Consider the following 107916-nt stretch of genomic DNA (forward strand, 5'->3'; position numbering starts at 1 on the left):
CAGCCTCCAGGTGCTCACATAGCGCATCAACGTGCCATCCATGGACATAAGGCTGCGAAGGCTCCAGAACATGCCACGCCTCGCGCACGAAGCCTGCGAGGGTTGAGCATCGTTCCCGGATCAGTTCGCCGTCACGCTCAACACGCTGCCGCTCTGCATCCTTAAGCCTCCTCGCCTTCTCCAGGCGTATCAGCTTCAGCATCGTCGCCGGTGACGCCGGCAAGCTTGCGGCAGAGAAGGGCGAATGCGTCAAGCTCGTCATCCCCAAGCACCGTTAAATCGATCTGGACAGGGCCACCATCCGGGCCACTTATCCCTTGCGTGACCTTGCCGTCGAGGCGGTCAGCGATTTCCTTGATTGCAGCGGTGTCACCTTTTTCGAGCAACTGGCGCGCGTTCCATCGGAGAGAGCCCTTATAGGCTTTGCACTCCTCCCCGTTGGCAGCAGCTTCCGCCTCAACAATCAGGCATTCCTTGAACGGTTTCGACTTTGGGCGACCGCCCGGGTTGCCGCTTTGACCTGGTTGGAATGTCATATCCTGTTCTCAAGATTGCCCGGTTGATTTCTCATGGTTTTTAGGATCGGCCTTTGTTGTTTTAGAAAACCGTTCCCTCATAGAAAGTACCCAGCCGCTAATCGGGATACTTTCTGAAATTATGTTCTACCGACACTGGCTATTCGACAGATATTCGGCGGTCCCGCACTGTGCGAAGGGCGATGCGCAGCCGGCCAAGGACAGCAGCAAAACGATGGCGATCACCCTCATCTCACGCACCCCCGCTGGATAATCAGATACCCTGCAGTCTTCCGCTTTCCGCTCGGATCGACCACCTGCCACAGAATGACGACTGGCGCGCGGTCAACGATGCATGGGCGGTTCGGGCGGAAGGCAACGACTGGCGTTTCCACCGGACGATCCAGCCTTGGCAGATATGCGACCTGCTTTGCGTCAGACGGGCGCCACAGCGCGAAGAGTACCACAGCGGCCAGTAGACCAAGATTGATGATCCAGCGCATCTGCGGCCTCCTGTGGGCGAATACGGTCAATGTCTGGATACGACCACAAAGCCGTTTGTCATCGCGACTTGGTAGAGCGTCATTTCGCTACCGATCGCGAGAGGTTCGCCCTCGTCGTCAAACAGTGCCGTCCTGATATCGCCGTTGTCGTTTATCTTGCCGATATATGCCGCGTTGGTTGGCTCAAGGAACCGGGTGCAGGCTTGCTCACGGGCGTCTTCGGCTTTCATGGCTATTGCACCCTAACCAGCCGCCGTGCATTCTTGAGTAATGGCATGGGTAACCTTGGGGGATGGGATGATCTGGATGCAAGCTGCTCAGCTAGCCGCAACGCTTCTGGTGGGCGGTAGCGCTGCGACAATTGCATGGCGGCAGTGGCGGACAGCAAAAGACAAAGTGAAGCTTGATTTGTTCGACCGCCGCTTTGCCGTCTTTATGGACGTAAGGAAGCTGGTTAGCGAAGCCGGGCAGCAACGCAATTTCTCCGATCGTGCTTTGCCGAATGAAGTGATCGCTAGAGGCCGATTCCTTTTTGGCAAAGATGTACAGGACCAACTAATGGAACTGCATTCTATGTGCACGTTAGTGGATATGGATGACCCACACGTTAGGTCTAAAATCGATCCTTGGTTTCAGTCGTTCATCAAGACTTTACAGCCTTACATGAGCCTCGGCGGCCTCAAGTCCTGACCGCTCTTGCTCGGTGGTGGTCATGGGGTGGCGCCGAGGTAACGGATGATGTTCACGATCTCGTCGCCGTGGGTAATGACCGCCATACCAGGAGGGACCAGATCATTCGCAACCACCTTGACTCCGCAAAACGCAGCATCAACGATGTCCTTCGGCTCATGGGGCTTGAGATCGACCGAAGCCGAGAGCGCCGCAGTGAACTTGTCGAGCGAATCCACCCTGATTGTTACGTCTTTCGGACGCTCAAACATGATGCCGTTGATTTCGCGAAGCATGTCAGAGAATGGGAACTGCATCTTTATCTCCGTCAAGCCTACGAATAGGCACAATCGGCGCAGCTTATGGCGCGCTTGTCGCCAACGAACTGGCATCCGCAATCGAGGCACTTGCAGACGTAACCGCCCGGCGCCCACTTTTTATGACGCGGCCTGCTATCTTGCGGCTTGATCGACTTCACAAACTCAAGCGCTTCATTCAGTCCGCGCTCAATCTTGGCGGCGCTCATCGCTCTCTCCATGTGGGCGGGTGAATTGAGTGGTGACCAAACCATCGACCGGCCAGCCCAAAACCCTTATTTTACAGCGCCGCCCGGGTGGTGACGTGAGCATTTCCGGCCAGCAGTTATTCGGGATTTCCTAATAGCTGAGTTATCCGGAAATTCCGGACATCTGAAACGATTGCAGCCCCACCTTGTTACGGGCGGGGCTGGTGAACTGGTGCCGACACGAGGAATCGAACCCCGGACCCGCTGCTTACAAGGCAGCCGCTCTACCAATCTGAGCTATGGCGGCGAATATTCGAGGCTGGGGCTTCCCCACTCCACGCCGTAGACCGGTTAGTTAACCCGTTCCGCGCCTCGCTATCAGGCTTCTGGCCTCCTGTTGGAGCGCCTTACCTGCCGGTTTCAGGTGTCGCCATCCAAGCCGTTCAACCGGAAACGGGCCTTGGTCGCGGCCGGGGAGTGTACCGGCGCTCTGGGAACTCGTGCGAATCTTGCACATGTTCAAATTTGGTTGCGGTGGCAGGATTTGAACCTGCGGCCTTCAGGTTATGAGCCTGACGAGCTACCGGGCTGCTCTACACCGACATGAATTGGCGGGACCGCTGAGCGCATCAATCTCAGCCTGTGCGGTGCGAACCCTCACGGTATCGCCGGTCCAAATGGTTATGCCGCCTCGCGCTTCCGTGCATCCCGCTCCCGCCGTCTGGCGTTTTGGGCGTCGGACCAGCTAAAGTCCCGAAGGTCAGCGTCGAAGTCCAGAGAAGGCTTTGCGTCGTCTGCACGCCAAACTCCGATGTTGGACTTTTTATCCCCGATTTCAGGGTGATTTGGCAAGTGCGCTTCATCGTCAAAATCGTTATGCTGCAATGGCTTGCGGGAGAAAGCTAAGAAAATGCATTTAACCGCCGCGTTTTTCCGGTAGTCTCCCGACTGTCTCGATATGCCTTCGACGGTCCGACACCACTTGGCGAACGCCTGCCCGCCCGCTTCCGACTTGGCCCAAGCCCACAGCGCGCGGCGCTTCTTCTCGCACGGCACCAGCTTGATGACCTCCATAGCAGCTTCCCACAGGCCCATTTCGTTGGTCGTGTTTCGAAGGTTCTCAGGATTGAGCCACTTCCACCGCCATTCTTCGTTCTTGGTCTTCTCGTCCCAGCCGTTGATGTCTGCGATGTCGTGAACGTAGCCGTAATTGGCTGCCTTCAGCTTTGCCGGACGCGCGGTATCCGGCAGCTTACGATCGATCTCGGCGGCGCGGATGAAAAGCTCTATGATCTGTCCTTCGTTCATGCCGATCTCCTGTCATCCAAAAGGTCCGGTTGCTTTGCCATCGCGCCGAACGTCCGCTTCATTCTCTCGTATAGCATGCCGACTAACGCATGTCGTTTGGATACCACCCCGTCGAGGTCCAAAGCCCAGAACTGTAGCCAGCCCAGCGGGAGAGTATCGAAGAACGAGAACCAGGCGGTGACGTTGGTGGTGACGAGTTCGGGGAAGTTCTTTTCGGCCGCCCGGATCATGTCGGAAACCACCCATAGAGACGTCTCGTCAATGAAGCCCTTGTTGTTGGCGGTCTCTGCCAGCGTCATGACCACAAAGCGCGCGTGGTCGTCTCCATGGCGGTTTATGATGCGCTCCAGCGTGACAATTGCCCGTGTCTGCCCGACGGCCGGCATTACATGCGCCGGCACAACTGCAATGCCATGCTCTGCAAATATTGCTTCGGCTGCCGGGTGGCTGGTCATTCCGCCCTCGCCTTTCCGCTGTGAAGCGCCTGCCAGTTCTCCATCTCGGCTTCGAATGTGCCGTTGTCGATCATGGCTTGGATTTTGTTGACCGCGTGCAGCGCCGTGGTGTGATCTCTGCCGCCCATCCAGTGGCCCACCTGCGGGAATGACAGGTTAGGCCGTTCCGTCTTGATGGCGTGGAATATGATCTGCCGCGGGAAGACTATGCGCCTAGCGCGCGCTATCTCCACCGATCCACCGGCATATGGGCAGTATTCTCCAACCCATGCAATGCAGAGGGATTTGAAGGTGGTGAAATGCAGCGGGATGATTTGACCTTCTGGCGCGACCTGAACCAATCGTGGCTTTGGCATCTCTATAGCCTTCGGCGCTGGCGCAACGGATTTCAACCGCATTGCTTTCCGCACTCTATCCGCCTCTCTGGCCTTTGCAGCTTCGTGCCATGCTCTTTGCGATGGGGTTAGGGTGACGTGGTGGTTCATTTCACCACCTCCAGCTTCCGCTTCGACGGTGGCCTGCGTGGACCATGGCCGCTTCCCAATTGGTGGCTGTCGTGCTTGTGGCCTACCGGATCGGTGCCAAGCTGCTGCTGCACCTTCTCCACGCCTGTCTCGACTTCCATCTGGTAGACGCGGTCATTTGGCGTGTGGTCGCAAACCACGAAGAATTCCACTGGCTCGTCGCTGTAGACCGTGAAGAGGCCTTGGGCGTCCATGTTGATGACAATGCGGTTCATGCCGGAATCCTTTCAACGCTGGTCTCTTTGCCCTTGCTGGGCTTCCTCTCGACAATGGTCCGCTTCTGGCTGCCCTTGGCTTTGACGGTGGACTGTAGACCGGGGAACGCTGCGTCTGCTGCCGATCTGGCGGCGAACACCAGAGCGCCGTCGCGTCTCATCACCCGCTGCTCGACCGAGTACAGGACACGCCATGCAGCGACCTCGGCTGCAAGCTCCGTCGAGAACTTGGCGATCTGCCCGCGGTTCTTCACGATGCGGAACGAAGCCGCCCACACGGGCCGGTAATGGGCCTCGTATTCATTGCCGGTCGGGACGGCTTTTGCTGCGGATTCGTTCATTCTGCTGCCTCCAATGTGTCGGCTTTGCGCACGCTGCGTGCGATCGATATTAAAAGGTCTCGGAATGGCTCTGGCGTACCGATGCGCGGGGAACTATCTGTCCCACCTCCGCGGGCGCCTACTTCGCCAAGCCGTTTGGCGCGCTGAAGTCCCATGCGCTCGACTACGGCCGGATCCAGATTGGCCTCGGCATAGCCCCATTCCAGTGACGGCAGATCATCAGTGCCGTGGACATAGAGAAGCGTTGGCTTGCGGGCATAGTGGCCATACCGGCCCTGCTCTACGCAGCACGTCCATCCGCCTTCATAGTCGGCCATGATCCATCCGCCAGCGCGATCGGGAGTATTGAGCCCGAAGTGTGGCCATGCGAGAGAACCCCATGGATGCTCGATGACGCCGCCATATGTTTGTACCGCGCAAAGAGCAGCTTCAAAGCATCCACCGTCGTCGCCAAGCTTCTTGCGCTCGCCCGTCTTCTTCACTGTCAGGGGCTGGCCAAACCACATCTTTCCCCAGCGCTGGCAGGGAGGATGCGCCACAACAGACCACGGGCCGGCATATCGCCTCGCATCTCGTTCTTCATCCCAAGGGTCAACGCCAGGCAGACCATAGTAGGAACCGTTTTTCTGGACATAGAGGGCAGCTATCACACCAGCCTCCTGCTATTCTGCGCTCTGGCATATTCCTGCCCAAAGCTGGTGCTTGAGCCGTTCCATTGGATGGGGTGGGTCATCAAATCAGCTCCCCTTGATTGCGCTTCGGCTTGGCCGAGATGTACCGGGTGAACTCGGCCTCGAAGTGCACGATTTCCTGAATTGTCGGGTCACCGAAGCGAACTTTGATGGAGGCCAGTTCAGCCACGCCCTCTACGTCAGAGCCGAAGACGGTGTTGATCGTCTTCCAGTCGCTCGGGTTGGCCGCGACTTTCTCGCGCTCCTTTTTGTATTTCTCCGGTCGATAGAGCGTCATCACGGCGTCGTAGTCGGCGCGCGCTCCCTCCCCGCCGTACAAGTCGGCGGCGATCGGACGTGGATTGTCGCGCTTGGCGCCGAGGCCGTTGCGCTGGTTGAGGATGAGGACAGCGGACTGTGTCTCGTAAGCCAGCGCCTTCAACTCAACGGTCACTTCGCCGGAAATTCGATCAGGTGATAGCTTCGGGTCTCGCGGCTTCACCTTGCCGATGTGGTCGATGACGATGAATGGCGTCTTGCCGTTCATGTATCGCTTCACGAACCGGCGGGCATAGGCGACGAGCTTTTCAACTCCCTCGCGCTGACAGCGGATGATCTCCAGCGGCCGGCGGTTGATATCCGTGGCGAACATGACGCAAGTGTCGCGCTCCTCTTCGGACATCAGGCGGGTTGGCTCGCGCTGCTTCTTCATCGATATCCCATGAGCCTGGGCAATCATCTGGCCGATGCACTGGTCGGCAGACTGGTCGTAGGAGAGAAACAGGACCGGGTGGCCGCAGTCGACGGCGTGATAGATCAACTGCATCGTCAGCGACGACTTGCCCTCACCGGACGAAGAGAGCAGGCCATAAAGGTTCCCAGCTTCGAAAGCGGGCTCGGAAAGAACGTTCTGGATTTCCTGTAGCGCTATAGGGACGCCGACCACGCCGTCCCGGCGCGCAGAGGCCTCAAATTTGGCCAGATACGACGATCCGGGGGCTGCGCTGGCCTTGAGTGCGGAAAGACGTTGGCGGCGCTCCTTGAGGCGCTTTTCAAGCTGTTCGATCTCTTCGTCCAGCGTTAGGAGCGTGTGGCCTTCCTTGGCAATCTCTGCGGCGATATCGGCTTCATGTGCCAGCAGTCGGGAAAGAGACGCGCCCTTGATGATGTGGATGGACGATTCCAGCCGTCCCATGGTGGAGACATCAAAACCGAAGCTCATCAGGCCGGTGTTGTATTCCGCCGTGATTATGTCGATAGGGAACCCGTTATCATCCTTCCGTTCGGACCTAATGACCTTTGGGATATGCGGCTTGATGGAAATGGCGTTGACGGGCTGACCGGTGCTGGCCAGTTCCTGCGCTTCCCGGAACAGCATCTGGTGGTAGTCTTCCGCGAAGTCTTCCGGCTCGATACCGCTCTCAGCGATTAAGGCATTGTTGGCGAACATGCAGGCGAGAAAAACCTGCTCGGCGTCGAATGCATCTTGCTCGGTAATGCGGTCAAATTGTTTGCGATCTACGGGGCCGCTCATGCTGCCACCTCGTTATAGGCTGCATAGTCATCAGCGCGCTCAAGCTTCTTTCGGCATGGCGGAATCCACATCAGCTTTGTCCCGGTCTCTCCGTGCTCCCAGACAAGCCAGCAGTAAGAGGTTGCCGTTGATCCTGTTTCGGTGAGGCGGCCTTTGACCATGGGAACCCGCTCACAGAACTGCGCAACGACAGTCGGCGGCGTCTTGCTGAATAGGTTGGTGTATCTTCCGACCCCTTCTAGGAAGGACGTCCTGACGATCATGGCGACACCGGTGGTCGCGACCGCCAAAGCTCGCTCAATGAACTGTTCCGCGAGCCGAAATGGCGGATTGGAAATGATCCAGTTTGGCTTGGAAACTGCCCACTTCATGACATGCGGCTCGAACGGCATCAGGAAGTCGTGCTGAAACGCGCCTTCTAGACCGTAGTCGTGGATGTCAGACGCCCATACAGCATTGAAAAAATCACCTAGCGGATCGACCATATGGCCGCGATTACATGCCGGTTCCCATACCGTCATCACCTTCAAAGCGCTTGGCGACAACACATATTGGCATAGCGCCCGTGTCGCCCAAGGCTGGGTTGGAAAGTCGTCAAGGCTGTCATGGGGTTCGCTCCGCTGCTGCATCACGGCTGACGAGGTGTTCTGGCTCATGCTGCCACCCCACGATCATTGCGGCGTTGGCGAAGGTCTATCCACGGCTGCTGGTAGCGCTTCGCATGAAACTTGATCTCGTTATGCTCCCAGCACATCGACAACAACGCGGCTTCGGCTGCATCATCAGCATGGGCCTTGAGGCGAGGTAGCAGGACTCCCAGCTTTTCGCACCGTTCAATGGCTGGCGTTTTCCAGTCGTTCTTGAGTTTGTATTTGCCGCCTTCCTTGACGGTTTTCTGCGGCGGCTTATATCCCTGTCCGAAAATGGCCTTGCGCCAAGTCCCAGCGGGCAGAGTGGCATATGGAACGCCCCAGTTCGCCGCCACCGAGACTATCGCCACGGACGCTATCCATGGGTAAAGCATGCCGTCAGCGTTGGTGTTGCCGATACGGGCCATAGCCTGCTCCTCCAAAACAACGAAGTCTGGCTTGCCGTGCGTCACGAACAGATTTTGAACCTGCTGGGATATTTGATCACCAGTGAAATAGTGATCAGACTTCGGCGGCATCTCCAGGACGCCGCAAACTACGTGAGAGCAATTGTCATCACGGCGCCTTTTCTCTGGAGAGAAAATCGCCCAGCCCGTGCACTTGCTCGGGTCAAATCCCCAAACACTCGTCATTGAACCACCTCCGCTGGGATAATCCGGTAAATTCCGCGCTGTGGTGGACGATTGCGGTCAATGAAGTAACCGTACTTGTCGAGCTTGCTTCGAACCTTTGTGACGAGCGCAGCGGTATATTTAATCCCTCTTTCGGAGACGCCAACCTGTTCACCATGAAGTGCTATTGAGAGATCCAGCTTGATCATGCCGTTCGGTCCGGCCTCCATTAGGAGGTCGAAAACCTTTTGCTCCGCTGGTGAAAGGCACTGTCTCACCTTGTCTGGCTCTGGGAGTTCGCCAAGGCTACCACCGCAGCATGGGCAAGTTACCGAAATCATGTCGTCCTCACTGAAAAAGAATGACGCATTCGCGCGTCAGGTGGGCGGCCCGCTTGGGAGGAATGGACGCCTTGGGGAAATCAGTCTTGATTGGTTCGATCGGGGAAAGGATTGCCGCCGGGTGGTGCGGGCGTCTCTTTAGAGGCCGCCTGATCTGCTGCAGCTCGGCGCGCCTGCTTTTCTTCCATCACGCGCTGCCAGTCTGCTGCGTAAGCGCTTTGACCGCGCTGATATGCGGCCAGCCACAGCTTGTCCTCATCGGAGCCGGCAGTGTGGCGAGATACCCGTTCAAACCCGTTCAGGCCGCACTCGTAGCCATCTGCGTCGATCATCTGTTCGCGGGAGGCACGGTCTTGGAACAGGTCTTTGCCGTTGTTGTCGGGGATGAGACCCAGGCGGATACGGTTCCGCTTCATCATGTTGAACTTGTCGACATGCTTCTTCTGATCGTCTGAAGTCATGACGTCGACGTAGTCAGCTATTTCCTTCTTATCGAAGCCATCACTCTTGGCGTCGGCCATCTGGTCTTTAAGGTCGGCATTGAGCGCCTTAATCTGGTCCTTGATTGACCTCACCTTGCGCGTGTGAATAGCCCATAGAATGCCAGCATCTTTTTCAGACAAGTCACCAATGTTGTGCCCTACTGTCACCGCCTCATCCTTTCCTTCGCCAGCCGAATCTTTTCCACCAGCGCTTGAGTTTCATTTTCCAGACTGAGAAGATCGTCATTATCCTCGTACCGATCTCGATCCTGTTTGATTTCCTCCTGCAAAGCCCGGATCTCGGCCTCGCAATATTCAAGGTACGCACGGCGTATCTGGGTGAAGGCGTCGATCGTGACCGACTTTGCCCGCCCTGCCCGCAGGTGCATGATTTGCCAGAAAGAGAGATTGTGACGCCTTGCGAGACGACGGACCGCGTTTTCGACGTCGCCGTTACCGGCCGTCTCCCGCTCCACCATCTTCCTCACATACTCGGACGCAATAGCCGTACTCATGGCCTGATTTCCCTGTTTTCCCTGATTATTAGAACCTGTCGGTTGAACGCCGTACTCTGACATCGTGAATGCGATCCTTGCTGGTTTCGGTAAGGTGAACTCATCGAAACCCGGGGCGCATTCGAAAGGAGCTACCGCCCCGCGTAAGCCACTCGGCCATGAGGCCAAGGGGTAGTTTTCAAAGGATATGCAGATGCGAGATTTCGAGCGGCGCAGCGTTCGGTGGTGAGAGATTTGAGCGCAGCCGCTTCCGAAATTCCAAGAAATTGAGCGATCTCCGCAGTGTCGCAACCACGGCGGAAGAGATCGTAAGCTGTTGGTTGAGTTGCCGCCGCCATCACTTCCGCCCCACGAAAGCCAGGTGCGCCAGTACGGCCGACACGATGAATGCCGAGAAGAATACCGATGCCCATACGAGGAGTTGCCGTTCGTCGGCAGAGAAGGACGAGATCATGCGGTCCACTCCCCTGTGACAACAACCTCGACCTGATGAGTGATGATGACGATAAGCCCGAGGGAAATGACACATGCGTCGAGGATCGAAAGCGTCGGCAATACCCGCCATCCGGTGGTGATAAACCCAATGATTGCCATTCCAGCCATCAGTCTTCGAACCAGTTTCATCATTGCTTCCCCTCACGAATTTCGACTGGCGTTACAGTCCCGCAGTCGTCGCAGAACTTCTCGATCTGGTTTTCAATGGAAAGTGGACGGTGGCACTCGCGGCAGCCGACGTAGTGCGGTCGGAACTTTGCGCGGCGCGTCTGTGTGGCGGCTTCGATACGGGCGGAGGTCATGCCGCCTCGCTTTCAGCGCGAGCTATGGCGCGGTCAAAGAGAGCGAGAACGTCGGCGTGGGTGTGGGTGTCATTGAACCCGATTATTGCCGATTCACTGATTCCAACGTCAGTACGATCTACAGCTTCATCGATGGCGAGAACCGAAATGATGTCGAGAGGCAAAGACTGGTTAAGCTTGATCCGTCCAACTCGGTGAATTGCACCAACAGCGCAAAAACACGTCGCCTCACTCGAACTAGGCATAGTCTGGTTGCCGTCTTCGTCTTCCGCATAATCGCCCTGCGTCCAGTTCTCCTCATCAGCGATGAGGGCGCGGGCTTCCTTGAGGATTTGAACGGTATCCATTCAGGCACCTCCCCCGACGTCTTCGAGGTAGAATTGAGTTGCCGGGATTTCACCGGCGCCAGCATGGGTCACGCTACCGTCTTCCGTTCCCGGGACTGCCTTACGGGCGTTTTCCGCTTCCTCACGTCCAGTCTCAAAAGAGCCTTCCGTGGAGCGTTCCATCTCGAATGGATGTTCGGGCCACAGCATGAACGCGACCGGCTCGTTCTTATGGCTCAGCATGCACCAGTGCGCCGGTTCGTTCTTCGGCTCGCACCAGTAAGAACGGAGCGTCGTCTTGTTCGGCATCGCCAGAATGACGTGGCTGCCGTCTGTCGGCGCCTGAGTGATATCGAAGTTCCAGATCATGCCGCCACCTCCGCAGCCGCAATCGCGCGCCGCATGCACTTGAGGACGGCCTTATGACCGTGCCCGTCGTTAAACTCGAAAATGGATTGATTGCCGCACTGAGCGCGGAGAATGCGGATCGCCGCGCCGTAATCGTCTGCAGAGCATTTCACCCGCTGGATAGCGCCGACCATGCAGAAACGCCTCGCGTTATCATTGGTCGGATTCACTTCGTTCCCATGACGGTCGAAGGCGATACCCTCAGCCGCCCACTTCTCTGGGGCGGCAATGAACGAGAGTGCTTCGGTCAAAACAGCGTGGGCGCTCATGCTGCTGGCTCCACACCGAGAACGAAATCGTTTGGCTCGACAAGACCGCCGGTGAGATCGGCGATCTTCCTCATCTGGTCGGGGCGCGGAACGCGCTCTCCGTACATCCACTTGCGGACGCCGGATTCTGATACGCCGCCCATCAGTTCACCGAACTGCACAGGGCTGATCTTTTGGTCGGTCAAGTACTGGGTGAGTTTCATAATGCAAAGTTACCCATATTGGGGAACATTTGCAACCCCAAAATGGGGCGCGACAAAAAATAGTCACTTCTGCGATGTTACCCATCATGGGAAACAAGCTTAAATCGCTGCGCGAAGAGCGCGGCTGGACACACGAAAAAGCAGCAGAAGAAATGGGCGTCTCACGCAGCCAGTTCATCAAACTGGAACGTGGAGAGCGTCGATTGACGATCCAATACATCAACCAGGCAGCTAGAGCTTTCGGGATTCGTCCTTCTGATATCCTCGAAGACATGGACGACAATACCGTCCCGTTGATGGGCTACATTGGTGCTGGCGCTGAAATCATGCCAGAGATGGAACAAGTCCCACCTGAGGGGCTGGACCAGATCCACGTTCCATTCCCATTGCCGGACGAAATGATCGCTCTAGAGGTCCGCGGCGATTCGATGCTGCCGGTCTACAAGGACGGTCATGTTATCATCGTCTATGCCGAGCAGAAAAAACCCATGTCGTCGTTCTACGGCGAGGATGCAGCTGTCCGCACAACTGATGGCCGGCGATTCCTCAAAACGATTGTGAAGGGATCGCCCATCACGCTCATGTCATTCAACGCCGCGCCCATCGAGAATGTTGGCCTTGAGTGGGTAGGTGAAATCTTCGCCGTGCTGCCACGCAATCAGCTTCGCAAAGTTCAGAAAGTTGGGGGCATCCAAGGGAGCCTGATATGAAAACTCCGCAGCCTCCCCGCGAACGAGCCGCCCGCGCCCTATGCCGCTTCAACGACGTTCCAGAGAACATCGCCTTCGAACAGCGTCCGATGTGGGAGAGCTTCTTGCCGGAGGTGGATGCAGTGCTTGAGGCGGCGCTGGGCGCCGAAGAACTTGAGCGGATGAAACGGGACGAGGAGACGAAGCAGTAGCACGGCGAGCGGGGCGCAAAACACAAGGGCGGCGCGCACGGCGCGCAGATACAAATGCAAACAGTGCGCGCGGCGCGCGCGGCAGGGGAAACATGCATCGAGATCAAATTTTTATTGCCGGTGGGCAGCCAACTGTAACTTACGTCGATCGTCAGGAACTACATGTGGAAAGAAGTTTGGCTAGGGCGATTTCTACACCTAACCAAATCGTTTCTCTCGCAGGCCCAACCAAGACGGGCAAGACCGTCCTATGCAAAAAAATGCTTGGTGAACGTGAATACATCTGGATCGATGGTGGCCAAGTTAAGGATGCTCAATCGCTTTGGAATAAAATCGCCTCAGAACTGAATATACCAGAGGAGCGGTCAGCCGAGACGGGGACCGAACACACTGTGGAAGGCGAAGTCAATGCTGTCGTCGTTACAGCTACCGGTTCAAGGCTTTCCAGTAATACTACCGGGCAAACACACAGAGTGGACGGAATGTCTGAATCACTTCAGGCGATGCAAAAGCGAAACATTATTCTCGTGATTGACGATTTTCATTACATCGATTCCGATGCGAGAACAGAGATTGTGAGAAACCTGAAAGGCTCGATATTCAACGGCTTAAAGGTTCTTCTGCTATCGGTTGCTCATAGGGTTTTTGACGCAATATCGGCTGAATCGGAATTAACAGGCCGGTTTATATCCGTGACTTTGCCAGAATGGAAAAATGATGAACTTGAAAAAATTGCTAGGTTGGGTTTTTCTGAACTGAAGGTCGATTGCCCCGAGGCGATAATAAAAACCATTGTAGAGGAGAGCCAATCGTCTCCCTTCTTGATGCAGAAATTCTGCTGGGAAATTTGTTTTGACAATGACGTGGAGAAGCCGCTGCTGCTTCGACATCATCACATCCCAGAATCCTATGACCTCAAGGAAATGTTCACCCGCATAGCCAAAGACGCCGGCCTACCAATTTATCAAAAGCTCGTCACTGGCCCGCAAGCGCGAAAAGAGCGACTGAAGAGGCCACTAAAGCAGGGTGGAGAAGCTGACATTTACGAAGCTACTCTTCTCGCAATTGCCGAAACTGGTCCTACTCCCACTATCTCATATGAAGATTTGCGGTCAAAACTGACTTCACTGCTAACCGAGATGATGCCTCAAAAACATGAGATTACCTCGGCGCTAAAACATTTGGCATCTATCTCATTAAAAGGTGGGCTATCGTCAGCAATTGATTGGGACGAAGATAGCCGAGAAATCAGCGTCGCAGACCCATATCTTAGATTCTATCTGCGCTGGCAGGTGCGAAATATTGCTGTCTAATCCTCATTGACACCCGCTCCGGCGGGTTTCTTTTTGCTCTGGAATTGGAAGAGATTCCCTTTATCTCCCGTTTCTACTAATTACCCTCAGAGCAAGAACCTTATAAACAAATAACCCTTTAGAAATTCAGCTTTATAGATTGGACCCGCAGATTTGCGACCCAATTGACCCGCAGATTTGCGACCCAAGGCATTATTCGAACGGCAGACGAATGAAGTAGCTGTTCGATTTTCGATGCTCCCTGACCACTATCAGGACGCCCTCACCTTCCAGTTCCGCGACCGCTCGCAAAACCTTGTCTTCGGACATGGAGAGCCGCTTGGCTATTTCCTTCATGCCATACCAGCAACATTGATCCTGGCCGTTCATGCGCTTGGCCAGCCAGTAGCCGACGCGGAATGCGCGATCCGATAGCGCGTCCATCGTGCAGATGAAATCGAGCCACTTTCGCCGCTTGTCATAGAAGGCTGCGGCCGCTTGGCCGTCGTCGTTTTTCAGGTTCATGCCGATACACATAACGCTGCCCCATTTTGGGGTCAACAAAATATTCCCCATTTTGGGGTTGCGTTATTCCCCACTTTGGGTAATATCTCCTCACAAGCCCACCGAATGAAGCTCCCACGGGACGACGAAACGGAAGGGCGGGAACAACCCGGATGAGGATGAGACGATGGCGAACTGGCAGGTAATGGCACAAGCACACGGATGGCAGGAAGTCGCGCATGACCCGGAGTCAACTGACGGCGTTCCGTGCCTTCATCACGAAGAACTCAACCGCATCTGGCCTCTCGGCGATTGGGAAGGCGCATGCCGCGACATTGGTCTCGATGAAGAAGACCTCGCAGAGTTCTCTGAATTGTCCGCCGCCTGATCTCCAACACGATCTCAACCACTGAGGATGAGCAAATGCCAATGGTAACGCGCTTCAACGTCGAAATGCATACCCGCAGCGGTAAGGCCATCTACCTTTGCCAGTTCGGTGACGGGATGGAGTGGACGTCGAACGGCGATGACGCTTTCGAATACGACGACGCCGAAGAAGCCGATGCAGACGCACAGCGTTACGGCGGCGAGGTGCTTGAGTTCCAGCGCCATGCACGTCGGGGCGAGATTGTTCTTCCTTCGCAGTGGGCCGAGCAGATCGTTCGCGGCGCTAATTTGCAGGCTGCGGAGTGATGACGATGAGCAAAACAGCGACACTTTACGACAAGACCGGCGCGGCATTCAAACTCGACCATGAGCACAATGGGACGCTTTACGTCCGTCCGCTGGTGAAGGTCATCATGCAGACGAACTATGGCGACGATTTCCACGAGGAAGAGGATTTCGAGCCTGCTGACTACATCGTGGCAAAGGCCGAAGACGAACTTTTCTATGCGCCGCCAGTCGAAGCAGTTGACGCAGACCTAGCGGCTAAGCGGTCCGAACTCGACGCTTTGAAGGCGGAAAGCAAGAAGGTGATATCCGACCTGCAGTCCAAGCGGTTTGCCGCTGAGCGTGAGTTGTCGGCTTCCAAGGCTCAGCTTGATCGCTGGATGGAAACCCATCGCGTGATGATGGACCTTGGCAAGCTTCTGGATGGCCAGGTTCTCTATCCGCTGTCTGTCAGCAAGAACGGCTACCACCATGCTCGTGAAATTCCGCGCATACCTGAGATGCGCCAAGCTGCATATCTCGCGATCACTTCAGGCGATTTCGAGCGCGGGCAGAAGTGGGTTTGCAAGCAGTACGCCGACGACAGCTATCGCACGCCGTTCATGTTCTTCGAGACTGATGAAGAGCGCGCCGCTGTGATCCTTTCGGAGTTCGAGGCTACCTGTGCTCAATTCCGAGTGAAGCCCGATTTTGGCATGGAAAGCTACGGCACAACGCTGAGCTACGGTCTTCTGCTCAAGTGGGTTCAGACGCACCCGGCTCTAAGCATCCCCGACGACATCAAGGAAATGAAGGCTGCTCACGATGCGGCACTTGTCGAGCAGCGCAAAGCCTCGCTGGCGGCAGAACTCGCCGCAATGTCAGTCGCCGAATAACGAATACACGGGTTTAGCTCACTAGCGAGAGCGCTCCGTTTGTAACGGAGAGGGGCAGTCCGACGGGACTTCAGGTGCAATTCCGGCAACCCGGCCACTTACCGCCCCGCCAAGGGCTTCAGACAAGGGATAGGGAAATGACAAATCAGAAATTCAGCGTTGGCGACAAAGTCGAGTGGGTTAGCTCGGGCGTCAAAAAGATCGGTGAAATCATCGCCGTCGTGCCGGCAGGTAAAACGCCAGCTGAGATTGGATATCCCAAAGCTGGAGGCGGCGGCGAAGCTCGAGACCACGAAACCTATGTGGCCAGAGGCGTCAAGCAGGACAGCAAAGGCGCGCTTTGGCTCCAAAGCCCTTTACTGGCCTTTCGTCAGTCTTCTGACCCCCACCAAGTAACCACAGCACAGCGGTAGGGAATACAAGCATGAGAAAAGAATTACTACCCCCAGAACAGCTGCGTCAAATGCTTAGCTATGAGCCGGAAACCGGAAAGCTATTCTGGTTACCGCGAACTAGGGGCATGTTCAAGAAGGAACGGTTCTGGCTTTCATGGAATACTAGATTTGCGGGCAAAGAAGCTTTGTACGCCGATAATGGGGGTGGGTACAGGGGCGGGTCTACTCTTAATAGAAAAATACTTGCTCATAGAGCCGCTTGGTGTGTGCATCATGGATATTGGCCTGATCAAGTAGATCACATCAACCTCAACAAAAAAGACAATAGACTTGTTAATCTTAGAGAGGCCAACCGATCTCAGAACCTATTTAACACCCCAGCCCAATCCAATAATACTTCAGGAGTCAAAGGGGTTTGCTGGCACAAACCAGCAGGGAAATGGCTGGCGCAGATAGGGTTCATGAGAAGAAAAACTTATCTCGGGCTTTTCGACAATCTGGAAGACGCTTCAGCGGCATACGAAAAAGCGTCGAAACGCTTGCACGGCGAGTTTGGCCGGACCTCCTAACCAACCCACCGGCTTTGTCAGAGTAACAGATAAGGGGCAGGAAATGGCAGATACCAATAAAATCGATGGTCCCGGCCCTTTGCGCGTTGTTGCCAGAGAAAGAGACCGTCAGTTCGGCGTTGAGAGCGATTACAACAAGGCGTCTGGCGAGTGGGAAGACATCTACGTCTCATTTACCGGCTACTTCGGAAGCTATGGCCCCAACGTGTTCGCCGCCGCTCCTGATCTGCTTGCTGCTCTCAAAGCGATGGATGAAGCCCTCTGCAATGGGTTTGACACGAAAGAGCATCGGGCGTCGTCCCGTAAGGCATTGTTCGACGCTCGCACCGCAATTGCCAAAGCCGAGGGGAGATCGTGATGCCCTCCGCTTTCTCCACCACCAACACACAAGAAGCGGATGAGCGCGAAGCTTACATCGAAGCGCTCAACAAGCGCGCGGCTTCCAACTTCCGCAAAATCAAATTCATCGAGTTTGTGACCCTGGTTCTCGTGACCTGCACGCTCATGCTCGCCATCTCGCTGGCTTCGGAAAGCTACCTCAAGGCGGATGCGCTCGTAAATCAGGAAAGGTCCGTAGCATGGAAGTGATCGGCAGCATTTCGAATAAAATCGTTGGTCGCTGGGCATGGTGGCAAAAGGCTCTCAAGGGCGACTTCGGCCCAATGCATGAAGGGCAGCCCGAGCAAGGTTTTTACCGGACCCGGTTCAAGGGCGGTAAATGGGAACCTGTCGCTATCTGGGTGGATGACGAGAGCGGGAACTGGCTGGCGTATCGTTCAGGCCGTGAAGTTGATGCCGCCGAGGTTTGGAATTTCTGCCGGACGCATCCCATCAGCCGCGCCGACTACGATGGGGCGATGGAAGGAAAGCCATTCCCGGACGAGGACGCCGTTGTTGCCGAGCAGGTAGCGGCAGCCGGCCATAACTCTGGCGATGCAAACCAGACCGAAGAACTTCGCGACCAGATTGCCAATGCCCTCAAGGGCATGGACGCCTACCAAACAATCAGCGACGACGCGACGGCCGGCAAAGCGCTGTCGCTTCGCAATCGCCTCAATGAGCTTTCCAATCAGGCCGACAAGGTCCGAGTGAAGGAAAAGGCACCTCACCTTGAGGCGAGTAAGGCAGTGGACGAGAAGTGGCAGCCGCTGGTCAAGAAGGCCAAGGAAGGCGCCAACAAGGTAAGGGATGCCATCGGCGCTTTCGAGACTGCAAAGCTTCAAGAGCAACGGAAGCGCGAGCGTGAAGCTGAAACCGCTCGCCTTGCCGCAGAGCTGGCCACCAGCACGCAAACGGCAGATGTGGCGGTCATTGACGCGCCGAAGGTCGAAGCGGTGCCAGCGTCTATCAAGCCAACCTACGGCAAGGCAGCAAGCGTTCAAGTCAAGAACGTCCTCAAGGATGTCACCGACTGGAAGGCGCTCGCAATCTACATGTGCGACCACCCTGTCATGCAGGACACGCTTCGCCAGCTGGCACAGCGGGCCATCGACGCCGGACGCACGAACATCCCAGGTATCACCGTTGAAGAAAAGGCGAACGTTCGATGAATGCTGTTGCTAAGACCGAAGCCGCACCGCGCACGTCACTTATCGCGACTATGGCCGCAAAATACCAAATGGATGCAGACCAGTTCGCAAAGACCGTCCGCGCCACCGTCATGCCTTCCCAGCACACCAACGAGCAATTCGCCGCTCTTATGCTGGTCGCCAACGAATACGACTTGAATCCTGTCGTGAAGGAAATCTACGCCTTCCCAGCAAAGGGTGGCGGCATTGTCCCGATCGTGTCGATTGATGGCTGGGTCAATCTCGTCAACTCCCATCCGGCCTGTGACGGCTTCGAGTTTGAATTCGAGCATGACGATCAGAAGAAGCTCGTTTCTTGCACGTGCCGCATGTACCGGAAGGATCGCGGTCGCCCTGTTACCGTTACGGAATACCTTTCCGAGTGCAAGCGCAACACGGACCCATGGAAGATGGAGCACCGGATGCTTCGCCACAAAGCGATGATCCAGGCAGCACGCTATGCCTTTGGGTTTTCCGGCATCTACGACGAAGACGAGGGCTCAAAGATTGCGGAGATGCGCGACGTTACCCCTCCGAAGCCGCCACAGCCGCCAGAACCTCCCGCAGAAGAGGCTTCAGGCGATGGCAGCGATATCCTCGACCTGACGCCGGAAAAGCCATCAGAGGACCAACACGGCGAAATCAACGCCGATGATTTCATCGATCTCATCAAGGGCGAATTAGGAACGGCGCAATCGGTCGATGACTTGGAAGAAGTTTGGACCGCGCGCGACCCCATGGCGGTCCTAGAAGGCGACGATGTTCGCCAAGGCCTTGCTGTCGCTCTGAAAAACAAAAACCTCAAGCGTCTTGGAGCATCCTCATGAGCAGGTCAGGACAAGTACCTATCCGTATGCGCGTCGAAGGCATGCGTCTCGTGCCGGCGTCAGCGTTCGATCAAGAAGCGCTGTCAGCTTACCAGAATGGAGCCGTTATTCAGGTTTCTTTCTGGCAGGGTCGCAATCCCGACCTGCTGCGCAAGTTCTGGGCGATCCTCTCGAAGGTCGTAGAAACCTGCAACACGCCTTGGGAAGACAAGGAAGAAGCCGCCGATGCGTTGAAGTTGGCCCTCGGCATTACCGATGTCGGAAGCACCGTGAATGGGCAGATGTTCGTTCGGCCCGGCAGCATTGCATTCAACGCGCTGGATGAGGCGCGCTTCCGCAAGTTCTTCGAAGACTCAATGGCCATACTGTGCCGCATAACTGGCGTGGATGTTGAAGAGCTTGGCCGCGAAGCTGCGGATACAGGACCCGATCACGACTCGGAGACGGGCGAGATAATCACTAACACCCCTTCCGCCGACGCTCCCCCTGCCCCTGCGTCGTCGGCAGATGCTGGCATGACGCCAGTAGATGAGGCCGGAGCGGATGATGTCCCCGCCTCCGATGCTCCGGCCTCGACCGATCCAGAGCGCGATATCCTGATCCGGTTCGCTTCTGAAATGCTGCCGATGGCGGCGAATGCCCCGTCCGAGGCATGGAAGGAGGTCGAAAAGGGTTGGTCCGAAGGCGAAATGAAAACTCTGTCGGGTTCCGGGAAGGCCAAGGCGAAGTCCATCAGCCAGTCGATCCGGGCGATTGCCGCCGGGAACACCAGTCTGGAATCGGCCGCCGGTTTCCATGCCGAAATGCTCGACTGCAAGGCTTCTGATCTGGGAGGCGTCGATGGGTAGAGAAAACATCGAAGGCCTCGTACCTCCGTCAATGCGCTTCAAGCGGACAGAGATGCAGGAAGAGGCTGATGAGATCGACCTCGAGATATACCGGCTCATTGGTCGCATCGAGCGCTTTGCCACCACGACAGTCTTCAAGGATGAGGTCATGGATTCGGCTACGCGCCTACAGCAGGCACGATACGCGATCCGAAGCCTAATGCACCCAAAAGATAGGGAGCAGACCAATGGTTGAGCCATTCTACAGCGAAGAACGCCCTTCTCCTCATCCAACTGATTGGCAGGTGGCCTGCCCTTCTTGCGGCGAACAGATTAGCTGCGAGATGGAAGAGGACGCCGACGGCAGCTTCTCGAAGTCTGACCGAGATGGCGATCCAGTCGTTAACTGCGAGTGCGGATGCTTTTTCATCCCGGCAAACATGATCGTGAGGATAGCAGCATGAACCGCTTAATCCGCCGCGCCATCCTCAACTGGCTCGCTTGGAAGTCGAGACGGAAGCTTTGCCGCAAATACCCGTGGCAATCAGACATAGACGCCAAAATTGATCAGGCGAAGCGCTCACACGGCAAGACAGGACGTGTCCGAGATCTGGAACGGCGCAAGCGGGACATGATGACACGCGCGCTGGGAGGGAACTAATGGCTCGGACAGTGGAAGAATGGCGCGGCCGTACCGACGATACCATGCCGCCGCCCCGCGTGAAGGACCGCATTCGTGATCGCCAGGGGAACAAGTGCGCCTTGACCGGCGTGACGCTCGGCTCCGACGAGAAGGTTCAATACGACCACATCGTTCCCCTCTGGCTGGGCGGAGCCAACACAGAGAGCAATCTGCAGGCCGTAACCGCCGAAGCCCACAAGAAGAAAACCAAGGCCGAGGCAACCGTTCGGGCGAAGTGCAATCGGGTGCGCAAAAAGCATCTCGGCATCAAGGGCGAAAAGCGGTCCGGCTTCAATTCCAACTTCAAACGCAAGATCAACGGTGATGTGATCGACACCAGAACCGGGGAGATCGTGAGCAGATGACCAAGCGCATTACCGATCTGGAAAAGTTCGCGCTGGAGCAAGTCTGGCGTCCGTATCAGAACCAAGACGGCTTTGCATTCGCGCAAGAAGACCGGTTCGAAGCGTTGCCAATTAGCCTAGAGGAAACAGCCAAGCTGCTGATCTCGGATGAATCCGGCTGGTCCAAGTGCGTCCTAGACCGCATCAGCGCCATCGGATTCACATTCCCCTCCTACATCTATCACCCGCTCGTGGACGTTGTTCGCACGGCGCGGGAAGTTCGGAAAGGCACAAAGCCATGAACGCATTGGAAGAGATCAAGAAGGTGCTGGAAGACGTGGCGCCGGGGCCTTGGTTCGATTGGGAGACCAACGAATGGCTGGTTGATCCACAACGTTTGTTGTGCCGATACGTTGACGCGTCATTTATCGCGCGTTGCGATCCCTTGGCCATCTCCGAACTCGTCTCCACCCTCGAAAGCTTGCAGCGCGAGAACGAGGAACTGCGTGAGAAAGCCGCCCTCCACTCCGCCGATGCAAAAACTGCGTGGGCAGAATGTGATGAACTGCGAGGCCTTGCTGACCGGCTGAAGATGGAAGCCCAGACGCACGCCATGGAAGCACGCGGGGCCAACGCCACCATAAACGAGATTTACCAGATCATCACCGGTGGCAAAGGTGAGCCGGGCACCTGGAATGGTGCCGAGCCTGTTCGCGCCTATGTCGAAGTCGCCAAGGGCGACATTCTGCGTCTCGAAACGGAACTGGCACTATCCAAGCCCGTGTATTCCCGCCGTCTGCTCGAGGACCGCGTGAAGACACTCGAAAAGGCGCTTACGCCGTTTGGCCGAGCCATCACGTATTGCGAACAGCTGCGGAAACATGGCGGTGACGATTCAGTTAGGGCGCACGATTTCGTCATTTCCGATGAGTTCCGCTGCGCCCGCACCGCCCTCGCCAGCACAGGAGGCGAACACCATGCAGAGTGAAACAGCAATCAGCCGTGAGTTGATGGGCAAAATCGTGGACGAAGTATTTGACGGCGCAATCGAAGACGCCAGCGTGATCGAGGACATCTATGCGGTCATCAAGCGCGAGGAATCCACGCAGTCGAAGATCGATGAACGAAAGCCGCTCGATCTCACCATCACACAAGATTGGTTCGAGAAGCGCGCTGCGCTTGAGGCGGATCACGAGATCGGCGCGGGCCCCCGCAAGTTCATGACCTGCGTGGACCCAACACCGGATGAACTGGCCGAACTATTTAAGATTGCTCACCGGATACCCGACGGCTGGCAGCTTGTTCCTGTAGCCGCCCTGTCCGCTGCGGAGCCGGTGGCGTGGCGCTATAGTTTCAAGGGAGGGAAATGGACTGTTCAGAAGAACAAACCCCACTGGTTCAAGGAGGGTATGCCAGACGTCGAAATCGAGCCACTATTCATCTCATCTTCCACGCAGCAGCCCGCGCCATCCGTGGCCGTGAAGGCAATCTTTGAAAAGCTGGACAGTGTTATTGGCTTCGAAGAGCAAGACCGCGAAACAATTGCCGAAATTCGGACGATGGTTTCCGCCCTCTCCGCACAGGTGCAAGACGTGACGGGGAACGCCGATGACTACTATGGAAGCGACCCAGCGGAGTTGAAGCGGCTGCTCGCACAACGCGACAAGTGGATAGTCGATAACGACCATTGGCACGATTTCACTCGCTCTCTTCCCGCAGTACCCGCGAAGCAGGAGGACGGCCATGACTGATATCGTGGAACGATTGACAGCCCCCATGCCCCGCCATCTGTTCTTCCCGCTGGCCGATGCGCTTTGCATGGAAGCAGCCACCGAAATCACCCGCCTCCGCCAACTCCTATCCGAAGCAGAGAAGGAGGCAAGGGCGAAGGCGCTGGAGGAGGCTGCGAAAGTATCTGAGCGCGATGTGGATTGGTCAGCGTTTGGCAAGAGGGATATTCAGCCTTGGGAAAACGGCGATGATTCCGTTCGTGATTATCGCCTTGGGATTGCAGCTGGCCGCGCTATCGCTGCCGCTATCCGCGCCCTGCAATCGGAGGAGCGGTGATGAAAATTCATTTCGGGAAAACGCGGTTCCCGTGGAGGCTGTCGATTAAGTTGCCGTCGATCTACACCAGATTGCACGAGTATCAGTCGCGGCAGATGACGCTTATCGAACAGGTTTACGGCATCAGCTTTGGCTACAAGCGCTTTATAGGATTTGTCATAACCGGTCCTATTGTCATTGAGGAGAGCCGAGCGGCGCTTGAAAGGAGCGAGGGCTCGCCTGTGCATAAACCCGCTGTGGATAGCGGGGAAAGCGGGGACGAATGACGAATACCGTTGATCTCTCCCGCAATGTGCCGCGCCTTGGTTTGAACCGAGCCGAGGTGGCTAGCGCGATTGGCGTGAGCGCCAACACAGTGGATCTGATGGTTGAGGAGGGGTTTCTTCCAAAGCCCAGGAAATGGCACAGCCGCAAGGTGTGGCTTGTTTCCGACGTGATCGCCGCTATGTCGTCTTGGCCGGAAGATGGTGCGACCAAAAAACAGGAAGGCGCAGATGACGACCGGTGGGAGATGTCTGCGTGATAAACGTGGCGAATATCAATCTGCCGTACATCGAAAAGAACAAAAGCCGACATGGGTCGATGCGATATTACCTTCGCATCGACGGGAGACGCTTATGCAGACTTCCCGATAACATTGATTCGGAGGAGTTCAGCAATGCCTACTGGAAGGCGCGCGAAGAAGCGAGGCCTTTGCTTGAGAAGGCTGTTGAGGCTAAGCCTATCTCCTCTATCGTTCGGGCAAATAGCTTCCGCTGGCTATGCATGGAATACATGCGCAGCAACGCATTCATCTCTCTTGATGAGACGACACGCACGCGCCGCCGGAACATCATGGAAGGGATATGGGAAGAGCGCTTGAGCGATACAGATGATCGACTGGTAGCCGATATCCCACTTCCGAAGGTAACCGTCGCCCACATCGAAATTCTTCGTGACCGGAAGCGAGACGCCCCTTTTGCCGCCGACGAGCGGCTAAAGGTGTTGCGCCAGGTATTCGACACCAAAAAAGACGGTAAGGCCATTGTGCCGAATATTGCGAGACTGGTTCAGCCCTTTAATGCGCACAGCGACGGCCACGCGACAGCCACACCCGAGGATATTGAGAAGTTCATCGCGCACCACGGCACCAGCTCTAAGGCTGTGCTATATGTCGCGATCCAAATGTACACCGGCCTTCGGGTGTCTGACTTGGCCGTGTTAGGCCCCCAGCACCGGCGGAAAGACGCCTTTAAGCTGCGCCTGTTCAAAAACAGAAACAGGACGCCGGTTGATATTGATATCGCCATTCACCCGATCCTTGAGGCGGTTTTGGCCAGCCACAAGTTTGAAAACCTCACCTATCTCGTGACGGAATTCGGAAAACCATTTTCGGTGAAGGGGCTTGGCAACCGGATATCAGACTGGTGGAGGCAGGCAGGGATGGGACACCTCACCTCTCACTCTGTTCGGAAAGGTCTCGCGACTGATGTGGCGCACAACGAAGCGACAGACAGCATGCTTGAGGCGATGTTTGGCTGGAAGGACGGCAAGACGTCAAAAATCTACACCCGAAATGCTGAACGAGCACGACTCGCTAGACAGACGGTGGAGAGAATTACTTGGGATGGGATCGGCTCAAAGCTGCTGCCGGCCGATGAGGTGAAGGCGGGATGAAATAGGCACAGACTGCCACACCGCTCTTTGGTGTGGCGGAACGGTTCAAGCCCATATTGCCACACCTTGAAAATAATAAAGTAAAATCAGTTACTTGCTTCGGGTGAAGAAGCTTATTGGAGGCCTCGCCCGGAATTGAACCGGGGTACAAGGATTTGCAGTCCTCTGCGTCACCACTCCGCCACGAGGCCTCACACGCTCTTCATTCGAGCGATGGCGGGCATTTAGAACGAATCCATTTTGGGCGCAAGAGGGTTCGTTCCGAATGTGGTGTTTTTTCCGGCCGGATGAGCTCAATGCAGTCTCCCCTCGGCTAAGGGATTAAGATTGCGTGATTTTTTGTATCTCCCTCATATTTCAGAAGAAATAATGCCCGCATCGGCCGCAATGGCGGCAGTGCGGGCATTGGCTCAGTCTTAAGGGTGATCGATCAAATCCGCCCAAGCAGAACCAGTATCAGGATGATAACCAGAACCAGCCCCAGGCCGCCCGACGGGCCATAACCGTAATTATGGTAACCCCAGCTTGGCAGCGCGCCGATCAGGAACAGAATAAGCAGGATGACGAGGATGGTGCCGAGCATGTTTAACCCTCCGCTATTGGCATGTGTGTTCTGCCTGATTCAATGACGGAGCATGAAAAAGGTTCCCTCCAGTTCCCCTGCTGCAACTTGCCACCCAAAAAGCATCCTAGCCGTTTCAAAGGGTTAAAGCGCTATCTGCGCTGAGGACTGCGTCCGCCCGTCGGGTAAAATAATTTGCCGGATAAATATATCAGGCGGGGAGCGTTGAAACGGCGTGGGTCTAAAGGTCAAAGGTCTGGGACTTCTATGACCGGCGATGGCAGCGATTTATTCGTGGTAATTTCTCGGCCTATGTCCATTGGCGGTTGTTAGTTACACTATAACAAGTCCCCCGTACCCTGAAACTGGCGGGAGACAGAGAGATCTGGCATCACTGGCAGTGCGCCAGATCTCTCCCGCCCCCTCCCGGCGAACCACGAATTCCCCTGCAGACACACGGATATTTTACCGATGGTGATATTCGCTTCTCTTGCCTTGCCGGTTTCACTCCGGCTAGACCCCGGACCGGGAGGGAGAAACGAGAATCATATGTCCGGTTTTGCGAACCTTATCCCGCTTTTCATCTTTGGCCTCCTCGTCTACGCTTTCTTCCGCTGGGTCGCGCGCGACATTCAGAATCCAAAAAGCAAATAGACGGGACGAATAATCCTTCATCTTCTTGCCTGCCGGGAACCGCTGCGCCTCCATATCGTTTTCGCAGACGCACTTCGGAGGACAGGATGAAAACGCTCCTATCATCGGCCACTATCGCGCTCACATTCGCGCTAACGGGATGCACGACCGTCGGACCAGGCCCCTACGTCGGACCGGCGCCTTATGTCGCACCAATCCCCGGCAGCATCATTTACAGAGGCCAGCCGCGCACAAAGCTGACGAAATCGCCGATCGGCAGCACCTTCAGCCACGAATTCCGTATCGACGGCAGCACAAGGGCGGTGGAAACCTACCGGATCGCGCCCGACCGCTCGCTGGAACTTATCGACCGACGGATCATTCGCGACTGGCTGTTTGGACGCGACGACTGATCGCACCACGGCCGGACCGAAACGGATTGCGCATTCAGGCCGCTTCGGTTAGAGCCGGGCACGACAAACAATACGGATAGGCGATGAATACGCGCTGGCAAAAACCCGTCCTGATCGCGTTTGAAACGCCGGGCGAATATACGAGCATCGAAACCACGCAGGCCGCTTCCTGGGCGCTGATCGAGGACTGGCCGATCGAAGACGGCGATGCGCTGGACAAGGCGCTACTCATCTGCGCCGCCGTCGATGCCGGCCGGAAAAAGCCGGAAGATGCGCGCAAGGCCTTCCTCGCCGCCGCCATCGAAGCGGGCCTTGATTTCAAGGCCTGACGGGAGAATGGCTCGCCTGCCGCAAAACGATAAGATGTGCCCTGTGGCGCTGAAACTTCAAGACAACAGGTTCGATGGATAAAAACCGATGGAAGCTTCCGGAAACATGAAAAAAGCCCTGTTCATCTTTCTTCTCTCCTGCCTGGCAATCGGCCTTCTCGGCCACCTCGTCGTGGCCTTCGTCGTCACCGGCTGAAGCAGCAAAGTGACGCCCGCCGCCGCGTGCAATGGCAGCGTGTTAAAAATCTCTAAATTTCATTCTTCTGTTATGGAACCGCAATAAGCTCCGTCCGTTCTCTTTCCGATCAAACAAGGAGGATTGAAATGCGTGACGGATTGAACGGTTTTCTCGAAATCTCGATGCTCGGCTTCGTGGTCGCAAGCTGCCTTTTCATGGTCAACCTGCCGATCTGACACGGCGCCAAATCCTCTCGTCACAGGACCGGCGACGTAAGATGCCGGAACAGAAAATGCGGCCTTTTGGGCCGCATTTCTTTTTTTCAATCGCTTAGAGCATTTCCGCTTTTCTCCGAAATGCGGAAATGCTCTGGCTCTTTGTTTTTACGCATTTTCCGGACGTAAAATCGCTACGCACTTTTACTGGAAATGCTCCAGGCTCAGGCCGAAAGCTTGGCGGCCAGCTTGGCGACATGCGCGCCCTGATAGCGTGCAGCTTCCAGCTCGATTTCGGAAGGCTGGCGCGAGCCGTCACCATCGGTGATGGTGGAGGCGCCATAGGGCGAACCGCCCTTGATTTCATCGACGCCCATCTGGCCCTGGAAAGCATAGGGCAGACCGACAACGGCCATGCCGTGATGCAGGAAGGTGGGAATGAAACCGAGAATGGTCGATTCCTGACCGCCATGCTGCGTGGCGGAAGAGGTGAAGGCCGAGCCGACCTTGCCTACCAGCTTGCCATTGAACCACAGGCCGCCGGTCTGGTCCCAGAAATTGCGCATCTGCGAGGCAACTGTGCCGAAGCGCGTACCGGCGCCAACGATGATGGCGTCGTATTCGGCCAGTTCTTCCACCGTCGCCACCGGGGCCGACTGATCCATCTTGAAGTGGGAGGCCTTGGCGACCTCTTCCGGGACCAGTTCGGGAACGCGCTTGACCACGGCTTCCGCGCCGGTGGACTTGACGCCTTCGGCGACGGCATAGGCCATTGTCTCGATATGGCCGTAAGCGGAGTAATAAAGTACCAGAACCTTCGTCATTCTCTTCGTTTCCTTTGTTGGAACTGTTTCCGGCGTGCCGGCCAGAAGCTTCTTCAAAAACTCGATGATCATCGGCGTTGACCCGTCAAATGTGTGTGACGAAACCTAGCCCACGGCCCCTCATCCCGCCAGCCGGGGATTGGCATACGCACTGTTCACCATGAGTGAACGGAAAACCGGAATGTCAACCATTTACAAAAGGACATTTTTTCAAAACTGCTTTGCATTCATCAGTAGCGGGGCTAACGTCGGGGGAAACAGATGACGAGTGCAACCATGTCCAATCCCTCCTCCACCTCCTCCGTTGTCACCGCCGCCATGCTCGCCATCGGCGACGAATTGCTGTCGGGCCGCACCAAGGACAAGAATATCGGACATCTCGCAGATGTCCTCACCATGTCCGGGATTGACCTCAAGGAAGTGCGCATCGTCGCCGACGAGGAGGAGCAGATCGTCGAGGCGCTGAATGCGCTGCGCGGCCGTTACGACTACGTCTTTACCTCCGGCGGCATCGGCCCGACCCATGACGACATCACCGCGGATGCGGTATCAGCGGCGTTCGGCCTGCCCTGCGAACACGATGCCGAGGCCCTGCGCCTGTTGGGTGACATGTACCGCGTCCGCGAGATGGAATTCACCGAAGCGCGCAAGCGCATGGCGCGCATGCCAAGAGGTGCCGCGCATATCGCCAATCCGGTTTCCGTCGCCCCCGGCTTCGTCATCGGCAATGTTTATGTCATGGCCGGCGTGCCGCAGGTGTTTCAGGCCATGCTCGACAATGTCATGCCGACCTTGCGCACCGGTGCAAAGGTCATGTCGCAGGCGGTGCGCTCGCCCTATGGGGAGGGCGATATCGGCACGCCGCTGACGGCCGTCCAGAAAGCCCATCCAGAAACCAGCATCGGCTCCTACCCGAAATATGACGGGCAGCGCTTTTCGACGGAGATCATCGTGCGCGCCCGCGACGCCGGCGTGCTGAAGGCGGCAACCGAGGCGGTTGCGGCCATGATCGAAACCATCGGCCAGGAAAAAAGACTGGCAGCCAGCAAGGGTGATGCAACCGCCTGAGTGAGAAAAGGCTTGAGACGAAAAGGTTTGACCAAAATCAAGGTGGCGGTCTGTAAAGGCGGCCACTCTCCCCCCTGAGCATTTCCAGGAAAAGCGGAACAGCTTTTCCGTCCGGACAATGCGTAAAACAGAGACTTAGATCGCTCTGGCGATTCGAAGAAGAGCCAGAACGATCTGAAAACGACATGTCACCGAGGAGAGAAAAATGGGTTACAAAACGATACTGACAGTGGTCGACAATGTTTCGAACACGCAGAAGCTCGGCGAATTCGTGGTAAGCCTTGCCGATCAGTTTTCCTCCCATGTGATCGGCCTGCACATGGAAACGCTGGCCGCCGTTCCGCTCGTCGCACCGATGGAAATTCCCGATCCCGCCACCGTGCAGGCTTTGCAGGACGTGGCGCACAAGGAAACCACAGATGTCGGAACCCTTTTCGAGCGCACGCTGTCTGCCAACGGCATCTCGCATGAATGGCGCAGTTTCATCACATCGGTGGGTTATGCCTCTGCACCCGCAATCGACAGCGCCCGCTGCGCCGATCTTATCGTCGCCCGCCAGAGCAGTTCTTCGGCGCTCTCCGACAGCCGCTCGGACATTGACGGCTTTCTTTATGAAAGCGGCCGCCCCGTTCTCCTCGTGCCGCATGTGCTCACCGTCGCCAAACCGATCAAGCGCGTCCTGATCGCCTGGAACGGCTCGCGTGAGGCGACCCGCGCCACCTTCGACGCCCTGCCCTTCCTGAAAGCAGCCGAAAGCGTCGAGATCTTCTCCGTCGATCAGGCCGAGAGCGAAACGCAGTCGTCGGGCCTCGCCGGCGCGGAACTGGCCGCAACGCTTGCCCGCCACGGCGTCAACGTCACGGTCACCTCGCAGGAAAAAATCGCCGGCGTCTCGCCGCAGGCAGCCATCGAAAACCGCCTGTCCGATCACAGCATCGACCTTCTGGTCATGGGCGCCTATGGCCATTCCCGCTGGTGGGAACTGTTGTTTGGCGGTGTGACGCGCACCCTGCTCGATTCCATGACGGCGCTGACGCTGCTGTCGCGCTAAAACGCGCATAGCGCCCTCGGCATCCCACGTGGACCGGGCGTATGCCGCTTGTTTCTTCTCCCCGCCGGGGAGAAGTCCGCGGCAGCGGGATGAGGGGGCAAACTCTCCGAATCCGGTAACGTTTCCCCCTCATCCGACCCTTCGGGCCACCTTCTCCCCGCCGGGGAGAAGAAACAGGCGGCAATATCCCAATTCAAACAACGCGCCTCACGCGCAAAGCTTGCCTTTTTGCCCGTCTTGCGGCTATTAGCCAAAGCCATCGACAATTTTGACCAGATGGTAGACGACATGTCCCTTCCCGATAAAGCCTTTCCCGTCTCCTGGGACCAGTTTCACCGCGACGCCCGCGCGCTTGCCTGGCGTCTTGCCGGTCTCGATAAAGAGTTCCGGGCAATCGTCTGTATTACCCGCGGCGGCCTTGTGCCGGCGGCGATCATTTCCCGCGAACTGAACATCCGCCTGATCGACACGGTCTGCATCGCCACCCGTCATGACTACGTCAATCAAGGCGACACGGTTCTGCTGAAGGGCGTTGACCCGAAACTGGCGGCGGATGGCGGCGAAGGCGTGCTCGTGCTTGACGATCTGACCGATACCGGCAAGACCGCGCTGGAAGTGCGCGAAATGCTGCCGCGCGCCCATTTCGCCTGTGTTTACGCGAAGCCGAAGGGCGTGCCGACCATCGACACCTTCGTGACCGAAGTCAGCCAGGACACCTGGATTTATTTTCCCTGGGACATGGGCTTCACCTATCAGGAGCCGATCGCCAAGGGATCGCGCGGCTGATTGTCTGCCGCAACAAAAAAAACCTGAAAAGCCGTCCCCGCCGGGGCGGCTTTTTTGTTTGAAACCACCTTTTTGACGACGGCGGAAAAACACGGAAAAACCGCACTGTCGCCTTTATGTCTCACCCCGGAAATGCGGGGTTTTGGCTTTCCGCTGCGGAAACCAGCCCCACGCAAGCTTCAAATACTCTCGCCAAGTCACTGATTTTTTTGAGGGCTTTCTCTTTCCCCGTTTTCCACAGGCACTTCACACAATATCTTGTGGTTAAAAAACGGTTTCAATCTATGGCTTGACGAATCTATGCCACGAGAGGAAAGTGACAGTTATGTTGCGGCGGCAACGGACCGGAGAGTAACGAGGCCGGTTCCTTTCAATCTCAGCTCGCAAGTCCAAAAAGGGCGTCCCGGCCATCAGGGGGCGGTTCGCCGGCGGATTTTGCGTGTCTTTCGAGGACCGCCAAAAACATGACGCGGGGACTGGCTTCAGGAAGCTGTTGATACTATATTTAGTATTCCACACTATGCTTGCAGCCGTATAAGCCACGAGATACAGGGATCGCATCCAAGGATGAACATCCCTTTCAGATCGGCAACAACCGGCTGCGCGAAGACATCGCACGGCGGGACCGGATTTTTGCGCCCTTTGCCGGGCGCCCAATGGACGAGGACAGGAAACCATGCGCATTGAACGTCGCTTCACGAAGCCCGGCCAATCGCCTTATGCGGAAATCGACTTCCGCAAGGCCGTCAGTGAAATCAAGAACCCCGACGGTTCCATCGTGTTCCGTCTGGCGGATATCGACGTTCCCGCGCAGTTCAGCCAGGTGGCGACCGACGTTCTGGCGCAGAAATATTTCCGCAAGGCCGGTGTGCCGAAGGTGCTTAAGAAGGTTGAGGAAAACGATGTTCCTTCCTTCCTGTGGCGCTCGGTTGCCGATGAGAAAGCCCTGAAGGACGTGCCGGAAACCGAGCGTTACGGTTCGGAAACCGATGCGCGCCAGGTTTTCGACCGTCTGGCCGGCACCTGGGCCTATTGGGGCTGGAAGGGCAAGTATTTCTCAACCGAAGAAGATGCGCTCGCCTTCCGCGATGAGCTTGCCTACATGCTCGCCACCCAACGCGTTGCCCCTAACTCCCCGCAATGGTTCAACACCGGCCTGCACTGGGCCTATGGCATCGATGGTCCCGGCCAGGGCCACTTCTATGTCGATCCCTTCACCGGTAAACTGACCAAGTCCAAATCCTCTTACGAACATCCGCAGCCGCATGCCTGCTTCATCCAGTCTGTCGAAGACGATCTGGTCAACGAAGGCGGCATCATGGACCTGTGGGTGCGTGAAGCCCGCCTGTTCAAGTATGGCTCCGGCACCGGCTCCAACTTCTCCTACCTGCGCGGCGAAGGCGAAAAGCTTTCCGGCGGCGGCAAGTCCTCCGGCCTGATGAGCTTCCTCAAGATCGGTGACCGCGCAGCCGGCGCCATCAAGTCCGGCGGCACCACCCGCCGTGCGGCGAAGATGGTCGTCGTCGACGCCGATCACCCGGATATCGAAGCCTACATCGACTGGAAGGTGAACGAGGAGCAGAAGGTTGCGGCACTCGTCACCGGCTCCAAGATCGTCGCCAAGCACCTGAAGGCGATCATGAAGGCCTGCGTCAACTGCGAAGCTGGCTCCGATGCAACTCGGGGCGACTGCTACGACCCGGCCAGGAACCCTGCCCTGAAGCGCGAAATCCGCGCTGCCAAGAAGGACATGGTGCCGGAAAACTACGTCAAGCGCGTCATCCAGTTCGCCGAACAGGGTTACAAGGACATCCAGTTCAAGACCTACGACACGGATTGGGATTCGGAAGCCTACCTCACGGTATCGGGCCAGAACTCCAACAACTCCGTCTCGCTGAAGGATGACTTCCTGCGCGCTGTCGAAAATGACGGCGACTGGAACCTGACCGCCCGCAAGGACGGCAAGGTCATGAAGACGTTGAAGGCCCGCGATCTCTGGGAAAAGATTTCCCACGCCGCCTGGGCATCCGCCGATCCGGGCCTGCACTTCAACACCACCATGAACGACTGGCACACCTCGCCGGCCGAAGGCCCGATCCGCGCCTCCAACCCGTGCTCGGAATATATGTTCCTTGACGACACGGCCTGCAACCTTGCGTCGCTGAACCTGCTTCAGTTCAAGGATGCCAAGACGAAGCGCATCGATATCGCCGATTACGAACATGCCGTGCGCCTGTGGACCGTCGTGCTCGAAGTCTCCGTGATGATGGCGCAGTTCCCCTCGCGCCAGATTGCTGAACGCTCCTACGAATACCGCACGCTTGGCCTCGGTTACGCCAACATTGGCGGCCTGCTGATGTCGTCGGGCATTCCCTATGACAGCGATGAGGGCCGCGCCATTGCCGGTGCGCTCACCGCCATCATGACCGGCGTTTCCTACGCCACCTCGGCTGAAATGGCCGGCGAGCTTGGCCCCTTCCCCGGCTTTGCGCCGAACCGCGACAACATGCTGCGCGTCATCCGCAACCACCGTCGCGCCGCCCATGGCCTGTCGGATGGTTATGAGGGCCTGTCGGTCAACCCGGTCGCGCTCATCCATGCCGATTGCACGGATCAGGACCTTATCGCCCATGCCACTGCCGCCTGGGACAAGGCGCTGGCGCTTGGCGAACAGCACGGCTACCGCAACGCCCAGACCACCGTCATCGCGCCGACCGGCACGATCGGCCTCGTCATGGATTGCGACACGACCGGCATCGAGCCCGACTTCGCGCTGGTGAAATTCAAGAAGCTCGCCGGTGGCGGCTACTTCAAGATCATCAACCGCGCCGTGCCGGAATCCCTGCGTTCGCTTGGGTATTCCGAAAGCCAGATTGCCGAAATCGAGGCCTATGCTGTCGGCCACGGCAATCTCAACCAGGCGCCTGCCGTCAACGCCTCGACGCTGCGCGCCAAGGGCTTTACCGATGAGAAGATCGAAGCCGTCAACGGCGCGCTGAAAAGCGCCTTCGACATCAAGTTCGTCTTCAACCAGTGGACGCTGGGCGCCGACTTCCTCAAGGGCACGCTCAAGGTTTCCGACGAGCAGCTCTCCGACATGAGCTTCAACCTGCTGGAGCATCTCGGCTTCAGCAAGAAGGACATTGAAGCGGCAAACGTGCACGTCTGCGGCGCGATGACGCTGGAAGGCGCACCGTTCCTGAAGAACGAGCATCTGCCTGTCTTCGATTGCGCCAACCCCTGCGGCAAGATCGGCAAGCGTTATCTCTCGGTCGAATCGCATATCCGCATGATGGCGGCGGCACAGCCGTTCATCTCGGGTGCGATCTCCAAGACGATCAACATGCCGAATGACGCGACGGTGGAAGATTGCGGCGCAGCCTACATGCTGTCGTGGAAGCTGGCGCTGAAGGCCAACGCCCTTTACCGCGATGGTTCCAAGCTGTCCCAGCCGCTCAACGCTTCGCTGGTGGAAGATGACGACGAAGAAGATTTCGTCGAGGAACTGATCCAGCAGCCGCTGGCCCAGCAGGCCGTGACGATCACCGAAAAGATCGTCGAGCGCGTCATCGAGCGGGTTTCCCGCGAGCGTGAAAAGCTGCCGAACCGCCGTCAGGGTTATACCCAGAAGGCAACCGTCGGCGGTCACAAGGTCTATCTGCGCACCGGCGAATTCGGTGACGGCCGCATCGGCGAAATCTTCATCGACATGCACAAGGAAGGCGCTGCCTTCCGGGCGATGATGAACAACTTCGCCATCGCCATTTCGCTCGGCCTGCAATATGGCGTGCCGCTGGAAGAATATGTGGAGGCCTTCACCTTCACCAAGTTCGAACCGGCCGGCATGGTGCAGGGCAACGACGCGATCAAGAACGCCACGTCGATCCTCGACTACGTGTTCCGGGAACTGGCCGTCTCCTATCTCGGCCGCCACGATCTTGCCCATGTCGATACGTCCGACTTCTCCAACACCGCACTCGGCAAGGGCATCCAGGAAGGCAAGACCAATCTGCTCTCCACCGGCTGGACGCGCGGTTACAAGCCGACGCTGGTATCGAGCAACGAAGGCGACCGCGCCGCTTCCGAGCCCAAGGGTTCGGCAACGGCAGCCCCTGCCCGCGGTTCCGCCAACGTCACCTCCTTTGCCGGCTCGGCCGCCCGCAAGCTGGAACCGACCGTCGCCATCACCACGTCGGAAATCGTCTCCTTCAAGCGCGATTATGAAGAGCGCGCCAAGGAACTGGCGGTAGAGATCGCCGAAGAAGTGATCGACGAGGTGGTTCAGGAATCCCAGCAGACCGCCACCGCCCTCTTCTCCGACAAGGCCGCCGCAGACGCTGCATCAGCCAAGGCGGAAGCCAAGAAGAAGGAAAACGAACGCCGCATGCGCTCAATCGCACAGGGTTATACGGGCAACATGTGCTCGGAATGCCAGAACTTCACGATGGTGCGCAACGGCACTTGTGAGAAGTGCGATACTTGTGGTGCGACGAGCGGTTGCAGCTGAGTGTTAGCTTAGACACCAAAAAATGATTAGTTTTAAGGGCTCTTTCAGATATGAAAGAGCCCTTATTGTTTTTGATGTTTTATTTATTGCACTACTGGAAACCCGTAGTTCAAAATGTTATATTTCGAATGGGATGCACATAAGGCGTCAGCCAATCTCGCCAAACATGGCGTCAGTTTTGAAAGCGCCCGCAGCGTTTTTGACCATCCGTTCGCCGTAGATATGGAAGACCGTTCGGCAAATTATAGTGAAGTCCGGCGGCGTATAGTGGGGTTGGGCAACGGATTGGTTCTCACCATTATCTATACCGAACGAAGCGAAACGATCCGCATCATCTCCGCACGAAAAGCGACACGCGTAGAGCGTAAGGAATATAACGAGAATGGCTGGTAAAACCGATCAAACCGACTGGGTCCGTCTTCACGCCATGACCGACGAAGAAGCGGAAACAAACGCGCTTGCCGATCCCGATAATCCGCCCCTATCCGCCGAACAGTTCGCGGTTGCCAAGAAAATGTCCCGCATCAAGATCATCCGCCGGGCGCTGAAGCTGACGCAGGAAGAGTTTTCTGCGCGCTATCATATTCCACTCGGCACCTTGCGGGATTGGGAACAGGGTCGCAGCGAGCCGGATCAACCGGCCCGCGCCTATCTGAAAGTCATTGCCGTCGATCCCGAGGGAACGGCGGCCGCGCTCCGTAAGGGCGCGGCCTGACCAGCTTCACCCCATAAAATCCACCAGCAATTTCACATTCAACGCCGCGATCACCACCGCGATCAACCATGCGAAGGCCGAAAGCCATAACGGCGCTTTTAGCTCGCCCATCTTGGCCTTGTCGGAGGTAAACATCACGAGCGGGAAGACGGCGAAGGAGAGTTGCAGGCTCAGCACCACCTGCGTCAGGATCAAGAGTTCCGCCGTACCGCTGTCTCCGTAAAAGATGGTGACGCCCGCAGCCGGGATGATGGCGATGCCGCGGGTGATGAGGCGGCGCAGCCAGGGGGCGAGCTGCATCTTGAGGAACCCCTCCATCACGATCTGGCCGGCAAGTGTCGCCGTGACGGTGGAATTGATGCCGCAGCATAAAAGCGCTACGCCGAACAGCGTCGGCGCAATCGCGAGACCCAGCAGCGGCGCGAGCAGATTATGCGCTTCACCAAGTTCGGCGACATTGGTCTGCCCCGTCTTGTGAAAGGTCGCTGCTGCAAGGATAAGGATCGAGGCGTTGATGGTGAGAGCGAACATCAGCGCGATGGTGGAATCGAGCGTCGCAAATTTCAGCGCCTCGCGTTTTTCGGCAAGCGTTTCACCGATTTCGCGGGTCTGCACGATGCCCGAATGCAGATAGAGATTATGCGGCATGACAGTCGCACCCAGAATGCCGAGCGCCAGATACAGCATGTCCGGATTGGTGACGATCTCGGTCGTCGGCGCAAAACCGAGGATCACCTGCCCCCAGTCGGGGTCGGCAAGCGCCACCTGAATGGCGAAACACACGGCGATGACGCCAAGCAGCGTGATGACCATCGCCTCCACCCAGCGGAAACCAAGCTTCTGCAGATAAAGGATCAGGAACACATCAAGCGCGGTGATGAGAACACCGAGTTCAAGCGGAATGCCGAAAATCAGGTTGAGGCCGATGGCCGTGCCGATGACTTCGGCAATATCGGTGGCGATAATGGCGATTTCGGCCAGCACCCACAGCAGCATCGCCACGGGCTTTGGATAGGCATCACGGCAGGCCTGGGCGAGATCGCGGCCGGAAGCAATCGCCAGACGGGCGCAGAGCGATTGCAGCACAATCGCCATGATGTTGGAAACCAGCGCCACGGTGAGCAGCGTATAGCCGAACTTGGAGCCGCCGGCGAGCGATGTCGCCCAGTTTCCGGGATCCATATAACCGACTGCAACGAGATATCCCGGCCCGAAAAAGGCCATCGCCCGGCGAAACGTGCCGGCATTCGGCTTGACCTTGATCGAACCGTGCACGTCGGACAACGACAGATCGTCGCCATTCCGCCGCCATCCAAAGACTGGCTTGTCCATTCCAAGAACTTTCAATTGGGAAATTGAGTTTATGCAATTGCAAATCATTCGCATAAACTGCATGGGCTGGCAAGCGGGCTTTTGGACCTTGTATTATTGCAGGGGATTGCGGGCATTTCGCCGCAAGGATCACTTCGCCGGATGCCCTCGAATCGACGGGATCAAAAGCGCCGCATAAGAACCGGCGGGATCAGCCCACGCGAGAAAAGGTCGGCTTTCAGGTGGCCAAGCGGCCCGATTGCGTCTGGCCATTGACAGCATCGATGTCGTGGCGTGTACACAGATAGCCAATAGACTTCGGACATATTTCAGAAGGAACAATCGCGTGAACCTGATTGCCCATGTCGAAATTCCCGTGCTTGATATTGAAAGGGCGATGTGTTTCTACGGCGCCGTTTTTGATGTGCGCTTTGCGGAAATCGTCACGATCCACGACAACAGGATGGCCTATTTCCCCTTCGAGGAAGGCAAGGATGGGGCAAGCGGCGCGCTTGCCGAGGGTGAGACCTATGTTCCGACGAAAGACGGGGCGATCATCTATCTCAGCGTGAAGAACATTGACGATGTGCTTGAGAGAGCCGTGCAGCAGGGCGGCGAAATCCTGTTTCCCAAAACGCCGGTCGATGACAATCTCTTCGTCGCCGAAATTTCCGATAGCGAAGGAAACCGCATCGCGGTGCAATCCGCCTGATCCGGCCGTCTCCGTTGTAAATTGAAGAATGGCCGGGGCATCATTCCGTTTTCGATGCCCGGCCTTTGATGACAAGGGTCGGCCGTTCAGGTGAGCGCCCTCACGGCCTTGTCATCACCCCTGCCCCTGCCGGTGCGGAACAGCGGCGCACGCACCTGCGTTATCTTTCAGGAAGCAATCCAGTTCCGGGGAAGTTCATGCAAGACGGCAGCAAATTCAGCCTGGCGAACCGTCCAAGGCGATGGCCCAGATATATCATGGCACATAGAAGGCCGCGTGACTGGCTGATGACGATCAGCGGCATCGTGCTGCTCTTCGTGGTCGCCGCCGCGGTCGCCATGGGTTATCTCGTCACCAGCCATCCCGGCAAGCCGGAACCCAATCCCGGCATCGTCGAGGAACAGGCAGCGGAAAACGGCGGATAAGCGGCAGCGCAGAAAGCGCCGCTCTCAATCAGCTCAGCTGAGGCCTGCAAGATGCCCGCTGAACTGCGCCTCGTGCAGCCGGCTATAGTGGCCCTTGGCAGCCAGAAGCTCGGCATGCGCGCCGGTTTCGGCAATGCCGGTCTGGTCCACCACCACGATGCGCGAGGCATCACGGATCGTTGCCAGCCGGTGGGCGATGACGAGCGTCGTGCGGCCCCTGGCAAGCTCCGTCAGCGATTGCTGGATGGCCCGCTCCGTTTCCGTATCGAGCGCCGAGGTTGCTTCGTCCAGAATGAGGATCGGCGGGTTCTTGAGGAACATGCGGGCAATGGCGAGGCGCTGCTTCTGCCCACCGGAAAGCTTCACGCCGCGCTCGCCGATGACGGTGTCGAGCCCAAGCGGCATGGCCTCGATGACGCCATCCAGCCGCGCACGCCGCGCCGCATCCATGATCTGCGCATCCGACGCACCAAGCCGGCCATATTCGATATTCTCGCGGATTGTGCCGCCGAACAGGAAGACATCCTGCTGCACGATGCCGATCTGGTTACGCAGCGAGGCAAGCTTCATCTTGCGGATATCAATGCCGTCAATGGTGATCGCACCGCTGGTGACATCATAAAAGCGCGGCAGAAGCGAGCAGAGCGTCGTCTTGCCGGCACCCGACGGACCGACAAAAGCCACGGTCTCGCCGGCGCTGATCTTCAGCTCGATATTGTCGAGAACCCGCTTGCCCTCGGCATAACCGAAACCGACGTTGCGATATTCGATGGCACCGGACAGTGCCGGCGCATCGATCGCATCCGGCGCATCGACGATATCGGGCGCGGTATCCAGAAGCTCGGTGAAACGGCGGAAACCGGCAATGCCCTTCGGATAGGTCTCAATGACCGAATTGATCTTTTCCACCGGGCGGAAAAACACGCCGACCAGCAGCAGGAAGCCGACGAAGCCGCCTTCCGTCAGGTCGCCGTTGATGACGAACCATGCACCGCAGATCATCACGATCATCTGCGTCAGGCGCATGCTCATGTAACTGAGCGAGGTGCTGGCCGCCATGATCTTGTAAGCGTCGAGCTTCGTGCGGCGGTATTTCTGGTTGTCCTTCTCGAACAGCGCGCGCTCGTGGTCTTCATTGGCAAAGGCCTGCACAACCCGCATGCCGCCGACATTCTCCTCGATGCGGGCGTTGAAATCCCCGACACGACCATAAAGCGCACGAAAGTTCTGCGTCATGCGGCCGCCGTAACGGCTGGTCACCCAGGCGGTGACGGGCACGACGGCGGCGGTGATGAGCGCCAGCTGCACATTGACCGACATCATCAGCAGAAATGCGCCGATGAAGGTCATGATGGCGATGAACAGATCCTCAGGCCCGTGATGGGCCACCTCGCCGATCTCTTCCAGATCCTTGGTCAGCCGCCCGACCAGATGGCCGGTCTTCTGGTTGTCGAAATAACGGAAGGAGAGCTTTTGCAGGTGATCGAAGGCCAGACGCCGCATGTCGGTTTCGATATTGATGCCGAGCATATGTCCCCAGTAGGTGACTGTCGCCATCAACCCGGTATTCAGCACGTAGATGACCAGCAAACCCACCGAGGCGGCAAGAATGATCGCCCATTCACCGCCCGGCAAAAGCACGTCAACGAAGGTCTTCACCGCCATTGGAAAACCGAGTTCGAGCACACCCGACAAGACCGCGCAGGAAAAGTCGAGGATGAAGAGACCGCGATAGGGACGATAATAGGCGAAGAAACGGCGAAGCATGGCATGACCTGGAGAGCGGGCGCGGCAAAATTCGCGCCGCAGAAAACGGGAGTTCAATTGTCATATTTCAATGCGCGCGCCAAGACCGATGTTCTATTTTTACCAAAATCGTTCAATAGCTTCGGCAATAAACACACAACGGTAATGTGATCGGGTTATATTGCACTTATATGTATCGGTGTGACAGAGTGAATGCACCCCTTTGGGGGAGAATGCGAGAAAGAGCCTGCCGTGAGTAACAATGACAGTCGTAAGCAGAGTGGCGAACCGAGATGGCTTGGTCCCGCCAGTCCGACGCGGATCGCCCTGATCCCGCCCATCTCGGCTGCGCGCTGGCTGCTCGTTCTCGTCGCGCTTGCGGGCACCTATTTCTTCCACGGCTTTCTGGTTCCGGTTCTCGCCGCCCTCGTCATCGGTTTTGCCAGCTGGCCGGTCTACACGCGGCTTCTGCGGCAGGTGGGCGGCAACACCACCCTCGGCGCATCCATCGCCATCGTCCTCATCCTTACCTTTCTCGTGGTGCCGATCTTTATCGCCGCCTCCTATACGGCAAGCGAAATTCGCGAATGGTTCGGCTGGGCGGTGCATGTTAACAAGGCGGGCGCTCCCGTACCGGACTGGATCGCGGCGCTGCCCGGCATAGGCCCGTGGCTCGGCGAGCAATGGGTGAAATATATCGGTACGCCGGGCGCCATCGGTGAAGTCATTCAGCTCGTCAGCGGCGCCAATATCGGCAATATCTACCGGGCGATCCTTGCCGCCGGCAACGGTGCGTTCCACCTTGTCCTCACCCTGCTGTTCATGCTGATCGCGCTGTTCTTCGTTTATCGCAACGGCGCGGGCTTCTCCCGTCAGGTCGATCTCGTCGGTGAGCGCATCCTGCCGACCCGCTGGGAGCGCATCTCCCGCGTCGTGCCGGCCACCATCAGCTCCACCGTCACAGGCATGACGCTGATCGCCATCGGCGAAGGCATCATCCTCGGCATCGCCTACTGGATTGCCGGCGTGCCCTCGCCCGTCACGCTCGGCGTGCTCACTGGCGTCATGGCGCTCATTCCGGGCGGCGCGCCGCTCTCATTTACGCTGGTGTCGATCTACCTGGTCGCCAGCGGCTCCCCGGCTTACGGTCTGGCGCTGTTCGTCTGGGGTTCGGTCGAACTTTTCATCGTCGACAAGACCATCCGCCCGAAACTCGTCGGCGGACCTATCAAGCTGCCTTTCCTGCCGACCTTTTTCGGTCTCGTCGGCGGCGTCAAGACCATGGGTTTCCTCGGCCTTTTCATCGGCCCGGTGCTGATGGCGCTGCTGGTGGCAATCTGGCGCGAATGGGTGCGTGAAGTGGAAATCTCCGCCGCCGTAAGCACAGAGACCCCGCCCCCGCCACCCACGCAGGACGACCCGGTCGCAGATGCCATCTCGCGTGAAGACGAAAGCGACGAAACGACGGCGTTTCGAAAAGCGGCGTTTTGATGCTGAAGCCTGCGGCGAAGGGCGATTGCCTGAAACGCCAGATGGCAGGCCAAAGTCGATTCTCTCTTCTTCGTCATGCCGGACCTGATCCAGCATCCAAGCCACGGCGCGTCTGCGCCGTGCACAACGTGTCTTCGCGATCAGGGACTTGATCGCAACAGACGCCGAATCTGGTCCGGGGTGACGCGGGGCTGATGCTGCGGCCGACGCCTCCTCATCCCCGAACCATTCGAATCCGTGCCCGGCCCCTAAAGCGTCTTTTCCATGAACATGCTTAGCGGATCCGGCCTGTAGGGCGCAAAGGCCTCGATCTCCACAAACCCCGCCTTGCGGTAAAGACCGATCGCTTCCGGCTGGCTGATGCCCGTTTCGAGCCGGATGGCGGTAAGGCCAAGTTCGATGCCGCGCGCAACAAGCGTATCCATGATCAGCTTGCCGATCCGCAATCCCCGCGCGTCGGGATCAACGAACATGCGCTTGATTTCCGCCGTACCGTCGCCCGCTTCCACCAGCGCGCCGCATCCAACGACACGCCCCTCATGGCGCGCCACAAAAAACGAGGCATTGTCCTTTTCCAGCAGGCCGATATCGACCAGATGGTTGCTCTCGGCGGGATAAAGTGACGCCATGTAAGCATTGGAAAGATCAATGAGGCGCAGAACCGCTTCCTGCCGGGGTGTTTCAAGTTTGATTTCGATGGCCAATGCGATGCCTGCTTTCTCTCAAAAAATGCGTATTTCGTCGTAATGTCACTGCAATCCGGATAGATGAGTTTCTAGAACAGATTTCCCGACAGAGGCAACACACCCATGAAAACAGGCCTCGTTCTCATGACCTTCCTTGGCTGCGACGACAGCGCCACCGACTGCCATTACCTTGCCACCTCGCAGCAGCGCTGGACCAGCATCGAGCTTTGCGACGCCGTGTCGGAAAAGGAGCTGGAACGTTACGCCAATGCCTCCTATCCGGTCGTGGTGGCCGTCTGCCAGACACCGGACGAGCAAACGCCGCAGACGGCGGGTAACGCTCCGGGCGCACAGCCCCCTGCCGCTGGGGCACCCGCGGGAACGCAACAGGCGATGGAACAGGTGACGCCAAAGGAAGAAGAGAGCCTCACCAAGCGGGCAATCAGCCGCGTCAGCCGCATCCTGCCTTCTACCGAAGGCATAAAGCATCTGCTGGGCACGCCGGTCAGAGTGGTCGAAAACAGCTATTCGTGGATTGCCAAACGACTGGAGAAATAAAACTCAGGCAGCCTCAACCGTCAGCGCCTCGGCGTAATACCGGGCCTTCTGCCGTTCTTCCGCAATCGCCAGCTTGCGCACGGCATGCAGCAGTTCGAACAACGTTTCGGAACCGTTGACGTTGCGGAAATGCGCCAGCAACTCGGCGGAGACGGAGGCTGCCGCCTCGGAAAGCTGCGAGCGGGCGGCACGCCGCCACATCAGCGTCGCCTCGATGAAGACGTCAACGACGTCGCCGAAAAGACCGATCGACTGGAACAGGGCCTTCAGCGCGTGCGGCCGCCCTGTTGCCAGGATGGCGCGCACCTTGCGGTCTTCGAGACCGGAGAGATTGACCATGGCCGCCGTGAAGAATTCCAGCCGGCCCGAGCAGACGGCATGGATGAGCAGCGCCGGGGTCAATTCCAGCCTCTGGCGCAGATGTTCCACCAGCGCCGGCAATTCGGGCGAAGAAACGGCTGCTGCGATGAGGATGGTGGCGGAATCCTCCGCCTCACGGAAAATACTGTCGGCGCGGTTGCCTGCGATGAGCGCATGAACCAGCGCCGAACCCGCCAGAGCTTCGCTGACACGCGCCATCAACAGGTGCCGCGCATCAGCGGGCAGCGCCTCACGGCAAAGCAAGAGATCACGAATATCGGCGTCGCAGCCATGGCGCTCGGCAATGCGCCGCAGCGAGAACGGCGTGATGAAGGCGTCGTCATTCTCGAGAAGAATGATGGTTTCCGAGAGGTCGCCGACCTCGGCAAGTGCAGCGCAGACCCCGCGCGGCAGACCCGGCCTTGCGGCAATGAGGGCGCGCGTCAGGCTCTCGCCGCGCCCGGCAAGGTCGACCAGATCGGCTTCGGTGAGGACCGGCGAACGGGCAATCACCGTGCAGGCGATTTCCGGCTGGTCTTCGGCAAGTGAAACGAGAATGGCACGCGGCGCATCGGTAGCATCCGCCAGCGCCTCGGCAAGTGCCAGCCGCACTCGCGGCGACGGGTCGTCGAGCAGATAGGTCATTGCCATATAGGCAGCATCGCGGTTTTCCCGCGCCATGTCGGAATGCAGATAGGCACGGCCGAGAGCATTGGCGGCCTTCGCCCGCTCGGTCGATCCAGCCTTTTCAGACCAGCGAAGAAATGCCTGTACGATCACCTGAGCCTCGAAACACATTCGCAACAATGGATGACGGCATCATCGCCGCCACCATGTATAAAACTCTAGGCGCAAATGGTTTACGTTTGGTTCACCATAAAATTTAACCCTTGCCGGCGAAGGAATATATTTACGGCGCAGTAGAGGGACGCTGCAGCTGGAATACATCGCTGCCGCCATCGCAGTAATCCATATAGCCCATGCGCGCCACGGGACGCGCAAGCCCCATATCGATGCGGCCATCGCGGATGATCGCATCATCAATATGGATCGCCATGACCTGACCGATCACCATCCACGACTCCGATGGCTTTCCGTCGATATCGTTCAGTTGCTGAATCTGGGTCACGCGGCATTCCAGCGCCGCCAGCGCCTCGCCCACAAAGGGCGCATCCACCACCTTCCCGTCAACGGCAGTCAGGCCGGCAAGGGCGAATTCATCCACATCGTAAGCAACCGGCGCGGAAGAGGCATTCATCCGGTCGATCAAATGGCGGCTGACGAGGTTGGCGGTGAAAACACCGGTCTCCTCGACATTACGCAGGCTGTCCTTCCGGCCGCTGGAGGAAAACATCACAAGCTTCGGCCGGTCGGAAATCGCGTTGAAGAAGGAATAGGGCGAGAGGTTCAGCACGCCCTCCCTGCCCTTCGAGCCGATCCAGCCGATTGGCCGCGGCGCGACGATGGCCTTGAACGGATCATGCGGCAGGCCATGCCGGTTGGTGTCGGTGGTGTAAAACATCAGACGTCCCCGACCCAGGTGACGATATCGGCAAGCTCCGGCCGCGGCCGCTCCACCGGCGGGAATGTCGTCGAGCCGATATGGATATAACCCGCCACCTTCTCTTCGTCGCTGACGCCGATTTCCGCCAGAAAGGCCGTATCGAAGGCAAGCCATTCCGTCAGCCAGTTCGCGGCATATCCGCTTGCATTGGCGGCGAAGATGACATTGAGGCAGACCGCACCGGCCGACATCACCTGTTCCCACTCCGGGATCTTGAAATGCGGCTTGGCGGTGCTGACGACGGCGATGACGACTGGCGCGCGGGTAAAGCGGGTGCGCTCGGCATCCTGCTGCTGCAGATCCAGTTCCGGGTTTTTCTCAAGCGCGATCCTGAGCGCGGCCTCGCCGAGACGCACACGATCTTCACCGCGATAAACCACGAAACGCCAGGGGGCGAGCTTGCCATGGTCAGGTACGCGCACGGCAAGCCGCAGGATTTCCTCGATCTGCGTCTTCGAAGGCCCCGGCTCGGCAAGCTGCAAAGCGGGCGTGGAGCGGCGAACCTTGAGGTAGTCGAGGAGCTTGATATCGCTGGTCATGATCAAAAATCTTCCATTCTGCTGTCATCGCGAAATTATGGGCCTTGAAATAGCCATGGCATTGGTTTTGAAGTGATCCGGGAAATTCTAGAAGTCAATCGGTATCGAAAATGTCGGCAATCAAATTCGCGGCCAAATTCGCGACACGTCTGGCCATTGCATGCGCCGCGCTCGGCGTTTTATCACAAGCCGCTTTTTCGCAGGACGCCTTTAAAGACTTCAAGCAGCTGGGCGGCACGCCGAAAATGCCGAAGCTCAATGCTTTCACCGCGCCGACAGCACCCAATGCCCCGGAAAGCACCGCCCGCGATATCGCCATGGAAGCCAAGCTGACGAGCGGCGGCGAAGCGGTGAAGGAAGGCCTGTCCTGGCGCGTCTTCAGCCCCATTCCGGGTGCCGATGGCAAATTGCCGATGCTGGCAAGCTCGGAGGGCGGCTCGGCGGAATTCCATCTGGTGCCCGGCGAATATTTCGTCAACGTCGCCTTCGGCCGCGCCGGCGTCACCAAGAAACTCAATATTCCGACATCAGGCAACGTCCAGAAGCAGGTGCTTATTCTCGATGCCGGCGGTTTCGTGCTGAATGCGGTCGCAGGGTCAGACAAGCAGATTTCCGGCGGCCAGCTGAAATTTTCGGTCTACTCCTCCGATGCCCGCCCGGACGGTGAGCGCGGCCTCGTGATGGCCGACATCAAACCCAATACCGTCGTTCGCCTCAATGCCGGCACCTATCACGTGGTTTCCGAATACGGCAACGTCAATGCCGTCGTGCGCGCCGATATCCAGGTGGAAGCCGGCAAACTCACCGAAGCAACGCTTCAGCATCAGGCAGCACAGATCACCCTCAAGCTTGTCTCCGACGAGGGCGGCGAGGCCATTGCCGACACCGCCTGGTCGGTGCTGAACGGCGGCGGCGACGTGGTGAATGAAAGCGTCAGCGCTTTTTCGACCATGGTTCTGGCGGAAGGCGAATATACCGCCATCGCCCGCAACAAGGACAAGGTCTTCCAGCGCAATTTCAAGGTTACGTCCGGTCGGGATTCCGATGTGGAAGTGCTGATGAAGGATCAGGCACCGGAAGATATGACCGGGGATTTTGAGTAGGTTTCGCTGCCTGTTCAGAGACGAAGTGCCTTGAAATCCCATCACACTCCGCGTCATCCTCGGGCTTGACCCGAGGATCCACAGTTCGGCGGTGAGAATGGATCCTCGGGTCAAGCCCGAGGATGACGTGCAGAGAGCTTTTAGCGCCCCTCACCCAAAAACGAAAACGGCCCCCGAGGGGGCCGTCATTTTCATCAAGCAACCTGCTTCTTCGCCGCAAGCTTGCGCTTGACATCCGGCGGCGTTGCCTCGTCCACGAGGCTGGTAATCGCATCTTCCAGCGACATCGGCGTCTGGTTCTGCGAACCGAGGCGGCGGATGTTGACGGTGCGCTCTTCCGCTTCCTTGCGGCCGCAGACGATGATGACCGGAACCTTCGTCACCGAATGTTCGCGGACCTTGTAGTTGATCTTCTCGTTGCGGAAGTCGGTCTCGACTACCATGCCCGCCTCGCGCAGCGCTTCGGCCACTTCGCGGCCGTAATCGTCTGCATCCGAGGTGATGGTGGCGACAACGACCTGCAGCGGTGCGAACCACAGCGGCATATGACCGGCGAAGTTCTCGATCAGGATACCGAGGAAGCGCTCCATCGAGCCGCAAATGGCGCGGTGAATCATCACCGGCTGCGTCTTTTCGGAATTCTGGTCGATATAGAAGGCGCCGAAGCGTTCCGGCAGGTTGAAGTCCACCTGCGTCGTGCCGCACTGCCATTCACGGCCAATGGCATCCTTCAGCGTATATTCGAACTTCGGCCCGTAGAAAGCGCCTTCGCCCGGCAGGATGCCGGTCTTGATGCGGCCTTCGGACTGCTCCTCGATCGTCTTCAGAACCTCCAGCATCACGCTTTCGGCGCGATCCCAGAGATCGTCGGAACCGACGCGCTTTTCCGGGCGCGTGGACAGCTTGACGACGACTTCACTGAAACCGAAATCCTCGTAGACGGAGAGGATGAGGTCGTTGATGCGCAGGCATTCCGCCGCCATCTGCTCTTCCGTGCAGAAGACATGCGCATCATCCTGCGTAAAGCCGCGAACACGCATCAGACCATGCAGCGCACCCGATGGCTCATAACGATGGACATTGCCAAATTCCGCCAGGCGAACCGGCATTTCGCGGTAAGACTTCAAGCCATGCTTGAAGATCTGAACGTGACCGGGGCAGTTCATCGGCTTCAAGGCGAAGACGCGCTGATCGGCTTCCTCGTCATCAGGATGGGTAAAGGCATGAGCGGATTTCACCGCGAACATGTTCTCCTGATACCATCCCCAGTGACCGGAGGTTTCCCACAGCGACTTGTCTAGAATCTGCGGCGCGTTGACTTCCTGATAGGTGTTGGCAAGACGCCGGCGCATATAGGCCGTCAGCGTCTGGAACATGCGCCAGCCTTTGCCGTGCCAGAACACGACGCCCGGACCTTCTTCCTGGAAATGGAACAGGTCCATTTCGCGTCCGAGGCGGCGGTGGTCGCGCTTTTCAGCTTCAGCCAGAACATGCAGATAATTGTCCAACTCTTCCTGTGTCGCCCAGGCGGTGCCGTAGATGCGCGTCAGCATCGCATTGTTGCTGTCACCACGCCAGTAAGCGCCAGCCACCTTCATCAGCTTGAAGGCCGTGCCTATCTGCCCCGTGGAGGCCATATGCGGGCCACGGCAGAGATCGAACCAGTCGCCCTGATAATAGATCTTCAGGTCCTGACCTGCCGGAATGGCATCGACCAGCTCGACCTTGTAGTTCTCGCCCTTGGCGGCAAAGACTTCCTTGGCCTTCTCGCGCGACCAGACCTCGCGGGTAAACGGCTTGTTGCGCTGAATGATTTCCTTCATCCGCTTTTCGATCTTCGGCAGATCTTCCGGCGTGAAAGGTTCGTTCTTGGCGAAGTCGTAATAAAAACCGTTTTCGATCACCGGGCCGATCGTTACCTGCGTGCCGGGCCACAACTCCTGCACGGCTTCAGCCATGACGTGCGCGGCATCGTGGCGGATAAGCTCCAGCGCACGCCCGTCTTCACGCGTGACGATCTCTATTTTGCCATCGGTGATGGTCTCGGACAAATCGCGCACGGTGCCATCAAGCGCAAGGGCGACAGCCTTCTTGGCAAGCGATTTGGAGATGGATTCGGCGACTTCACGGCCAGTCGTACCGGCGGGGTAGCTGCGCACGGAACCATCGGGAAATGTAAGGGAAACAGCTTCAGACATTGTCGAATTCTCCTGTCCAGTCCCGCCAACGAATGCGGGTGGTGTTGGAATAATAATCGCCCGAATGATAATATTGGGCAGGCAGGCTGATAAAGGCTTTTGCCATTCCAGTCAAAGGTGAACGGCGTTTCACCCGAGCATTTTCGCCAGCCCGTTGACCGTATTGGCGTTGCGGGTTGTGCCTATGCCAAGCCTTTTCGTGGTCAGGACGGACAGCAACCGGCTCTCGCTCGGCTTGCCCTGAAAATCGATCCAAAGCTCGCCACCGACCACGGCAATCTTTTCCTGCTGACGATATTTCTCCAGTAATCCGAGAACCTCTTCGCCAAGTGGCTGCCGCATCACCCGAATGCAGACGTCAGGAGAATTGCCGTGCGGAAACGGATTATCCGACGCCAGTTTCAGCCAGTCGCTGCCCGCCCGAACAAGTATATCGACATGTTTGCCGAACCGCTTTTCGAAGGCGCGCTCAAGACGGTCTTCGAATTCCGGTATCAGCCCAGCCTCGGCACGAAAAACCAGATTCCCGGTCGCAACCAGCGTCCTGCAGTCCTGAAACCCCAGTTCCTCCGCCATTGCCCGCAGATCGGCCATCACAAGCCGCTTGCCGCCGCCAAGAACGATGCTGTGCAGCAGAGCCACATACTCGCTCATCTGGGCAGGTTCCAGTAACGCCACGGCGTCCACCAATGCCTCTTTTCGCCCAGCGTCTCCGGCACCGGGTCCAGCCCGCTGGTACCGCCCGGGCCGCAGCGCGCCACACGAAACAGCGTCATCCAGCCGCCCGGCCAAAGTCCGTGACGGGCGATGGCCTCATAACCATATTCCGAACAGGTGGGGATATGGCGACAGGAATTGCCGATGAAACCGGAAAGCGTCAGCTGATACAGCCTGATGAAACCGACACCCAAAAGCCGGCCCGGCGTTTTGGCAAAGGTCCCGCCCCAGTTACGGGATTGCCCGGCCCTCGCCGTCTCTTGATGCCGGCAGCCCGGTTCGCCGCACATCGTCTAACCCGCAACATTCACGACCGGCCGGCCTTCGATCTGATCGAGCGCATCAACCACCGCTTCGAAAGTCAGCATGGTGGAAGCGTGGCGTGCCTTGAAGTCCCGGACGGGGGAAAGCACCCGCATATCCTCAAAACGGCCCGTCGGCCCCTCACCGCCCTGTTTCAGCATGGCCAGCATATCTTCCCGCGCCTTTCGGATTTCACCGCTGGAAGCGCCGATGACATGATGGGCCATGATGGAGGCCGAGGCCTGACCAAGCGCACAGGCACGAACCTCGTGCGAAAATCCGGTCACGATGCCGTCTTTCACCTTTAGATAGACCTTGAGTTTCGAGCCGCATAGCCGCGAGTGTTTTTCGGCGCTGGCATCGGCATCTTCAAGAACACCGATCAGCGGAATATTCCCGGCAAAGTCCAGAATGCGGTTATTATAGATGTCATCCATCGTCAGGTGTCCGGCGCGCTCAAAATGCCCAAAACGGGACAGGTCATATTTTCCAAACACAGCGTTTGTCGCAGTGAAGCTTTCCTGCCCTTCATTCTCATTATATGCTAACGAGCTTTCTGGACATCAAGCCATGATGAAATTAACGGCTTCGATACCGAATTATCAGCGGCGGCCTTGCCAAAATGCTGTAAAACAACCAGATAGCAGCAACTGCGAACACGAGTTCGCGATGAAAAACGAGTTCAGGTGCGGCCTTTACCCGCATCGGGAGAGACGAAATGGATGCGATCGTGAAGAATTTCCCCGGCGCTGGCACAAAACCCGACGTGGCCGAGGCCCGCCCAAGCCAGGCGGAAGCGGAAGAAGCAGTACGCGTTCTTCTGCGCTGGGCGGGAGAAAATCCTGCCCGTGAAGGACTTCTGGATACGCCAAAGCGTGTCGCCAAGGCCTATCGCGAACTCTTTGCCGGTTATGAGCTGAATGTTCAGGACGTGCTCGGCACGACCTTCGAGGAAGTCGGCGGTTATGATGATGTGGTGCTGGTGCGCGACATCCCGTTCTTCTCCCATTGCGAACACCATATGGTGCCGATCGTCGGCAAGGCGCACGTCGCCTATCTTCCGGCTGGCCGCGTGCTTGGCCTGTCGAAGATTGCCCGCGTCGTCGAAATCTTCGGCCGCCGCCTGCAGACGCAGGAAAACATGACCGCGCAAATTGCCAGATCCATCGAGGAAACGCTGAAACCGCGCGGCGTGGCCGTCATGATCGACGCCGAACATATGTGCATGTCCATGCGCGGCGTAAACAAGCAGGGGTCGACAACGCTGACCACCAGCTTCACCGGTACGTTCAAGAACGACCCGGCCGAGCAGGTCCGCTTCATGACCATGGTGCGGAACCGCTAGGCATCGGACCGAATCGCCAGCGCGTTTTTCGGAAAATCCGGTGATCAGATAAGACCTGGAGCGGCGGAATCGATTCCGTTCTTTCGCCGCTCTGATCATTCCGCCAGTTCAGTTTCCGGGGTTATCATGTCCATTCCCTTTCCATCCGCGCCTGCGGATAAGGAAGTGCTCGAAAACGCGGGCCTTTTTTCGCCGAAATTCGATGCCCACGGCCTCGTCACCGCCGTGGTAACCGACGCTCGCGACGGCGAGTTGCTGATGGTCGCCCATATGAATGCAGAGGCCCTGTCGCTGACGCTGGAAACGGGCATCGCCCATTATTACAGCCGCTCGCGTGACAAGATCTGGAAAAAGGGCGAAACATCAGGCAACCTGCAGACGGTGAAGGAATTCCGCACCGATTGTGATCAGGACGCCGTATGGTTGAAGGTCTCCGTCGCCGGCCGTGATGCGACCTGCCACACCGGCCGCCGCTCCTGCTTTTATCGCACCGTGGAAATGTCTGATGGCAATGCCGTGACCAAAATCACCGACGATACTCGCCATTTCGATCCGGCAACCACCTATTCCGGCACATAAACGGCCGGCTTCCATCGGCCGCACCAATTTGCTACCAATATAGCAGGTTCCGGGGATAGGACGGAGCCTCACGGAACTGGCAGGGAGTGCGATCATGTTGGGATGGGGAAATCGTCGCAATCAGCTCGCGGCTGGAAACCCCGAATACATGGAGCCGCCCATCGTCACCGAGCGCGTCGATACGCGCCGCATCGCGCTGGCGCTTGGTGGCGGGGCCGCGCGCGGCTGGGCCCATATCGGCGTCCTGCGGGCGCTGGATGAGGCAGGCGTGAAGATCGGCATGATTGCCGGCACGTCGATCGGCGCGCTGGTGGGCGGTTGTTACCTCGCCGGCAAGCTCGATGAACTGGAAGAATTCGCCCGATCTTTGACGATGCGCCGCATTGCCGGCCTGCTCGACCTGACGATCGGCGGCGGCGGCCTGTTTGGCGGCATGCGGCTGACCAAGCGCATGCAGGAGCATCTGGAAGGCCTGCGCGTCGAAAACCTCGAACATCCCTTCATCGCCGTCGCCACGGAACTGCGCACCGGCCATGAGGTCTGGATCCATCAGGGCGACCTCGTCACCGCGCTTCGTTCATCCTATGCACTGCCGGGAATTTTCGAACCGGTGCAATGCAATGGCCGCACTTTGATCGACGGCGCGCTGGTCAACCCCGTGCCGGTTTCGGTCTGCCGGGCCTATGAGCAGGCGCTGGTCGTTGCCGTCAATCTCAATTACGATCTCTTTGGCCGTTCCGCCGTGGTCAAGCATGCAGCCTCCCCACATGCAGGCTCCGCTCCGCCCGTAGAGAGCGCGCCGCGTCCCGGCCTGCCGGGCGTCATGGTGCAGGCCTTCAACATCATTCAGGACCGGATTTCACGCTCGCGCCTCGCCGGCGATCCGCCCGACCTCATGCTGCATCCACGCATCAACGATATCGGCCTGTCGGAATTCCATCGCGCCAGTGAAGCCATCGACAGGGGATATCAGGAAACCCGCGCCCGTATTCCCGAGCTGGAGCGCATGCAGCAGGCGTTCCGGCGCTGAGATAAAGGCCGCCGATAAGGCTGTCAGGCAATTGTACCGCGCCGGAAACGTAGAACACCTCCTGCTTAATTCGCTACTGGAAATGCCCTGCCCCCGGCGCAAGGTTTCAGCCGGCGATATAGGCCTTGATATGTTCGGCCTCGGCCTCGATCTCGCCGATCCGCGCCTTCACCACGTCACCGATGGAGATGATGCCGGCGAGACGTCCGTTTTCCTCGACCGGAACGTGGCGGAAACGCCCGCCTGTCATGATTTCCATCAGTTGGTCGGTAGTGGAATTACCATGACAGCGGATGACGTTCTTGGTCATGGCCACCGAAACGGACTGCTGGAGAGAAGCGGCGCCCTGGCCCGCCACGGCCTTCACCAGATCGCGTTCCGTGAAAATGCCGAGAACGACGCCATCGGCATCCGTCACGACGACCGAACCGATCTTGTGCGCATGCAGCGTTCCCGCTGCCTCGCCGATGCTGACCTCCGGACCTACAGTCACGACGTCCCGACCCTTGCGGTCGAGAAGATCTTTTACGAATGTTGCCATGCCTTCCTCCTCTTTTCAGCGATCACAGCACGCCGCAGTCTCCCCCGGCGGTTGCAAATCATGAACCATGGTGCGCTGAGGCCCGTGTGAATGCAATCCCGGATGGGACGCGCCCAAGCAAATTTGCGCCATGGCCGACAAGGAGCGTGATCGCTTCGATGCGCTGCCACAAGCCGTGGCGGGCCGCTGCTCGGCCCGCTTTAGCGCAGCGGGCGATCAAACAGGCCGAAGAACAGGAAACCCAGCAGAAACCCGAAGACATGCGCGTCCCAGGCGATTTCACCACCGACATCGCCAAACAGCGGTATCCCGACTGCAATCAGGACATTGCCGAACAGCCACATCAGCGTGAAGATCAGCACGGTGCGGTTGGAAAGCGCCTCCAGAATGCCCTGCCGCGGCATCAGATGGCCGAAAGAGGCATTGTAGCCACCACGGGCGGGGAAAACAAAACGGCAGGCTGCTCCCATCAGTGCCGAAACAACACCGGACGCGCCAATCAGCACCGTGACATCGCCCCAGTTCAGCGCCGCATGGCCGAAGGCCGAAACGGCGGCGGAAATGCACCATAACAGCACGAAGCGCCATGTTCCGATCCGGCGCAGAACCGGTGCGCCGAAGGCCATCAACCACAATCCGTTAAACAGAATATGTTCGATGCCGCCATGCAGGAAAGAATAACTGACCGGCGTCCAGAGCCATTCCAGACCCTGCTGGGAGAAAGGCACGGCATACCGCAGCGGAATGAAGCCGAAGGTGAAGATGAACCAGTTGCTGCCATCCTCCGATAGCAGATAGGCAGGAACCACATAAGCAACCAGGAGCGCCGCCAATATGCCGACGAGAAGCGGCGGCAGGTTGAAGACGGGATTGTTCGTGTCGTCTTTCGGCTCCGGCGTTTCCGAAACCGGCGGCCGTTCGCCGTCCCCGTAGGACATGATCGCATCCCTGTCTTGTCGAAATTTCTATCTTCCGAGCAATATAGGAAGCCCGGACGAAAAAAAAGCCGTCCTGCCTTTCAGGCAACGACGCCAAAACCAGAGCCGGTTCGAGCGCCGCCGCCAAAGGCAGTCCGGCTTGCGGCGACGCGGTAAAGTCACGAGCGCTGCCATCAATTGTGCTGACCGGAGCTTGTCCCCGACATGGCCGCACCGATGCCACGGCCTTTGTCGCCGCGCAATATCAACCCTTTGTTAACCTTAACAAAACCGGCTGGCACGAAAATCGCTACACCTCCACATACAGGCGTTCGGATGGACATGATGTCCCAAAAGCGAACATGGAGAACGGTGCTATGAAAAGCATGGCCGGACTGGACATATATAACTATTGGGACGAGCTGCGCGGCAACAGACCCGCGCCCCGTCGCGAAGACATCGATCCCGCAAGGTTGAAACATCATCTGGGTGATCTCTTCATCCTGACGGAAAAGGGAGAGGAAGCGCCCTTCTTCCGCCTCGCCGGCACGCGCATTTGCGACCTGTTTGGTCGGGAATTGCGCGACCGCCCGTTTTCGGAACTGTGGCCGGCGGCAAAAGCCGTTTTCCCCTGCCGCGTCGCGCGCGGCATCCTGCAACATCAATTGCCAGTCGTCTTCGATGTCGAGGCGGAGGATGATTTCGGCGCAGCCCCGTTGGCATTCGAGATGCTGCTGCTGCCGCTGCGCACGGACGAAGGCGCCGCCCCGCGGCTGCTCGGGGCCTTGCTTCCGGCACATCCGCGTCACGAATTCGCTACCCCCATCAATTGCCTTTGGATGAAGAGCAGCCGCCTGCTGCAGATGGATATCGCGCAGACGCAATATTCGGAAAACACGCTTACGGCTTTCACACCATTCGCGGGGAGCTGTTGACGGGGCCCGTTCCTCCTTCAATGTGAGGACGGATGGCGCCCTGCAACCCGGAATCTTTGCTGAAAATAGGTCAAAGCTGTAACGATATCGCCGATCGTAAGAATTGTAGATATCAAGCAATACAGTCTGTTAACCCGCGCAGAGTAGAGATTTGTCATCATCATCCGTTACAATTGCGCTGTCCATGTTTTCATCTCGTTCGGTCAACACTGCCCAAATCCTGCGTCCGGTTGAAGAGGTCTCCCTCGACGACGCCGTCGTCGTGTCCTTTTCCGGCCGCCTCATGTTGCCCGACCATGAAGAATATGATTGCACCGCAACCGAGATGACCGCCGAAAGAGCGCAGTTCACCTGCTCGGGCATGGCCCGCAATGGTGACCGCGTCATCGCTTATCTCCAGCACATCGGCCGGATCGAAGGCTCGGTAACGTCGCTCACCGCCTCCGGCTTCGTCATCACCATCAATGCGCCGGAGCGCAAGCGGGAAAAACTCGCGGCCCAGCTGGCATGGATCGCCAAGCGCCAACTGCTCGGCCTGCCGGAAGACCGACGCCACGACCGACTGACGCCACGCAATGCCAAGACACATCTGGTTCTGGAAGATGGCGTGCTCATCTCCTGCCGGCTGATCGACCTTTCCCTGTCCGGTGCGGCAATCGAAGTCGAAAACCGTCCGCCGCTCGGCAGCCGGGTCCAGCTCGGCAAGAACATGAGCGGCAAGATCGTGCGCCACTTCATGGAAGGCGTCGCAGTCGAATTCGACCGCGTCCAGTCGCCCGACGCGCTGATCGAATTTCTCTAAGCGCCGCCTCGACACCTGCGCAGCCATTAACAGCCGAAAATCCATAATCTAAGGAATGCCCACCATTCCCGACGCCCCACCTCCGTCTCACTGAATGTGCGACGGCGGTGCGCGCCCGGTATTGACGGGGCATCTGTTGCGGCTTTTCTTCCCTCGTCCGGCCTTTCGCTAGAAACCAGCCAACTAGACCCTTGATCTCGGAGAAGTCTCCTCCGTCGCGTCAATCCGTTTCGACGGGCTTCCGATGCAACGGCGACACGGCGAGATTGAAACACTTAAGCGCGGGATATCGTCCCAGCCTTCACTTCCACCCGTCCGGATGCGCGGTGGTCGCGCACCAAACCCATCGATTTCGGCTCGGTATGGCGCAGATCGAAACGCAAAGCGCCCGCCCAAAACATTTTTCCGGAAAAAAAAAGCAGTTTTTTGAAGTTTTTTTCGCCGCTTTTTCATGGCGTCCCAACCTGAAACATCCATCCCAAAACGGGAAATCCGCTCCCCTGCCCGGCTTCTCCCGAACACTTCACGCGGCTGTGAAAATCGCCCCACACGGAAAATCGCTTTCAATACAGCGGCATAAATGGCTACCAAAAACCTAAGGCCGCGATCCGTAAAATTGTAATAAAATTTGCTTCGAATACCCGTAAAATTTGACTCAAATACAGTTCAAAATAACAGCTAATTTGCTGAAATTTAAGCTCAAATTGCCTCTCGCAAATTTCCGCCGGGTCAAAATATACCTGCGAATGTCTCCTCAACACGGGGAGACAAGCAATGAACAACAACCGTATCGTTTTCGTCCTGATCGCATTCATCGTCAGCGCCTTCGCCCAGCAGGCCAGCGCGTCGCCGGCCGCCGTCATGCGCGTCATCGGCAAGGCCAACCCGCCGATCGGCCACTATGAATTCTGCCAGACCTATCAGAGCGAATGCCAGGCGACCTCGGTCGACACCGGCCCGATGAAGCTGACCGAAGAGCGCTGGAAGGCGATGCTCGACGTCAACTACACCGCCAACACCACGATCACGCCGATGACCGACATGGAAATCTACGGCGTTGAAGAGCGCTGGGCATACCCCACCACGGTTGGCGATTGCGAAGATTTCGTGCTTCTGAAGCGCAAGATGCTGATGAACAAGGGCTTCTCGGCTTCTAACCTGCTTATCACCGTCGTTCTGCAGCCGAATGGCGAAGGCCATGCCGTTCTGACCGTTCGTACCGACCGCGGCGATTTCGTACTCGACAACATGCGCAACAAGGTCATGAACTGGTCGGAAACCGAATATACCTACCTGAAGCGCCAGGACACCGCCAATCCGGGTCGCTGGGTGAAAATTCAGGATGGCCGCGCCACCAATGCGGTTGGCGGCATCCGATAACACCAGCTACCCCACTACCGTCTCCCCAAATGAAAAAGCCGGCTCCGCAGGGAGGCCGGCTTTTTCATTGTCGTAAAGAGCTGCAAGCGTCAGAGCAGGCCAAGCTCGGCAAGTTCACGCCTCAGGTCGGATGGCATGTCCTCACCGCCGAAACCACCGCCACCGAGATCGCGGGGCGCTTCGTCGTCCTTGAGGTAACGCCAGCCCTGAAACGGCCGCTTCGGCGCAGGTGATGTCTCAATCACTTCGGGGCCGAGAATGAGATCGCAGCGGGTAATCCCGTCGTCGCCCTTGAAGGAACGGAGATCAAGAAGCTTCTGCCGCGCCTGCACCTGCCCCTTGATGACCCAGTAGAGCGAGCCGCCTTCCAGCAATTCCTCGGACCTTTTCGGGATCATGCGGGTGGTGTGCACGCTGTGCGGTTCCAGACCTGCGGCCATGGCGGTCAGCGAGCGTTGCGCGACCCAGTCTCTTAAATCCTGGAGTGAATCCGCGCCAACGCAAAGTTTGATGAGATGTAAAGGCATATCCCTATCAATGCCTTTTTGCGGCAGGCGTCAAGCATCTGGACGATGCCGGCCGCCCTGCCCGCTCAGCACTCCACAACGTTGACGGCAAGGCCGCCCGTGGAGGTTTCCTTGTATTTCTCGCTCATGTCATTGCCGGTCTGGCGCATGGTTTCGATGCAGGCGTCGAGCGGCACGAAATGCTGGCCGTCACCCTTCAGCGCCAGCGACGCCGCCGTCACCGCTTTCACCGCACCCAGCGCATTGCGCTCGATGCAGGGCACCTGCACCAGCCCGGCAATCGGGTCACAGGTCATGCCAAGATGATGCTCAAGCGCAATTTCAGCGGCATTTTCGATTTGTTCGGGCGAGCCGCCCATGACCGCCGCAAGACCCGCCGCCGCCATGGCCGCCGCCGATCCGACTTCGCCCTGACAGCCCACTTCCGCGCCGGAAATCGAGGCATTGTGCTTGATGATGCCGCCAATCGCCGCCGCCGTCAGCAGGAAGTCACGCACGTCGTCAACCGTCGCATCCTCATGGAAGTGCCGGAAATATCGGACAGTGGCCGGAACGACGCCCGCCGCACCATTGGTCGGCGCGGTGACCACCCGGCCACCGGCGGCATTTTCTTCGTTCACCGCCATGGCGTAAACGCTCAGCCAGTCATTCGCCATGACAGGATTGAACCGGTTGCTGCGCCATTCCGCATTCAGCTTTTCGTAAATGGAACGGGCGCGACGGCGCACCTTCAGGCCGCCCGGCATGATGCCGTCGACTTTCAGTCCGCGCTCGATACAGCCGTCCATCACTTCCCAGATCTGGTCGAGCCGGTCGTTCAACTCTTCGCGGGAAACCACCGTCTCTTCATTCGCCCGTTTCATCTGGGCGATGGTGCGGCCGGAACGGGTCGCCATATCAAGCATTTCTTTTGCCGAGGCGAAGGGATAGGGCACGCGCGGACCATTATCGATGGTCTTGCCGCGCTGCTTGATCGCCTCCAGTTCCGTATCGGTCACGACGAAACCACCACCGACCGAATAATAGATGCGCTTGATCAGCAGCCTGCCCTGATTGTCGAAGGCGGAGAAGGTCATGCCATTGGCATGGCCGGGCAGCGGGTTCTTCTTGTCGAACACCAGATCCTCGGCTGCCCGGAATTCGTAGGTCGGATGACCGGGCGGCGTAACCGTGCCGGCCTTTTCCACCGTCTCGATGATCGCATCCATGGCGTCGGGATCAACGAGGTCCGGCCGCTCGCCGGTCAGGCCGAGAATGACGGCACGCCCTGTGCCATGGCCGATGCCGGTAAAGGCGAGCGAACCGTGCAGGCTGACCTTCAGCCGCGAAACGCTGGCGCCGGCCGGACGCGGCCACTCATCGCTGAGGATCAGCGCCAGAAAGCGGTTGGCCGCCGTCATCGGACCCATCGTATGGGAACTTGAAGGACCGATACCGATCTTGAAGACGTCAAAGACCGAAAGAAACATGAAGTTTTTCCTGACTGATGGATTCCACCATCACCATATCCAAAGCCGCGACAGATCGCCACCGCAGCATCGGATGCAAAATCTGTCGGGATTTTCGGAGAAATCCGACGCTTCGGCAAGAACGAAGAGCGTCACCGGCTTTTGCGGCTGCGACATGCAGGTCGCAGAAACGAAAACAGCACGGTTTCCAGAGGAAACCGCGCCGTTTCAAAACCCGTCAATTCAGGAGAAGTGCTTATGGGCTGCCAAAAATGTACGTCAATGCGAGAAAAGCGGCAAAGCCTGCAAGTGCGCGCAAGGTAACGCCCCAGCAAGATTTCTGAGCGGTTTCTTCCATGATTACTCCAGCTATTCACTCTCCGGGGGATCTTCAAGACCCGGCCCGTTGGAAGAAGCATTTATTAAAATCCGACGACGAAGGCAAATGCAAAAAGCGGCTAAATGAAGGCTTTTTCGACGGGCTGCCATTCGCCCCGCGCATAGGTACATGAAAAAACAAGGTGTTAGGGCGTGGCTTCCAAAACCGGCATTTCGGTCTTCGCCTCAATTTAGGCTAAAGTGTAACCGTTATTTAAAGCTTTTGCACAAACACCTGTTGAAAACTGTCGTCGCCAACACGTTACAGTCGAATTTATTCCGCAGTCGCCGCGCCTTGAAAGCATAACACCTCTGCTTTATCGACGACGGATATCGACAACGGGACTCACTTCATGCAGCAGGCATCCTCTTTTCCCGATCGCGAAACGGTCGCTTCGAAACTGACTTCGCTTGCAAGCGAGGACAAGGCATGGGTGTCGTTGCTGATGGAAAACGCCTTGCAGGATGAAAACCTGCTGGCCGGCCTCAATCTCTATCTCGACCAGCAGGCCAATGCCCGTTTCCTGAACAGTCTGAAGCTGGAAGCTGCCGGTGAATGGCTTGGCGTCAATGCCCCTGCCCGCCTGCAGATTCGCCTCGCGGAAACTGCCAAAACCAGCCAGCACCCCGCTTATCTGGCCTTCCGCAAAGGGCTGACGGCATCGGCGGGACTTGAAAAAGCCTACCCTAAAGCGCCGATCTGATCTGTTCGGTTAGTCCGGCACCCTATCGATGACGGCGATGATCGGCCCCATGGGAAATAGCATGTCGCGCCGCTTCATCGCGGGAATATCGACGCTGGATATGGTGCCGTCGAGATAAAGCGCGTTGGGCGCATCCAGCACATCCCGAAACAGCGTGGCAAAATCGTAGAAGCGCACGGTATTTTCCGAAATGGCGAAATGCACCATGCCATCGCGGGAGACGCCGACGCCGTTGCGTCGCTTCAGGCTGTCGCTGTCGGGCAGAAATCGCGGATGCAGCTTTCCGTCGATCACCAGCATCGGCCCCGACTGGGTGGCAAAATCCGGCTTGGGGTCTGCCACCAGATAGGCCTCAGTCTCCAGCACGGCGGCCGTCGTGCCTTTCAGATAAAACACACCATTCGGCAGAAGGTGAAAATTGCCCCAGCCGCCCCGGGTGCTGATCGATGAGCGCTCCACTCCATTTTCGACAAACAGGCCAACTGGCGAATAGTCGGAATGATACATGCCGCCATTCATGGCGAAGATGCTGAACATATGCTGCCGCCAGAGCGCGGACGACAGGTCGGCGAAGGAGCGATACCCCTGCCCGGAGACGTGATCGCGATCATAAATCCGGATGGTGTTCTTTGCCGGGTCGAAACTGCACACAGTGTAGCGACCGCCCGCATGGTCCATGCTTTTGCAAAAATCCGCCTGCCCGCCGGCCTGCGCCGAAAACGGCAGCAACAATGGCAACAGCAGCTTCGCCAGTCTTTTCATCGATCCGTTCATGCCCACCCCGTGATTCTCGTCAGGGGAACATTCGCAGGGAAATTCAGTCAAAGAAAAGGCGTCACCCTTGTTTCAGGGTAACGCCTCGACTTTAAGGGGAGTGCCGTTAGCGGCGGGCAGCGCGGTCCACATTGCGGCCGGCGTCCTGCGTCGCATCAACGGCATTCGCCGTATCCCGGCCCATGCCACGAATGGTGTTGCCGCAAGAGCTGAGCGTCACGACGGTCAACAAAGCCACGAAAACGGTCGAAAGAATGCGTGTAACCATTGAAATAACTCCCCTATGACTTGCCGTCCAAGGCAAGCGCCGATGTGATATGCGTCACAATAACGTGAGTCCCGAAAATCGGTTCCAGCAGCATTTCAAAAAATCCCGTCGATGAAAATTAACAGGGTTTTGAAGTTCACGAGGGAAACTCCACACCTGGATCATGGTTGAGGAAAATACCGTGGGTGATATGACTGACATCAACAATCGACTTCTGGTGATGACGGCAGGCGGCGTGAACCCCAATGTCATGATCAATGCATTGGCCGCCCGCTTTCCTGATATCCACGTCTTCGTAGAGCAACCGGAAAGCAAATCGGAAATTCTCAGGCGGCGGGCGCGGCGGCTCGGCTGGATTGTCGCCGCCGGCCAGATGACAACGATGGTCGCATCCCGGCTGGGCAAACGTTTCACGATTAAAAGAAGCCACGAGATTATCGCCGAGCATGGCCTTTCCGCCGAACTTGGCCAAGCCGTTCCCGTCACGCAATTTGCCTCGCTGAACGACGAGGAATGCCACAAGGCCGCTAATCTGCTGAAACCGGCGGCGATCTTCACCATTTCCTGCCGACTTCTGAAGCCCGTAACGCTTGAGGCCCTGCAATGCCCGGTTATCAATTTCCACGCCGGCATCAATCCCGCCTATCGCGGCCAGATGGGCGGCTACTGGGCGCTGGTGGAAAAGGACCGCGGCAATTTCGGCGCAACCGTACATCTGGTCGATAAGGGTGTGGATACCGGCGCCACGCTTTACGAAAAACGGCTGAAACCCTCGCCTTCAGACACCATCGCCACCTATCCGCTGCTTCTCACCGCCGCCTCGGTGGATATCGCCGTCAGCGCCATCGAAGACGCATTGTCCGGCAGCCTCGCACCACAGCCGCCCTCACCCGGAAAATCGGCACTGCGCTTTCCGCCGACGATCTGGACCTGGCTGTGGAACGGTCTGACGAAACGGATATGGTGATCCTTCGCTGCACCGTGTTGCCAAGCTTCGTCGCAGATGCAGGGCTGTCTTGCCGCATCAGGCACAGACGGCACCGAAAAAACGGTGCATGATAATCAAAAGGATCATGCACAAATTGCCCGATATTTCCGCCTCCTCCATCATCCCCGCCTCCATCGAAGCCTCTCCCGCACAGGTGCTTGGCCCGGCAAGCCTTGTCGGTCTCTTTCCGCAGGGCGTGCGTGTTTATCTGACCGACACCGGCGCAGCCTCACAGGTAAAGCTTGTCGATGCGGCGAGACATCTGCGTGATCTGGGTTATGAGCCAGTGCCGCATCTTGCGGCGCGGCGCATCCCGTCGCGCGCAGAGTTTGAGGAACAGGTGAAGCGGCTGGCGGGCGAAGCCGGCGTATCGGATGTGCTGGTTGTCGGCGGCGGCGTCGACAGGCCGGCCGGTCCCTTCGCTTCCAGCATGGATATGCTGTCGTCAGGCATTTTCGACCGTTATGGGATAAGCCAGATCGCAATCGCCGGCCACCCCGAGGGCAGCCCGGATTTCAGCGAGGAGACGGCAATTGCCGCGCTGCGGCTGAAGCGTGATTTTGCGCAAAGAAGCGATGCGACGATGCGCATCGTCACCCAGTTCGGTTTCGATGCAGCCCGTTTCATCGCCTGGGCGGAAGGGCTTATCGCATCAGGCATCGATCTGCCGGTGCATATCGGCGTTTCCGGTCCGGCCAAGATCACGACGCTGCTGAAATATGCAGCGCTTTGCGGTGTCGGCAATTCCATTGCCTATCTGAAGAAAAACGCGCTCTCCCTCACGACACTGGCGAAGGGTCATTCGCCGGAAAGCGTCGTCGGACCGATCGAGCGGCACTGGCAGGCCAATCCGCAAGGGCCGATCCGGCAAATTCACGTCTTTCCCTTTGGCGGCTTGCAGAATTCGGCCGACTGGCTGGTCAAGCGCGGAAGCTGGCAAACCGGCGACGCAGACCATTCGGCATCACCGGATTCCGTTGCGGTTTGACACACCACGACTGCCTGCGCGCCCGGCTTTAAGGCCGCGCAGGCCCCGCCATGTTACGCCGCCTTGGCAACCTCGACAAAGGCGCTGCGAATGCTTTCTGCGACTGCAAGCACCGGACGCGACGCCTTGTCGCCCATAATCAGGCGGATATCGAAACAGCCGAGTTCCGGCAGTCCTTCCTTGTCGCCCAGAATGACCATGTCGTTCAACACATAGGATCGCGGCAGCGGCGCGATGGCAAGATCGGCGGCAATCGCCGCGCGCTGCGCCATCGTATGACCGCTGAGATAGGCCACCCGGAAATTGCGCCCGCGCTTTTCCAGAGAATTGATCGCCTCCGAACGCCAGATGCAGCCTTCTTCCCAGATCGAAATCGGCAGCGGATCGCGCAGATAGGCGGTGCCGCATTTTGCACCCGCCCAGACAAGGCGCTCGCGCATCAGCACCTCACCCGTATCCCTGAGCGGATGCGAGGCACAGTTGACGAGGGCAAGATCAAGCCGTTGCTCGTCCATGCGCTTGTAGAGATTGGAACTGGAATCGATGGTGACGTCGATCATGATACCGGGGAAAGCCTCGGCAAAGCGCTTGAGAATGCCCGGCAGCAGGCCACGCTCACCGATATCCTCCGGCGCGCCGAGACGCACCACGCCCGAAAGCTCGGGCATGACGAAACGCGACACGGCTTCATTGGAAAGCGCGATCATCCGCCGTGCGTAAGTCAGCAGTGTCTCCCCATGCGCCGTCAATGTCACCGAGCGGGCATCGCGCAGGAATAGCGTCGTCTTCAACTGCTCCTCAAGCTTCTTGATCTGCATGGAAACGGCCGAGGGCGTCCTGAACACCACTTCCGCGGCGGTGGAGAAATTTCCCGTTTCCGCAATCGCGACGAAGGTTCTCAATATGTCGTTATCCAGCAACGGCAGCGGTTGGCGGAAAGTCACGGTCATGGCACGCACCTTCAAATATTTTGATTTATAGATGGATATCATTTCGTTTGATTGAATGTCAACAAGCGCGCACCATCGGGGACATCGAATGACAGGGCCGAAAAAGTCCCGCTGGAATGAAGCGCCGAACTCCCCTTATGTGACGACGCGCATCTGGCAGGACAGGTCAGCAAATCATTCCGATAATTGATGAATGATATGAAATTCATTCTCTTGTTTGATGAAATATGCAGGCGCATATCGAAGGCGCAAATCAATCGTGGTTCAGGAAAGGATCAAGGACATGACCATGATACATTATCTCCCGGTGGCGAACCGCTCTGCGCATCGTCCCTCTTCCGGTGGCTGGCTTCACCGCCTGTCAGGCCACGTTTCTGCTCTTTACAGATCATGGCGTCGTGCACGGATGCTGCGCGCACTTGAGGCATTGCCGCCTGAAACATTGAAGGATATCGGATGGCCGACGACAGACAATTACCGCACAAGCGCCATTCGCAAATGACCTCCGACCGGTGGCTCGCAGACGTTTTAAGACTTGCGAGCCATCCCCTCCCGTGCCAATACGCTCCGGCAACGGCGTAAAAAAGCCTGCCTGTTTTACATGCGACACGACGCCTTTTTAAAAGGCTTGTCGCAAATTTTGCATATTTCAAAAGCGATTTTTTGACAGGCCCGATTCCACGGCGTATTTTTCGTTAAAGATGTCGGAAACAGGACATCCAGAAGACCGATTCCAAGGGAGGAATTGCGTATTCGCAACGGAGCACGGGCAAATGAGCAGGAACTCCCAGAAGAAACGCTCAATCGTCTTTTTTCTCATTCCGCAATTTACCATGCTGCCCTTTGCCGCAGCGGTTGAAACGCTTCGCATCGCCAACCGAATGTTGGGCTATCAGGCCTATGAATGGCGCATCGCCTCGCTCGATGGCCAGAAGGTCATGTCCTCCAGCGGCATCTGTCTCGAGGTCGACACCTGTCTCGCCGACGAGCGACGGTATGTGACCGGCGAGAACCGCGCAGAAATGGCAATCATCTGTTCGGGCATCGATGTGGATCAGCACATCAACAAGTCCGTCAATGCCTGGCTGCGCGAAGCCTATAATCGCGGCATCGCCATCGGCAGCCTCTGTACCGCCGCCCATATCCTTGCGCAGGCTGGCCTGCTGAACGGCAAGCGCTGCGCGATCCACTGGGAAAACCTGCCGGGTTTTTCCGAAGCCTTCCCACAGGTGGAAGTTTATGCCGACCTCTTTGAAGTCGACAGCAACATCTACACCTGCGCCGGCGGCACGGCTTCGCTGGACATGATGCTGAGCCTGATCGGCCAGGATTTCGGTGAAAACCTCGTCAACCGCGTCTGCGAACAGCAGTTGACCGACCGGGTGCGCAGCCCCAATGACCGCCAGCGCCTGCCGCTGCGTGCGCGCCTCGGCGTGCAGAACAGCAAGGTCCTGTCGATCATCGAATTGATGGAAGGCAATCTCGCCGAGCCGCTGTCGCTGCTTGACATAGCCGATGCCGCCGATCTGTCGCGCCGACAGGTGGAGCGCCTGTTCCGTCAGGAAATGGGCCGGTCGCCCGCCCGCTATTATCTCGAAATCCGCCTCGACCGCGCCCGTCACCTGCTCGTGCAATCGGCCATGCCGGTCGTCGAAGTCGCCGTCGCCTGCGGTTTCGTCTCGGCCTCGCATTTCTCAAAGTGTTATCGCGAAATCTATAATCGCACGCCGCAGCAGGAACGGGCCGAGCGCAAGATGCTGATCAGCGCGTCGCGAATGGCGATGGCGAGCCAGGGAGGCAAAGCCGCGCATTAAAGACGCGGCTTTAAGACGTCAAGGCTTCCACGAACGGCCGAACCGCATGGGCCAAATCCTCTGCCGTCATGCCAACGCCGGCTCGGCTACCCGCCTCACCATGCAGCCAGACACCGGCAGCCGCCGCCTCAAAGGCGGGGGTTCCCTGCGCCAGCAGCGCACCGACAATGCCGGCCAGCACATCGCCGGAGCCAGCCGTTGCGAGGCTCGCCGGCGCATTGCTGTTGACCAGCGCCCGGCCGTCGGGTGCGGCGATCACCGTGTCCGCGCCCTTATAGACCAGCACCGCACCGCTGCGCGCCGAAGCAACCTGCGCCTTCTCGACCTTGCTCAACGCAGCGTCAGCGGCAAGATCGGGAAACAGCCGCCCAAACTCGCCCTCATGCGGCGTCAGCACAAATTTGCCTGTGCCGGATGTAACCTGCTCGAACAGGGTCTCCGGGCAATCCTTGAAAGCGGTGATCGCATCGGCATCCAGCACCACCGCCCTGTCTCCAAGCAGCGACACGAACTGCCGCGCTTTTTCTAAATCGCCGAAACCCGGGCCGAGAACGAAAGTACCGTGACGCCGGTCATCCAGCCACAGCCGCAGATCATCGGCATCGTCCATAGGCGTGTTCATCACGGCTGTCAGCGTCGTGGACAGCACATCGAGCACCGTCTTCGGCGCAGCAACAGTCACGATGCCCGCCCCCGCCTTCAGCGCCGAAAGCGCCGCCATGCGGCTTGCACCCGTCGCATGCGCCGGTCCGGCAAAGACAGTCAGATGCCCGCGGCGGAATTTATGCGTTTCCATATCGGCGCGGGGCAAGGCGTGCCGCCAGACAAGCGGATCGTTTTCCGAGATTGAACCCGCATGGGCAGCGAGGATGCGGGCTGGAATGCCGATATCGAAGACCTCAAGCACCCCGCACAGCTCCCGCCCCGGCATCAGCAGATGACCGGGCTTGCGCGCCATGAAGGTCACGGTGCGCTGCGCCCTGAACGAAGCACCGAGAGGCACGCCGCGCCGGCCGCAGAGGCCCGAGGGCAGATCAACGGCAAGCACAGGCACGCCCGCCTTTGCCACCGCCTCGATCACATCGGCAAGTTCGCTTGGAACATCACGGGACAATCCAGCCCCGAAAACCGCATCGATCACCACGTCACCGGAAAGAGGCGCATAGGCCGCAAGCGGCAGTGGCGTCACCCCGCTCCGCTCGAATGCCGTTCGCGCATCGCCCCTCAGCACGGCAGTATCGCCAAGATGATAAACCGCAACGGCCGCGCCGCTCTGCAAAAGCACCCGCGCCGCCACATAACCGTCTCCGCCGTTATTGCCGCCACCGCAAAGCACGATGAAACGCAGCGCCTGCGGATAGTGGCGCAGCGCCGAGGCGGCAACCGCCTGCCCCGCCCGTTCCATCAGGTCGTAAAGCGGAATGCCGGATTGCCCGGCCACCGCATCGATGCGGGCCATCACAACCGGGTCGATGAGGAAGAGCTGCGAAAGGGATGTCATGGGCCGATCATCCCTTCAAAACGCCGGAAAGGCAATCGATACAAAAATAAGCAGATCGCCACGACCAAATAATAGTCAAATGCATAAAATATAAACAAACCAACAAAACGCCGGCGCAGGGACTACAAATATACGAGATTGCTAAAATATTACAAATCAACAGAAATGCGGATGGATTTTTCGGATTTCCGAGAGAAATTCGCTGGAAAACCGCCAAAAGCGAATGCATTTTGTGCCGGAAAGCCGGGGGAGCGAAGTTTTTTCTTCACGCCCGCTTCCGATCTGGCACAATACGTGCATTCTTGTGGCAGAGCGGGAATTACCTGCTTTAACGGGAGAAGCGGAGAGATATTTTCTCATGAAAAAGATCGAAGCGATCATTAAGCCTTTCAAGCTCGATGAAGTGAAGGAAGCCCTTCAGGAAGTCGGACTTCAGGGAATCACGGTCACGGAAGCAAAAGGCTTTGGTCGTCAGAAGGGCCACACGGAACTTTACCGCGGTGCGGAGTACGTCGTGGACTTTCTGCCGAAAGTGAAAGTCGAAGTCGTATTGGCGGACGAGAATGCGGAAGCCGTCATTGAGGCGATCCGCAATGCGGCCCAGACCGGACGTATCGGCGACGGAAAGATTTTCGTTTCCAATATCGAGGAAGTCATCCGCATCCGTACCGGTGAAACAGGCGTGGACGCCATATAATCAGAACCGGGTCTCAAGCCGGGGAGGCTTGGGTTTCACCTCGTCACCATCACACTCAAGGAAAACGTTTAAATGACGACCGCAAACGATATCTTGAAGCAGATCAAGGACAACGACATCAAGTTCGTGGACCTGCGCTTTACCGATCCCAAGGGCAAGCTGCAGCACGTCACCATGGATGTGGTGTGCGTCGACGAAGACATGTTCGCCGATGGCGTCATGTTCGACGGCTCCTCGATCGCCGGCTGGAAGGCCATCAACGAGTCCGACATGGTGCTGATGCCCGATCCGGCCACCGCCCACATCGACCCGTTCTTCGCCCAATCCACCCTGGTCGTCCTCTGCGACATTCTCGACCCGGTCTCGGGCGAAGCCTATAACCGCGACCCGCGCGGCACCGCCAAGAAGGCCGAAGCCTACCTCAAGGCATCCGGTATCGGCGACACCGTTTTCGTCGGCCCCGAGCCTGAATTCTTCGTCTTCGACGACGTGAAGTACAAGGCCGACCCCTACAACACCGGCTTCAAGCTGGATTCGTCGGAACTGCCGTCCAACGACGACACGGATTACGAAACCGGCAACCTCGGCCACCGTCCGCGCGTCAAGGGCGGTTATTTCCCGGTTCCGCCGATCGACAGCCTTCAGGACATGCGCTCCGAAATGCTGACGGTTCTGTCGGAAATGGGCGTGGTCGTCGAAAAGCATCACCACGAAGTGGCTGCCGCACAACACGAGCTGGGCGTGAAGTTCGACACGCTGGTTTCCAGCGCCGACAAGATGCAGATCTACAAGTACGTCGTGCACCAGGTCGCCAATGCCTATGGCAAGACGGCAACCTTCATGCCGAAGCCGATCTTCGGCGATAACGGCTCGGGCATGCACGTGCACCAGTCGATCTGGAAGGGCGGCAAGCCGACTTTCGCTGGCGACGAATATGCCGGCCTGTCTGAAAACTGCCTCTTCTACATCGGCGGCATCATCAAGCACGCCAAGGCCATCAACGCCTTCACCAACCCCACCACCAACTCCTACAAGCGTCTGGTGCCGGGTTATGAAGCGCCGGTTCTGCTGGCCTATTCGGCCCGCAACCGTTCGGCATCCTGCCGTATCCCCTTCGGCTCCAACCCGAAGGCAAAGCGCGTCGAAGTCCGCTTCCCGGATCCGACCCAGAACCCCTATCTCGGTTTTGCGGCCATGCTGATGGCCGGCCTTGACGGCATCAAGAACAAGATCCACCCCGGCAAGCCGATGGACAAGGACCTTTACGACCTTCCTGCCAAGGAACTGAAAAAGATCCCGACCGTCTGCGGCTCGCTGCGCGAAGCGCTGGAAAGCCTCGACAAGGATCGCAAGTTCCTGACCGCCGGCGGCGTATTCGACGACGACCAGATCGACTCGTTCATCGAGCTGAAGATGCAGGAAGTCATGCGTTTCGAAATGACCCCGCATCCGGTCGAATTCGACATGTACTACTCGGCCTGATCGGCATTCGGGACGCTCTAGAGTTTGTCAGGGAAAAGTGGAACCCGGTTTTCCCGAAAGACAAACGAAAACAAAAGAGTTTAGAGTCTGTCAGGTTCAGAATGAACCTGACAGACTCTAAGGAGCGTCCCTTTCCATTCCGGCGGCTTCCCAGGAGGCCGCCGTTTTCTTTTGAATCCCAGTCATAATTGTGAAGAATGTCGAACAAGCCAGCCACTCAGCAAACCCGCCTCACGGACTGGCTCATCTTTCTGGCTGTGCCGTTCTTTTTCTCCAGCAACGTCATTTTCGGCCGCGGCGTTGTCGGTGAAGTCTCACCCTTCATCGCCGCCTTCATCCGCTGGATCGGATCGACCCTCATCATCGCGCCCTTCATGATCGCCGACTGGCGCAACTGCCTTGATTTCCTGCGTCACAAAACGCTGCTGTGGCTGGTGCTCGGCATTCTCGGCATGGGCATCTGCGGCGGCGTGGTCTATTGGGGCCTGACCATGACGACGGCTGCCAACGGCACGCTGATCTACACGACATCGTCGCTGTTCATCATCCTGTTCCAGCGCATCTTTCAGGGCCGCCGCATCAGAAAGCTCGAAGTGGCGGGCATGGTCATCGCCTTTGCCGGCGTGGCCGCAATCGTGCTCAAGGGCGATATGTCCGCTCTGTGGCACCTGAATTTCAACATCGGCGACTTTGCCATACTGACGGCAGCCATCGCCTTTGCGATCTATTCGGTGTTGCTGCGTGATCCCGCGGCCCGGCAGATGGCCTCCTTCAGCCTTTTCGGATTGATTGCGCTCTCCGGCGCGCTAGTGCTTCTGCCGCCGGCGGCCCTCGAACTGGCGCAGGGCGGAATGCTACCAGCCACACCAATGGCCTGGGCGAAGATCGGTGGCATCATTCTTTTCGCTTCGCTGCTCGCCTTTTATTGTTTCACCCATACGGTGCGCGTTTTCGGCCCGGCAACGGCCGGCATCACGCTTTACATGATGCCGCCGGTCTCGATCCTCATGGCAACGTTTTTTCTTGGCGAGAGCTTCGAGACCTACCATGCCATCGGCATCGTGCTGGTCACCGGCGGTGTCGTCATCGCCACCGCGCCGATCGGCCGCAAGGCCTGAGCGGCGGATGGCAAAACAGCCTGATAGCCCCTAGCCCTTGATATTTCCTGCTGGGCACCCAACTATTAGTGGGAAAGGAAGTTCATGCCATGAAACAAAGAGACGCAAAATTCACGCTTGGCGAGATCGTCCGCCACAAGGTGTTTCCGTTCCGCGGCGTGGTCATCGACGTGGACCCGGAATATGCCAATACCGAGGAATGGTGGAACGCCATTCCCGCCGATATCAGGCCCGAGCGCGACCAGCCATTCTATCATCTTCTGGCGGAAAACGAGGAGACGGAATACGTCGCCTATGTTTCTGAGCAGAACCTTGTCCATGATGAAAACGAGACGCCGCTCCGCAACCCCAATATCAGCCGCATGTTCGACAAGGCGCCGAACGGCGAATGGCGCCCGAAGATGTCAACCGCCCACTGACGCGGTTCCAGTAACGCCCCCACATCCCAAGGCATAAAAAAAACCGGTCTGTTACCAGACCGGTTTTGTCATTCTTGACGCTGCTGGAGCGATCAGGGCTTCGGCGCGGTCTTGGCGGCGTCCTGAGCGGCTTCGAGCTTCTTGCGGGCCTCTTCGGCCTTTTTCTGCATGCCTTCCTGCAGGCTGCGCTGGCTTTCGGCCAGCTGCGACTGGGTGATGGCTGCACCGTCGTAAGCGCCGGTGAAACCGGAGAGTGCGATCTTGATGGGGTTCGGCGCGCGGCGGAAATTGATGGAGGTGAAGACCACCTCGCTACCCTTCTTCAAGGAAGCGATCATGGCGTCCGTCAGCGGAACTTCGGCCGTGCACTTGTCGGGAAGGCAAACGGCGTAGTCGAGCTTCTGGCCCTTGCCGCCATCGATCTGCATCATCACACCGGGAGGCACGAGACGCGCGGTCGGAACGGAAACCTGCAGCAGCTTGCGGTTGACCTTGCCTTCAACGGTGATGAGGCCGACAGCGGTGATCATCTGGCCGTTCTGGGCAAGAACCACGTTCTGCACGACGCAGACATCGTTGTCTTCCTGCTTGGAGCAGGTCTTGAACCAGCCGAGCGGCGGAGCGCCAGCGCCCTGAGCGGCGGGAGCTGCATCCTGTGCCTGCGAGATGGCCGGAGCGGACACTGCGCCGAGAGAAAGGACCAGAGCGGACAGAGCCGTCCGGGTGAATGTGTTTGCCTTTTGCATCATAAGAGTTCCGTCTCCTGAATGTCTGCCGGAACAGAACCGTAAGTCCTGCTCGCCGATGGCGGTATCCTTCTGCCCGTTCAACTGTCGTTTAAATGAGGCAAATGCGTGACCCGTCTCTTCCGGCCACCCTGTTACATGCCGTTCGCGGCGATATCCAGCACTTCTTTAACTTTTTCTTGAGGTGGGCCAAGATTTCCCACCCTCGCATGGGTCCCGCCAAGGGCCTGTGCTACATATTTGCCAGAATCATAACGAAAAAGCCAAATCATGACGATAAACCGATCATCATGATAAATCGGACGGACAGTTGAGACAGGATAATAACATGCGCAACCTTGCGGCCCTCATCCCCGCATTGTTTCTTTTGGGTTCATCCCTGCTTCCCGCCGGGAGCGCCCAGGCGCAGCCGCTTCACGGCATTTCCATGCATGGCACACCGGCGCTGCCGGCGGATTTCCGGCACTTCCCTTACGTCAATCCGGACGTGAAAAAAGGCGGCCGCATATCCTATGGCGTCGTCGGCACCTTCGACAGCCTCAATCCCTTCGTCCTCAAGGGAATGCGCACCACCGCGCGCGGCGTCTGGGACCCGGAATTCGGCAATCTGCTCTACGAACCGCTGATGCAGCGCTCCAGCGACGAACCCTTCAGCCTTTACGGCCTGCTGGCCGAAACCGTCGAGTGGGACGAGGAACGCACATTCACCCAGTTCAACATCAATCCGAAGGCGAAATGGTCGGATGGCGAGCCGGTGACGCCCGACGATGTGATCTTCACCTTCAACCTCCTGAAGGAAAAAGGCCGTCCGCCCTTCAACAGCCGTCTGGACGGCGTGGCGAAGATGGAAAAAATCGGCGATCACGGCGTCCGTTTTACCTTCAACGACAGGGCAAACCGCGAAACGCCGCTCATTCTCGCCTCCTCCACCCCCATTTTGCCGAAACACGCGATCGACCCGGAAAAATTCGAGCAGGCGGGCCTCGGCGCGGTTGTCGGCTCGGGTCCATACCGAATCAAGACGCTGCGGCCGGGAGAACGAATCACCTGGGAGCGGAACCCGGACTATTGGGGCAAGGATATTCCGAGCAAGGTGGGCTTTGAGAATTACGACGAGATCAGCATCACCTATTTCCTGCAGGTCACCACCATGTTCGAGGCCTTCAAGAAGGGCGATATCGACATCTACCCTGAAGGCGACGCCATCAACGGCACCTCCGATACCTCGCATTGGGGGCAGGCCTATAATTTTCCCGCCGTGCATCGCGGCGATGTCGTCAAGGATGTGTTCCAGCCGCGCCTGCCATCCGGCATGTTCGGTCTGGTGTTCAACACCCGCCGCGCCGTCTTTGCCGATGAGAAGGTGCGCGAGGGCCTGTCCTACGCGCTCGATTTCGAGTGGATGAACAGGAACATTCTGGGCGGCGCCTTCAAGCGCACGCAGAGCTACTGGCAGAACTCGCCGCTCGGCGCTTATGGCAATGCCGCCGATGCGCGCGAACTTGCGCTGCTGGGCGACGCGGCGAAAACCATGCCGCCGGAGCTTTTGGCGGGAACCTATGCCATGCCGACCACCGACGGCACCGGTGCGGACCGCAAGGTGCTGAAACTGGCCGTCGATAAGCTGAAAGAGGCCGGGTACAGCATCAAAAACGGCAGGATGTCCGACGCCAATGGCCGCCAGCTCGCCTTCGAGATCATGACCCAAAACCCCGCGCAGGAGCGCATCGCGCTTGCCTATCAGCGCTCGCTCAATCTGATCGGCGTCGCCATGGGCATCCGCTCGGTCGATGACGGCCAATATCAGGCCCGCTCGAACAGCTTCGATTACGACATGATCATCCGCTCCCTGCCCTCCTCGCTCTCGCCGGGCGCGGAGCAGCTCAACCGCTGGAGTTCGCTGTCGCGGGATGCGCAGGGCAGCTTCAACTATGCGGGTGCGGCCAGCCCCGACATAGACCGCATGATCGAGGCCCTGCTACAGGCCCGCTCGACGGAGGATTTCCAGGCGGCGGTGCGCGGTTACGACCGCCTGCTGGTCGCCGGCCACTATATCATCCCGCTCTATTACATCGGCGCGCAGTGGATCGCCCGCTGGAAATATATCGACCGCCCGGATATGACCCCGATATCAGGCAATCAGAAACAGACCTGGTGGGATGCGCGGGCGCAATAACCCCCTCACCGGTCCACACAACGGAAGATAAAACCATGGAACGCATCGTCATCGACGTCGTATCGGATATGGTCTGCCCCTGGTGTTATCTGGGCAAGGCAAGGCTCGATCTTGCCATTGCCGAGGTGCAGGACGAGATCAGCGTCGACGTGAACTGGCGCCCCTATCGCCTCAATCCGGACTATCCGCCTGAGGGCGTCGACCAGAAGGCCGCGCTTGAGGAAAAGCTCGGCAAGGAGCGTCTGGAGCAGGCGCATGCCAGTCTGGTGCAGCTCGGCAAGGAAGTCGGCATCCACTATGATTTTGATGCGATCAACATCGGCCCGAACACGCTCGATGCACACCGCCTGTCGCTCTGGGCGCATTCCGAAGGCCGCGACGTTCAGGAAAAGATCGTCACCGGTCTGTTCAAGGCGAATTTCGAAGAAGGCCGCAACATCGGCGATCACGCCGTGCTGACCGATATAGCCGAAAAGGCCGGCATGGACGCCAAGGTGGTGGCGCGGCTTCTCGCCTCCGATGCGGACAAGGATACCGTCGTCGCCGAAATTGATGCAGCGCAGCAAATGGGTGTCGCCGGCGTGCCGTTTTTCATCCTCGACCAGAAATATGCCATCAGCGGTGCACAAACGCCTGACGTATTGATTGCTGCACTGCGGGATATTGCAAAAATCAAGGCGGACGAGCATAAGTCGATGAACTGACGGTCAAACCACCGGCAGCTTACCCTAACCGATAAACTGTTGGTGTTTTCCCGTGTCGGACCAGACCCTGAAAGGCATTCTGCTTGCCTTTGCCGCCTTCGCTGCCTACGCATGGAGCGACGCGAGCGTTAAACTCATAGAAGGCCAGATTTCACCGATCGAATCGGCCTTCTTCGGCGCCGTCTTCGGCCTCGCCGCCCTGCCCTTCATCCGCAAGCGCAACGACTGCTGGGCGGATGTCGTCAAGACGACCAACCGCCCGCTCTGGCTCATCCGCTTTTTTGCTTCCGGCATCGGAGCGGTCGGCAGCGTCACAGCCTTCACGCACCTCTCCATGGCCGAAGCCTTTGCGCTGATCTTCCTGCTTCCTTCCTTCGTCACCATCATGTCGGTGGTGTTCCTGAAGGAACAGGTCGGCATCAAGCGCTGGTCGGCAGTCATCATCGGCTTCGTCGGCGTGCTGATCATCTTGCGGCCGGGTTTCCGCGAACTCGGCATCGGCCATCTCGGCGCCATCCTCGGTGGTTTGAGCGGCGCGCTGTCCATCGTGATCTTCCGCGCCATGGGACCGTCGGAAAAGAAATTGTCGCTTTATGGCGCCGGCGTGCTGGGCTGTCTGGCGATCAGCGGCGTTGCCATGATCCCCACCTTCGTTCTGCCAGGCGGTGAACAATGGCTGCTTCTGGCCGGTTACGGCCTGTTTGCAGCGGTCGGCAACGTGCTGATCATGTATGCCGCCCGTTATGCGCCTGCCGCCATGATCGGCCCGACACAATATAGCCAGATGCTCTGGGCCATCTTCTTCGGTTACCTGATCTTCGGCGACCATATCGACAGCTGGATGCTGGTCGGCATCGCCCTCATCGTCGGTTCCGGCATGTTGACGCTCATCCGTGAAAAGCAGCGAAAAGTGCCGATGCCGGCCTCGATTGCCGCCACCGACCAGAACGTCGCAGTCGGCATCACACCGGAAGACGCGCCCAGAACCCTTTAGTTCCGGCGCGTTCTTCCATGGCTATTTTTGCGATTGGCGGCGAAAGCTCAGTAGCAGACGCGCGCGCGGTACATATCGCCCCAGCTATTCTGCCGCCAGACGACGTGGCAGCTCGGATATGCCGGCCGATAGATCACCGGAGGGCCGTAGACTGGCGGACCGTAAAATGGCTCGCCGTAATAAGGGCCGTCATAGGAATGCCGCGCCCCGGCAATGATAGCACCGCCGATAATGGCTCCGGCGATACCTGCGGCAATGCCGCCGCCGCCATGCCCGTGTCCGAAGTGGTTGCGTGCTTCCGCCTGATTGGTGGTGGCAATTGTGGTGCCCGCAATTGTCAAAGCAACCAGACCTGCGGAGGCGAACCTGTTCATCCTGATCCACATTGTCTTGCTCCTTCGTCTTCCCACTCGCGCATCATATTGGGCGCAATGCAGGAGATGAAAACAAGACTACGCCCGCTGAAGCTACCGGCGCATGTCCGTTTCATTACATCCCGGTAATGTTTGCGGAGCGTCGGGGCTGGGAGGATCGAGAAAGCAGATGGATGTAGGACGTTTCAATTTTCGTTTGCCCGGATGTGCTTTAGGTGTTGGCTTTCGGCAGGTTGTTTATTGACAGCGGGCCGAAGGCGCGCGGGGTTTACCCTCACGACGGAGCGCGTTGCGTTTGCGCGTCACCATTTGGCAGCGAACCGAAGGTGGGTGTGGCTTACCCCCCTCTGCCCTGCCGGGCATCTCCCCCACAAGGAGGGAGATCGGCAAGGGGCGTTACCGCCACTTCATTCTCAAGCTTCGAGATGGGCGAGACCTTGCCGCAGATCGATCTCCCTCCTTGTGGGGGAGATGCCCGGCAGGGCAGAGGGGGGTAAGCCACACCCGCTTCACTCTCAATGCCCTAACGCCCCCAATCTAGGACCGCGCCAGTTCCGCCAACTGCGTCATGATCATCGCCGCCCCCGCCAGCCGTTTTTCCGGCGTTGGCAGATCGCGGTTCAGGAACAGGCTGTGGTCAGGGCGGATCTTCGCCATAGAGCCTTGCTTGCCGATATAACCGACCAGCGCCGCCGGGTTGGGGAATTCCTTGTTGCGGAACTGCACGACGACGCCCTTCGGCCCGGCATCCACCTTCTCGACATTGGCAACGCGGCAGAGCGACTTGATGTAGACGATCTTGAGGAGATGCTGCACCTCTTTCGGCAGCGGGCCGAAGCGGTCGATCATCTCCGCGCCGAAACCATCGATCTCGCTGATATCGGCAAGTTCGCCAAGACGGCGGTAAAGGCCCATGCGCAGATGCAGATCCGGCACATAGTCTTCCGGGATCATGACAGAGGTGCCGACCGAGATTTGCGGCGACCAGCCGCTGTCACGCACCTCTTCGTCACCCTTCACTTCCGCCACCGCTTCTTCCAGCATCTGCTGGTAAAGCTCGAAGCCGACTTCCTTGATGTGGCCGGACTGTTCCTCGCCAAGCAGATTGCCAGCACCGCGAATATCGAGATCGTGGCTCGCCAGCTGGAACCCTGCCCCCAGCGTATCCAGAGATTGCAGCACCTTCAGCCGCCGCTCGGCCATCGTCGTCAGCACCTTGTTGACCGGCAGGGTGAACAGAGCAAAGGCCCGCACCTTGGAACGGCCGACACGGCCGCGCAGCTGGTAAAGCTGGGCAAGACCGAACATATCGGCACGGTGCACGATCAGCGTGTTGGCGGTCGGCACGTCGAGACCGGATTCGACGATGGTGGTCGATAGCAGCACATCGTATTTGCCGTCATAAAAGGCATTCATAATGTCTTCGAGTTCGCCCGCCGCCATCTGCCCATGCGCCACCGCCACCTTCAGCTCCGGCACATCCGATTGCAGGAAGGCGTGAATATCGGCAAGGTCGGCAAGCCGTGGACAGACATAGAAACTCTGGCCGCCGCGATAATGCTCGCGCATCAAGGTTTCGCGGATGACAAGCGGATCGAACGGAGAAATGAAGGTGCGCACCGCCATGCGGTCCACCGGCGGCGTGGTGATGAGCGACAGCTCACGCACGCCGGTCATCGCCAGTTGCAACGTGCGCGGAATTGGCGTCGCCGAAAGCGTCAGCACATGCACGTCGCTCTTCAGCTCCTTCAGGCGTTCCTTGTGCTTGACGCCGAAATGCTGCTCTTCATCGATAATCAGCAGGCCGAGATTGGCGAAATTGATACCCGCGCCAAGCAGCGCATGGGTGCCGACGACGATGTCCGTCTTGCCATCAGCCACTTCCTTTTTGGTAAGCGCCAGCTCCTTGGTGCCGACAAGCCGCGAAGCCTGCTGCACGCGAATTGGAAGACCACGAAAACGTTCCGAAAAGGTGCGGAAATGCTGGCGCGACAACAGCGTGGTTGGCACCACCACCGCCACCTGTACGCCGTTCATGGCGGCGAGGAACGCGGCGCGCAACGCTACCTCGGTCTTGCCGAAACCGACATCGCCGCAGATCAACCGGTCCATCGGCCGCCCGGCGCCCAGATCCTCACGCACCGCCTCGATGGCGGTCAGCTGATCCTCGGTCTCGTCATAGGGAAAGCGGGCCGCGAATTCGTCGTAAAGCCCATCCGGCGCAACCAGCGCCGGCGCATGGCGCACCAGACGCGCCGCCGCAATGCGGATAAGCTCGTCGGCCATGTCGAGCAGCCGCTTCTTGAGCTTGGCCTTTCGGGCCTGCCATGCGCCACCGCCCAGCTTGTCGAGCGTGGCTTCTGCCGCATCGGAACCATAACGCGACAGGAGATCGATGTTTTCGACGGGAAGGAACAGCTTGGCGTCGTCGGCGTAATGCAGTTCCAGACAGGCGCGCGGCGCGCCCGCCGCCTCGATGGTCTGCAAGCCAACAAAGCGACCGATACCATGTTCGGCGTGGACGACCAGCGAGCCCTCGTCCAGCCCCGCCACTTCCGAGATGAAATCCGCGCCGCGCTTGCGGCGTTTCGAGCGGCGCACCATACGGTCGCCAAGAATATCCTGCTCGCCGATGACAGCCAGCATCCCCGTCTCAAACCCGGCTTCGAGGCTGAGCACCGTCGCGGCCGCCTCACCCTTGCCGAGCTTCTCCACCTCTTTCAGCGCCGTCACCGGCTTGATGTTTTCCAGCCCGTGCTCGTTCAACACCTGCAACAGCCGGTCGAGCGAACCTTCCGACCAACCTGTGATCAGCACCTTCCAGCCCCTGGCGCGGCGCTCGGCAATGTGCTTCACCGCCAGATCGAAAACATTGATCCGTTCTTCGCTATTGCTTTCGCTCATTGGCCGCGCCCAGCGCGGGCCGACATGGGCATCCAGAGTCGCGACCGGATGACCTTCGCTGTCATGCTCGTTGAAAGGTGTCAGACGCACCGCATTGGCGGCGGCAAGCATCGCATCGAAGCTTTTGCCATCGAGATAAAGCTGCCCCGGCGACACCGGCTTGTAGGGCGCGCCTTGCGTGGAACCTTTGGTCTCACCTGATGCCCTCCGCGCCTCGTAATAATCGAGCACCAGCTTGGAGCGTTCCTTCGCCGCCTCTCGCGCCGTATGGTCGGTGACGATGCGAAAACCCTTCAGATAATCGAAGGCGGTTTCCAGCTGCTCGTAAAACAGCGGCAGCCAATGCTCCATACCGGCATAACGGCGGCCTTCGGACACGGCCTGATAAAGCGCATCGTCGCGGGTCGCAGCGCCGAACAGCGACAGGTAATTCTTGCGGAACCGGCCTATCGTGTCCGGCGTCAGCGTCACTTCGCTCATCGGGTTCAAATCGAGCGAGCGGGCCTGGGCGATGGTGCGCTGGCTGGCCGGATCGAAGGTGCGGATGCTCTCCAGGGTATCGCCAAAGAAATCAAGCCGCACCGGCTCTTCCGTGCCGGGAACGAAAACATCCAGAATGCCGCCGCGCACGGCGAATTCACCGACTTCACGCACTGTCGCCACCCGGTCGAAACCGTTGCGCTCCAGCCGCGCGGCAATCTCTTCCATGCGGATCTGGTTGCCGGGCTTTGCCGAAAAGCCGAGGTTGCCGATGATATCGCGCGGCGCCATCTTCTGCAGCATGGCGTTGACGGTGACTAGAACGATGGCCGGATGTGGCTTTTTCGCGTGGGCGATGAGACCGGAGAGCGCGGCAAGCCGCCGCGCTGAAGTGTCTGCGCTCGGTGACACGCGGTCATAGGGCAGGCAGTCCCAGGCCGGCAGCGACATGACCGGAATGTCAGGCGCGACGAAACCGAGGACCTGTTCGAGATCGGCGGCCCGCTGGCCATCCGACATCACATAGGCGACCGACGTGCCCGCCCGCGCCATATCGGCAAGCAGCAGCGCTTCCATGCCGGAAGGCACATTTCCGATGGTCAGCGGCGTATCGGCCGACGTTACCAGCTTTGCATCGAATCCGGCTATCATGTTTCAGGCCTTCAGGGTTTCTGCTGTGACGAGATCGAAATCGGGACGGTAGGAAGCGATCTTTTCGAACAGCGGCGTCTGGAATTTTTCCGGCACCGGCTGCGCGCCCGTCACCATCTGGACGAGGTCCTGATCCTCTTCCGCCATGATGACCTCCAGCTCATCGAGCTGTTCATCGGACAAGTTAGCGATATGGTCTTCCGCAAATTGCCCGAGCACCAGATCCATCTCGCGAATGCCCCGGTGCCAGCAGCGGTAAAGTATCCGCCGGCGTCTCGGATCGAGGTCGGCACTCGTGCGCACCAGTCCAGTCATCGCATTCACCTTTCGGTTGGCTATTCAACAGGATGTTGACTGCGACCTCCTATAGAACAGGAGGCGAACGCTTGGGAACCGGTTTTTATCGAAATAATGCCACGGCGGTGAAAATCTGCCGGTGATAACCCGCCTTTGTCAGGGCTCAACTCTTGCATAACGTCTCCCCTTCCCCGATTTTGTGCGCCATGCGCCCGGCCATTCTCGATCCGCTGTTTGCCTCGGTTTCCACCCTCGCCGGTGTGGGGCCGAAGCTCGCCGATCTTCTGGCCAAACTCTTGAGCCGGGAAAGCGCCGACGATACCCGCGTCATCGACCTTCTCTTTCACGCGCCGTCGAATGTCATCGACCGCCGCAACCGCCCCGGCATCGCGCTCGCGGCCCCCGGCGCCATTGTCACCATTCAGGGACGCGTCGACCGCCACCAGCCGCCGCCATCAGGCAACCGTTCCGCGCCCTACCGGGTTTTCCTGCATGACGAGACCGGCGAACTGGCGCTGACCTTCTTCCGCGCAAAGGGTGACTGGCTGTCCAAGGCACTGCCCATCGATGAAGAGGTGCTGGTCAGCGGCAAGGTGGACTGGTTCAACGGCCGCGCCTCCATGGTGCATCCCGATTTTATGGTGAAGCTATCGGAGGCAGAAAACCTGCCGCTGGTGGAAGCCGTTTACCCCATGACCGCCGGGCTGTCTGCCAAGGTGCTGCGCAAGGCAATCGAAGGCGGGCTCTCAAAGCTGCCGGTCTTTCCCGAATGGATCGACGAAACTCTGAAGACCCGCCAAGGCTTCGGCGACGTCGCCTCGAGCTTCCGCGAGTTGCACGATCCGCGCGACAGCGCCGATATCGAACCGCAGGCCCCGGCGCGCAGAAGGCTTGCCTATGATGAGTTTCTCGCCGGACAGCTGTCATTGGCGCTGGTGCGCCAGCGGATTCGTAAAGTGGCGGGCCAGCCGATCCGCGCCAAGGGCGATATCGCCGCAAAAATCCTCGCGCAGCTGCCCTTCTCGCCAACGGCAAGCCAGAGCGCTGCGGTAAAGGATATCCTGACCGATATGGCCGGCGAAGACCGCATGTTGCGGCTGTTGCAGGGTGATGTCGGTGCTGGCAAGACGCTGGTGGCGCTGATGGCCATGGCGACAGCCGTGGAGGCCGGCGGACAGGCGGTGCTGATGGCCCCGACTGAAATCCTCGCCCGTCAGCATTTCTCCACCATCTCCAAACTCGCTCAGACAGCTGGCATCACCGTCGAGGTTCTCACCGGCCGCACCAAGGGCAAGGAGCGCCGCGAGATCGAGGAACGCGTGGCGTCCGGCGAAGCACAGATCATCATCGGCACCCATGCGCTGTTTCAGGACAGCGTTGCTTACAAAAACCTTGTGCTCGCAGTAGTGGATGAACAGCACCGTTTCGGCGTGCACCAGCGCCTGCGCCTCACCGCCAAGGGCATCACCCCGCATATGCTGGTCATGACCGCCACCCCCATTCCGCGCACGCTGGTTCTGGCCGCCTTCGGCGACATGGACGTCTCGAAACTCACCGAAAAACCCGCCGGCCGCAAACCCATCCAGACGGTGACGATCCCCACCGAACGCATCGGCGACATTGTCGAGCGGCTGCGCGCCGCTTTGAAGGACGGCAAGAAGGCCTACTGGATCTGCCCGCTGGTGGAGGAGACGGAAGAGTCCGATTTGATGTCGGTGGAAGAGCGGCATGCGGTTCTGTCGCAAATGCTCGGCCCAAATATAGGTCTTATCCACGGCCGCATGAGCGGCCCGGAAAAAGACGCCGCCATGCTCGCTTTCAAGAGTGGCGAAACCCGGCTGCTGGTGGCGACGACGGTGGTGGAAGTCGGCGTCGACGTGCCGGATGCGACCATCATGGTCATCGAACACGCCGAACGTTTCGGCCTTGCCCAGCTGCACCAGCTGCGCGGCCGGGTGGGACGCGGTGACGAGGCATCCACCTGCATCCTGCTCTACAAGGGGCCGCTCAGCGAAAACGGCCGCGCCCGGCTCTCCATCCTGCGCCACAGCGAGGACGGCTTCCTCATCGCCGAGGAAGACTTGAAGCTGCGTGGCGAAGGCGAACTGCTCGGCACCCGCCAGTCCGGCACGCCGGGCTTTCGCATCGCCAGCCTCGAGGCGCATGCCGACCTGCTGGAAATCGCCCGCAAGGACGCGGCCTATGTCATCGAGCGCGACCCCGAACTGACAGGACCACGCGGCGACAGCCTGCGCACCCTGCTCTATCTGCACCGCCGCGACGAAGCGATCCGCTTCCTGCACGCCGGCTGAAAGTTTTGACCATCATGAACATGATCGACCCACGCCGCCCACCACCCGCCTTCCGCAAGGGCTACGCGCTCTGCTCGCCGCAGAACACCTTGCAGCCGGAGACCTTTGCGAAAAGCGAGAAGAAGGCGATAGGCAAGGCTTTCAAAAAGCCCGGCCGAAAGAAGGCATGGGCAGAGGCGCTGGAGCAAGGCTGGAGCGTGCGGCTCGTCTATATGCGGCTTTTCGTTCCTGTTTTTCATGCTACGAGCACGGCTATTGAGACGGACGATCTGGATGATGAGGATTGATCGACGCGTCTGAGAGACCCTTTGGCTAAAATGCAGAGGGCCATCGTTGCGATGTATGAATGACCGTCAGAATCTCGATATTCCGGCCGACGCGATAGGCAATAATGTAGGAAATGTCTGGAAGTACGGCTTCCCGTGTTCCCCTGATGCGCCCGACCCGCCCCATCGCCGGCTGCGCCACCAACATATCGACCGCGGAGACAATACGGGAAATAACGCGAGCCGCGGCGGCTGGATTGTCCTTTTCGATATGCGCACCGATTTCATCAAGCCGTCGCAGCGCCCGCAAAGTCCAAAGAATTCTCCGATCGCTCATGACGGCCGGGAGGATTTCACATATTTTCCGACAATGTTTGCGAGATCATCAGGCGTTCCAAACTCGCCGCGATCCGCCTCCGCCAAACCGGCCTCGATCTCGGCGAGCTGCCACTCTTCACGGGCAACAAAGTCCTCAATCGCCCGCGTCGCCATATAGGACCGCGAGCGATCAAGCTTTTCCGCCAATTGGTCCAGCTTGTCAGCAACCTCGTCTGGCAAGCGCACTGTGAATGCAGTCATGATCGCGGCTTCTCTTGGTTCACAAAGATTATTAGTGAACCACATTGGTTCGTCAAGGTTCCGCCTATAGCCTAATATGCCCCATTAGGCCGACTATTTTCCCGCTAGAGAATGAACACGGGAAATAGCCATGCGGACATCCGTAACAGACGCAACGAGCACGGCCTCAATATCTAAACCGGCGCAATCACCTTCGGCGGCGTGAAATCTGGCGCCACCAGACCGCCGGAAATCAGCAATTTAGCCGCGTCCTCCGGCGTCATGTCCAGCATCACGATCTTGTCTTTCGGCACAAACAGCAGAAAGCCCGCAGTGGGCACAGGGGTGGGTGGCAGGAAAACGGCGACCATCTGCTGGCCCATTTCGTTGAAGCGATGGGCAAGCTCGCCCTTCACTTCCGAGGATACGAACACCATCGCCCAGGTGCCGGAGGAGGGAAATTCGATCAGGCCGACCTTCTTGAAAGAGTTCGCATGCTCCTTCAGAACGGATTCGAACAGCTGCTTGATGCTCTTGTAGATCGGCCGCACCAGCGGCATGCGGTTGAGAATGGATTCACCGACGCCGACGATCCATTTGCCGATGAGGTTATTGCCGAGAAAACCGATGAGGGTGATGCCAACGACGGCGATCAGCAGGCCGAAGCCGGGGATTGCCACATCGAAATATTGCTCGGGATCATAACGGGCGGGAATATAAGGCTTAACCCAACTATCCGCCCACTGCAGAAAACTCCACACCAGCCACATGGTGATGGTGACGGGCGCGAGGATAAGGACGCCCGTGAGGAAGCTGTTGCGCAGACGGGCTGCGAATGAAATTTTTACTGGAATATCAGTCATTTACCGTTCGGCATTAAGCGTTGACGCTATCGAAACCCGGATGAAAACCGACAATGCCGGATGGAGTTCCGCCATGCAAGCGAAGAACTGTGAAATATTCGTCAGGAATTCCCTCAGCGCTTAAGCCCTCGACAGGACGAAAACCGAAGCGGCCGTAGTAGTCCGGATCGCCCGCGACGACGCAGCCCGCGGCATTCAGGCGCTCCAGCGCGGCAAGCCCTTCGCGCGCCAGCCGTGAACCGACGCCTTGCCCCTGCCGATCCGGCGTGACCGAGAGCGGCGCAAGACAGAACCAGCCGGTTTCGCCGCTGGTGAGCGTCACCGGCGAAAACCCGATATGGCCGACGATGCCTTCGCTGTCCTCGGCAACCAGCGAAACCGTTAGCGCGCCCGCCTTGCGCAGCCGCTCGACAATCAGATGCTCTGTCTTGTCGCTATGATCGACGTTACGGAAGGCATCTTCCGTAACGCGAGCAATCGCCTCTTCATCACCCTGCTGTTCCGGCCGGATGATCATTCCACCGTCACCGATTTCGCCAGATTGCGCGGCTGGTCCACATCCGTGCCCATGAAGACAGCTGTGTGATAGGCGAGCAGCTGGATCGGCAGCGAGAAGACCATCGGCGCGATCAGCTCGTCGACATTTGGCAGGGTGATCGTCGCCATGGTCTCGAGCCTGGAGGCGGCAGCGCCCTTCTCGTCGGTGATGAAGATGATGCGGCCACCCCGCGCGGCGACTTCCTGCATGTTCGAAACGGTCTTTTCGAAGAAGCGGTCATGCGGCGCGATGACGATAACAGGCATGTTCTCGTCTATCAGCGCGATCGGCCCATGCTTCAACTCGCCGGCGGCATAACCTTCAGCGTGGATATAGGAGATTTCCTTGAGCTTCAGCGCGCCTTCCAGCGCCAGCGGAAAGCTGGTGCCGCGGCCGAGATAAAGCACGTCCTTGAAACGCGACAGATCGCGTGACAGCGCCTCGATCTGCGGCTGGATGCTGTTGAGAACCTTGCTCATGATGCGCGGCATCTCGGTGAGATGGCGAACCAGTTCGGTTTCCTGCTGAGGTGTGATCGTGCCGCGCGCTTTTCCAGCGGCAACGGCCAGCGAAGCAAGCACGGCAAGCTGGCAGGTGAAGGCCTTGGTGGAGGCGACGCCGATTTCGGGGCCGGCGAGGATCGGAAAGATCGCATCCGATTCGCGCGCCATGGTCGATTCACGCGTATTGACCACCGCACCGATCTTCAGCCCCTCCTGCTGGCAATAACGCAGGGCCGCCAGCGTATCGGCGGTTTCGCCCGATTGCGAAATGAACAGCGCGGCCTGCGTGGGAACGAGCGGGATCTCGCGGTAGCGGAATTCCGAGGCGACATCGATTTCCACCGGCAAGCGCGCATAACGCTCGAACCAGTATTTACCGATCAGGCCGGACAGATAGGCCGTGCCGCAGGCGGAAATGGCAAGGCCGGAAAGCTTGGAGAAGTCGATTGCGGTGTCGGCCTGCTTCACGGTCTTGCTGGCGAAATCCACATAATGGCTGAGCGCGTGGGAAATGACTTCCGGCTGCTCGTAGATTTCCTTTTCCATGAAGTGGCGATGGTTGCCCTTGTCGACCACATAGGCCGTCGCCTGCGAAATCTGCCGCTCGCGCTTCACTGGCTTGCCCGAGAAATCGATGATTTCCGCACCCTGCCGGGTCAAGATGGCGCAGTCGCCATCCACCAGATAGGTGATCTCGTTAGTGAAGGGTGACAGCGCGATGGCATCGGACCCCAGGAACATTTCGCCACGGCCATAACCGACGGCCAGCGGCGGGCCGGAGCGCGCCGAAAGCAGCGTGCCGGGATCATCCTGAAACATGACGACCAGCGCATAAGCACCGGTGACACGGTTCAGCATCTTCAGCATCGCCTCGCGATGGCCAAGCCCGTCGCGGGTATATTTCGCCAGAAGCTGCGCCACCACTTCGGTGTCGGTCTGGGTGGTGAAGGTGGCGCCCTCGGCGGTCAGTTCTTCGCGCAGCTCGGAGAAGTTCTCGATGATGCCATTATGAACGACGGCAACACCTTCGACGAAATGCGGGTGTGCATTGGTTTCGTTCGGCACGCCATGCGTCGCCCAGCGCGTATGCGCAATGCCGACCACGCCCGGCAGCGGCTTTTCCGAAACCAGTTTTTCCAGATTGAACAGCTTGCCTTCCGCCCGGCGGCGGTCCATCGCGCCATTGTCGATGGTGGCGACGCCAGCCGAATCGTAACCGCGATATTCGAGACGCTTCAGCGCATCGACAAGCCGTTCAGCAACAGGCTGGGTTCCGACTATTCCGACAATTCCGCACATATATTTCTCCAGACGGCGATCTCTTCGCCGAAACTACTAACCGTTTCTCCGAAATCAGCAATTATCCCGCCGGTCACTTTCGGTATCGCTCGGTAACGTCTTTCAAGAGGCCTTTTTCTTGGCTTCCTTCAGCGCTTTCGCCCGCTCGCGCACCACGATTGCGCGGCCCGGCTTAACCTCTTGACGCGCCCGCCCGAAAGCCAGCGCATCATCAGGCACGTCATCGGTAATCACGCTGCCGGAGGCTATATAAGCCCCCTCTCCAATGGTGACGGGAGCGACCAGCGACGAGTTCGAGCCAATGAAACTGTTCGCACCGATCCGCGTTTCGGCCTTGTTGTAACCGTCGTAATTGCAGGTGATGGCGCCCGCACCGATATTGCTGCCGGCGCCGATATAGGCATCACCGATATAGGTCAGATGGTTGACCTTGGCGCCCTCGCCGATCTCCGCCTTCTTGACCTCGCAGAAATTGCCGACCTTGGCTTTGGCATGCAGGTTGGCACCCGGACGTAACCGCGCAAAAGGACCGACCATCGCACCTTCAGCAACATGAGCCCCCTCCAGATGCGAAAACGAATGGATGATGGCACCCGCGTCGATGGTCACACCGGGACCGAACACGACATTCGGCTCGATCAGGGCATCCTGCCCGATCTTCGTATCGAAGGAGAGGAAAACCGTCTCGGGCGCGATCATCGAAACACCCTCCACCATCAACTCATGGCGGCGGCGCTCCTGCCACAACTTCTCGATAAAAGCCAGTTCGGCACGGTTGTTGCAGCCGACCAGCTCGGTTTCCGGCGCATCGATGGCCACGGCGCGACGGCCGAGCGAACGGGCGATTTCAACGATGTCGGTGAGATAATATTCGCCCTTCACGTTGCCGTTGCCGATCCGGTCGAGCAGATCAAGCGCATTGCGACCGTTGATCGCCATCAGGCCGCTATTGCACCAGGTCACCTTGCGTTCTTCGTCGGTTGCGTCCTTTTCCTCGCGGATCGCTACCAGCTCGCCATTCTCGACCAGCAACCGGCCATAACCGGTCGGACGCTCGGTGTGGAAGCCGATCACGGCCACATCGGCACCGGCGGCAATCGCCTCACGCGCCCGATCAAGCGTCGCGGACGTAATGAGCGGTACGTCGCCATAAGCGACGATCAGGTCGTCGAAACCGCGCTCAATGGCTGGGCGTGCGGCAAGAACGGCATGGCCGGTGCCCTTGCGCTCCGTCTGCAAGAAAGCTTCAATCTGAAGACCCCTAAGGTTCGCGGCCGCGGCAACATTGTCAGCATCGCGCCCGACCACCAGCGCCACCGCGCCAACACCCGATCCAGCCACAGCCTCCACCACATGCGCAATCATCGGCCGCCCGGCAACCGTGTGCAGCACCTTGGATTTCGACGACTTCATGCGCGTGCTGTCGCCCGCAGCGAGAATAACGGCTAGAGAGCTGCGCTCCATAAGACCTCCAACACCCTATCTCCGGGCCCAACGGCAGCCGGGACAGTGGCATGTGTTTGACTTTACGCCAGCCGGTTGAACAGACAGGCGCTTCGGTAATTGCGTTCCGGCATTGCTATAATGGCGGCCCACTTAAGAAACCATGCAAATCCACACCAAATTTCCATGCCGATTTTCATCAAACGTGATCAGCGGCGGTATGGCGTGATCTATTCAGCGCGGGTGACGGGCGTTGAATTCCAATACCTGCTGACGACCGTTTTCAATCAGCCTGCCCATTTCGCGGCGCGCCGCGGCCTCATCGCGCAGACGAAACGCCTCGACCAGCCTTAAATGGGAGGCGGATACATCGGAAATCTCGTTGGGATCGGCTTCCGGGTTGCTCATCCGGAAAATACCCGCCAGCGCTGCCTTTATCAGCGAACCGACGGTGCGCATGAACGGATTACCGGACATTTCAGTGATGAGCACATGGAAATTCATATCCGCCAGCGCCCGCTTCTCTTTAGAATAGGCCGTATTGCCCATCTCGTTGGCGTAAGCGGCAAGCTTGGCGATATCGGCGTCCTTTGCCCTGAGAGCGGCAAGCCCCGCGCCATAGGGCTCGAAAGCCTGACGGATATCATAGAGATGCAGCAGGAACTCGTCGCTGACGCCTGCCTCGAAGTGCCAGAGAAGCACTTCACTGTCGAACATGTTCCAGCTTTCGCGCTCCGTCACCCGGGTGCCGATGCGCGCCTTGGGCGAAATCATACCCTTGGCGGTCAGCGTCTTCATCGCTTCACGCAACACCGTGCGAGATACTTTCAGCCGCTCCATCAGCTCGGCATCGCCGGGCAGGATGTCGCCCGTCTTGAAGGTGCCGGACACGATGTCGAGACCGAGCTTGTGAACGACCTGTGCATGATTTGTCCGCAGCTTTCGAAAACCGATCGCCGCATCGAGCATTCCGCGCTGCAAGTGTCATGTCCTCCCGTTCGGTTGACGAGGTGAAAATCGCGTATGGCTTGTATATTCCAGGTCAGGCCCACGATTTTCAACGTAGAATACAGTGAAAAACATCAACGCGCGTGAAAAGCAAAGCTAAACTTCGTTCACACGGCAAAACAGATAAAAATAACAAAGACCGCGCATGAATTTCATACGCGGTCCCATTGAGGCCTGTGCCGGCACGCAGAATTATTGCGGCAGCTTGTCGTCCACGCCGGCAACGTAGAAGTTGAGACCAAGCAGAACCTTGTCCTCAGCCTTTTCACCAGCCTTCAGCCATTCCGAGCCGTCCTGCTTCTTCACCGGGCCGGTGAAGGGGTGCAGCTCGCCCGACTTGATCTTGGCTTCGGTGTCCTCAGCCATTTTCTTCACGTCATCAGGCATGTTGGTGTAGGGCGCCATGGTCAGGATGCCGTCTTTGAGGCCATCCCAGATGGATTCCGACTTCCAGGTGCCGTCAAGCAAAGCCTGCGTGCGCTTGATGTAATAAGCGCCCCAGGTATCCTTGATGGCGGTCAGCTGCGTCTCGGGACCAGCTTTGATCATGTCGGATGCCTGACCGAAAGCCTTGATGCCGCGCTCTGCTGCAACCTGCATCGGTGCTGTCGTGTCGGTGTGCTGCGTCAGGATGTCGACGCCCTGGTCGATCAGCGCCTTGGCGGCATCGGCTTCCTTGCCGGGGTCAAACCAGGTATTGGCCCATACGACCTTGAGCTTGAAGTCCGGGTTAACCGACTGTGCACCGAGAACGAAGGCGTCAATGCCCATCACCACTTCCGGGATCGGGAAGGAAGCGATGTAGCCGGCGAGACCCTTCTTTGACATCTTCGCGGCGATCTGGCCCTGAATATAACGGCCTTCATAGAAGCGCGCATTGTAGGTCGCGACGTTTTCAGCGGTCTTGAAGCCGGTGGCGTGCTCGAACTTCACCTTGGGGAATTTCTGGGCAACCTTCACGGTCGCATCCATGAAACCGAAGGAGGTGGTGAACACCAGTTCGCAGCCGGAACGGGCCATACGCTCGATGGCGCGTTCGGCATCCGGGCCTTCCGGAACGCTTTCGAGGAACGGCGTTTCGATCTTGTCGCCGAAGTGCTTCTGCAGCTCTTCGCGGCCAATTTCATGCGCCTGTGTCCAGCCGCCATCGGTGCGGCTGCCGACATAGATGAAGCAGACCTTCTTGGCGTCGGCGGCTTCAGCGGAGGAAACGACGCCTCCGAGGGCCGCGACGGAAGCGGCGAGTGCGATGACCAGTTTTTTCATTTTTACCCCTGTTGGTTTGGAGACTTGAGGATTCTTCTTCACCTGTCCGGCACGAAGGATTTGCCCAGCGATGCCGGTGTGTTGATCAAGGTCGTGCGGCGATTATGCGAGATGATGACCAGCACGACAATAGTTGCGAGATAAGGCATCGCCGAAAGCAGCTGCGACGGCACGCCGATGCCGAAGGCCTGCGCGTGCAATTGGCCGATGGTGACAGCGCCGAACAGATAACCGCCCGCCAGCAGGCGCCACGGACGCCAGGAGGCGAAGACGACGAGCGCCAGCGCAATCCAGCCGCGCCCAGCCGACATGTTTTCCACCCATTGCGGCGTATAGACCAGCGACAGCTGGGCGCCTGCAAGACCGGCGCAGGCGCCGCCGAACATGACCGCCAGATACCGCGTGCGGATAACGTTGATGCCAAGCGCGTGCGCCGAGGCATGGCTGTCGCCGATGGCGCGGACTTTAAGCCCGGCGCGGCTTTTGAACAGAAACCAGCCGATACCGAAGACCAGCGCGATGGACATGTAGAAGATCAGATCCTGCCGGAACAGCAGCGGACCGAAAAAGGGGATTTCCGACAAGACCGGAAACACGATGGGTTGTAGCTTGATGCCAGGCAGACCGACAAAGCTTTCACCCAGCATGCCGGAAACGCCAAGCCCGAGAATGGTGAGCGCCAGCCCCGTCGCCACCTGGTTGGTGACAAGCGTCAGCGTCAGGAAACCGAAAAGCAGCGAAAATACCGCCCCGGAGGCGATGCCGGCCAGAATGCCGAGATAGGGGGAACCCGTCATATGAGAGGCCGCGAAAGCGCAGACCGCGCCCATGATCATCATGCCCTCAACACCGAGATTGAGCACGCCCGAGCGCTCCACCACCAGCTCGCCCGAAGCGGCGATGACCAGCGGCGTCGCGGCGGTGATGACGGTTAGGAGAATGGCCTGAAGCATATCCATCATGCCGCTCCTTGCTTGTGATGCGCCTTGCCGGCGAAAACGACCCGGATGCGGTAGAAAATCAGCGTATCGCAGGACAGAACGAAGAACAGCATCAGCCCCTGAAACACCCGTGTCACCTTGTCCGACACACCGATCGAAAGCTGCGCCGCCTCGCCGCCGAGATAGGTAAGCGCCAGTACCAGCCCGGAAAGGATGATGCCAAGCGGATTGAGGCGGCCGAGAAAGGCGACGATGATGGCGGTGAAACCATAACCCGGCGAAATGCTGGGCTGGAGATGGCCGATGGAACCGGAAGCTTCCGAAATGCCTGCAAGCCCGGCCAGCGCGCCCGATAGCAGCAGCGAAAACCACACCATGCGGCTGGAGGAGAAACCGGCAAAGCGCCCGGCCCGCGCCGATTGGCCAAGCACGGTAACTTCAAAGCCCTTGAGCATGTAGCGCATCATGAACCACAGCGCGATGGCCGCAACGATGGCAAAAACGAACCCCCAATGCGCCCGGCCCGACGCCAGCATTTCCGGCAAAACGGCGCTGTCGTTGAATGCCTTTGTCTGCGGAAAGTTGTAACCGCCGGGATCGCGCCAGATGCCGCGCGTCAGCCAGTCGAGGAAGAGCTGCGCGACATAGACCAGCATCAGGCTGACAAGGATTTCATTGGTGTTGAACTTTGTCTTTAACAGCGCCGGAATACCGGCATAAAGCGCCCCGCCGACAGCGCCCATCACCATCATCAACGGCAGGATGAGCGGCGAATGCCAGTCGGGATAAAGCACCGGCAGGATGGAACCGGTAATCGCGCCGATAGTGAATTGCCCCTCCGCGCCGATATTCCAGTTATTGGAGCGATAACAGATCGACAGGCCGACGCCGATCAGGATCAGCGGTGCGGCCTTGATCGCCAGCTCATGCAGCGACCAGACCTCCAGCAGCGGCTCGACGAAAAAGGCGTAAAGCGCGTGGGTCGGATTTTTGCCAAGCATGGCGAACATGACGGCACCGACAAGCAGCGTCAGCACCAGCGCCAGAAGCGGCGAAAGCAGGGTGAATAGCTTCGAGACGCCTGCCCGTTTTTCAAGCTCAATGCGCATGCTGGGCGGCTCCCGAATGTGTATGGATGCCGCCCATCAGCAGGCCGATCTTTTCAAGCGTCATATCTTCCACCGCATGAGCCTCGGAAAGCTTGCCGTCGGAAATGACCGCGATATTGGTGGCGACCTCGAAGATTTCATCGAGATCCTGGCTGATGACGATGACGGCCGAGCCGGCCTTGGCGAGATCGACCAGCGCCTGGCGGATACGGCTTGCAGCACCGGCATCCACACCCCAGGTCGGCTGGTTGACCACCAGCACCGCCGGCTGACGATCAAGCTCGCGCCCGACGATGAATTTCTGCAGGTTGCCGCCGGAAAGCGATCCTGCCAGCGGATCGGCCCCGCTTTTGCGCACGTCCATGGTTTCCGAAATGCGCCGCGCCGCCGTCTTGATGACCGAGCCGCGGATGATGCGCAGAAAACCGCCCGTCAGAAACGCCTTGCGGTCGGAGCGCGCCCGCGCCAGCAAAAGATTGTCGGAAAGGCTCATGCCCGGAACGGCGGCATGGCCGTGGCGCTCCTCCGGCACGAAACCGGCGCCCATCAGCCGCCGGCCATTGATGCCGATGCGGCCAACCGCCTTGCCGCGCAGATGGATGGCGTCATTATTATAGACGGGATATTCGCCCGAAAGCGCGTCGAACAGTTCGCCCTGCCCGTTGCCGGCCACACCGGCAATCGCCAGCACTTCTCCGGCGCGCACATTCATGGAAATCGATTTCAAGGCCACGGCAAAAGGCGTGCGCGGCGCGACCGAAAGCGCCATGACTTCAATCTGCGGCGCGCCAAGCGCTTCACCCGTTGCCCGCGAAACGCTTGCGACATCGCTGCCAACCATCATGCGCGCCAGAGATGCCGGCGTTTCCTTGCGCGGATCACACGCACCCGTCACCTTGCCGTGACGCAGGACGGTGGCGCGATCACAGATGCGCTGCACCTCTTCGAGGCGGTGGCTGATATACAGCACCGATCGGCCTTCGGCCTTCAGCTTTGCCAGCGTCTCGAACAGCTTGTCAGCCTCCTGCGGCGTCAAAACCGAGGTCGGCTCATCAAGAATGATCAGGCGCGGGTTCTGCAACAGGGCGCGGACGATCTCGATGCGCTGGCGCTCGCCGACCGAAAGATCGGCCACATGCGCATTGGGATCAAGCGGCAGGCCATAGGCCCGCGACAGCGTTTCCGCTTCCCTTGCGATTTCCTTCAGAGAAATTTTTGGATCGAGCGAAAGGGCGATGTTTTCAGCGACCGTCAGCGCCTCAAACAGCGAAAAATGCTGGAACACCATGCCGATACCGAGCCTGCGGGCCTCGCTGGGCGAGCCCACGGAAACCGGCTGGCCCTGCCAGATGATGTCGCCTTCTGTCGGTGCAAGGACGCCGAACAGCATCTTGACCAGCGTGGACTTGCCCGCGCCGTTTTCACCCAGAAGCGCATGGATTTCGCCCGGCGCAATATCGAGATCGATGCCGTTGCAGGCGGCAAAATTGCCGAACAGCTTGGTCAGCTTGCGAACGGACAGGAGAGGCACGGCCTCTGGCGCCAAAGTTCCAGTCACGAGTTCCCTCTTTCACCGGCCGCTCATGCCTTCTTCGAAGCATTTTTAACAGCCGTGGTCATTGTTCCCAATCCCGTGGCAATGCGTATGCAATGCTGCGCGACCATGATTTATTGATAACTGTTTTGCTGCTGCGCACAACATAAAAAGCAGTTGCTTAAATGCAATTTGCACAAGCAATAAACGGCTTTACCTTTTTCTTATTTCGCGCCGAGCGCAGGGAAAAACTGCAATATTCCCCCGATGCAATAAAGATAGATGCCGCTCGCCGTGAATGCGATCACCGCCCATGTCGGCGTTTCAAAATGCATCAGCAACGCATAACCGCCGAGCGCGCACCAGACGAACACGACAGCCAGATTGAGCGGCCGCAGCCGCTTCACCCGCACCGGATGCAGGAAATTGATCGGCAGGAACGTCAGAAACACCGAAACGGTAACGACGGTCATAGCCGTGGTGGCGCTGGCATCCAGAACGAACAGGGTGAAAACCACCATGTTCCAAACCACCGGGAAGCCCGAGAAGAAATATTCATCCGTCTTCATGCCCATATCGGCATAATAAATAGCGCTCGACACCACGATCATGCCAGCCGCCACGAAGGATAGCGGCTCGCCGATCATGCCGCTCTGATAAAGCGCAAAGGCGGGCAAAAGCACATAGGTCACGTAGTCGATGATGTTGTCGAGCGTGTCGCCGGACCAGTTGGGCAGAACTTCCTTTACCCGCACCTTGCGGGCGATGGGTCCGTCGATACCATCGACCAACAGCGCAAGCCCCAGCCACCAGAACATATCGACGAAACGGTGTTCGGCAGCCGCGACGACGCCGAGAAAAGCCAGGAACGAGCCGGATGCCGTCAGCATATGCACGGAAAAGGCGCGGATTTCCGCGTAGGGAACACGCTTGTAGTTGAAAATTTTCATGGTCAGCGTCTGCGCCCCGCTTTTCATCCGCCCTGTTCATTCCGGTATGCGGCCATTCACCACGCTTTGCAACCGGCTCAATCCGCTTATCCTAAGACTAATATAGTGGCGCAACCAACGAATGTTTGCGCCCGGATGTTGCGGCGTCCAAGTGGATTTACCTGCGCAAAGCCTCTATGATGCTCTGGAAATAACAACGGATCAGGACCATGAGACACTTCGATATCGCCATCACCGGTGCGGGACTTGCGGGCCAGATCGCGGCCATAGCACTCGCCCGGGCCGGCCGCCACGTGGCGCTCATCGCACCTTCAAGCGACAAGAAGGACCGGCGCACCACGGCGCTGATGGATCAGTCGATCCGTTTCATGGACCGCCTCGGCCTGTGGTCGCGCATCGCCCCTTCCGCCGCGCGCCTTTCCACCATGCAGATCATCGACGGCACCGACCGCCTGCTGCGCGCGCCGACGGTGCAGTTCCGCTCCTCCGAAATCGGGCTCGACGCCTTCGGTTGGAACATTCCCAACGAAGCGCTTCTGGGCGTGCTTGGCGAAGCTGTCGAACAGGAACACAATATCACCCGTCTCGACACCGTGGCCGGGACGATCGACATCGGCAACGACCGCGTCTCGGTAACGCTTGGCGATGGTGAAACCATCTCCGCCGATTTCCTGATCGGCGCGGATGGCCGGAAATCGATGGTGCGGGATGCGGCCGGCATCGGCGTCAAATCCTGGTCCTATCCGCAGACCGCCATCGTCCTGAACTTCGGCCACAGCCGGCCGCACGGCAATGTCTCGACGGAGTTCCACACACCGACCGGACCTTTCACGCAGGTTCCCCTGCCCGGCGACCGCTCCAGCCTCGTCTGGGTCGTCACGCCACAGCAGGCGGAAGAGTTGACGGCGCTGCCGCTGGAAGCCTTGAGCCTGAAGGTCGAGGAACGCATGCAATCCATGCTCGGCGCTGTTACCGTGGAGGACAGCGTGCAGGCATGGCCGCTGTCTTCCATGACGGCGCATCGTTTCGGCGAGGGCCGCGTGGCCCTGATCGGCGAGGCGGCGCATGGTTTTCCGCCCATCGGCGCGCAAGGGCTGAACCTCAGCCTGCGCGACATCATCGCTCTGACGGAACTGCTGGGCGCCGTCTCCGACCGACCGATTGCGGCGGACGCGGGCAACAGTTTCGACCGCAAACGACGGGCGGATGTCTACACCCGCACCCTCAGTGTCGATCTCCTCAATCGCTCCCTGCTTTCCGATTTCCTGCCGGTGCAGATGGCGCGCGCGGCTGGCCTGCATGTCCTCTCCGGCATCGGCACGCTCAGAAGCATGGTGATGCGCGAAGGCATCGAGCCGGGCCGTGGGCTGAAGGCCCTGCCCTCGCTGCTGTTCGGCAGCTTCAAAAAGGCTGGATGAAATACACCACGCCGGTCAGTGTAAAGACCGACAGCACCGTCGAAATCAGGATCGTTGCCGACGCTCGCTCCTGCCAGACGTGATATTGTTGACCGATAACGAAGACATTCGTCGCGGTCGGTAGCGCAGCAAGCAGAACGGCGGAATAGATCCACACCGGTTCGAACCGCCCGAGCGACGACAGGACCAGATAGGCAGCGAGCGGATGCAGGATCAGCTTGGCCGGCACTATATAGCTGATCTCCACCGGCACCCGTTTCATTGGCCGGAGCGCCAGCGTCACGCCCATGGCAAACAGCGCGCAGGGGGCAGCCGATTGCGCCAGATAATCCACCAGCCGCTGCACCGCCTCCGGCGGCTGCCATGACAGCGAAGCGGCGAGAAATCCGGCAATCACCGAGACGATGAACGGATGAGTGATGACCTTGCGCGCCACATCCAGCGCAAGCCTTCCAGCCGAGCGCTTGTCGCCGCCAGCGACCGCCATCATCGCCGGCGCGACGATGAAATGCGCGGCGTTTTCAAGGCAGACGATCAGCGCCACCGGCACCGCCGCCTTTTCGCCAAGCGCCAGAAGCGCAAGGCCCGGCCCCATGTAACCAATATTACCGTAACTTGCCGCGAAACTCTGGATCGTGGTTTCGGCGAGGCTGTTCTTGCGGACAAACCGGCCGATCAGGAACACCAGCAGAAAAATGCCATAGGTGCAGGCAAGGCTGGCGGCAACGAAATCCATCCGCGCCAGCTCTTCCACCGGCGTTTTCGACACCAGCTTGAAAAACAGCGCCGGTAAGGCCGCATAGATGATGAAGGTGTTCAGCCAGCCCATCGCCTCGACCGGCTGTTTTGTTATCCGCGCCGCGCCGTAACCGATGAAGATCAGGCCGAAAAACGGCAACAGCAATCCAACGATATCAGCCACGGTCGTTCCTCAAGAGCATTTCCGTCAAAAGTGCGTCGCGGTTTTACGTCCGGAAATGCGTAAAACAATGAGGTAGAGCGTTTTCGCGTTTCGGAGAAAAACGGAAATGCTCCAAGTCCGCGAGAGGCTTAGCCGATTTTCATCAGGATCGGAAAGGTCTCCTGGAACCAGATCGCCACATTGGTGATAAAACCCGACATGAAAGCGATACCGGTAAGCACCAGAAGCACACCCATCACCTTTTCGACGAGACCGAGATGGCGGCGGAAGCGCACGAGGAAACGCATGAAGGAACCGGAAAACGCCGCCGCAATCCAGAACGGCACCGCAAGACCGAGCGAATAGACGGCAAGCAGCATCGCGCCGTCGCCAACCGTCTCACGCGACGCGGCAACCCCGAGGATCGTCCCCAGAACCGGACCGATGCAGGGAGTCCAGCCGAAGGCGAAGGCAAGGCCCATTACATAGGCGCCGGAAAGCGTGGCCGGTTTGCCCGCCCCCTGAAACCGCGCCTCGCGCGAAAACAGGCTGATGCGGAAGACGCCGAGAAAATTCAGGCCCATGAGGATAATGATGAAACCGCCGATCTTGGCGAGAATATCGAGATTCTGTCGCAGCAACGTGCCGATCGTCGAGGCGCCTGCCCCCAGCGCCACGAAAACAGTGGCGAAACCGAGGGTGAAGAAGAAAGCCGAGAACATCACGGCCCTGCGAATCTCGGGCCGCGGCGCGGTTTCCTCCGTCTTGAACTGCTCAACGGAAACACCGGCCATATAACAGAGATAGGGCGGCACCAGCGGCAGCACACAGGGCGACAGAAACGAAAGAGCGCCGGCCAGGAGCGCGCTGAACAGGGAAATATCGGCAATCGACAAGAAGAACTCCGCATCCCGCAAAGCCGCCGCGATTTTGAAGATTCGCCGGCACTTCACGCTTCATTTTCGTGCATGTCATTGCTGCAAAACGATTTCACCCATTTGCCCGACACGCCTGAAGCCGGTTTTATCCCCAGCCGCCCCCTCTCTCCAATCACCTTTTTGGGGGTGCGACAAAAAAAACCAGATTGATTGTCGAAAGCGCTTTTTTTGGGTTGACCGAACGGATCGCTCTACCTATGTTCCGCGCACTTCCGAAGGGCAAATCAGCCCCGACACGGGAGAGCGTAGCTCAGCCGGTAGAGCAACTGACTTTTAATCAGTAGGTCCAGGGTTCGAATCCCTGCGCTCTCACCATAAAATGAAGAAAAATCAATAACTTACCGGAATTCACAACGCTTCTTGCGACCAACTTGCGACATCGTGCGACTAAAATATGTCGCACATGTCGCACGCCGGTTTTTAACGCTTTAAACAGGTTTGCCACCTGCCCAGCGCGTCAACCTCGATATGATCAGATCGGAAATCCACATGGCGCTCGCGCCTGTGACGAACGCGGCGGCGTTCATGGTCGCAATAGGATCCTCCGGCAAGGGCCAGTTGATGCTGTAGAGGTAGTGCAACAATGGCGTAGTTAGGTATGCCGCAGCCAGAGCGCCACAGACCGGCGAGATGATCATTTCTTTCCAGGTAACATTCGGGCGAGACAGCGCCCGCAGCACGCCACCAAAAAAACCCGCCAGCAGCACGCCCAGCTTTACACCAATTGCATCAAGAAAATCAAAGAAGGACATAAGGCCAGCGCTTTCGGATCAGGAATTGATAAGTGCATTTTGCCATCATGCCCATGCCGTCAAATGAGGCACCTACGGCATAAGACCCTTTGGCATTAGACCCTCAACGAGAACTGCCTTTTGAATAAACAACGACCCACCATTTCCGGCCGCGTTGAATGTTGGATAAAGGCTGACGGCCATCAGGTTTGCACCCGCATCGGCGTCTACCGGAATGCCGGAAGCGACGTACCAGCACCATTCACCAGCCAGCGGCCGATCAAGCGCGTTGGCCGTAAGCGGGCCTGCCACAACAGTACGACCAGGAGGGCTTTGAAACCGGGTGACAAACCCCATATAGGGAGGCGTTTGCCCAGCCGCATGTTTTGCCAAAATAGCCAACGAGAGCGTTTTCCCGCGCAATGGAGCTGTTTCAGCCTCAGTGAACGCCCTTGTCATGCGTGCAGCAGCTGGAGTTGCTCCCGGCTGAATTTCGACGCAGTACGCATAGCCGGGATATTGTTCGGTAGTGTTTTTCACCAAGACGGCGGTAGTGCCGCCATTGCTCCAGCCAGTAGGGTTAGCGCCGGGCCACGCGAAATCCCCATTGGGCATAAGATTGGTGCCGGCCGCTCGCACCCAATCCGCAGACGTAAAGCCCGCCACTGCTTCGCTTCGCCCCCACGCGGCCATCAGAGCCGATGTCTGCAATTGAGCGCCAAGATTACGGCCGTCCGCGTCAGATGGATGGACGCCGGGGAAAGGCTCGGCGACACGGTAATAGAGCGCATCCGCTTTAAACGGCAGGAAGGGATCATGGCTGTTGACGACCGTGATATCAGGCTTGGCGGCTCGCACTTCGTTGATCGCAGAGACGATCTTGTCCATGCCGGCATTATCGCGCCATGGCGTCTGGTTGACGATCGCCTGCGGCAGACCCGGCCATTTGTAACCGACCATGCCGATCGGCCCAAGATATAAACCGCGCCCCTGCGCATTCAGCCCAGCGATCGGCACTTCGTAAGTTTGCACGTTATGACCATGATGCCAGATCACGAGGTCAGGTCGGGAAAGAGCATCGATGGCCGCAGATCGACGGCCCTTGTGAAACATGCTGTTCGGATACGCACCGGGAAGCGCCGCCAGCCAGATATCAAGAACAGAACCGGTCCCCAACGCGACGGTTTCGGGCGCGGCATAATCCTTCGGTCCGTCAGCTGCACCGGTTGCGCCCCACTCCGCCCAGCGACGAATGCGTACCGTGGCGTTATGCTGCGCGCCGAGCCAAGCCGCAAAAAGGTAATACGGCCCCGATTGGGTGTAGGACGTGCTGTCACCAATGATCAATATTGAAGCATTCTGCCCGGTGGAGAGCTTCGCCTTCACAGGACTAAATGCCGTAGAGACCCGAACCGGGCCACCATTCAAACCCCGCCATGGCGAGGTCGACAATAAGCCACGCCCAGCCTTACCGCGAGCAAGCGAAGTGGACGCCAGACGCCGCAACGATGTTGTCATTGCACCGACACCTTGCAATTCGGATCCGTCGCTCCGGTCAGCGCCACATAGACATTACCAGCGCTGACGAACACTACCTGCCGGATCGGATCACCGCTCCCATCGACATTTGCAACGGATAGCTTCCCGTCAGGCACAGGCACTTGGTCAGCACCATCGGCGCACTGGGTAAGCAACTGGAGCGTTCCGCCGCCCAGGGATCCGGAATAGGAGAGAACGCGATAACCCGCGTCACTCTTTGCCTCGATACCCATATTCTGAGTTGCGTTCTGGGTGAAAATTTTTATCGGCATATCTTAGCTCCAGCATCCTTGCCGCTGTCCATTGCGGTCGTTTCCGATCACCCGTTCCGCCCCCGGCCGATCGGCGGCAATCAGCGCCACCAGGCCGGATGGGGAAAGATTATTTTTCGCCCACCCGGCGCAGCTGGTCGCAGGCATCGACTGGCAGCCCGCTAGAGCGAAGGCCAAGAACACAAAGCTGAAAATCTGTCTTGGTCTGCAGGCTCGCATCATCACCCTTTCTCTGGATCTCGGCCCTGGCGGCCGCCACGGCCATCTCAGCGATCGCGGCCGACTTGCCCTCTCGCTTCGCCGCCGGCACCATGAGCAGCGAGGCGACGGCATAGGTCGCAGCAATACCCGCTACTCCGCCGCCGATCGCCACCAGTGCGGTCTTAAGGCGGTCAAGCATCGAACTCGGCCTTGATCTCGCGATACACCTTGGCGATGTCCGCACGGCGCTTGATCGCGTAGACGCCGGAACCGCCGATCGCGACAACGATCAAGATCTGCACACGCCAGTCGAGGCCACCGAATGCCGCCGCTGCAGCCCCCAGAAATGTGAGGATCCACTGCCAGACCGTTTTCGATTTCAGGAGCGGCTTATCGAGCTTTTCCGGATCGACGTTCTGGACCGGCAACGTCGGTTCAGCGGGAGCGCCACCAACGACCGGCTCCGCACCAGGAGGCAATTCCGGTGCTGACGGCTTTTCAGCCTGCAGCTGTTTCCCGTCGCCGGAATATCCGGAAGCCAGCAAAGCCTGTTCAAAACGCACGGCATAATCAGCTACCTTCCGGGCGCTCTCGATACCGTTGATGACCCGGCGTGCGTTCACATAGTCAGCGGTCCGGCCATCCAGATAATCCGAGAGCGGGCGGCCAGTGAAATCGCCGCACGTCATTCCGAAAAACATGATGCTGATCGCAATACCAGGATCCAGAGCCCTATCAGGTTCTGCCACAAGATCGACGCCGACCATCCTTCCCATTCGGTCGTAATTGCTTTTGTGGGTAAGCTGAACGAGGCCGCGGCCGAGCCAGCTTTTCCCCTCACCATCCTTACGCCAATACGGTTTTTTCACCCACGGCAGCTTTCCCGCGGCAAAGGAATTATCCAGCCGCTTGATCGCAACATCGATCGAGGGATTACTTCTCTCTTTGGGACTGCGGGTTTCGAGAATTGGCTGCATCGTCGCCGCCGTCTCATGAATGGTCGTCGCCAGCATATAAGCCAGATGCCGCAACGGTGTGCGCACAGCCAGAGCGCGATCAAGGATCGCATCTGTTCCGTACACCTGTGAACTGGAAAGCGCTCCACCAAAAAGTGGACCGCGTACAGCATCAAAGAAAGCACCCTTCTGCATAAAAAAATGGCTCCGGTTTACAACTGGAGCCATGATAAGCGCGGAAAGGTAAGGTCAAATGCGCCAGCTACGGCCACGCAACAACCGCCGCAGCTTTGGCATCTGCAATCGTTGTTGCCGCCATCACGGCCGACTTGGCAAAAAGCCTCAATGCCTCAATCTGCGCGCCGATCTGCAACCATGACCGATAGGCCACATTGACTATCTGCGCAACACCAACGAGCGTAGGAGCGGTGATGCCGATTTCCGCCTTTAAAAGAGGATAATCGTCGGGATTTGGGTCAAAACCACTTTCCACGGCGGCAAGAACCGCAGCGGCTTCCTGCGCCTTTTGTTGATACGTCATCGCCTGGCCGGCGCCACCCGTGATGTATCGCAATCGCGCGATCTCGGCGCGGGCATCGATATCGGAAGCGAGGAGCGCCTTCCACTGCGCCAGGTCGAGATCATCTGAAGGATCCGGCTCGACCACAACCGGCGCATCTACAATCTGAAAGCCCCCGACGATCGAAACCGCCTGCCCACTCAAAATGGCCTGCAGGGCAAAAGCGTAGTCGGCGTCTGAAATGGGTATCGCATCTTCACGCGGCTCGGTGGAAATACCACCTTCAAAAGCATACGGCATTACTTGATCCTCACATAAAAATTGGTACCCATGTTTCGCATTCGGTTTTCATCACCGCCGGTCGATTGAATGGTAATGCCCGTGGCAGAGTTCCTTACGGCAGCTCCTGCGCTTGCTCCGCCCTGGCCGCCGAGACCGATCTGGTTACCATTCGTGCCGGGGCTATTTCCTGCATAGGCAAATATTTGACTGTTGTCCGAAGGGTTCTGCAAAACGTGACCGTGTGTCGGGTCGCTGACACCATGCGTATGCGAGGAGATCTGCCCCGCCTGCAGGACGCCGGGCGAGCCTGGCCGCAGGATTTCTCGCGTTGTGTTGATCAGGCGCGCCGTCGCACCGTTAAACGGCGAGCCAACAAGAGAAACGGTCGCGGTAGCGCTGATGTTCGGGCTGGATCCCGAAACACTCTCAGCGGTCAACAGCGCCTCATTGTACCCCCCAACGCCAGCCTCACCGGCGGAAAGGAGGATGTAGCGATAACTCCTGTTCTTGGGCGGCGCGACAAAGCCGGCCATGCCGATGTCAGCTGGAATAGGCACACCCAGCGGAACAAGAGCCCAAGGGTCCATCCCCTCACCGGTTATTCCGGGCGTGGCAAGCACGGTGCGGAAAGAACTTCCATTGCACTTGAGGACAGCAGAGGCACCGGAAGGAACGACGAACGGCGCATTAATCCCGTCAATTTGCTCCGATCCTTCCGGCACCAGCGACAAAGCGCCAACGCCAATATTTTTTACGGCAATCGTGAATTTTGCACCCAACGTCACAGCAGCATCAAGCGCGAAGCTGATTGATGTTGCCTTGTTCGCGAGCAGTATTTTACCGTTGTCCCCAGAGGTGACCGCATAGTTGTCTATCTTGATTTCGGTCAGGTAACCAAACGAGCCATCATTTTTCTGATCTTCGCGAGCCATAGGAATGCCGCCGACGGTAACGCCATCACCGCCATGGATACGGCCAGTAACGACATTCCAGACAAAGACACCCAGGGGGATAACCTTTGTGGCAACACCAACTGCGGTCGATTTGACTTGAGAGATAGGGGTGACCAACGTAGTTCTCCGCTCTGTTAAAGACTTTCAAGCCAGCCGAGATCGTCACCAAAAAGAGTGAGATCATCCTCGAGCCAACCGAGATCGTAAAATGTGCCGGGCTGAAACCCGACATATGCAGCCTGCGCTGCATCCACGAGGTTTTGCGCCTGGGCAGCGCTGGCCTGCGATTGCGCCGCAGAACCCGACGACTGCTGCGAATAGATTTGTGCATTCTGCTCTGATGTTTGAGCTGCAGCGGCGTACGCCGCCGCTTCTGCGACGTAGTCACCGATTGCGCCAGCCGGAGGTCCTGCCCGCAGGGTATTCCCCTCGATGTATAGCGAGCTTCCATCGGGAATGCCGTTTTCGAGTACAACGCCCTGTCCGCCGAATTCACGCAAGACTGCCCTATTGGCGTCTCGGCGCAACTCCTGCAATGTGGAAGCGATCTTTGAGAACTCTCGCTCTACGGCGTCTGGATTAATTTGCGTCCCCTTGCGAACGCCGGCGGTACGCTCCGGAAGACGCTCACCAACAACGACATATTGAACAAGGCTCGATATGGTCGCGGAAAACTCGATGGTGAAGTGATCGAAAGGATGGCCGGAAACTTTCTGGACAACAACCGACGCCAGTGTCCAGTCTCCACCAGTTGCCAGGCGGGTGAACACTGAAACATCCTCAGCATCGAAAATCTGAAAATCGAAAGGCCCATAAGTGAGCCGGCCATCACCCAGAAGGATCTGGCTCATGCGCAGCTGGCGCGGCAATGGATAGGGTGTATCGGCCATGGTTGCCCTGCCTGAGATTTCGATCAGGCAGAGCGTAAGGGAGCGAAGGGAACGTTAAGTGCGCTTGGCGCGATCGGCTCCAGCCTTTGGCGTCACCTCGAGATTTTTCGGAAGAGGCTTGCTCGAGCAACGCATATGGATCTCACGCGCGAAGAGTTTTCGCGCCTCCTCACGCTCGGCATCACTAGCGGCCGCAAACGGCAGGAAAAACACGCCGAGTAACACGCCACCGACAAGCCCCACTGCCATTCTTTGACCAGTCTTGTTGTCAAATTCGAGCGCGGCCTTTCGAATATCCCGGCATTCCTTCGTGTTGTATTTCGGATCTTTTTCGGGCAGCGATGCTGCGTATTTATCCGGCGTGACCGTGCAACCGGCAAGCATAACCGCCAGACTGATAATCAATGCTTTTTTCATTTTACCCCCAGAAGAAAGCGACAGAACAACCATGACACGAAACCACAACAAATTAAAAGCTATACTCTAATCTGTCCCCAACGCAGTTTCAGGATTGGGAAGCCGCCGGAACGTCAGTTCGCCAGGTTCCCACCAGTGCGAGGCTTTCGCTTTCTGGGATTTGAAGCTTTTGTCCGCGTCCGGATCCAGCAACCATTGCAGTTGATCGACAAAGGCCCGGCGATACCAGTTCCGCGTCGCAGGGTGCGAAGACAGGATCGGCGTGTAGCGTCCGACATATTTTGCAGCGGCACGACCCACCTTTTGATCTTCCGGGTAGATGATGGACTGAATGCCTTTCAAGGTGAGGTCAGCAGTATCGGCGATGAAGGCACCACCAATACCACCCAGCGTGGCGACAAGGCTTTGCCCGTAGCGGTTTTCTGACTTGTCGACGAAGTCGGCGAACAGGCCGCCGCCGCCACCCTTGACGAAGGCTTTCACCCAGAAGGCATTTTCCGTCATGTCCTCCGGATCCTTGCCATTCAGAACATTGAGGATCTGGATGTAGAACGCCGCTCCCATTGTTAGCGGAACGGCCATAGCCGCGAAATATCCGGACCCGCGCGCAACCCGGCCAGCAGTGCTTTTCGAAAGCATTGAATAAACATACATCGCTTCCATCTGCCGCGCGGTGAAGCTCATGCCGAAGCTCATGAACTGGGAACCGAATTCGGCAATTTCACCCAAAATGGTGCCCCGCTCGACCTTGCCCGTCAGCACGCTCTTGATGCGCGGATCTCCAGCCGGCACTGATCGTTCCTGCCATTGCTGGATCAGCTCAGCATATTTCTCGGCAAGCGTCCGATCGCCAGTTTTCGCAAAAACGCCGCCCGGATCCAGAAAGCCCATATTGTCGACGCCGGCACGCATTTTATGCCAGTCGTCAGGCGTGATGCCGAAACCTTCCATGGCCCGCTGCAGAAGCGGGTTAAGGTCGATCCAGTCTGTATCTTTTTCAGCCAGGCCGCCCAGCGTCTCATGCCAGGCCGTCGCCTCGAGACGCTTGCGGGCATCGGTCAGGGGCGAAAGAGCGTTCCAGGTCAGCGACCGATCGACAAGATAACGGCTCCATTCATGGCCAAACATCTGATCGACGAAACGCGCACTTTCATTCATCGTGTGCAGATAATCGTCCCAGATCATTGCCCGGCGCGCCATCGCCTTTCGATCGCCGTCGCTGGCGAAGCGCTTGAGGATGCCGCCAAAGCCACGCACGACCGGCAGGCCCGCCAGGCGACGGGAAGCGGCGGCAACGAACGGATCCGTCGCGGCCGCGAGAATGCCGGTCGATCCGAGCGCCGCCGACGTCGCGAGGTTACGGATATCGCCCGCCCATTGCGCCGGCGCATCCAATACCGTCTCACGGCCCCGCAAGGCCCGCCAGAGGCTGTCCACGCGATATTCGGCCATCTTGACGGCAGACATGCCCGGAACCTTCACGCCCTCGATATTGAGGGCTCCAGACTGGCGCTTGCCAATATCGACTTGAACGGCCTGCTTAAGCCATTCCATGGTCGCATCCGGGTTCGGCCCGAAACGCTCCATGGCGGCAATATCGCGCGCCACGCCGTTGATGTGGTTGAAAATCGAGCCGATCGCATCGGAGCTACCGAACTGCTCGTTATAGGTCAGCCAGCTTTTTGCATCCTTAAAAATCAGGAAGCGGCTGTCCTGGTACTTGCTGGCAACCTTGCCTTTCCCGAACTTACGCCCCTCCGGACGCCGATGCGCCCAGCCATCGGAAGTGATCGTTTCGAATACATAATCAAGCGAACTATCGAGGCCGTTGGCGCCAATCACCTCCCCCGTGTTCGGATTGGTCATGTTCTCCGGATCGAGCAACGGCCGGATGAAATCTTTCCAGCGCTGACGCGCCTCCTCCGGCGTTCGGCCCAGCTTGCGGATCGCACGACGGTTATGGCTGTGCACGATGCCCCAGTCCTGCCGCTTCGGAATATTCCCGCCGGCATCATTGAAGCGCAGACGCAGATCCTCGAGGACGCCGGTAAGAGCACCGGCAAGCGCTTTGGCGGTCGGGTTGCTCACATGCTCGCCATGCATGGCAGTGATGAGGTCAGGTATATCGACCTTGTTCAAACGACGGCCGAGACCCTTTGAGCGTCGGAAATGATACATCACATCCGAAAGCTGGCGATGGGCCAGGGCAATGATTGCGTTGGCCTTGCCGGCCATGCTCTGGGTGCCTTTGAAGCCATTATGGATCATGAGCGACAAAACCGCATCGAGCTTATCCGGACGGCCGCTCTTGTTGCGATAATTCTCGATGAAGCCTGCCAGATCCTTGCGGGCGGCCTCCGTCAGATTTACCTGCCGGCGCAT

General features: G+C 58.4%; 132 protein-coding genes and 5 tRNA genes (2 of these 137 running past the window's edge). 62 read left to right on the forward strand and 75 right to left on the reverse strand.

Going from position 1 to position 107916, the window contains the following annotated elements:
- The 4 genes from terL to DXT96_RS06575 form a co-directional block, all read right to left on the reverse strand.
- A protein-coding gene (gene terL / locus DXT96_RS06560) for a phage terminase large subunit (protein ID WP_153513896.1) crosses the window boundary here: on the reverse strand, positions 1-202 show its start. 1283 nt of this gene lie to the left of the window's left edge; the window shows 202 of its 1485 coding nt (coding positions 1-202); its start codon is at positions 200-202; its stop codon lies beyond the left edge, outside the window.
- The gene (locus tag DXT96_RS06565) at positions 162-536 is read right to left on the reverse strand and encodes a DUF5681 domain-containing protein (RefSeq protein ID WP_194287565.1); all 375 of its coding nucleotides are present in this window, start codon (positions 534-536) and stop codon (positions 162-164) included. Before DXT96_RS06565 ends, terL begins: the two co-directional genes overlap by 41 nt.
- Before the next feature lie 227 nt (positions 537-763).
- Positions 764-1018 carry a hypothetical protein gene (locus DXT96_RS06570; RefSeq protein WP_153513897.1) on the reverse strand — a complete coding sequence of 85 codons (255 nt, stop codon included), beginning with the start codon at positions 1016-1018 and terminating at the stop codon, positions 764-766.
- A gap of 26 nt (positions 1019-1044) precedes the next feature.
- On the reverse strand, positions 1045-1248 hold the full coding sequence (locus tag DXT96_RS06575; RefSeq protein ID WP_153513898.1) for a hypothetical protein: 204 nt from the start codon (positions 1246-1248) through the stop codon (positions 1045-1047).
- Between the two features lie 76 nt (positions 1249-1324).
- Between DXT96_RS06575 and DXT96_RS06580 the strand changes: the two genes are divergently transcribed.
- Positions 1325-1708, forward strand: coding sequence for a hypothetical protein (locus DXT96_RS06580; RefSeq protein WP_153513899.1), 384 nt, complete (start codon positions 1325-1327; stop codon positions 1706-1708).
- Positions 1709-1728: 20 nt separating this feature from the next.
- Here DXT96_RS06580 and DXT96_RS06585 read toward each other — a convergent pair whose 3' ends face one another.
- From DXT96_RS06585 to DXT96_RS06685, 21 genes are all read right to left on the reverse strand, one after another.
- Positions 1729-2004, reverse strand: coding sequence for a hypothetical protein (locus DXT96_RS06585; RefSeq protein ID WP_153513900.1), 276 nt, complete (start codon positions 2002-2004; stop codon positions 1729-1731).
- 17 nt (positions 2005-2021) lie between these two features.
- On the reverse strand, positions 2022-2213 hold the full coding sequence (locus DXT96_RS06590) for a hypothetical protein (protein WP_153513901.1): 192 nt from the start codon (positions 2211-2213) through the stop codon (positions 2022-2024).
- A 209-nt stretch (positions 2214-2422) separates the two neighbouring features.
- A tRNA-Thr gene (locus DXT96_RS06595) sits at positions 2423-2499 on the reverse strand.
- 219 nt (positions 2500-2718) lie between these two features.
- A tRNA-Met gene (locus DXT96_RS06600) sits at positions 2719-2796 on the reverse strand.
- A gap of 77 nt (positions 2797-2873) precedes the next feature.
- Positions 2874-3500: a hypothetical protein gene (locus DXT96_RS06605; protein ID WP_153513902.1), complete on the reverse strand. Its 627-nt coding sequence runs from the start codon at positions 3498-3500 to the stop codon at positions 2874-2876.
- A complete protein-coding gene (locus DXT96_RS06610; RefSeq protein WP_153513903.1) occupies positions 3497-3955 on the reverse strand; it encodes a hypothetical protein in 459 nt (152 codons plus the stop codon). Before DXT96_RS06610 ends, DXT96_RS06605 begins: the two co-directional genes overlap by 4 nt.
- The gene (locus tag DXT96_RS06615; RefSeq protein ID WP_153513904.1) at positions 3952-4440 is read right to left on the reverse strand and encodes a helix-turn-helix domain-containing protein; all 489 of its coding nucleotides are present in this window, start codon (positions 4438-4440) and stop codon (positions 3952-3954) included. Before DXT96_RS06615 ends, DXT96_RS06610 begins: the two co-directional genes overlap by 4 nt.
- On the reverse strand, positions 4437-4694 hold the full coding sequence (locus tag DXT96_RS06620; RefSeq protein ID WP_153513905.1) for a hypothetical protein: 258 nt from the start codon (positions 4692-4694) through the stop codon (positions 4437-4439). Before DXT96_RS06620 ends, DXT96_RS06615 begins: the two co-directional genes overlap by 4 nt.
- Complete coding sequence (locus DXT96_RS06625; RefSeq protein WP_153513906.1) at positions 4691-5035, reverse strand: hypothetical protein; 345 nt, start codon at positions 5033-5035, stop codon at positions 4691-4693. Before DXT96_RS06625 ends, DXT96_RS06620 begins: the two co-directional genes overlap by 4 nt.
- A complete protein-coding gene (locus tag DXT96_RS06630; protein ID WP_371418800.1) occupies positions 5032-5685 on the reverse strand; it encodes a hypothetical protein in 654 nt (217 codons plus the stop codon). Before DXT96_RS06630 ends, DXT96_RS06625 begins: the two co-directional genes overlap by 4 nt.
- Positions 5686-5767: 82 nt before the next feature.
- Positions 5768-7240: a DnaB-like helicase C-terminal domain-containing protein gene (locus tag DXT96_RS06635; protein WP_153513907.1), complete on the reverse strand. Its 1473-nt coding sequence runs from the start codon at positions 7238-7240 to the stop codon at positions 5768-5770.
- Positions 7237-7896, reverse strand: a complete 660-nt coding sequence (locus tag DXT96_RS06640) for a methyltransferase (protein ID WP_153513908.1) — start codon at positions 7894-7896, stop codon at positions 7237-7239. Before DXT96_RS06640 ends, DXT96_RS06635 begins: the two co-directional genes overlap by 4 nt.
- Positions 7893-8522 carry a hypothetical protein gene (locus DXT96_RS06645; protein WP_153513909.1) on the reverse strand — a complete coding sequence of 210 codons (630 nt, stop codon included), beginning with the start codon at positions 8520-8522 and terminating at the stop codon, positions 7893-7895. The genes DXT96_RS06640 and DXT96_RS06645 overlap by 4 nt, the downstream gene beginning before the upstream one ends.
- On the reverse strand, positions 8519-8710 hold the full coding sequence (locus tag DXT96_RS27050) for a hypothetical protein (RefSeq protein ID WP_153513910.1): 192 nt from the start codon (positions 8708-8710) through the stop codon (positions 8519-8521). The genes DXT96_RS06645 and DXT96_RS27050 overlap by 4 nt, the downstream gene beginning before the upstream one ends.
- Before the next feature lie 212 nt (positions 8711-8922).
- A complete protein-coding gene (locus DXT96_RS06655; protein ID WP_153513911.1) occupies positions 8923-9492 on the reverse strand; it encodes a GapR family DNA-binding domain-containing protein in 570 nt (189 codons plus the stop codon).
- A complete protein-coding gene (locus DXT96_RS06660; RefSeq protein WP_153513912.1) occupies positions 9489-9839 on the reverse strand; it encodes a hypothetical protein in 351 nt (116 codons plus the stop codon). Before DXT96_RS06660 ends, DXT96_RS06655 begins: the two co-directional genes overlap by 4 nt.
- Positions 9840-10289: 450 nt before the next feature.
- On the reverse strand, positions 10290-10466 hold the full coding sequence (locus DXT96_RS06665; RefSeq protein WP_153513913.1) for a hypothetical protein: 177 nt from the start codon (positions 10464-10466) through the stop codon (positions 10290-10292).
- A gap of 166 nt (positions 10467-10632) precedes the next feature.
- Positions 10633-10983, reverse strand: coding sequence for a hypothetical protein (locus tag DXT96_RS06670; protein WP_153513914.1), 351 nt, complete (start codon positions 10981-10983; stop codon positions 10633-10635).
- A complete protein-coding gene (locus DXT96_RS06675; RefSeq protein ID WP_153513915.1) occupies positions 10984-11331 on the reverse strand; it encodes a hypothetical protein in 348 nt (115 codons plus the stop codon). It lies immediately after the preceding gene.
- On the reverse strand, positions 11328-11639 hold the full coding sequence (locus tag DXT96_RS06680; RefSeq protein ID WP_153513916.1) for a hypothetical protein: 312 nt from the start codon (positions 11637-11639) through the stop codon (positions 11328-11330). The genes DXT96_RS06675 and DXT96_RS06680 overlap by 4 nt, the downstream gene beginning before the upstream one ends.
- On the reverse strand, positions 11636-11842 hold the full coding sequence (locus DXT96_RS06685) for a helix-turn-helix transcriptional regulator (RefSeq protein WP_153513917.1): 207 nt from the start codon (positions 11840-11842) through the stop codon (positions 11636-11638). The genes DXT96_RS06680 and DXT96_RS06685 overlap by 4 nt, the downstream gene beginning before the upstream one ends.
- Before the next feature lie 86 nt (positions 11843-11928).
- On the opposite strand from DXT96_RS06685, the gene DXT96_RS06690 reads away from it, so the two are divergent.
- The 3 genes from DXT96_RS06690 (at position 11929) to DXT96_RS06700 (ending at position 14056) form a co-directional block, all read left to right on the forward strand.
- Positions 11929-12552 (forward strand): XRE family transcriptional regulator, encoded by a 624-nt coding sequence (locus DXT96_RS06690; RefSeq protein WP_194287567.1) that lies wholly within the window; start codon positions 11929-11931, stop codon positions 12550-12552.
- Positions 12549-12743: a hypothetical protein gene (locus DXT96_RS06695; RefSeq protein ID WP_153513919.1), complete on the forward strand. Its 195-nt coding sequence runs from the start codon at positions 12549-12551 to the stop codon at positions 12741-12743. The genes DXT96_RS06690 and DXT96_RS06695 overlap by 4 nt, the downstream gene beginning before the upstream one ends.
- Before the next feature lie 92 nt (positions 12744-12835).
- Entirely contained in the window at positions 12836-14056 is a 1221-nt protein-coding gene (locus tag DXT96_RS06700; RefSeq protein ID WP_153513920.1) for an AAA family ATPase, read from the forward strand.
- A 192-nt stretch (positions 14057-14248) separates the two neighbouring features.
- Here DXT96_RS06700 and DXT96_RS06705 read toward each other — a convergent pair whose 3' ends face one another.
- Positions 14249-14560, reverse strand: coding sequence for a helix-turn-helix domain-containing protein (locus DXT96_RS06705; RefSeq protein ID WP_210251583.1), 312 nt, complete (start codon positions 14558-14560; stop codon positions 14249-14251).
- A 166-nt stretch (positions 14561-14726) separates the two neighbouring features.
- Between DXT96_RS06705 and DXT96_RS06710 the strand changes: the two genes are divergently transcribed.
- The 21 genes from DXT96_RS06710 to DXT96_RS06810 all read left to right on the forward strand — a co-directional run bounded on the left by DXT96_RS06710 (position 14727) and on the right by DXT96_RS06810 (position 25021).
- Complete coding sequence (locus DXT96_RS06710; RefSeq protein ID WP_153513922.1) at positions 14727-14927, forward strand: hypothetical protein; 201 nt, start codon at positions 14727-14729, stop codon at positions 14925-14927.
- A 35-nt stretch (positions 14928-14962) separates the two neighbouring features.
- Positions 14963-15232: a hypothetical protein gene (locus tag DXT96_RS06715; protein ID WP_153513923.1), complete on the forward strand. Its 270-nt coding sequence runs from the start codon at positions 14963-14965 to the stop codon at positions 15230-15232.
- Between the two features lie 5 nt (positions 15233-15237).
- Positions 15238-16086, forward strand: coding sequence for a hypothetical protein (locus DXT96_RS06720; RefSeq protein WP_153513924.1), 849 nt, complete (start codon positions 15238-15240; stop codon positions 16084-16086).
- An 8-nt stretch (positions 16087-16094) separates the two neighbouring features.
- Positions 16095-16183: transfer RNA gene (locus DXT96_RS06725), tRNA-Thr, on the forward strand.
- 40 nt (positions 16184-16223) lie between these two features.
- Complete coding sequence (locus DXT96_RS06730) at positions 16224-16499, forward strand: hypothetical protein (RefSeq protein WP_153513925.1); 276 nt, start codon at positions 16224-16226, stop codon at positions 16497-16499.
- A gap of 11 nt (positions 16500-16510) precedes the next feature.
- Entirely contained in the window at positions 16511-17050 is a 540-nt protein-coding gene (locus tag DXT96_RS06735) for an HNH endonuclease (RefSeq protein WP_153513926.1), read from the forward strand.
- Between the two features lie 43 nt (positions 17051-17093).
- A complete protein-coding gene (locus DXT96_RS06740; RefSeq protein WP_153513927.1) occupies positions 17094-17408 on the forward strand; it encodes a hypothetical protein in 315 nt (104 codons plus the stop codon).
- Positions 17408-17638: a hypothetical protein gene (locus DXT96_RS06745; protein WP_153513928.1), complete on the forward strand. Its 231-nt coding sequence runs from the start codon at positions 17408-17410 to the stop codon at positions 17636-17638. The genes DXT96_RS06740 and DXT96_RS06745 overlap by 1 nt, the downstream gene beginning before the upstream one ends.
- Positions 17629-18600: a hypothetical protein gene (locus DXT96_RS06750; RefSeq protein WP_153513929.1), complete on the forward strand. Its 972-nt coding sequence runs from the start codon at positions 17629-17631 to the stop codon at positions 18598-18600. Before DXT96_RS06745 ends, DXT96_RS06750 begins: the two co-directional genes overlap by 10 nt.
- On the forward strand, positions 18597-19445 hold the full coding sequence (locus DXT96_RS06755) for a recombinase RecT (protein ID WP_153513930.1): 849 nt from the start codon (positions 18597-18599) through the stop codon (positions 19443-19445). The genes DXT96_RS06750 and DXT96_RS06755 overlap by 4 nt, the downstream gene beginning before the upstream one ends.
- Entirely contained in the window at positions 19442-20293 is an 852-nt protein-coding gene (locus DXT96_RS06760; protein WP_153513931.1) for a hypothetical protein, read from the forward strand. The genes DXT96_RS06755 and DXT96_RS06760 overlap by 4 nt, the downstream gene beginning before the upstream one ends.
- Positions 20286-20528: a hypothetical protein gene (locus DXT96_RS06765; protein WP_153513932.1), complete on the forward strand. Its 243-nt coding sequence runs from the start codon at positions 20286-20288 to the stop codon at positions 20526-20528. Before DXT96_RS06760 ends, DXT96_RS06765 begins: the two co-directional genes overlap by 8 nt.
- A 204-nt stretch (positions 20529-20732) precedes the next feature.
- The gene (locus DXT96_RS27055; protein WP_153513933.1) at positions 20733-20933 is read left to right on the forward strand and encodes a hypothetical protein; all 201 of its coding nucleotides are present in this window, start codon (positions 20733-20735) and stop codon (positions 20931-20933) included.
- Positions 20933-21319: an HNH endonuclease gene (locus tag DXT96_RS06775; protein ID WP_246670530.1), complete on the forward strand. Its 387-nt coding sequence runs from the start codon at positions 20933-20935 to the stop codon at positions 21317-21319. The genes DXT96_RS27055 and DXT96_RS06775 overlap by 1 nt, the downstream gene beginning before the upstream one ends.
- Positions 21316-21600 carry a hypothetical protein gene (locus tag DXT96_RS06780; protein ID WP_153513934.1) on the forward strand — a complete coding sequence of 95 codons (285 nt, stop codon included), beginning with the start codon at positions 21316-21318 and terminating at the stop codon, positions 21598-21600. Before DXT96_RS06775 ends, DXT96_RS06780 begins: the two co-directional genes overlap by 4 nt.
- On the forward strand, positions 21597-22286 hold the full coding sequence (locus tag DXT96_RS06785; RefSeq protein WP_153513935.1) for a hypothetical protein: 690 nt from the start codon (positions 21597-21599) through the stop codon (positions 22284-22286). Before DXT96_RS06780 ends, DXT96_RS06785 begins: the two co-directional genes overlap by 4 nt.
- The gene (locus DXT96_RS06790) at positions 22276-23049 is read left to right on the forward strand and encodes a hypothetical protein (RefSeq protein ID WP_153513936.1); all 774 of its coding nucleotides are present in this window, start codon (positions 22276-22278) and stop codon (positions 23047-23049) included. Before DXT96_RS06785 ends, DXT96_RS06790 begins: the two co-directional genes overlap by 11 nt.
- Positions 23042-23365 carry a hypothetical protein gene (locus tag DXT96_RS06795; RefSeq protein ID WP_153513937.1) on the forward strand — a complete coding sequence of 108 codons (324 nt, stop codon included), beginning with the start codon at positions 23042-23044 and terminating at the stop codon, positions 23363-23365. Before DXT96_RS06790 ends, DXT96_RS06795 begins: the two co-directional genes overlap by 8 nt.
- The gene (locus DXT96_RS06800) at positions 23365-23631 is read left to right on the forward strand and encodes a hypothetical protein (RefSeq protein WP_153513938.1); all 267 of its coding nucleotides are present in this window, start codon (positions 23365-23367) and stop codon (positions 23629-23631) included. Before DXT96_RS06795 ends, DXT96_RS06800 begins: the two co-directional genes overlap by 1 nt.
- Positions 23628-23888 (forward strand): AlpA family transcriptional regulator, encoded by a 261-nt coding sequence (locus DXT96_RS06805; protein ID WP_153513939.1) that lies wholly within the window; start codon positions 23628-23630, stop codon positions 23886-23888. The genes DXT96_RS06800 and DXT96_RS06805 overlap by 4 nt, the downstream gene beginning before the upstream one ends.
- Positions 23885-25021, forward strand: a complete 1137-nt coding sequence (locus tag DXT96_RS06810) for a tyrosine-type recombinase/integrase (RefSeq protein WP_153513940.1) — start codon at positions 23885-23887, stop codon at positions 25019-25021. Before DXT96_RS06805 ends, DXT96_RS06810 begins: the two co-directional genes overlap by 4 nt.
- A 117-nt stretch (positions 25022-25138) precedes the next feature.
- On the opposite strand, the gene DXT96_RS06815 is transcribed toward DXT96_RS06810, so the two are convergent.
- Positions 25139-25212, reverse strand: a tRNA-Cys gene (locus tag DXT96_RS06815).
- Between the two features lie 239 nt (positions 25213-25451).
- The gene (locus tag DXT96_RS06820) at positions 25452-25604 is read right to left on the reverse strand and encodes a DUF3309 family protein (RefSeq protein WP_084687064.1); all 153 of its coding nucleotides are present in this window, start codon (positions 25602-25604) and stop codon (positions 25452-25454) included.
- Between the two features lie 719 nt (positions 25605-26323).
- Here DXT96_RS06820 and DXT96_RS06825 point away from each other — a divergent pair.
- Together DXT96_RS06825 and DXT96_RS06830 are read left to right on the forward strand one after the other, a co-directional pair.
- Positions 26324-26629, forward strand: coding sequence for a hypothetical protein (locus DXT96_RS06825; protein WP_149897451.1), 306 nt, complete (start codon positions 26324-26326; stop codon positions 26627-26629).
- 83 nt (positions 26630-26712) lie between these two features.
- Positions 26713-26958 carry a DUF982 domain-containing protein gene (locus DXT96_RS06830; RefSeq protein ID WP_046798319.1) on the forward strand — a complete coding sequence of 82 codons (246 nt, stop codon included), beginning with the start codon at positions 26713-26715 and terminating at the stop codon, positions 26956-26958.
- A 617-nt stretch (positions 26959-27575) separates the two neighbouring features.
- Here the strand turns inward: DXT96_RS06830 and wrbA are convergent.
- Positions 27576-28175 (reverse strand): NAD(P)H:quinone oxidoreductase type IV, encoded by a 600-nt coding sequence (gene wrbA / locus DXT96_RS06835; RefSeq protein ID WP_153513941.1) that lies wholly within the window; start codon positions 28173-28175, stop codon positions 27576-27578.
- Between the two features lie 276 nt (positions 28176-28451).
- Between wrbA and DXT96_RS06840 the strand changes: the two genes are divergently transcribed.
- The 6 genes from DXT96_RS06840 to DXT96_RS06865 all read left to right on the forward strand — a co-directional run bounded on the left by DXT96_RS06840 (position 28452) and on the right by DXT96_RS06865 (position 36302).
- A complete protein-coding gene (locus DXT96_RS06840; protein ID WP_153514226.1) occupies positions 28452-29243 on the forward strand; it encodes a competence/damage-inducible protein A in 792 nt (263 codons plus the stop codon).
- A 205-nt stretch (positions 29244-29448) separates the two neighbouring features.
- Positions 29449-30294: a universal stress protein gene (locus tag DXT96_RS06845; RefSeq protein ID WP_149897449.1), complete on the forward strand. Its 846-nt coding sequence runs from the start codon at positions 29449-29451 to the stop codon at positions 30292-30294.
- A 288-nt stretch (positions 30295-30582) separates the two neighbouring features.
- On the forward strand, positions 30583-31080 hold the full coding sequence (gpt, locus tag DXT96_RS06850) for a xanthine phosphoribosyltransferase (protein WP_046798460.1): 498 nt from the start codon (positions 30583-30585) through the stop codon (positions 31078-31080).
- Between the two features lie 676 nt (positions 31081-31756).
- On the forward strand, positions 31757-35587 hold the full coding sequence (locus DXT96_RS06855) for a vitamin B12-dependent ribonucleotide reductase (RefSeq protein WP_153513942.1): 3831 nt from the start codon (positions 31757-31759) through the stop codon (positions 35585-35587).
- Positions 35588-35701: 114 nt separating this feature from the next.
- Positions 35702-35980 (forward strand): BrnT family toxin, encoded by a 279-nt coding sequence (locus DXT96_RS06860; protein WP_153513943.1) that lies wholly within the window; start codon positions 35702-35704, stop codon positions 35978-35980.
- Positions 35970-36302, forward strand: coding sequence for a DNA-binding transcriptional regulator (locus DXT96_RS06865; RefSeq protein WP_174373626.1), 333 nt, complete (start codon positions 35970-35972; stop codon positions 36300-36302). The genes DXT96_RS06860 and DXT96_RS06865 overlap by 11 nt, the downstream gene beginning before the upstream one ends.
- Positions 36303-36308: 6 nt before the next feature.
- On the opposite strand, the gene DXT96_RS06870 is transcribed toward DXT96_RS06865, so the two are convergent.
- Positions 36309-37634, reverse strand: coding sequence for an Nramp family divalent metal transporter (locus DXT96_RS06870; protein WP_194287570.1), 1326 nt, complete (start codon positions 37632-37634; stop codon positions 36309-36311).
- Between the two features lie 325 nt (positions 37635-37959).
- On the opposite strand from DXT96_RS06870, the gene DXT96_RS06875 reads away from it, so the two are divergent.
- Positions 37960-38325, forward strand: a complete 366-nt coding sequence (locus DXT96_RS06875; protein WP_371418801.1) for a VOC family protein — start codon at positions 37960-37962, stop codon at positions 38323-38325.
- A 197-nt stretch (positions 38326-38522) separates the two neighbouring features.
- Complete coding sequence (locus DXT96_RS06880) at positions 38523-38750, forward strand: hypothetical protein (protein WP_153513945.1); 228 nt, start codon at positions 38523-38525, stop codon at positions 38748-38750.
- Positions 38751-38783: 33 nt separating this feature from the next.
- Here the strand turns inward: DXT96_RS06880 and DXT96_RS06885 are convergent, their stop codons facing one another.
- Positions 38784-40517, reverse strand: coding sequence for an ABC transporter ATP-binding protein (locus DXT96_RS06885; RefSeq protein ID WP_153513946.1), 1734 nt, complete (start codon positions 40515-40517; stop codon positions 38784-38786).
- Positions 40518-40748: 231 nt separating this feature from the next.
- Between DXT96_RS06885 and DXT96_RS06890 the strand changes: the two genes are divergently transcribed.
- The gene (locus DXT96_RS06890; protein ID WP_174373623.1) at positions 40749-41987 is read left to right on the forward strand and encodes an AI-2E family transporter; all 1239 of its coding nucleotides are present in this window, start codon (positions 40749-40751) and stop codon (positions 41985-41987) included.
- 248 nt (positions 41988-42235) lie between these two features.
- Here DXT96_RS06890 and DXT96_RS06895 read toward each other — a convergent pair whose 3' ends face one another.
- Positions 42236-42691 carry a GNAT family N-acetyltransferase gene (locus tag DXT96_RS06895; RefSeq protein ID WP_153513948.1) on the reverse strand — a complete coding sequence of 152 codons (456 nt, stop codon included), beginning with the start codon at positions 42689-42691 and terminating at the stop codon, positions 42236-42238.
- A 105-nt stretch (positions 42692-42796) separates the two neighbouring features.
- Between DXT96_RS06895 and DXT96_RS06900 the strand changes: the two genes are divergently transcribed.
- Entirely contained in the window at positions 42797-43231 is a 435-nt protein-coding gene (locus DXT96_RS06900) for a hypothetical protein (protein ID WP_153513949.1), read from the forward strand.
- Between the two features lie 3 nt (positions 43232-43234).
- Here DXT96_RS06900 and DXT96_RS06905 read toward each other — a convergent pair whose 3' ends face one another.
- The 3 genes from DXT96_RS06905 to DXT96_RS06915 all read right to left on the reverse strand — a co-directional run bounded on the left by DXT96_RS06905 (position 43235) and on the right by DXT96_RS06915 (position 45694).
- Complete coding sequence (locus DXT96_RS06905; protein WP_153513950.1) at positions 43235-44389, reverse strand: DUF2336 domain-containing protein; 1155 nt, start codon at positions 44387-44389, stop codon at positions 43235-43237.
- 112 nt (positions 44390-44501) lie between these two features.
- The gene (locus tag DXT96_RS06910; protein WP_153513951.1) at positions 44502-45113 is read right to left on the reverse strand and encodes a flavin reductase family protein; all 612 of its coding nucleotides are present in this window, start codon (positions 45111-45113) and stop codon (positions 44502-44504) included.
- The gene (locus tag DXT96_RS06915) at positions 45113-45694 is read right to left on the reverse strand and encodes a nitroreductase (RefSeq protein ID WP_153513952.1); all 582 of its coding nucleotides are present in this window, start codon (positions 45692-45694) and stop codon (positions 45113-45115) included. The genes DXT96_RS06910 and DXT96_RS06915 overlap by 1 nt, the downstream gene beginning before the upstream one ends.
- A gap of 110 nt (positions 45695-45804) precedes the next feature.
- On the opposite strand from DXT96_RS06915, the gene DXT96_RS06920 reads away from it, so the two are divergent.
- A complete protein-coding gene (locus tag DXT96_RS06920) occupies positions 45805-46797 on the forward strand; it encodes a hypothetical protein (protein ID WP_149897406.1) in 993 nt (330 codons plus the stop codon).
- Positions 46798-46991: 194 nt separating this feature from the next.
- On the opposite strand, the gene thrS is transcribed toward DXT96_RS06920, so the two are convergent.
- From thrS to DXT96_RS06940, 4 genes are all read right to left on the reverse strand, one after another.
- Positions 46992-48995: a threonine--tRNA ligase gene (thrS, locus tag DXT96_RS06925; protein WP_153513953.1), complete on the reverse strand. Its 2004-nt coding sequence runs from the start codon at positions 48993-48995 to the stop codon at positions 46992-46994.
- Positions 48996-49124: 129 nt separating this feature from the next.
- Positions 49125-49649, reverse strand: coding sequence for a DUF1697 domain-containing protein (locus tag DXT96_RS06930; RefSeq protein WP_153513954.1), 525 nt, complete (start codon positions 49647-49649; stop codon positions 49125-49127).
- Positions 49646-50002 (reverse strand): membrane protein insertion efficiency factor YidD, encoded by a 357-nt coding sequence (gene yidD / locus DXT96_RS06935; protein WP_149897403.1) that lies wholly within the window; start codon positions 50000-50002, stop codon positions 49646-49648. Before yidD ends, DXT96_RS06930 begins: the two co-directional genes overlap by 4 nt.
- A gap of 3 nt (positions 50003-50005) precedes the next feature.
- Entirely contained in the window at positions 50006-50452 is a 447-nt protein-coding gene (locus tag DXT96_RS06940; RefSeq protein ID WP_153513955.1) for an iron-sulfur cluster assembly scaffold protein, read from the reverse strand.
- Positions 50453-50733: 281 nt separating this feature from the next.
- On the opposite strand from DXT96_RS06940, the gene folE reads away from it, so the two are divergent.
- The 3 genes from folE to DXT96_RS06955 all read left to right on the forward strand — a co-directional run bounded on the left by folE (position 50734) and on the right by DXT96_RS06955 (position 52969).
- A complete protein-coding gene (gene folE / locus DXT96_RS06945; RefSeq protein WP_046798300.1) occupies positions 50734-51360 on the forward strand; it encodes a GTP cyclohydrolase I FolE in 627 nt (208 codons plus the stop codon).
- A gap of 126 nt (positions 51361-51486) precedes the next feature.
- Positions 51487-51939, forward strand: a complete 453-nt coding sequence (hisI, locus tag DXT96_RS06950) for a phosphoribosyl-AMP cyclohydrolase (RefSeq protein ID WP_153513956.1) — start codon at positions 51487-51489, stop codon at positions 51937-51939.
- Positions 51940-52033: 94 nt separating this feature from the next.
- Positions 52034-52969 carry a patatin-like phospholipase family protein gene (locus DXT96_RS06955; RefSeq protein ID WP_153513957.1) on the forward strand — a complete coding sequence of 312 codons (936 nt, stop codon included), beginning with the start codon at positions 52034-52036 and terminating at the stop codon, positions 52967-52969.
- Positions 52970-53075: 106 nt separating this feature from the next.
- On the opposite strand, the gene DXT96_RS06960 is transcribed toward DXT96_RS06955, so the two are convergent.
- On the reverse strand, positions 53076-53510 hold the full coding sequence (locus tag DXT96_RS06960) for a CBS domain-containing protein (protein WP_149897399.1): 435 nt from the start codon (positions 53508-53510) through the stop codon (positions 53076-53078).
- Positions 53511-53710: 200 nt separating this feature from the next.
- On the reverse strand, positions 53711-54448 hold the full coding sequence (locus DXT96_RS06965) for a rhomboid family intramembrane serine protease (protein WP_153513958.1): 738 nt from the start codon (positions 54446-54448) through the stop codon (positions 53711-53713).
- Positions 54449-54804: 356 nt separating this feature from the next.
- Here DXT96_RS06965 and DXT96_RS06970 point away from each other — a divergent pair, with 356 nt between their 5' ends.
- The 4 genes from DXT96_RS06970 (at position 54805) to DXT96_RS06985 (ending at position 57544) form a co-directional block, all read left to right on the forward strand.
- Positions 54805-55362: a PAS domain-containing protein gene (locus DXT96_RS06970; RefSeq protein WP_153513959.1), complete on the forward strand. Its 558-nt coding sequence runs from the start codon at positions 54805-54807 to the stop codon at positions 55360-55362.
- A gap of 184 nt (positions 55363-55546) precedes the next feature.
- Positions 55547-56164: a PilZ domain-containing protein gene (locus tag DXT96_RS06975; protein WP_153513960.1), complete on the forward strand. Its 618-nt coding sequence runs from the start codon at positions 55547-55549 to the stop codon at positions 56162-56164.
- Between the two features lie 362 nt (positions 56165-56526).
- On the forward strand, positions 56527-56763 hold the full coding sequence (locus DXT96_RS06980; protein WP_153513961.1) for a hypothetical protein: 237 nt from the start codon (positions 56527-56529) through the stop codon (positions 56761-56763).
- 175 nt (positions 56764-56938) lie between these two features.
- Positions 56939-57544, forward strand: a complete 606-nt coding sequence (locus DXT96_RS06985) for a transglutaminase-like cysteine peptidase (protein ID WP_046798293.1) — start codon at positions 56939-56941, stop codon at positions 57542-57544.
- 89 nt (positions 57545-57633) lie between these two features.
- Here the strand turns inward: DXT96_RS06985 and DXT96_RS06990 are convergent, their stop codons facing one another.
- Both DXT96_RS06990 and DXT96_RS06995 read right to left on the reverse strand, forming a co-directional pair.
- Positions 57634-58071 carry a DUF1489 family protein gene (locus tag DXT96_RS06990; RefSeq protein ID WP_153513962.1) on the reverse strand — a complete coding sequence of 146 codons (438 nt, stop codon included), beginning with the start codon at positions 58069-58071 and terminating at the stop codon, positions 57634-57636.
- Positions 58072-58136: 65 nt separating this feature from the next.
- The gene (locus DXT96_RS06995) at positions 58137-59540 is read right to left on the reverse strand and encodes an L-serine ammonia-lyase (RefSeq protein WP_153513963.1); all 1404 of its coding nucleotides are present in this window, start codon (positions 59538-59540) and stop codon (positions 58137-58139) included.
- On the opposite strand from DXT96_RS06995, the gene DXT96_RS07000 reads away from it, so the two are divergent.
- Both DXT96_RS07000 and DXT96_RS07005 read left to right on the forward strand, forming a co-directional pair.
- Positions 59539-59985 (forward strand): hypothetical protein, encoded by a 447-nt coding sequence (locus DXT96_RS07000; protein WP_194287572.1) that lies wholly within the window; start codon positions 59539-59541, stop codon positions 59983-59985. The two genes, DXT96_RS06995 and DXT96_RS07000, sit on opposite strands and share 2 nt — an antisense overlap.
- 265 nt (positions 59986-60250) lie before the next feature.
- Entirely contained in the window at positions 60251-60601 is a 351-nt protein-coding gene (locus DXT96_RS07005; protein ID WP_153513964.1) for a hypothetical protein, read from the forward strand.
- 9 nt (positions 60602-60610) lie between these two features.
- On the opposite strand, the gene DXT96_RS07010 is transcribed toward DXT96_RS07005, so the two are convergent.
- Positions 60611-61375, reverse strand: a complete 765-nt coding sequence (locus tag DXT96_RS07010) for a phosphodiester glycosidase family protein (protein WP_153513965.1) — start codon at positions 61373-61375, stop codon at positions 60611-60613.
- Between the two features lie 106 nt (positions 61376-61481).
- Positions 61482-61643, reverse strand: coding sequence for an entericidin A/B family lipoprotein (locus DXT96_RS07015; RefSeq protein ID WP_149897390.1), 162 nt, complete (start codon positions 61641-61643; stop codon positions 61482-61484).
- Positions 61644-61833: 190 nt separating this feature from the next.
- On the opposite strand from DXT96_RS07015, the gene DXT96_RS07020 reads away from it, so the two are divergent.
- Both DXT96_RS07020 and DXT96_RS07025 read left to right on the forward strand, forming a co-directional pair.
- Entirely contained in the window at positions 61834-62610 is a 777-nt protein-coding gene (locus DXT96_RS07020) for a formyl transferase (protein WP_153514228.1), read from the forward strand.
- Between the two features lie 88 nt (positions 62611-62698).
- On the forward strand, positions 62699-63619 hold the full coding sequence (locus DXT96_RS07025) for a methylenetetrahydrofolate reductase (protein ID WP_153513966.1): 921 nt from the start codon (positions 62699-62701) through the stop codon (positions 63617-63619).
- A 53-nt stretch (positions 63620-63672) separates the two neighbouring features.
- Here the strand turns inward: DXT96_RS07025 and DXT96_RS07030 are convergent, their stop codons facing one another.
- Positions 63673-64611: a LysR family transcriptional regulator gene (locus DXT96_RS07030; protein WP_174373612.1), complete on the reverse strand. Its 939-nt coding sequence runs from the start codon at positions 64609-64611 to the stop codon at positions 63673-63675.
- A gap of 241 nt (positions 64612-64852) precedes the next feature.
- Between DXT96_RS07030 and DXT96_RS07035 the strand changes: the two genes are divergently transcribed.
- Entirely contained in the window at positions 64853-65071 is a 219-nt protein-coding gene (locus tag DXT96_RS07035; RefSeq protein ID WP_149897387.1) for a DUF1127 domain-containing protein, read from the forward strand.
- Between the two features lie 271 nt (positions 65072-65342).
- A complete protein-coding gene (locus DXT96_RS07040; protein WP_149897386.1) occupies positions 65343-66383 on the forward strand; it encodes a GlxA family transcriptional regulator in 1041 nt (346 codons plus the stop codon).
- A 10-nt stretch (positions 66384-66393) separates the two neighbouring features.
- Here the strand turns inward: DXT96_RS07040 and DXT96_RS07045 are convergent, their stop codons facing one another.
- Positions 66394-67884: an NAD(P)H-hydrate dehydratase gene (locus DXT96_RS07045; RefSeq protein WP_153513967.1), complete on the reverse strand. Its 1491-nt coding sequence runs from the start codon at positions 67882-67884 to the stop codon at positions 66394-66396.
- A 358-nt stretch (positions 67885-68242) separates the two neighbouring features.
- Between DXT96_RS07045 and DXT96_RS07050 the strand changes: the two genes are divergently transcribed.
- From DXT96_RS07050 to hspQ, 4 genes are all read left to right on the forward strand, one after another.
- Positions 68243-68581 (forward strand): P-II family nitrogen regulator, encoded by a 339-nt coding sequence (locus DXT96_RS07050; RefSeq protein WP_003508042.1) that lies wholly within the window; start codon positions 68243-68245, stop codon positions 68579-68581.
- Between the two features lie 72 nt (positions 68582-68653).
- On the forward strand, positions 68654-70063 hold the full coding sequence (gene glnA, locus DXT96_RS07055; protein WP_149897384.1) for a type I glutamate--ammonia ligase: 1410 nt from the start codon (positions 68654-68656) through the stop codon (positions 70061-70063).
- Between the two features lie 197 nt (positions 70064-70260).
- Positions 70261-71181 (forward strand): DMT family transporter, encoded by a 921-nt coding sequence (locus DXT96_RS07060; RefSeq protein ID WP_153513968.1) that lies wholly within the window; start codon positions 70261-70263, stop codon positions 71179-71181.
- Positions 71182-71270: 89 nt separating this feature from the next.
- Positions 71271-71600: a heat shock protein HspQ gene (hspQ, locus tag DXT96_RS07065; protein WP_153513969.1), complete on the forward strand. Its 330-nt coding sequence runs from the start codon at positions 71271-71273 to the stop codon at positions 71598-71600.
- A 92-nt stretch (positions 71601-71692) separates the two neighbouring features.
- Here the strand turns inward: hspQ and DXT96_RS07070 are convergent, their stop codons facing one another.
- A complete protein-coding gene (locus tag DXT96_RS07070) occupies positions 71693-72349 on the reverse strand; it encodes an invasion associated locus B family protein (RefSeq protein ID WP_142840062.1) in 657 nt (218 codons plus the stop codon).
- A gap of 325 nt (positions 72350-72674) precedes the next feature.
- On the opposite strand from DXT96_RS07070, the gene DXT96_RS07075 reads away from it, so the two are divergent.
- The 3 genes from DXT96_RS07075 to DXT96_RS07085 are packed head-to-tail and all read left to right on the forward strand — an operon-like array spanning position 72675 to position 76220.
- Positions 72675-74522, forward strand: a complete 1848-nt coding sequence (locus tag DXT96_RS07075) for an extracellular solute-binding protein (protein ID WP_153513970.1) — start codon at positions 72675-72677, stop codon at positions 74520-74522.
- Between the two features lie 35 nt (positions 74523-74557).
- Positions 74558-75226 carry a DsbA family oxidoreductase gene (locus DXT96_RS07080; RefSeq protein WP_153513971.1) on the forward strand — a complete coding sequence of 223 codons (669 nt, stop codon included), beginning with the start codon at positions 74558-74560 and terminating at the stop codon, positions 75224-75226.
- 52 nt (positions 75227-75278) lie between these two features.
- A complete protein-coding gene (locus tag DXT96_RS07085) occupies positions 75279-76220 on the forward strand; it encodes a DMT family transporter (RefSeq protein WP_371418802.1) in 942 nt (313 codons plus the stop codon).
- Positions 76221-76267: 47 nt separating this feature from the next.
- Here DXT96_RS07085 and DXT96_RS07090 read toward each other — a convergent pair whose 3' ends face one another.
- The 3 genes from DXT96_RS07090 to DXT96_RS07100 form a co-directional block, all read right to left on the reverse strand.
- Positions 76268-76606, reverse strand: a complete 339-nt coding sequence (locus tag DXT96_RS07090; protein ID WP_153513972.1) for a hypothetical protein — start codon at positions 76604-76606, stop codon at positions 76268-76270.
- A 525-nt stretch (positions 76607-77131) separates the two neighbouring features.
- Positions 77132-80629 carry a transcription-repair coupling factor gene (mfd, locus tag DXT96_RS07095; RefSeq protein WP_153513973.1) on the reverse strand — a complete coding sequence of 1166 codons (3498 nt, stop codon included), beginning with the start codon at positions 80627-80629 and terminating at the stop codon, positions 77132-77134.
- 3 nt (positions 80630-80632) lie between these two features.
- The gene (locus DXT96_RS07100) at positions 80633-80944 is read right to left on the reverse strand and encodes a succinate dehydrogenase assembly factor 2 (protein WP_149897376.1); all 312 of its coding nucleotides are present in this window, start codon (positions 80942-80944) and stop codon (positions 80633-80635) included.
- Positions 80945-81132: 188 nt separating this feature from the next.
- On the opposite strand from DXT96_RS07100, the gene recG reads away from it, so the two are divergent.
- Positions 81133-83238 (forward strand): ATP-dependent DNA helicase RecG, encoded by a 2106-nt coding sequence (gene recG / locus DXT96_RS07105; protein WP_153513974.1) that lies wholly within the window; start codon positions 81133-81135, stop codon positions 83236-83238.
- 14 nt (positions 83239-83252) lie between these two features.
- Positions 83253-83525, forward strand: a complete 273-nt coding sequence (locus DXT96_RS07110) for a hypothetical protein (RefSeq protein WP_149897374.1) — start codon at positions 83253-83255, stop codon at positions 83523-83525.
- 25 nt (positions 83526-83550) lie between these two features.
- Here DXT96_RS07110 and DXT96_RS07115 read toward each other — a convergent pair whose 3' ends face one another.
- The 12 genes from DXT96_RS07115 to pcsA form a co-directional block, all read right to left on the reverse strand.
- A complete protein-coding gene (locus tag DXT96_RS07115; RefSeq protein WP_153513975.1) occupies positions 83551-83841 on the reverse strand; it encodes a type II toxin-antitoxin system RelE/ParE family toxin in 291 nt (96 codons plus the stop codon).
- Entirely contained in the window at positions 83838-84083 is a 246-nt protein-coding gene (locus DXT96_RS07120; RefSeq protein WP_153513976.1) for a CopG family ribbon-helix-helix protein, read from the reverse strand. The genes DXT96_RS07115 and DXT96_RS07120 overlap by 4 nt, the downstream gene beginning before the upstream one ends.
- A gap of 173 nt (positions 84084-84256) precedes the next feature.
- A complete protein-coding gene (locus tag DXT96_RS07125; RefSeq protein ID WP_149897371.1) occupies positions 84257-84925 on the reverse strand; it encodes a DUF502 domain-containing protein in 669 nt (222 codons plus the stop codon).
- A gap of 13 nt (positions 84926-84938) precedes the next feature.
- The gene (locus tag DXT96_RS07130; RefSeq protein WP_153513977.1) at positions 84939-85442 is read right to left on the reverse strand and encodes a GNAT family N-acetyltransferase; all 504 of its coding nucleotides are present in this window, start codon (positions 85440-85442) and stop codon (positions 84939-84941) included.
- Positions 85439-87265 (reverse strand): glutamine--fructose-6-phosphate transaminase (isomerizing), encoded by a 1827-nt coding sequence (gene glmS, locus DXT96_RS07135; protein WP_153513978.1) that lies wholly within the window; start codon positions 87263-87265, stop codon positions 85439-85441. The genes DXT96_RS07130 and glmS overlap by 4 nt, the downstream gene beginning before the upstream one ends.
- A gap of 102 nt (positions 87266-87367) precedes the next feature.
- Positions 87368-88729, reverse strand: coding sequence for a bifunctional UDP-N-acetylglucosamine diphosphorylase/glucosamine-1-phosphate N-acetyltransferase GlmU (gene glmU, locus DXT96_RS07140; protein ID WP_153513979.1), 1362 nt, complete (start codon positions 88727-88729; stop codon positions 87368-87370).
- 213 nt (positions 88730-88942) lie between these two features.
- Positions 88943-89677: a FadR/GntR family transcriptional regulator gene (locus tag DXT96_RS07145; RefSeq protein ID WP_149898092.1), complete on the reverse strand. Its 735-nt coding sequence runs from the start codon at positions 89675-89677 to the stop codon at positions 88943-88945.
- Positions 89678-89908: 231 nt separating this feature from the next.
- Positions 89909-90982 (reverse strand): BMP family ABC transporter substrate-binding protein, encoded by a 1074-nt coding sequence (locus tag DXT96_RS07150; RefSeq protein ID WP_149897367.1) that lies wholly within the window; start codon positions 90980-90982, stop codon positions 89909-89911.
- Between the two features lie 38 nt (positions 90983-91020).
- A complete protein-coding gene (locus tag DXT96_RS07155) occupies positions 91021-91941 on the reverse strand; it encodes an ABC transporter permease (RefSeq protein WP_174373600.1) in 921 nt (306 codons plus the stop codon).
- Positions 91941-93032 carry an ABC transporter permease gene (locus DXT96_RS07160; RefSeq protein ID WP_153513980.1) on the reverse strand — a complete coding sequence of 364 codons (1092 nt, stop codon included), beginning with the start codon at positions 93030-93032 and terminating at the stop codon, positions 91941-91943. Before DXT96_RS07160 ends, DXT96_RS07155 begins: the two co-directional genes overlap by 1 nt.
- Positions 93022-94578, reverse strand: coding sequence for an ABC transporter ATP-binding protein (locus tag DXT96_RS07165; protein WP_153514230.1), 1557 nt, complete (start codon positions 94576-94578; stop codon positions 93022-93024). The genes DXT96_RS07160 and DXT96_RS07165 overlap by 11 nt, the downstream gene beginning before the upstream one ends.
- 212 nt (positions 94579-94790) lie before the next feature.
- On the reverse strand, positions 94791-95516 hold the full coding sequence (pcsA, locus tag DXT96_RS07170) for a phosphatidylcholine synthase (protein ID WP_149897364.1): 726 nt from the start codon (positions 95514-95516) through the stop codon (positions 94791-94793).
- A gap of 209 nt (positions 95517-95725) precedes the next feature.
- Between pcsA and DXT96_RS07175 the strand changes: the two genes are divergently transcribed.
- Entirely contained in the window at positions 95726-96934 is a 1209-nt protein-coding gene (locus DXT96_RS07175) for a UbiH/UbiF family hydroxylase (RefSeq protein ID WP_153513981.1), read from the forward strand.
- Here DXT96_RS07175 and DXT96_RS07180 read toward each other — a convergent pair.
- Together DXT96_RS07180 and DXT96_RS07185 are read right to left on the reverse strand one after the other, a co-directional pair.
- Positions 96918-97856: an AEC family transporter gene (locus DXT96_RS07180; RefSeq protein WP_207134773.1), complete on the reverse strand. Its 939-nt coding sequence runs from the start codon at positions 97854-97856 to the stop codon at positions 96918-96920. The genes DXT96_RS07175 and DXT96_RS07180 overlap by 17 nt on opposite strands.
- 128 nt (positions 97857-97984) lie before the next feature.
- The gene (locus DXT96_RS07185) at positions 97985-98731 is read right to left on the reverse strand and encodes a cytochrome c biogenesis CcdA family protein (protein ID WP_153513982.1); all 747 of its coding nucleotides are present in this window, start codon (positions 98729-98731) and stop codon (positions 97985-97987) included.
- Between the two features lie 281 nt (positions 98732-99012).
- Between DXT96_RS07185 and DXT96_RS07190 the strand changes: the two genes are divergently transcribed.
- Positions 99013-99088 (forward strand) — tRNA-Lys (locus DXT96_RS07190).
- Positions 99089-99201: 113 nt separating this feature from the next.
- Here DXT96_RS07190 and DXT96_RS07195 read toward each other — a convergent pair.
- The 10 genes from DXT96_RS07195 to DXT96_RS07240 all read right to left on the reverse strand — a co-directional run.
- On the reverse strand, positions 99202-99525 hold the full coding sequence (locus DXT96_RS07195; protein WP_153513983.1) for a hypothetical protein: 324 nt from the start codon (positions 99523-99525) through the stop codon (positions 99202-99204).
- A gap of 72 nt (positions 99526-99597) precedes the next feature.
- Positions 99598-100890 carry an SGNH/GDSL hydrolase family protein gene (locus DXT96_RS07200; RefSeq protein WP_153513984.1) on the reverse strand — a complete coding sequence of 431 codons (1293 nt, stop codon included), beginning with the start codon at positions 100888-100890 and terminating at the stop codon, positions 99598-99600.
- Positions 100891-101018: 128 nt separating this feature from the next.
- The gene (locus DXT96_RS07205) at positions 101019-101315 is read right to left on the reverse strand and encodes a hypothetical protein (protein ID WP_153513985.1); all 297 of its coding nucleotides are present in this window, start codon (positions 101313-101315) and stop codon (positions 101019-101021) included.
- 109 nt (positions 101316-101424) lie between these two features.
- A complete protein-coding gene (locus tag DXT96_RS07210) occupies positions 101425-101715 on the reverse strand; it encodes a hypothetical protein (RefSeq protein ID WP_153513986.1) in 291 nt (96 codons plus the stop codon).
- Entirely contained in the window at positions 101708-102667 is a 960-nt protein-coding gene (locus DXT96_RS07215; protein WP_153513987.1) for a glycoside hydrolase family 19 protein, read from the reverse strand. Before DXT96_RS07215 ends, DXT96_RS07210 begins: the two co-directional genes overlap by 8 nt.
- Positions 102668-102734: 67 nt before the next feature.
- Positions 102735-103292, reverse strand: a complete 558-nt coding sequence (locus DXT96_RS07220) for a hypothetical protein (RefSeq protein ID WP_153513988.1) — start codon at positions 103290-103292, stop codon at positions 102735-102737.
- Positions 103292-104344, reverse strand: coding sequence for a hypothetical protein (locus tag DXT96_RS07225; RefSeq protein WP_153513989.1), 1053 nt, complete (start codon positions 104342-104344; stop codon positions 103292-103294). Before DXT96_RS07225 ends, DXT96_RS07220 begins: the two co-directional genes overlap by 1 nt.
- Positions 104345-104361: 17 nt before the next feature.
- The gene (locus tag DXT96_RS07230) at positions 104362-105117 is read right to left on the reverse strand and encodes a hypothetical protein (protein WP_153513990.1); all 756 of its coding nucleotides are present in this window, start codon (positions 105115-105117) and stop codon (positions 104362-104364) included.
- A 54-nt stretch (positions 105118-105171) separates the two neighbouring features.
- On the reverse strand, positions 105172-105534 hold the full coding sequence (locus DXT96_RS07235; protein WP_153513991.1) for a hypothetical protein: 363 nt from the start codon (positions 105532-105534) through the stop codon (positions 105172-105174).
- A gap of 66 nt (positions 105535-105600) precedes the next feature.
- Positions 105601-107916 carry the 3' portion of a hypothetical protein gene (locus tag DXT96_RS07240; RefSeq protein ID WP_153513992.1) on the reverse strand. Its footprint extends 186 nt past the window's final position, so the window shows 2316 of its 2502 coding nt (coding positions 187-2502); its start codon lies off the right edge, out of view — the gene reads right to left on this strand; its stop codon occupies positions 105601-105603.

The sequence above is a fragment of the Agrobacterium sp. ICMP 6402 genome, assembly GCF_009498615.1.
Taxonomy (GTDB): Bacteria; Pseudomonadota; Alphaproteobacteria; order Rhizobiales; family Rhizobiaceae; genus Agrobacterium; species Agrobacterium burrii.

Bases quoted from the DNA above. Each gene is read 5' to 3' on its own strand.
- DXT96_RS06565 (WP_194287565.1), bottom strand. From the start codon at position 536: ATGACATTCCAACCAGGTCAAAGCGGCAACCCGGGCGGTCGCCCAAAG.
- DXT96_RS06570 (WP_153513897.1), bottom strand. From the start codon at position 1,018: ATGCGCTGGATCATCAATCTTGGTCTACTGGCCGCTGTGGTACTCTTC.
- DXT96_RS06575 (WP_153513898.1), bottom strand. From the start codon at position 1,248: ATGAAAGCCGAAGACGCCCGTGAGCAAGCCTGCACCCGGTTCCTTGAG.
- DXT96_RS06580 (WP_153513899.1), top strand. From the start codon at position 1,325: ATGCAAGCTGCTCAGCTAGCCGCAACGCTTCTGGTGGGCGGTAGCGCT.
- DXT96_RS06585 (WP_153513900.1), bottom strand. From the start codon at position 2,004: ATGCAGTTCCCATTCTCTGACATGCTTCGCGAAATCAACGGCATCATG.
- DXT96_RS06590 (WP_153513901.1), bottom strand. From the start codon at position 2,213: ATGAGCGCCGCCAAGATTGAGCGCGGACTGAATGAAGCGCTTGAGTTT.
- DXT96_RS06605 (WP_153513902.1), bottom strand. From the start codon at position 3,500: ATGAACGAAGGACAGATCATAGAGCTTTTCATCCGCGCCGCCGAGATC.
- DXT96_RS06610 (WP_153513903.1), bottom strand. From the start codon at position 3,955: ATGACCAGCCACCCGGCAGCCGAAGCAATATTTGCAGAGCATGGCATT.
- DXT96_RS06615 (WP_153513904.1), bottom strand. From the start codon at position 4,440: ATGAACCACCACGTCACCCTAACCCCATCGCAAAGAGCATGGCACGAA.
- DXT96_RS06620 (WP_153513905.1), bottom strand. From the start codon at position 4,694: ATGAACCGCATTGTCATCAACATGGACGCCCAAGGCCTCTTCACGGTC.
- DXT96_RS06625 (WP_153513906.1), bottom strand. From the start codon at position 5,035: ATGAACGAATCCGCAGCAAAAGCCGTCCCGACCGGCAATGAATACGAG.
- DXT96_RS06635 (WP_153513907.1), bottom strand. From the start codon at position 7,240: ATGAGCGGCCCCGTAGATCGCAAACAATTTGACCGCATTACCGAGCAA.
- DXT96_RS06640 (WP_153513908.1), bottom strand. From the start codon at position 7,896: ATGAGCCAGAACACCTCGTCAGCCGTGATGCAGCAGCGGAGCGAACCC.
- DXT96_RS06645 (WP_153513909.1), bottom strand. From the start codon at position 8,522: ATGACGAGTGTTTGGGGATTTGACCCGAGCAAGTGCACGGGCTGGGCG.
- DXT96_RS27050 (WP_153513910.1), bottom strand. From the start codon at position 8,710: ATGATCAAGCTGGATCTCTCAATAGCACTTCATGGTGAACAGGTTGGC.
- DXT96_RS06660 (WP_153513912.1), bottom strand. From the start codon at position 9,839: ATGAGTACGGCTATTGCGTCCGAGTATGTGAGGAAGATGGTGGAGCGG.
- DXT96_RS06665 (WP_153513913.1), bottom strand. From the start codon at position 10,466: ATGATGAAACTGGTTCGAAGACTGATGGCTGGAATGGCAATCATTGGG.
- DXT96_RS06670 (WP_153513914.1), bottom strand. From the start codon at position 10,983: ATGGATACCGTTCAAATCCTCAAGGAAGCCCGCGCCCTCATCGCTGAT.
- DXT96_RS06675 (WP_153513915.1), bottom strand. From the start codon at position 11,331: ATGATCTGGAACTTCGATATCACTCAGGCGCCGACAGACGGCAGCCAC.
- DXT96_RS06680 (WP_153513916.1), bottom strand. From the start codon at position 11,639: ATGAGCGCCCACGCTGTTTTGACCGAAGCACTCTCGTTCATTGCCGCC.
- DXT96_RS06685 (WP_153513917.1), bottom strand. From the start codon at position 11,842: ATGAAACTCACCCAGTACTTGACCGACCAAAAGATCAGCCCTGTGCAG.
- DXT96_RS06690 (WP_194287567.1), top strand. From the start codon at position 11,929: ATGGGAAACAAGCTTAAATCGCTGCGCGAAGAGCGCGGCTGGACACAC.
- DXT96_RS06695 (WP_153513919.1), top strand. From the start codon at position 12,549: ATGAAAACTCCGCAGCCTCCCCGCGAACGAGCCGCCCGCGCCCTATGC.
- DXT96_RS06700 (WP_153513920.1), top strand. From the start codon at position 12,836: ATGCATCGAGATCAAATTTTTATTGCCGGTGGGCAGCCAACTGTAACT.
- DXT96_RS06705 (WP_210251583.1), bottom strand. From the start codon at position 14,560: ATGAACCTGAAAAACGACGACGGCCAAGCGGCCGCAGCCTTCTATGAC.
- DXT96_RS06710 (WP_153513922.1), top strand. From the start codon at position 14,727: ATGGCGAACTGGCAGGTAATGGCACAAGCACACGGATGGCAGGAAGTC.
- DXT96_RS06715 (WP_153513923.1), top strand. From the start codon at position 14,963: ATGCCAATGGTAACGCGCTTCAACGTCGAAATGCATACCCGCAGCGGT.
- DXT96_RS06720 (WP_153513924.1), top strand. From the start codon at position 15,238: ATGAGCAAAACAGCGACACTTTACGACAAGACCGGCGCGGCATTCAAA.
- DXT96_RS06730 (WP_153513925.1), top strand. From the start codon at position 16,224: ATGACAAATCAGAAATTCAGCGTTGGCGACAAAGTCGAGTGGGTTAGC.
- DXT96_RS06735 (WP_153513926.1), top strand. From the start codon at position 16,511: ATGAGAAAAGAATTACTACCCCCAGAACAGCTGCGTCAAATGCTTAGC.
- DXT96_RS06740 (WP_153513927.1), top strand. From the start codon at position 17,094: ATGGCAGATACCAATAAAATCGATGGTCCCGGCCCTTTGCGCGTTGTT.
- DXT96_RS06745 (WP_153513928.1), top strand. From the start codon at position 17,408: ATGCCCTCCGCTTTCTCCACCACCAACACACAAGAAGCGGATGAGCGC.
- DXT96_RS06750 (WP_153513929.1), top strand. From the start codon at position 17,629: ATGGAAGTGATCGGCAGCATTTCGAATAAAATCGTTGGTCGCTGGGCA.
- DXT96_RS06755 (WP_153513930.1), top strand. From the start codon at position 18,597: ATGAATGCTGTTGCTAAGACCGAAGCCGCACCGCGCACGTCACTTATC.
- DXT96_RS06760 (WP_153513931.1), top strand. From the start codon at position 19,442: ATGAGCAGGTCAGGACAAGTACCTATCCGTATGCGCGTCGAAGGCATG.
- DXT96_RS06765 (WP_153513932.1), top strand. From the start codon at position 20,286: ATGGGTAGAGAAAACATCGAAGGCCTCGTACCTCCGTCAATGCGCTTC.
- DXT96_RS27055 (WP_153513933.1), top strand. From the start codon at position 20,733: ATGAACCGCTTAATCCGCCGCGCCATCCTCAACTGGCTCGCTTGGAAG.
- DXT96_RS06775 (WP_246670530.1), top strand. From the start codon at position 20,933: ATGGCTCGGACAGTGGAAGAATGGCGCGGCCGTACCGACGATACCATG.
- DXT96_RS06780 (WP_153513934.1), top strand. From the start codon at position 21,316: ATGACCAAGCGCATTACCGATCTGGAAAAGTTCGCGCTGGAGCAAGTC.
- DXT96_RS06785 (WP_153513935.1), top strand. From the start codon at position 21,597: ATGAACGCATTGGAAGAGATCAAGAAGGTGCTGGAAGACGTGGCGCCG.
- DXT96_RS06790 (WP_153513936.1), top strand. From the start codon at position 22,276: ATGCAGAGTGAAACAGCAATCAGCCGTGAGTTGATGGGCAAAATCGTG.
- DXT96_RS06795 (WP_153513937.1), top strand. From the start codon at position 23,042: ATGACTGATATCGTGGAACGATTGACAGCCCCCATGCCCCGCCATCTG.
- DXT96_RS06800 (WP_153513938.1), top strand. From the start codon at position 23,365: ATGAAAATTCATTTCGGGAAAACGCGGTTCCCGTGGAGGCTGTCGATT.
- DXT96_RS06805 (WP_153513939.1), top strand. From the start codon at position 23,628: ATGACGAATACCGTTGATCTCTCCCGCAATGTGCCGCGCCTTGGTTTG.
- DXT96_RS06820 (WP_084687064.1), bottom strand. From the start codon at position 25,604: ATGCTCGGCACCATCCTCGTCATCCTGCTTATTCTGTTCCTGATCGGC.
- DXT96_RS06825 (WP_149897451.1), top strand. From the start codon at position 26,324: ATGAAAACGCTCCTATCATCGGCCACTATCGCGCTCACATTCGCGCTA.
- DXT96_RS06830 (WP_046798319.1), top strand. From the start codon at position 26,713: ATGAATACGCGCTGGCAAAAACCCGTCCTGATCGCGTTTGAAACGCCG.
- wrbA (WP_153513941.1), bottom strand. From the start codon at position 28,175: ATGACGAAGGTTCTGGTACTTTATTACTCCGCTTACGGCCATATCGAG.
- DXT96_RS06840 (WP_153514226.1), top strand. From the start codon at position 28,452: ATGTCCAATCCCTCCTCCACCTCCTCCGTTGTCACCGCCGCCATGCTC.
- DXT96_RS06845 (WP_149897449.1), top strand. From the start codon at position 29,449: ATGGGTTACAAAACGATACTGACAGTGGTCGACAATGTTTCGAACACG.
- gpt (WP_046798460.1), top strand. From the start codon at position 30,583: ATGTCCCTTCCCGATAAAGCCTTTCCCGTCTCCTGGGACCAGTTTCAC.
- DXT96_RS06855 (WP_153513942.1), top strand. From the start codon at position 31,757: ATGCGCATTGAACGTCGCTTCACGAAGCCCGGCCAATCGCCTTATGCG.
- DXT96_RS06860 (WP_153513943.1), top strand. From the start codon at position 35,702: ATGTTATATTTCGAATGGGATGCACATAAGGCGTCAGCCAATCTCGCC.
- DXT96_RS06865 (WP_174373626.1), top strand. From the start codon at position 35,970: ATGGCTGGTAAAACCGATCAAACCGACTGGGTCCGTCTTCACGCCATG.
- DXT96_RS06870 (WP_194287570.1), bottom strand. From the start codon at position 37,634: ATGGACAAGCCAGTCTTTGGATGGCGGCGGAATGGCGACGATCTGTCG.
- DXT96_RS06880 (WP_153513945.1), top strand. From the start codon at position 38,523: ATGCAAGACGGCAGCAAATTCAGCCTGGCGAACCGTCCAAGGCGATGG.
- DXT96_RS06885 (WP_153513946.1), bottom strand. From the start codon at position 40,517: ATGCTTCGCCGTTTCTTCGCCTATTATCGTCCCTATCGCGGTCTCTTC.
- DXT96_RS06900 (WP_153513949.1), top strand. From the start codon at position 42,797: ATGAAAACAGGCCTCGTTCTCATGACCTTCCTTGGCTGCGACGACAGC.
- DXT96_RS06905 (WP_153513950.1), bottom strand. From the start codon at position 44,389: ATGTGTTTCGAGGCTCAGGTGATCGTACAGGCATTTCTTCGCTGGTCT.
- DXT96_RS06910 (WP_153513951.1), bottom strand. From the start codon at position 45,113: ATGTTTTACACCACCGACACCAACCGGCATGGCCTGCCGCATGATCCG.
- DXT96_RS06915 (WP_153513952.1), bottom strand. From the start codon at position 45,694: ATGACCAGCGATATCAAGCTCCTCGACTACCTCAAGGTTCGCCGCTCC.
- DXT96_RS06920 (WP_149897406.1), top strand. From the start codon at position 45,805: ATGTCGGCAATCAAATTCGCGGCCAAATTCGCGACACGTCTGGCCATT.
- thrS (WP_153513953.1), bottom strand. From the start codon at position 48,995: ATGTCTGAAGCTGTTTCCCTTACATTTCCCGATGGTTCCGTGCGCAGC.
- DXT96_RS06930 (WP_153513954.1), bottom strand. From the start codon at position 49,649: ATGAGCGAGTATGTGGCTCTGCTGCACAGCATCGTTCTTGGCGGCGGC.
- yidD (WP_149897403.1), bottom strand. From the start codon at position 50,002: ATGTGCGGCGAACCGGGCTGCCGGCATCAAGAGACGGCGAGGGCCGGG.
- DXT96_RS06940 (WP_153513955.1), bottom strand. From the start codon at position 50,452: ATGGATGACATCTATAATAACCGCATTCTGGACTTTGCCGGGAATATT.
- folE (WP_046798300.1), top strand. From the start codon at position 50,734: ATGGATGCGATCGTGAAGAATTTCCCCGGCGCTGGCACAAAACCCGAC.
- hisI (WP_153513956.1), top strand. From the start codon at position 51,487: ATGTCCATTCCCTTTCCATCCGCGCCTGCGGATAAGGAAGTGCTCGAA.
- DXT96_RS06955 (WP_153513957.1), top strand. From the start codon at position 52,034: ATGTTGGGATGGGGAAATCGTCGCAATCAGCTCGCGGCTGGAAACCCC.
- DXT96_RS06960 (WP_149897399.1), bottom strand. From the start codon at position 53,510: ATGGCAACATTCGTAAAAGATCTTCTCGACCGCAAGGGTCGGGACGTC.
- DXT96_RS06965 (WP_153513958.1), bottom strand. From the start codon at position 54,448: ATGTCCTACGGGGACGGCGAACGGCCGCCGGTTTCGGAAACGCCGGAG.
- DXT96_RS06970 (WP_153513959.1), top strand. From the start codon at position 54,805: ATGAAAAGCATGGCCGGACTGGACATATATAACTATTGGGACGAGCTG.
- DXT96_RS06975 (WP_153513960.1), top strand. From the start codon at position 55,547: ATGTTTTCATCTCGTTCGGTCAACACTGCCCAAATCCTGCGTCCGGTT.
- DXT96_RS06980 (WP_153513961.1), top strand. From the start codon at position 56,527: ATGGCGCAGATCGAAACGCAAAGCGCCCGCCCAAAACATTTTTCCGGA.
- DXT96_RS06985 (WP_046798293.1), top strand. From the start codon at position 56,939: ATGAACAACAACCGTATCGTTTTCGTCCTGATCGCATTCATCGTCAGC.
- DXT96_RS06990 (WP_153513962.1), bottom strand. From the start codon at position 58,071: ATGCCTTTACATCTCATCAAACTTTGCGTTGGCGCGGATTCACTCCAG.
- DXT96_RS07000 (WP_194287572.1), top strand. From the start codon at position 59,539: ATGAAGTTTTTCCTGACTGATGGATTCCACCATCACCATATCCAAAGC.
- DXT96_RS06995 (WP_153513963.1), bottom strand. From the start codon at position 59,540: ATGTTTCTTTCGGTCTTTGACGTCTTCAAGATCGGTATCGGTCCTTCA.
- DXT96_RS07005 (WP_153513964.1), top strand. From the start codon at position 60,251: ATGCAGCAGGCATCCTCTTTTCCCGATCGCGAAACGGTCGCTTCGAAA.
- DXT96_RS07010 (WP_153513965.1), bottom strand. From the start codon at position 61,375: ATGAACGGATCGATGAAAAGACTGGCGAAGCTGCTGTTGCCATTGTTG.
- DXT96_RS07015 (WP_149897390.1), bottom strand. From the start codon at position 61,643: ATGGTTACACGCATTCTTTCGACCGTTTTCGTGGCTTTGTTGACCGTC.
- DXT96_RS07020 (WP_153514228.1), top strand. From the start codon at position 61,834: ATGACTGACATCAACAATCGACTTCTGGTGATGACGGCAGGCGGCGTG.
- DXT96_RS07025 (WP_153513966.1), top strand. From the start codon at position 62,699: ATGATAATCAAAAGGATCATGCACAAATTGCCCGATATTTCCGCCTCC.
- DXT96_RS07030 (WP_174373612.1), bottom strand. From the start codon at position 64,611: ATGATATCCATCTATAAATCAAAATATTTGAAGGTGCGTGCCATGACC.
- DXT96_RS07035 (WP_149897387.1), top strand. From the start codon at position 64,853: ATGACCATGATACATTATCTCCCGGTGGCGAACCGCTCTGCGCATCGT.
- DXT96_RS07040 (WP_149897386.1), top strand. From the start codon at position 65,343: ATGAGCAGGAACTCCCAGAAGAAACGCTCAATCGTCTTTTTTCTCATT.
- DXT96_RS07045 (WP_153513967.1), bottom strand. From the start codon at position 67,884: ATGACATCCCTTTCGCAGCTCTTCCTCATCGACCCGGTTGTGATGGCC.
- DXT96_RS07050 (WP_003508042.1), top strand. From the start codon at position 68,243: ATGAAAAAGATCGAAGCGATCATTAAGCCTTTCAAGCTCGATGAAGTG.
- glnA (WP_149897384.1), top strand. From the start codon at position 68,654: ATGACGACCGCAAACGATATCTTGAAGCAGATCAAGGACAACGACATC.
- DXT96_RS07060 (WP_153513968.1), top strand. From the start codon at position 70,261: ATGTCGAACAAGCCAGCCACTCAGCAAACCCGCCTCACGGACTGGCTC.
- hspQ (WP_153513969.1), top strand. From the start codon at position 71,271: ATGAAACAAAGAGACGCAAAATTCACGCTTGGCGAGATCGTCCGCCAC.
- DXT96_RS07070 (WP_142840062.1), bottom strand. From the start codon at position 72,349: ATGATGCAAAAGGCAAACACATTCACCCGGACGGCTCTGTCCGCTCTG.
- DXT96_RS07075 (WP_153513970.1), top strand. From the start codon at position 72,675: ATGCGCAACCTTGCGGCCCTCATCCCCGCATTGTTTCTTTTGGGTTCA.
- DXT96_RS07080 (WP_153513971.1), top strand. From the start codon at position 74,558: ATGGAACGCATCGTCATCGACGTCGTATCGGATATGGTCTGCCCCTGG.
- DXT96_RS07090 (WP_153513972.1), bottom strand. From the start codon at position 76,606: ATGTGGATCAGGATGAACAGGTTCGCCTCCGCAGGTCTGGTTGCTTTG.
- mfd (WP_153513973.1), bottom strand. From the start codon at position 80,629: ATGATAGCCGGATTCGATGCAAAGCTGGTAACGTCGGCCGATACGCCG.
- DXT96_RS07100 (WP_149897376.1), bottom strand. From the start codon at position 80,944: ATGACTGGACTGGTGCGCACGAGTGCCGACCTCGATCCGAGACGCCGG.
- recG (WP_153513974.1), top strand. From the start codon at position 81,133: ATGCGCCCGGCCATTCTCGATCCGCTGTTTGCCTCGGTTTCCACCCTC.
- DXT96_RS07110 (WP_149897374.1), top strand. From the start codon at position 83,253: ATGAACATGATCGACCCACGCCGCCCACCACCCGCCTTCCGCAAGGGC.
- DXT96_RS07115 (WP_153513975.1), bottom strand. From the start codon at position 83,841: ATGAGCGATCGGAGAATTCTTTGGACTTTGCGGGCGCTGCGACGGCTT.
- DXT96_RS07120 (WP_153513976.1), bottom strand. From the start codon at position 84,083: ATGACTGCATTCACAGTGCGCTTGCCAGACGAGGTTGCTGACAAGCTG.
- DXT96_RS07125 (WP_149897371.1), bottom strand. From the start codon at position 84,925: ATGACTGATATTCCAGTAAAAATTTCATTCGCAGCCCGTCTGCGCAAC.
- DXT96_RS07130 (WP_153513977.1), bottom strand. From the start codon at position 85,442: ATGATCATCCGGCCGGAACAGCAGGGTGATGAAGAGGCGATTGCTCGC.
- glmS (WP_153513978.1), bottom strand. From the start codon at position 87,265: ATGTGCGGAATTGTCGGAATAGTCGGAACCCAGCCTGTTGCTGAACGG.
- glmU (WP_153513979.1), bottom strand. From the start codon at position 88,729: ATGGAGCGCAGCTCTCTAGCCGTTATTCTCGCTGCGGGCGACAGCACG.
- DXT96_RS07145 (WP_149898092.1), bottom strand. From the start codon at position 89,677: ATGCTCGATGCGGCGATCGGTTTTCGAAAGCTGCGGACAAATCATGCA.
- DXT96_RS07150 (WP_149897367.1), bottom strand. From the start codon at position 90,982: ATGAAAAAACTGGTCATCGCACTCGCCGCTTCCGTCGCGGCCCTCGGA.
- DXT96_RS07155 (WP_174373600.1), bottom strand. From the start codon at position 91,941: ATGGATATGCTTCAGGCCATTCTCCTAACCGTCATCACCGCCGCGACG.
- DXT96_RS07160 (WP_153513980.1), bottom strand. From the start codon at position 93,032: ATGCGCATTGAGCTTGAAAAACGGGCAGGCGTCTCGAAGCTATTCACC.
- pcsA (WP_149897364.1), bottom strand. From the start codon at position 95,516: ATGAAAATTTTCAACTACAAGCGTGTTCCCTACGCGGAAATCCGCGCC.
- DXT96_RS07175 (WP_153513981.1), top strand. From the start codon at position 95,726: ATGAGACACTTCGATATCGCCATCACCGGTGCGGGACTTGCGGGCCAG.
- DXT96_RS07195 (WP_153513983.1), bottom strand. From the start codon at position 99,525: ATGTCCTTCTTTGATTTTCTTGATGCAATTGGTGTAAAGCTGGGCGTG.
- DXT96_RS07205 (WP_153513985.1), bottom strand. From the start codon at position 101,315: ATGCCGATAAAAATTTTCACCCAGAACGCAACTCAGAATATGGGTATC.
- DXT96_RS07210 (WP_153513986.1), bottom strand. From the start codon at position 101,715: ATGCTTGACCGCCTTAAGACCGCACTGGTGGCGATCGGCGGCGGAGTA.
- DXT96_RS07215 (WP_153513987.1), bottom strand. From the start codon at position 102,667: ATGCAGAAGGGTGCTTTCTTTGATGCTGTACGCGGTCCACTTTTTGGT.
- DXT96_RS07220 (WP_153513988.1), bottom strand. From the start codon at position 103,292: ATGCCGTATGCTTTTGAAGGTGGTATTTCCACCGAGCCGCGTGAAGAT.
- DXT96_RS07230 (WP_153513990.1), bottom strand. From the start codon at position 105,117: ATGGCCGATACACCCTATCCATTGCCGCGCCAGCTGCGCATGAGCCAG.
- DXT96_RS07235 (WP_153513991.1), bottom strand. From the start codon at position 105,534: ATGAAAAAAGCATTGATTATCAGTCTGGCGGTTATGCTTGCCGGTTGC.